We start from the raw sequence: 115,343 nt of genomic DNA on the forward strand, positions 1-115,343 counted from the left end.
TTTAGTGGGAATATCTACAAAGTCTGGATCACCCAGATAATAACTTCGGTCGGCGTATGCCCTCTTTTCAGCCTCAACTAAAACCTGTACGGCTTTGAGTGAATTATGGCCGTAATCTTCTAAACTGAAGGCTTCAATCATTTTCATGATTTGTTGAAGTACAATACCGCCTGAAGAGGGTGGTGACATGGAGGTTATGGTTAAATCATCATATTGAAAACTAATTGGATCGCGCCACTTAGATTCATAATTTGCCATATCCTCTAAGGTGATGATGCCTCCATGAGCTTGAATGAATTCAACTAATGTTTTGGCTGTTTGGCCCTTATAGAACTCATCTTTGCCATTTTCTGCCAGGCGCTTTAAGGTTGCGGCAAGTGCAACATTAAAGACGCTATCGCCTTGTGTTAAGCGTTTATTAAAAAGTATTTCCTTGCCATTTATCACCTTAAAAATACTATCATTCTTGGCAAAGCGTTCTGACTGCATTTCTGTAACCTTAAAGCCGTTTCTAGCCAATTCAATTACAGGTTTTAGGATAGACTTTACATCTAACTTGCCGAAGCGTTCTTGGGCTTTAAAAACACCGGCTACAGTACCGGGTACTCCAATAGCCATACTACCTAAAGTACTTTTTCCTTTAATAATATTACCTTCTTCATCGAGATACATATTCTTTATAGCTGCCATTGGTGCTTTTTCTCTGTAATCTAAGGCACCTTTAGTGCCGTCGGCTAATCGATAGACCAAGAAACCGCCACCACCAAGATTACCAGCATATGGGTAAACAACGGCTAAGGCCATTTCTGTTGCCATCATGGCATCAAAGGCATTACCGCCCTTTTTCAAAATCTCCACACCTATTTTAGAGGCTTCCTCTCGTGCGCTTACGACCATTGCCGTTTCAGTGATAAGACCCCTAGGGTTAGAGCCTAATAATTTTGATTGAGGTTCTTTTTTACAGCTTTGGGTAAAACTTATTACCAAGAGGAGAAACAGGAGTTTTTTCATGCTATATTATGTTCTATTTCTAGTTGAAGCCTTTTGTCAGAGCTCACCCTTATTAAATCGTCAAAAAATGTCAGGAATTCACTTTCAAATTTATCATAATGCTCTTTGAGTTCTGCAGTAGCCTTATCCATTTTAGACATGTATTTAGTTCGCCTGTTCATACCATTTAAAACAGACTGGATACCTTTAATGGTGGCATATCCTAACAACCAATTCCCTCGAATCATTACAGGTGTAAGATGTTGAAATTTTGGCGGCAATAATTCTAGGTGTTTATTTAAACTGTTATAAAAGTTTTCTACGTAAATACTTAATTCAACCGTGGAATATCTTTTCCAATTTTTTGCTAAAAAGTGATCGTAAAAAATATCTACAATGACACCACTGTAGTGCCCATATGGTTCATGAAGACGCTTGGTACTTTGTCTAAAAACGGGATGGGCGTCTGTAAAGGTGTCAATAAAGCGGTGCAGCAAAATGCCTGCTTGCATTTCTTGTGGATAGGTTTTGTAGTTCTTACCTCTAATCCCGTCAGCTACAAAATTACCTATGGTTAATAGTTCATTGTCTCCAGAAAGAAAAATATGTGCCAGAAAATTCATGGTCCGAATTTACAAATTCATACTAACAAAAAAGGGCGAGATGGTTATATTTGCTAAAAACCTATTGACATGACTTTAATCAAATCAATTTCTGGAATAAGAGGAACCATTGGAGGCAAAGTAGAGGAAAACCTTACACCTATAGACGCTGTTAAGTTTGCCTCGGCTTATGGCACGTGGATTAAGCAGCAGCGCCACAAAGAACATTATCGTGTTGTTGTGGGCCGGGATGCACGTATTTCTGGAGAAATGATTCAAAACCTGGTAATGAATACCCTGGTTGGTTTAGGTATTCATGTAATAGATGTAGGTTTATCTACTACACCAACAGTAGAGGTTGCTGTTCCAATGGAACATGCTGACGGCGGCATTATATTAACTGCTAGCCATAACCCAAAACAATGGAACGCCTTAAAACTTTTAAATGCCAAAGGTGAGTTCCTAAATGGGGTAGAAGGACAAAAAATACTGGAAATAGCGACGTCCGGTAATATGATATTTTCTGATGTGGATGCTTTAGGCCGTATCACCAAAAATGAAGCCTATATCGATTTACATATTGATGAAGTGCTGGATTTGCCGTTGGTAAATAAAAAAGCAATAGAAGATGCCAATCTTAAAGTGGTTGTCGATGGTGTTAATTCAACAGGAGGTATAGCTATTCCTTTGTTGTTGGAGCGTTTGGGTGTCCATCCTATTAAGTTGTATTGTGAACCTAATGGACATTTTCCCCATAATCCGGAACCGCTCAAAGAACATTTAACGGATTTGTCGGAAGCCGTGATAAAAGAAGGTGCAGACTTAGGGATAGTTGTTGATCCAGATGTCGATCGCTTGGCATTTATGGATGAAAAGGGTGAAATGTTTGGTGAGGAATATACCTTAGTGGCTTGTGCAGATTATGTCTTAAGTAAAACTCCAGGCAATACGGTTAGTAATATGAGTTCTACGAGAGCGCTTAGGGATGTTACCGAAAAATATGGTGGTACTTATGAGGCCAGCGCTGTGGGCGAGGTAAATGTGGTTGAATTGATGAAAAAGAACAAGGCCATTATTGGTGGTGAAGGGAATGGCGGTATTATTTATCCGGAATTGCATTATGGTCGTGATGCCTTGGTTGGAGTGGCTTTGTTTTTAAGTTTATTGGCAGAAAAGAAAATGACTGTAAGTGAATTAAAAGCGACGTATCCACTGTATTACATGAGCAAAAAGAAAATTCAGTTAACCCCTGAGCTTGATGTTGATGCCATTTTGGATGCTATGAAATCTAAATATAGCAATGAAAAGTTAACGACCATAGATGGTGTTAAAATTGATTTTGCCGATTCCTGGGTACACTTACGAAAAAGCAATACAGAACCTATTATTAGAATTTATACGGAAGCTCAGTCACAGAATGCTGCTGATGCGTTGGCTGATCGTATTATTGAAGAGATAAAGGCAATTGCCAATATTTAGTATCTTAGTATATAAAATCAAACGAAATCATGTCCTTGAGACCACAAATAGTAACTAAACAAGGTTCAGATTTAGAACAGTATTTCAATAGGTTCAGAACACATATCGTTGGTCAGGACCAAACCTTTGTATCTCCATACGGTGAGCAGAAAATCATTTATACGGATTGGACGGCTTCAGGTCGATTGTACAGACCCATTGAACATAAATTATTAAGGGAATTTGGACCTTTTGTGGCTAATACACACACGGAAACCACAGTTTCCGGTACGGCTATGACCAGAGCCTATCACAAAGCTAAGGAAATTATAAAACAGCATGTCAATTCTAATGAAGATGACGTACTTATCGTATCAGGAAATGGAATGACCGGCGTGGTCAATAAATTCCAGCGTATATTAGGGTTAAAGATTCCTGAAAACTTAAAGGAACTAACCACAATTCCAGACGAGATGCGCCCAGTGGTTTTTGTATCCCATATGGAACATCACTCTAACCACACCTCTTGGTTGGAGACTATGGCGAAGGTAGAGGTTATTCCTCCGGGAAAGGATGGCTTGTTCAGTTTATCGAATTTGGAAAAATTACTCAGAGAATATAAGGATTATACTATAAAGATAGCATCTGTTATTGCAGGCTCTAACGTTACAGGAATTCAAAATCCATACTATGAGGTGGCAAAATTAATGCATAAACACGGTGGTGTTTGTTTTGTGGATTTTGCCTGCTCAGCACCCTATGTAGATATTGACATGCACCCAAAGGACGAGAATGCCAGTCTAGATGCCATATTTTTTTCACCACATAAATTCTTAGGTGGTCCGGGGTCATCTGGAGTGTTGGTTTTTAGCAAAAAGTTATATAAAAATATGGTGCCCGACTGTCCTGGTGGAGGAACCGTTAGTTGGACCAATCCCTGGGGCGAACATAAGTATATTGACAATATAGAGGATAGGGAAGATGGCGGTACACCTGGTTTTCTTCAAACCATAAAAACAGCGTTGGCTATTAAGTTAAAAGAGCAGATGGGTGTGAGCAAAATTTTAGAACGTGAGCACCAACTGGTAGATATAATTTTTAAGCGTTTAGCGCCTATTTCAAATATTAATATTCTTGCAGGACAGCACAAAAATCGATTGGGTGTTATTTCCTTTTATATTGATGATTTACATTACAATCTTGGGGTAAAATTACTCAATGATAAGTTTGGTATTCAGACAAGAGGCGGTTGTAGCTGCGCTGGGACTTACGGTCATTATTTGTTACATGTGGATTATGAAACTTCTCATGAATTAACCGATGAAATCTCTATTGGGGATTTGGTGCGCAAGCCCGGTTGGATACGAATGTCCATTCACCCAACAACCACGAATGAAGAGATAGAATTTGTATGTAGTAGTATTATTAGTTTAGCCAAACATCATAAAGAATGGGCTAAGGATTATGAATACTCAAGAAATTCTAATGAATTTATACACAAGTCGCGATTAAATAATGCGACACCTTCCATTGACATAGATTCCTGGTTCGAGATTTAAGACTGAAATTCTTTCGGAACCTTATCCCTGTGTTTCCAGCGTTTGTGGGTCCAAAGGTAATATTGAGGAGCCTCCAATATTTGTCTCTCAACTAATTTGAAGAATAAGTCAGTAATCTCATAATCCTTAAAGTCCTTGGGATGCTCAGTAATGGTCTCAAAGGTAGTTTCATAATAGCCGCGTTTAATTCGCTTTACACGAAAAAATACAACAGCCATATCTAATTTTTTAGCTAGGGTCTCTGCACCTGTGTACATTGGTACTTTAATGCCCATAAATTCATTCCAGTGAAGTGCCTTTGTAGCTTTAGGTGACTGGTCTGATACGAAGCCGTTTATAGTCAATTCGCCTTTCTTTTTACAGGTGTTAAGGACCTCAAAGGTTTCTTTTGTAGTGATGAGGTAGGTATTGTGTTTTGCACGAATGCGCTTAGCTAAGCGATCAAAATATTTGTTCCGTAAGCGTTTATAGATAGCGTAGCCCTTGTATTTAATGTAAGTCTGAAGAATAAAAATCCATTCCCAACTGCCGTAGTGGCCGCACATTAAAATGATACTGCGCTTTCGTTTCTCTAAATCATTGATGAGTTCTATATTGGTAAATGTGTAACGCTTTTTCAATTCGGCTTCTGAAATAGACATGGACTTAATGGATTCGACTACCATATCACATAGATGATGATAGAATTTATCCATAATTTCAGAATATTCCTTTTCCGATTTTTCAGGAAAAACGAGTCTTAAGTTTTCTTTTACCGTGGATTTTCTGTAGCCAAAAATCTTATAAATAAAAACATATAGAACATCAGATAAAGCGTATAATAACTTGAATGGTAGAATAGAAACTAGCCAGAGCAAGGGGTATATGATTATATAGGCGAGCAGTTGCATTAGACGATATTATATCTGAAGCGCAAATATATTATATTTGGGGCAATAGACCGTTTTTATGTACAATTTAGATTTAGTTACCGGTATTATCATTGCTGCCAATGTCATGGCATCCTTAAGGGGTTTTGATAATAGAATATTTTTTGAGCGTTATAAATTTAATGTTGGCCAAATAAGGCGAGGTGATCAAATCAGAATGTTCAGTTCTGGATTTTTGCACGTCGATACTACGCATTTACTATTTAATATGCTAACTCTTTATTTTTTTGCCCATACGGTTATCGCTCAGCTAGGTACATTGAGCTTTGTTATAATTTATATCGCTAGTTTAATATTTGGTAACCTACTATCCTTATATTTTCACAAAGACGAATTTTGGTATAGTGCTGTTGGTGCCAGTGGTGCAGTTACAGGAGTTCTTTATGCTGCTATACTCTTAAATCCTGAGATGAACCTGTACATGTTTTTTATTCCAATTCCTATTCCAGGCTATGTTTTTGGAATAGGCTATTTGTTATATTCCATTTATGGTATGAAAAATAGAATAGGAAACATCGGTCATGATGCACACTTCGGAGGGGCAGTTGGCGGTTATGTAGTGACCTTGCTTCTGCTACCAAGTCTATTCAAGACAGACCTAAGCCATGTAGCCTTATTGGCAGTGCCCATAGTAATCTTATTCGTTCTTTATAAAACTGGCAAATTGCATTGAAATAACTTACCCTGTAGGCAGGTGTTATCCTAGTTTTCAATAAGTTCCTTAATTTTTATTTCAAGGGCTGGACCTCTGAGGTTTTTGGCTACAATTTTACCTGATTCATCTAAAATGTATGTCGCAGGAATTGCGTTTATATTGTAAAGTTGGGCAATGGGATCATTAAAATACTTGAGATTAGAGATGTGGTTCCATGTTAAATTATCCTGTGCTATGGCCTCTAACCATTTGGCTTTAGGATCTTTTTGACGTGATTGTCCATCTAAGGATACGCCAATTATTTCTAAACCTTGCTCGTGATATTTATTGTAGATTCTAACGACATTTGGATTTTCTTTTCTGCAAGGACCACACCACGCCGCCCAGAAGTCGATTACCGTAACTTTAGCTTTGTCTACCACTTCTTTAAGGGAAATCATTTCACCATTAGGGTTTGGACCACTAAATGCTGGTGCTTTTGCACCTATTTGTAGATTTTTATTGGCCTCATAGTCCATTTTTAGCTTATCAAGTTCTGATGCTATAGCCATTGCTTTTGTTGATGACTTTAATTCTGGACTAAATTGATCAAATATAGAGGAGAGTCGTTCGAAGTCAATATCTTTCATTTTCAGTTCGCCTTGGAATAAATCTAGGCTAACGAAGCTCTTGGGATGATTCTTCATAAAATTGTAAGGAAGTTCTTTAAGCTCTTTTCTTTTTGTTTCTAATTCTTGTGATTTTTTTTCCATCTGGAGCGTATCCTTATTTAATTGGGCTTTCCTGTATAGATTGTTGAGCATTAACAAATCCTTCTGAAGAATTTGTACATCTTTGAGGTATCCAGAAAACATGTCATGGGATTTAGAACCAGTAATGATAGATTTGTTTAAATTTTCCTTATTAATGTCAATTGAAATTTCACTATTTTCCATAAATACAGGAAGTCTTCCATTTATACTGTTTGCAGTTAGGTAAAGTATACCTGGGTTTTTGACTTTACCCTCAAAAACAAAAGTTTCGTTGATGACAATGGCTGTGTCAATAGGTACAATTCTTCCGCGAATATCAGTATCATTTAAATATACACGGATTCCGTTGTAAACATCTTTAGCATTTCCTTTAATACTATAATCTGTCCTAACTTCTTTTTTGCATCCCAAAAAAAGGATGGAAATAATAAAAAAATAATGTACTCTTTTCATGATATGTAATTCTGACTTACAAATATAAAGACTAGAATTTAACTAGATTCCTTAAAGATGTAAATTAAATCTTAAATCTAAAATTAATAGCAATGATGTTTTTTACAATACCTTTGCAAAAACGCCTTTAACTATGACACATACAGACACTATAATTGCACTTGCTACACCATCAGGTAGTGGGGCAATAGCTGTGATAAGACTTTCAGGCGAGTCTTCAATTTCTTTAGTATCCAAACATTTCAAATCGGTATCTCAAAAGGATTTAAGAAAGCAGGCTACACATACTATTCATTTGGGACATATTATAAATGGTACCAGAGTGCTTGATGAGGTTTTGGTTTCGGTCTTTAAAAATCCCAATTCTTATACCGGGGAAGATGTTGTTGAAATCTCATGTCATGGTTCGTTATATATTCAACAAGAAATTATTCAACTGTTCTTAAGAGCAGGTTGTCGCATGGCCACGGCTGGAGAGTTTACCTTAAGGGCTTTTTTAAATGGAAAACTTGATTTGAGCCAAGCTGAAGCTGTTGCCGATTTAATTTCTAGTGATAACGAAGCGGCACATCAAATCGCAATGCAGCAAATGCGTGGTGGTTTTTCTTCTGAAATTGCGCAACTCAGGGAAGAGCTGATGAATTTTGCCTCTTTGATTGAGCTGGAGCTGGATTTTGCTGAAGAAGACGTTGAGTTTGCCGATAGAACACAATTTAAACAGTTAATTGAGCGTATCGCATTTGTCTTAAAACGATTGATTGATTCTTTTGCTGTGGGTAATGTGATTAAAAATGGTATTCCTGTGGCTATAGTAGGAGAGCCAAATGTCGGTAAATCAACGCTTTTAAATGCTTTACTAAATGAAGACAGAGCCATCGTTTCTGAAATCGCTGGTACCACTAGAGATACTATTGAAGATGAAATCTCGATAGGAGGTATTGGATTTCGATTTATTGATACGGCGGGCATACGGGAAACGCAAGATGTGGTTGAAAGTATTGGGATTAAAAAGACGTTTGAGAAAATAGAACAATCGCAAGTCACTATATACCTCTTTGATGCGCAGAAGAATATAGGCAATCTTGAAGATGTAAGAATTGAAATAGAGAAGATTAGAAATAAATACCCTCAAAAACCTTTGTTGGTTATAGCCAATAAGATTGATACGCTGGAGGATATCCAACTGGCGGAAATTAATAACACCATTGCGGATGTTTTGCTTTTATCTGCTAAAACGGGATTTGGGGTAGAGCAACTAACCAATGCATTATTAGGCTTAATTAATACGGGAGCTTTAAGAAATAACGACACAATTGTTACCAATACACGACACTACGACGCCCTTTTAAAGGCATTTGAGGAAATCCAAAAAGTCAAGGAAGGTTTGGAAACTGGGTTGTCTGGAGATTTACTGGCCATAGATATTCGCCAAGCCTTGTATCACTTTGGTGAAATTACAGGTGAGATTACGACGGATGATTTATTGGGTAATATTTTCGCTAATTTTTGTATCGGGAAGTAACTTGTCAAATACAATTACTTCTACTAAAAAAATCTCATCAAATGGGATTTCCAATGAAAACAGAGCAACGACGAAAGGTCTTGTTTGGTCTTAGATTGGATGATAAATTCTTAAATGGGTTAATTTAAACCCCCTATCCAAAGAAAGTAGAATTCACCTCCTAAGGCTTTTAATTACTGTAATTGTTAGTGTCAAAAGGCTTTAACCACTCAAGAATCATATCCTCATTATTAGTGTCCTTAACTTTTAATAGGGATTTGAACTGAATGATTTTGTTGTTTATTGTTGCTACAGTATTACCTACGACATAAATTCTTGAAAATACTTGTTTTTCAGTGCCTAACATTTTAGGCTCAACAACATCGCCAGCTTTAAACCTGTCCAAAACAAAAATTACATTCTCATCCGACTTTATCTCTTTTAAGCCTTCAACAACATCGATTTGGCCGTCTTTCAAAAGAACCCATATGGTGCAGGCAATATTTCCCTTGAACATGTAGTCGTTTTTATCGGCAAAATCGTCTGATCCAAAAACCCCGGTCAACGCAAAATTGACCAGCATTTTCCTATGGTCAAACCCATTGATATGTGCTATTGGTATATGTGGAGCTTCACCTTGTAAGCGGAATCCTGGATCATAGGCATAGAATTCGCCGTTTTCAACAAAAAACTGAATATTAAGAACGCCATTTTTAACTTCTAGATCTTTAAACAAGTTACACAATTGAGGGTGTACCGTTTTAACAAAAGCATCTGTATATTTAGATGGGAAAATCGCCCCTATACAAACAGGACTGGAATCACCTTGCTTTTTAGTTGTGAATCTATCCGATATTGCTGAGAGATAGGGAACACCATTTCTAAAGGTGTAATAGGCGGCCATATCATCGCAATCCATATAACGTTCAACCAAAACCACACCTTTTTTTGAAAATTTCAAAGCTGTTTTAATGGAGTCCTCAAGGTCGCTTTCGTCCCTGCAAATCTTCATGCCAACTCCTCCGCCATTATCAACAGGTTTTATCATTACAGGTAATTTAATATTTTCTGAATCAGTGGCCTTAGAAATATCGTCTATATAAATACCTGGTATATCCTGAATGTGATGTTTGATGCAATATCGTTTAAATCCGTCTTTACTACAAAAGGCTTCAACAGCTTTTTCAGTAGCATAGCAAGGTAGGTTGAGTCGGTCGCAGATATCCTTATAGGGTTTTACTAGGATATCGGCAACCCCAACCAAGACGCCATCGACCTTATTGTCTAAGGCAATTTTCACGACCTCGTCCACCTTAAAAACATCCAAGTCGTAACTTTTGTCTGCGTGACGTTTTGCGGGCGAATCTGGACTCATGTCAATAACAATGGTATAAACCCCCATTGCTTTTGCCGTATCAACTAAAACTGCGGTTTCTGGATTGCCACCAAGAATAATAAGTTTTTTCAACATGATTTTGAACTAGTTATTAGTTTCTTATAATTCCATAAAAAGGTTAACATCCTTTCTCTTTAACCCTAATTATGGATGATTTGTTTAAATTTAATTGTCCTTAAATAAAAAGTTTTCTTTAAACCCTAAAGCTTTTAAAAGTTCATCGATGCGCTTCTTATCGGTATCAATTTTTACAATTTTAGTGTCATCAATTCCCATTAATCCCAATTCTTGCTTAATAGAGTTGTGGGTCGATGGATTTATTGTGGCTATTATTAAAAAATCAAATTCGGTATTTGTGATAGAACTAATGGGTAATACCGAGTTGCCACCAATATTTAAATCGTGATAATCTACGTCTATCCATTTGATGACTTTAAAAAAGTTAGCTTTGACATTGGTTGATAAAATATGTTGACCGAAAGAGCCAGAGCTATATACGACAACTTTTGAATTGCGTTTCACCTTTAGAAATGGATTAAAGAAAACGTCTCCTGCACTATCTAAAATTAACCCGCCGGATCGCACCAAAATTTGTGAGTATAAATAACACTTTAACTGGCTATTTAAGACTTGGTCATCTAGTACATGACTCATTTTTACCTTTAAAAAATGCATCAGTAAGCCTAATCTGTAATATTCCATTTTAGGATTTTCAACAGACTTGACAATAGAATCGTGACGCTGTCTATAATAGTAAAGTGGTATTTTACTAACCACAAGACTTTTTGAAATAGCTAGATAGGAATACGTTATGGCTGCATCCTCTCCCATAACAATGTCGTTGGGCACATCCATTAGTATAGAAAACAGCAATGCTCTTTTAAAAAGCTTATTCCATACATAGGTTGATATGCCATGGGCGCAAAACTCACCGTTGTATATGGCATTTGGAATTATGGATGTTTTGAGGTCTTTCTCGTTATAAATGCCAGCTGTTTTTGGCTTTATAGTTTCAATTTTACCATCAAACTCCCTGAAATGCCCTGTTATGACCAAATCAGAATCATTGGCTTCTGCTAGTTTAAAAAGAGTGTCCAAATAAAATTTATCTACCCAATCATCACCGTCAACAAAAGAAATGTATTTGCCCTGAGCTTTTTTTAAACCAGCTTTCCTAGCACTTAAAAGCCCTCCGTTTTGCTTGTGTATTACTTTTATTCTTGAATCTTTCTTTGCATAGTCATCACAAATCTTAGGACAATTATCTGGACTGCCATCATCTACCAAAATCAATTCAAAGTCTAAAAAGGATTGTTGTAAAACACTATCAATACACTTTGGCAAGTAGTTTTCTATCCTGTAAATAGGAACAATCACACTTATTTTAACGGCACCCATAGATTCAATTGTTAGTTAATTCAATATAAAATAAACCGCCACCATATGCATCAGTTTCAGATTCGGACTTGGCTGTTGTAACATATAGATTTCCATATTTATCAAAACAGCAAGAAGTTACGTTAGGACAGGGCAGTTTACGTTCCTGAATTTTATGGCCATTTATAGGATTCCAATTTGAAACACATCCACCATTCCATTCCGCAATCCACAACATGCCTTTGTTATCCATGCACATACCGTCTGGGGCACCTTCTGCTTTAAATTCAATGACATAGGTATCAAATTTAGCAACACCAGTGTCTATATCATAAAAATATCGAGCTACTTTTTTTGTTGGGGTATCTATAAAATAAAGGAATTTCTGGTCTAGTGAGAAGGCCAATCCATTGGAAATGGTCGTATGGTCAATAAGAGTCTTATAGCTACCTTGATGATATGAGAATACCTTGCCAACGTTTTCCTTCACCTCAGGGAAGCCCATGGTACCAATAATGATTCGACCTTTAGGGTCTTCTATGCCATCATTATATCTCACATTTTCGGGAATGTCAATCTGAAACTTTTGTTTGCTACTTAAGGTATTAAAATTAACCTCGTAGAATCCGTTTTTAGTGGCCACTAAAATAATTTTGAAATCAAGTATAAATACGCAACTTGCAGGTGATTTTAAGTTAATACTCAGTATTTCTTGAGTTTCTGGATTGTAGCAATACACCAAGTAATCGAGTATTGAAACAAAATAGAGAAGGTTATGCTCTAAGTCAAATCTTGGTCCTTCTAGTAATTGAGAATTGGAATAAAAGATAAGTTTTGGCTCCATATAAATTAAATGTATTGACCGCCTGTAACTCGAATAATGGAACCTGTAGTCATCAAGGAGTCATCCGATATCAAATGCATTACCATAGGTACTGGATCTGTAGGATTTAACATTCTACCCATAGGAATACTTTCTTCAATTTGAGATTTTAGGGCTTCCTCTGAAACTCCCGCTTCTTGTCTTAATGTAATCTCACCTTCCGTATTTGTCCAGCCCATAATCAAGTAATTCGAACGGATGCCATATTTTGAATAATGCCTCGCAATATGAGTTGATAATTGATTTAAGGCACCTTTGGTTAAAGCATATGCAGTCCTGTCTTGTTCACCACATTCCATATGCGCTGATCCAAAAAATACAATTGAACCAGAGTTCTGCTCAATCATTGATTTTAATACATATTTTAAAAGAAAAAAAGGTGCTTTTAAATTAACATTGAAGACGCTGTCATAAGTTTCTTCATCTATGTCTAGAATCGGAGAGAAAGGTGTTATACCCGCATATACAATTAGAGAATCAATAGATTTGAATTTTTCAATGGTACCGTCATAGTAATCCTTTAGTCCTGTGTTAGAATTTAAATCTAGTTCATGAAAGTATAGTCTGTCTTCAGCACCAAGTGATTTTAAGATCTGTTGTCCTTCTGCTTTATTCCGACCACAAAAAGCAACTGCATACCCCTTGCTAACACAAGATTTTAAAATTTCAAATCCGACACCTTTGGTGCCTCCTAATAACATTACAGTCTTCATTCAGTCGTTGATTAGAGCGCATTATTGGATGTGAAGCTAGTTAAAATTTCAACTGAAATCATTTTTTTTCTATAAAAGGTTTTTTAACTCGTTCTACGTTATTGAATATCTAGGCAACACGCTAAAAATACCTTGTGTATTTTAAACCTTGCATGAAATAAAATTTGTCAAAACCCAACATTTGTGGCCTTTTTGATTTTGAGGTTTAATTGGTTTCCAGAACTGCCTATTAAATATGAAAAGGGATTTGGATGGTTTGTAGTCCTAATGGGTATTTATGCTAATTACAACTAATTGACTACGTGGCTTAAGTTGCAACATCTTGCTTAAACGGAGTAATTGTAAAAAAAGATTAAACGGCAAAAGGACTTTAAAGGCTGCCTATTTCTTTTTTACCTTTTTCAGATAGAAAGGGAAAGTAGCATAAGAGAACTCCTTTTAAATATATAGGTTTAATCTCAGAGAATTCAAGGTGCCTATCATAGAGTCTGTAGCTAATAATCCAAGTGGTTAGTATATTGGTATGCTGAAAGGCAAAAGGTTTAAATTGATTCTCATCTAATAGTTTTTTGCTGACCAATCCTGCATTAACAAGATGTTCAACTCTTTGATATAGTCTTAACTTGTTATTTTTATAAGTAGTACTGATGTGATTATTAAGGTCTTCATCATTATTTGGATTTACCAAAACATATGATATAGCAAATCTGTAATCAAACAGTAAATCCATAATATCAGAGTAATATTCTTTCAGAGCACTAAAATTCTCGATTTGTTCAGTGTATCCTTGCTTTTCAATAAGCATTTTTAAATTTTCTTCAAACTCTAAGTAAATGGCAAGAATCAGTAATTCTTTTTTTGGAAAATAATTAGTAATCCTACTCCTGTTAATTTTGAGCTCAGATGCCAAATCATCCCAAGAAGGAAGCATTTCCTTTTCATTAAACAATTGATTGACAGCCTTAACGATATTTTGCTTAGTCAACTCCCCTTTAGTGTACATAAGAATAATGCATTTAACCTAATTATAAAATAAATACCTATAACTGACAAAATAAAAAAAACTTTTTTTTATTTTTACGAGTATAACGAACAAAAAAAAATAGATACATATTGCCGTTCTATTTTTTTTATCCAGGGCGTTCATTGGAATATTCAAGTGATATGTTTTGATTGATTGGTGCAAAAGCACTATGTGTTTTAGACGATTTTAAAGCCTATCATAAGACTTTATGATTCTAGTGACTAAAGATAGCACTAATTATGTGTTCTATAGTTTTTTGACCAAAGTTTGTAGCCCTGTTTCAAAATTTCAATAAAGCCTGTATAAGTAAAAATTACATGCAAAATTATATCCAAGACAATTTAAAATAACCGCCAAAACCGATTAATCCTATGGGCTTAAAACCATTTTTCAGACTTTTCTTCATGTTTCTTTGCATCCAGGTAACGTTCAGCCAAGAAGAAAATATTCTCAATCCAAAAGACACGATTCCAGGACAAGGAATTGATGTAAATATTGGTCCTGAAACACATTTCACCTTAGGTGGTGCCTTATGGATGCGATCTGCATTTCAAGATTGGCAACAAGATAATAATGCCAATCAACGTGGATTTTATTTCGATCAATTTAGATTATCGGTAACAGGCGAGCACGGTCTTAATAACGAATCAAAATTAACGTTTTCAGCACAGGCCAGGTGGTGGAGCTACCAGTTTGCACTCCATCATATGTGGTTTGGTTTAGAAATAGATGACCACCATGAAATTCGTTATGGAATTACTCAAAGTCCCTTTGGTGCTATGCCTTCTATATCATCTAGCTTTTGGTATTCTTTAAATTATTACTTAGGTCTAGAGGCCGATCATGATGCAGGGCTGCACTATATCTATAATCGTAATGGCTTTGACTTTCAGTTAGCTTACTACCGTAACGAAGAGTACAATGATCCCACTGCCACAAATCGATGGGCTCCCGATTTAATTACTAGTGGTGACCAACAAAATTTTGAGCGAAACCAAATAAATGTTCGTTTAGCGTATAAATTTGAAAATGAGGGCTCCAATAATTCAACAGAGTTCGGATTGTCTGGTGAATTAGGTGAAATTAAAAATCAGTTAGTAGAAGATGATGGCGACCGCTGGGCTGCAGCACTCCATTATGTGGGCTATTATAACAACTGGAACTTCTATGCGCAAGGCACACGTTATGAATTCAATCCTAATAATCCTGATGGTGTCGATGACAATACGGTATTAATGGGATTCTTCTCAGATCAGCGCTTGGTAGCAGCTAAGGCTACAACCTTTGTAGGTGGTGTAAGGCGCTTATGGGATATAGATTGGTGGTTGTTTGATAAGTTTAATGCCTATATAGAATACAGCCATGTTTGGAAAGATGAGTCGAGTTTTAATGATTCAAAATTATTTAATCCTGGGGCAGTTTTACAGGCTGGTCCGTTTTATTTATGGTTTGATTTTATGGCCGCACAAAATGCGTGGTGGTTTAATGATTCACAAGCCAATAGTGGTTTAGGTTCCGGTTCAATTAATCCCAATGATTGGGAGTTTAGATATAATTTTTCAATCCAATGGTATTTTTAAGAATAAAAACTAAGTAAAATGATAAGCAATACAATTAAATCCCTCATTACGTTAACAACAGCTGTTTTAATTAACGTAAGTTACGCACAAGACATCCCTGACTTTATAAATCCAGAAGATTTAAAAGATGTAGAATGTAAATGTCTAGAGAAAAAGGTAAAGTATAGTAAGCAGGAACAGAAGTATATCGATATACTCTGGGAAGAATCCCTAAAATATTTAGAAGCCTATGCTGTGGCCTTAACTACTGCCCCAGAAGGAAGTAAATGTATTAATTCTGATGAAGCCACCTATGAAACGGTAGATGGCTTTAAGAAAATGTGTGTCATGGACCGCCGTGACATGCAATTATTGGTAAAGCATATTTATCAAATACTTGCAAATCCAGACGAGGCGAAAAAATGTTTTGCAGCCCGTGAAGATGTAGATTGGATTTATAGTCCTGGAGGTGAACTCGAAGCAAGGTCTGAGGTGGCCCAATGGTTGAAGCGCACCACTTTTAAACAGTTTTTTGATACCAAGGTCACGGACCCAGAAGTTAAGGCCTATGGAAAATCCTTTACCGATAATTTCTTTAAAATGGTAACAAGCGATGACGTAAAAACACCACCAAATTTTCCATATGATGTCAGCGCTAGATCGTTACCAAACTTATGGGCTTCTGTTGGTTGGTTTCCAATGTACGCCGAGGAGAGCGAACGTAACAAACGAAATTTCGACAATGTAAGAGGCGGTTATGCCTATGCCGAAATACTTGGTCATTGGGGCTTACTGCGAATAGACGAAATTAATGGCGTAAAAGTTGGTGCAGAGGTAGGTATGGTGGTACAATCAGTTAATACCTTATATCCGTATCACAACCACGCTATTTCGGAATTGTATTATACCATGCGCCAGCCAGCTTGTGTAAATCAGTTCAAAACCTTTGCTGTTAGGGATAATAATGAGCATGTTATTACGGTTTCTGAATCGTCAAACGAACGTGTTATTCAATTCGATGCTGGCGCTCCCAATGAGCACGCGATGTGGGCAAGTTCGGCCTACGATCGGGAGCCGTTGGTGTATTTTCACGAAAATACTATACATGCATTTGAAGTAGATGGAGATTGTGAAAGTAATCCAGAAGAAAGTGCTTTGGTTACTGTCTGGGCAAGATCAGATGCTAATGAACGAGCTAATGATTATGGTACAACCAAACTGTGTGAATGTGCAGATGAGCCAAATACACCTGCAGTAAGAGGAAAAAAAATACAATGCCAATTAACGAAGTTGAAATTTTAAATTCGTGCTTTTTAGATTGTAGAATTTAATTTTAAGTGAAATCACATCCCACATTACAAAATCCAATACTCAGTGTTAGAACTCTTATCACTGTTACTGTTATTACCCTTCTTTCATCATGCTCCCTTGTAAAAATAGAAAGCGAGCAAAAACCACTAGGCACTCGTGAGCTAAACACAAGACTACTCACCCAGAACTATGCCCAGACTGCCATGGATAGGGTAGAACTCGCCGCTGATAGTATAGCCAAATTGGCTGTTGACAACAAGGATATCCAAATCAATACCTTGTATTGGAAAATTCAAACCTCTGAGGAACTAGGAAAATTGAGTTTTCAAACCGAGCCTAGAATTGCACTTATGGATACATGGTCTTACTTTTTAGAAGTCAAGCAATCCCTTCAAAATCCCAAATTAGAGCCTGTTTTTGGCTCTTATAAAACCATCGCATTAGATGCCGTTGATCAGAATATAGACGGTATCGAACGCATAGCGGCTAGTGTTCTACCTAAAAATGATTTCCAAAAGATTAAGGCCTTCGTGGAGGACTATGCCAACAACACACCACTTTTACTGCAACAGGAGTTTAAACATAAATCGATTAGGGAGTCCTATTTAAAATTTAAGGAGATACCGGATAGTACGGCCGTACAAACCGTTGGAACCCTCTCCGAAGTCGTGGCGGATGCCACCAACCGATTTGGATATTATTCTGATGCTTCTGGTAAGCGACTTAATTGGAAAGCAGAAATGCTCCTAAAGAAAAGGGGTATAGACTCCATGGATTTTGAAGCCAAAATGGCTGAAATTGATCGTCAATTTGAACGCCTCATAGTGGTTGCAGAAGATTCACCAGAGACCATTAAAGCCGCCATTATGGAGTTTAGAAACAACATTAGTCCATTGTTCAGTGGCCTTAATTACGAGATAGGTTTGGCCATGGAGAGTTTATCGGAAGATTTAACGTCGGTGGACAGTATGTTATCACGGGAACGTATAGCCTTAGATTCGATAATAAAGCGCGAACGTGTAGCCTTAACTGAAAAAGCGGATACGTTGGTAGATGAAGGTATAAAAACCGCCTTTGACAGTATCGGTGATACCTTAGGTAGTTTAATTCTTTATTTCATACTTTTATTCATAGTAGTCCTGGGGTTGCCGTTTTATATCGGGTATCTTATTGGAAAACAAAAATCTAAATCGCAATCTAAATGAAATTAGTAATTGGTTGGTTACTATGTTTGGTCGTATTTTCTTGTGCAAACAACAAATCCTCTACTGAAGTGTTCTGGGTCAGTGGCATTAAATCCTCGTGTGACAATGGTGCCGGTAAATCAGAGTGCGTGATGATTTGCAAGGAAACTAAAGCAAATGATGACAATTGGGAAAACTTCTACAGTGAAATTGAAGGTTTCGAATTTAAAAAAGGGGTCCTCCAAAAGATTGAAGTTTTGGTAACCCAAAAAGAAGACCCATTACCCGCAGATGCTTCAAGTTTAAACTATAAGCTTGTGAAAGTATTAGAACAAAAACCAGACAATAGAGGACATTTAATTGGAGAGTGGTATGTTCAGTCTATTGATAATGAACTTATTCCGCAAGACAGTGTTGTCCCTGCACTGTCAATCCATATTTCGGATAAAACAATTTACGGTAATGGAGGCTGTAATTCCTATAAGGGTTCTATTACGCAATTGGGTATTGAAACATTAAGTTTTGGAGAGCTTCTAAGCACCTTGCGTTTGTGTGAGCACCAAGCTCTTGAAGATAAGTACTTGGCTGCTTTAAGGGAAACAGCAGCATATAAAATTAAAGATGATAAACTTCATTTATACAGTAAGGATAGAAATAAGGAACTCGTATTTAAAAGGATGGACAAGTCTAAAAACACTACTAGAATAAATGATATTTGGGCTGCCGTAAGAATAGAGGGTAATCCCATTAACAGAATGGTGGAAGTGCCAAAATTAGAGGTTAATGTGGGTGACATGAAGGTATTTGGTACAGACGGTTGTAATAACTATTTTGGTACTATATTAGAGCTAAATGAGGAGATTATCACCTTAGGTGGCATTGGGTCAACCCGAAAAATGTGTCCAGATATGGATGTGCCACAACGCTATAATGAAGCGCTGTCAAAAATTAATAGTTATGAATTTGACAATCAGCTTTTGATTTTTACTGATAAAGATGGGAATGAAGTCCTAGCTTTTTTAAAGACAGATTAAGAATAACCTAAAAAAGGCCATATAAAAATGAATCATATTTTTGAATTCTTAAAAAGTAATTTAGGTAAGAGTATTATATCCTTGCTGATAGCCATCGTTATTATTGCCTTTATTTCATTCATTGTAAAGCGAATTATTCCAAGGCATATACCAGATGCCAGCTCAAGGTACAGAGCCAGGAAATTCGTAAATATCTTAGGGTATATCGCAGCCATTACCGTAGCTCTTGTGGTCTTCAGTAATCAGCTGTCTGCATTAAGCGTGGTCTTAGGTGTTGCTGGTGCAGGTGTTGCTTTTGCATTTCAGGAGGTCATAGCAAGTTTTGCAGGCTATCTAGTCTTGCATTCTTCCAATTTCTTCAAAGTTGGTGATAGGGTCTTACTTGGAGGGATAAAAGGTGATGTCATTGATGTAGGTCTTCTTAGAACATCCTTAATGGAAACTGGTGATTGGATTGATGGTGATCGTTATAATGGTAGAATCACTAAAGTGGCTAACAGTTTTATTTTTAAGGCTCCAGTGCACAACTATTCTGGTGATTTCCCATTTCTATGGGACGAGATTCAAGTACCTATAAAAACCAATGGAGATTTTGAATATGCCAAGGAAAAATTCTTGGAGATTTTATTTGATATTCAAGGGGAATTTGCACAGGAGGCCAAGCATTACTGGCTCAAAATGACCGAAAAGTATATGGTTGAAGATGCCAGGGTAGACCCCTTTGTGTTAATGAAATTCGATGAAAATTGGATTACCTTTACCTTGCGTTATGTAGTGGATTACAAAATGAGAGGAACTACCAAAGATAAAATTTACGAAAAAGTGCTGTTGGCCGTACTAAATTCCCAAGGTCGTATGGAAGTTGCTTCAGCTGCTTTTGAAATTACGGCATTTCCGAAACAACAAGAATAAGTCAATTACCAAATCTTAACTTTTTTCTGAATTTGGGGGATAAGTTAAGGTGTTCTTTAAGGACTCAATGGTCTTACTATCAAAACTAGGTATTTGAAGTTCGTTGTTTTCCATCCATTCCTTAACCTTAGCTTCAGCTTCTGCTTTTTTGGTTTCAGACAAGCCCGGATCTTGGGAAATATAGACTGTTTGGGAAGGAAAAGCAAAACCACTGCCGCTATCTTCTATAACCTTAGCGATTCTTAGATTTATATCTTCCTGAACGCCCAGATAGTCGTTCCAATCTACAGCGCGAACATAAGCGAAGATTTCTACCTTAAGGGAATCGCTGCCATAGCCTAAAAAGCGCACACGTGCCGGCTCTGGGTCAACCTTAGGATGTGCATAAAGTATCTTTCGTAGTTCCACTAGAATATAGCGCATTTGGTCCGAGGACGTCTCATAGCGTAGACCCAGTGTAGTAAGGAATAAGAACATATCGCGCTTGGCGTAATTTTCTATAAGCTGGGAGGAGAATTCAGCATTCGGAATGGTAACTAAAGTGCGTCCTAAGGTTCTTATCCTAGTTGAGCGCATTCCAATTTTTTCTACCGTACCAACTGTATCACCAAATTTACAGAAATCGCCAACGGCAACGGGCTGATCAAAAATTACGGATAGGCCACCTACGATATTTTCTACCGTTTTTTGTGCACCTAGAGCTAAAGCAATACCACCTACACCCAAGGCTGCAATACCAGCCGTCACATTAAAGCCAAGCGTTTCAAAAATGATTAGAATTGCAATTAATATCAGTGTAAACTTGGCACTGTTCTTTAAAAAAGATACAGCAGACAAACCACTGAATATATTTCGCTCGCGGAGGCGCTCTTCCCCTATGGCAGAAAACGTGTCAATTAATAGCCAAATAAAAATGAATAAGGCTGTCCACATAGCAATAATATTGACATAACTAAAAGTTTGCCTTACCACAATTGAAAGTCCAAGAAATTGTGTCGTATTTACCAAAATAGCAACAGCGATAACCAAGCGCAATGGAATTAATAAAGCGCGCAGAAATTTACTGTATTTACTTTCTTTAGAGCCAGACCAGACAGCACGAACAAAGAGTTTGATAAGGATGGTTATAAGCCATGCCAACATATATGAAGCAAAGGCAAGAACAAGTATGGCTATCCAGTCAAATAATGGTGCACCTTTCCATTTACCTTCAAGAAAACTTTCTGGAATAGGACTTTGCAGATTTGAAAAAGCTGAAGAATTAATAAAGGTAACCAGTTGTTTCGTGGTTTCGGCAGAAAAAAGCCATATGGGGTTATCCTTACTCTTGGTGCTTCGTTCTAGTAAAACCGATAAGGTTTTATCATTGATTTTTATACTTCCAATGCTCTCAAAATTAGGATCTAAACCATCGTTTAAATCACCACTTGGCGTATTGTTAATGATACTCACGGGAAGCATATTGCCAAATTTATTGAGTACCACTTCTATATTTTTAACCGTAGGAATAGACGAAGAATCAATAACACCTATATTGGTCTCTGAAAAATCTAAGTATTGAGCGGCATTAATAAAGTTTTCTTGCGCCAAAGCTTTTAGAAAACCTTCTACTGTGCCTTTTGGATTTGATCGGCCAAGAATATCGACAGAACTCTTATTTGAATCTATTGCAGTGGTATCTGCCTTAGGAGTTGGTACAATTTGATAAGCGCTTAAGAGTTGTAAATTGAAAAAACAAATCACAATAGCGACTAAGGTGATTCTTTTATTCATAGATAAGGTTGCTTTTAGGTTTGTTTCAGAAAGATAGTGAAAATGGGAATAATGTCAAGGTGTAAGGGCAACGAACTTGACTAAAGAATTATCTAATTACACTATTTTTTTTAGAATAATTGACCTTCACGCATTTTGATTTTTTTGAAGAATTAATTCAATGAGACATCTATCAATGTTGTCACGAAATAAAAGTTTTGGAAATGACATTTATCATATTTCTTTTTTTTTAATTAAGGTAATTTTGTTAGTGTAAATTAAACTATTACAATATGATTAATGTATTAATAGCCTTGATGTACGACTGGAGCAATGGTGTTATAATGATTTCTGTTTTTGCTCTGGTTTGCGTTATTCTAATTGGGGTTTTAGTAAACTTCATGCTCAGCGGAAAAGGCAAAAAGGAAAAAGAGGAGAACTAATCGCAATCGATTCATTTTATAGGAGCACTAGATTTGTGCTCTTTTTTTTGTAACGTTTTTTTATTTTCAACGTCCTATATATGTAAAGATATTACGACAATGGAATCTAATTATCACACTTTTAAAAGAAGAGACAATCAATTGATAGTCATTACTCACTTGGCACAATTACTAACCTATCTTACAGGTTTTGGCGGACTTATTGTGCCCTTAGTAATATGGGCGACGCAAAAGGACAATGTTGAGGGTATGGATGCCCATGGAAAATCTATTTTGAATTTTCAATTGAGCATTATAGTGTATTCAATTATTAGTATCCCCCTAATTTTTGTTTTTGGGTTGGGTATATTAACCTTAATTCTTATAGGTATTCTTGCTTTTGTTATGCCAATAGTAAATGGTATAAAGGCTAGTAATGGCGAATTACCTAGCTATCCATTATCTCTTAATTTTGTTAGTTAGTTTATTTATATACTGAAACATGTCAGTATTACAAGAGGTAAAGACAAAAGGCTCGCTATTTTTAGCGAGCCTTTTTTATAATCGTATATTTTTAAGACTAGTTGTTCAGCATCACCGGCATGACGAGCATGGTAACATGCTCACCTTCATCTAATCCATCTATTGGTGTTAAAATACCGGCTCTGTTTGGCAGGCTCATTTCTAACTGAACATTATCGGAGTTGAGATTATTTATCATTTCGGTTAGAAAACGCGAATTAAACCCAATCTGCATGTCGTCGCCTTGATAATCACAAGACAAGCGCTCCTCGGCTTTGTTGCTGTAATCTATATCTTCCGCAGAAATATTAAGTTCTGCCCCTGCAATTTTTAGTCGAATTTGATGTGTTGTTTTATTAGAAAAGATGCTGACGCGCCTTACGGAATTTAAGAATTGTGTTCTATCTATGACTAATTTATTTGGGTTTTCCTTAGGGATAACAGCTTCGTAATTAGGATATTTGCCATCAATTAAACGACATATCAATACAGAGTCATGAAATGTGAATTTAGCATTGGACTCATTGTATTCTACAAGAACATCATCGTCACTACCTGCCAATATACCTTTCAGTAGATTCAATGGTTTTTTTGGCATTATAAATTCGGCTGATTCCGAAGCACTGACATCCTCTCTTGTATATTTTACCAATTTATGGGCATCTGTAGCCACAAAGGTTAAATTATCTTGCGAAAATTGGAAGAACACACCACTCATAACTGGTCGTAAATCATCGTTGCCTGCCGCAAAAATGGTCTTGCTAATAGCTGTTGCTAATACATCTCCCATTATGGTTGTGGTACTAGCATCTTCAACCGAAACCGGATTTGGAAATTCGTTACCATCCGCATAGGCCAAAGCATATTTACCATGGTTAGAACTTATTTCAACAGTGTTATTGTCTTCAACAACAAAAGTTAAGGGTTGTTCTGGAAAGGTTTTTAAGGTGTCTAACACTAAACGCGCTGGAAGTGCAATACTTCCTTCAGAATCACTTTCTACCTCCATAGTGGACGACATGGTAGTTTCCAGATCACTTGCTGAAATAGTCAGTTTTGAATGGTTCAATTCAAATAAAAAATTATCCAAAATAGGCAGGGTGTTGCTATTGTTTATAACACCTCCCAACACTTGAAGTTGTTTTAATAAATACGTGCTCGAAACTATGAATTTCATACTAAAATGTCAGTAAAATATTAGGTTAATTGGTCTTACAAATATATCCCAATACTAGGGTTTTATAAAACAAACTTATTAACAAATTCTAAGTGTATTTTCGTTTCCTGATGTAATTGAACACAAATCCAAACAGTCCAAGAATTAACAATGGCAGAGCGATGTTTACCAGTTGCCATTTCATTCTGTTTTCCTTGACTTTTTCCAAATTTAGATAGCCTATCTCAATTTCTTTGGCCCTTATGTTTATAAGTCCGGTATCATCCAAAAGGTAATTCACGGTATTTAAAAGAAATTCCTTATTTCCAAAGGCTTCGCCTGTAACCTTGTCGAATCCCAATTCCTGTGGTCTATTTTTAATGACCTCGTTTTTAATGACATCACCATCAGAAATCACCACCATTTTAGTAGGTTGCCCTTTAGATTTAAACTCGGAAAATTTGAAGGGTAAAATACGTTTATCATAAACTGAAGTAAATTCACCTTCTAGAAGTACTGCTAAATTTTGAGGACCTAGATTGTACGTGGTTTTATCCGGTCCTTTGGTCACGTCCGACAAAGCAATAGTTGCTGGTGCACCTTGGAGTTTAGATTGCGGCGAGCTTTGAAGTAAAATCGTTTTGTGGATACCGTTTTTTAGGGTATCAATCGGACTGGTAAAATCGAATTTTACCAAACCGAGATTTTTGGTAATGGGATGTGATGGGTTAGAGGCGGCCAATGGGGAATATTGCCATTGAATCGGCTGTAATTGGGCTTGGCTTCCTTCACCAATAGCTAACATGATTGGTGCGGAAAACAAATCCTTTACTAGGCTTGGATTGATGCGCACGCCATATTTAAAGAAAAAATCATTAAGGTTTAAATCCTTTAATAGAGAAATGGCAGATCCACTAACGTTATAAAGACTGTCTTTATCCATTACAACAGATTCTGTTAGCCATAGACTTTTGCCGCCAGCCATTATATATTGGTCTAGAACCAATTTTTCATTTTCAGAAAAGGGCTCGCTAGGTTTAGCAACAACAATAAGATCATATTGCTTTAGTTTGTTCAACGTTTTAATTGCATCTGTCGCAACACTGTCTAAGGTAAAAGGGGCTATATTATAATAGGGTTTAACGGTTTTTAGAAAATCTGCGATGTAGGGATCATCTAACTCTCCGTTTCCTTTTAGAATAGCAATGGTTTTGGTTTTGGCTTTGGTAAGTTTGCTAAATCCATCTGAAAAGGCATATTCCAAGGCCTCAACAGAGTTATCGATTTGCTCCTGTAGACCTTTGGTAATATTGCGTTTTAACAGTGGAATTTTAATGGTTTTGTCCTCATAACTCGCAAAGGCCCATGGGAAAATAATTTCTTGGGTGACTTTACCCGTACTGTTATCTGTATTGATATAGGGTTCAAGACCCGATTTTGTTAGTTCTTTTATATTCCGATCGCGTGTTTCCTCGTCTGCAATAGGATTAATGTAGTTAACAAAAATCTTATCGCTTTGAAGTTGAAACTCCTCAATAAGCTGTTTGGTTTCGGTCTGAAGCAGCCTAAATTCTGATGGAAACTCACCGTCTAAAAATACATCTATGATTAAAGGGGCTTCTAAGTCTGAGACTAGTTCTTTTGATACATCTGAAAGGGTATAGCGCTTATCTTTAGTTAAATCGAAACGCTTAAAGACACTGGTTGATATAGCATTAATAGCTATAAGCACAACGATAAGAGCAATAACATAGATAACAGATTTATTTTTCTTCATTTTCGTAGCTTATTTTCTCCTCGTATTGGTTTAGGGCGACCACCTTATCATCCTTAAAGGTAATTTCAACGCATTCTCTTTTGTTTGTGAATGCTCCAGGCTCTATTCCCAAACCGTAATTCCATTTATTTTCATTATGTGCTTTTTTAGCCTCATCCCATGAAAGCCATTCATAAGGTCCTAATAGGGTTTCTATTTTATTTTTTGGCATCCCAATTAAGGTGTCCGATGAGATGGTTTGGTCGATCATCTCGTAACGCAATGCAGGATTTTCTGTCCAGGCCTCACTATTGAAATATTTTTGATGATGATAATTGGCGACGATATTGATAAATGGGTAAAACAGATAAAAATAGGCTATTGGTGTAAGAACCAAGCTAATGAGAAAGGTTAACCACTTGCGCTTATCCACTGTGTTCAAAAACAAAAACAGGAGTATAAAAACGACTAGCATAAAAATGACTAAAAGAGGTGTTATTACCATTATTAGTGTTTTTGTATCTTAAGTTTGGTAAAAAATAAAAACGCAAACGTTACACTTAGAAAATAAATTAAATCCCTAGTATCTATAACCCCTCGACTCATACTTTTATAGTGGGCAGACATGCCCAAATTCTCCATGTACACAAGATCTCCAAAGACGTCATAATTTGATAAGCCTTCAAAACCAAAGTATAAAAAGAAACAAATAAAGACGGAAATAATAAACGCTACAATTTGATTGTCAGAAAGGGCCGAAGAAAAAATTCCGATAGCCGTATACGCTGCTACTAAAAACAATAAACCAAAATACGAACCGATAGTACTCCCCAAATCTAGGGCTTGTCCTGAGTTGCCCAATTGAGAAACTGTATAAACATATAGTATTGTTGGTATAAGGGCTATGACTATCAAAGAAAGAGCGCCAAAATATTTACCGAGCACAATTTGAAAATGCGTAATGGGTTTTGTTACTAAAAGCTCTAAGGTACCTTGTTTTTTTTCGTCACTAAAACTACGCATGGTCACCGCTGGAATGAGAAAGATAAGTATCCAAGGAGCTAATAAAAAGAATGATGACAGACTAACAATACCGTTATCAAAAACATTAAAATTACCTTTGAAGACCCACAGAAAAAGGCCATTTAAAAGTAAGAATAGCCCAATGACCAAATAGGCAATAGGTGAAGCGAAAAACGTACTTATTTCTTTTTTTAAAATTGCAATCATGTATTTTATTTTAAACTGTAGAGTCTATCAAGACTCCAAGCCTGTGGTTTAGCATCAAATAAAACCTTTGTTTTGGACCAAACCTGCTTAAATAATTCTGAATTTCTATAAGTATTTAAATCAGTTTCAGACTGCCAATAGCTATAGGTAAAGAACACATTGGAATGGTCCCTGTCGCGATATAATTCCAAATAATCACAGCCTTTAAAATCCCTGATAGCTTGTTTATTTTGATTGAAATTCTCTTTGAATTCCTCAACCTTAGACCTTTTAAAGCTCATTTTTACAATTCGTACTAACATGCTGTTCTTTTGTAACCGAAATATTTTAAACAAATCTGATGATACCCTAAGGCCTTACCATTTTTATTTTATGTTGCTAAACTTGATTAGTTAAGGTTTTCACGGGACTGTGGATGGGCAAAAAATTAACTGTAACCGTATCCATAGTCTTTAAGCCCATAAGAGTTGAAGCACTTCCCACAGTATCGCAATTGCTTTTATAAACGGCAATTTCTAGATAACCCGAGGAATTAAACACCACTAATCCCTTGCCTTCATCGTTGCGTTTGGATTCCTCAATATCGAAATTTACAACGTCACTGTACTTATTCAGTATTTTATTGAATTTATGACTTCGTGCTGAAATCTCATACTTCCTTGTTTTTTGGATGGTTTCAAAAAACTTACGTTTAATATTGGTCACCACATTGCCATAGTTATCAATATAAATCACCGTACCAATGATTTGATTTCTCTCGTCATTCACAAAAGGGGTCAAGTTTTTTATTGGTTTTATAGTGTTAATAACTTTACCAATAATTTCAAGAGTGCCTCCTCTAGCAATATGGCAGGCTACTTTAACAAAAACATCTAAAACAGGAAAACTGGTTTCTATTTTATCATGAATATTAATCTCAACAATTTTTTCCGCAGTGATTTCGGTAGTTATCATACTCATTATACCGTTGTTAGCACATATAAAGTAATGATCGTCTAATTTTACCGCAATGTGCTTGTTTTCAGGGTTTAGCTCAGAATCGATTCCAATAATATGTATGGTTCCTTTTGGAAAACTGCTGTAGGCGTTTAAAATGATGTAGGCAGCTTCTGAAATATTAAAGGGTGAAATAGAATGTGATATGTCAACAATCCTAACATCGGAAAGTTCGCTATAAATAGCACCTTTAATGGCTCCAGCGAAATGGTCTTTCTCTCCAAAATCAGTCGTTAAAGTGATTATTGCCATGTATTAATTGTTGATAATTTTTTCTAGAACTGTCCTTGTAAAATTGTTAGATTTGGTACACACAAAACTAAGAAAAGAAAACAGATTAACACACTAAATCAAACAGGCTTTTGAACGAACTTATCCTTGAACTTGAAGAAATAACTCCCAAAGAATTCTTCGGTGCCCAAAATGCGAATATCGAACTCCTTAAAAAGTACTTTCCTAAACTTAAAATTGTAGCCAGAGGCAATAAGATTAAAGCCTATGGTGATGAGGACCTGTTAGAGGAATTTGACCGAAGAATGATGATGCTTATGCAGCACTTCGGCAAGTACAACAAATTGGATGAAAATGTAATAGAACGCGTACTGACGAGTCAAAGTAGTGATGATTACACGACTTCTGCAACCAGCGGTGATGTTATTGTCCATGGTGTAGGCGGTAAGCTCATTAAAGCCCAGACGGTGAATCAGCGTAAATTGGTAGAGAGCATCCGTAAGAACGACATGGTTTTTGCCATTGGACCTGCTGGTACCGGTAAAACCTATACAGGAGTAGCTCTTGCCGTCCAGGCATTGAAAAATAAAGAGGTAAAACGCATCATTTTAACGCGCCCAGCGGTTGAGGCAGGAGAAAACTTAGGGTTCCTACCCGGCGACTTAAAGGAAAAGCTCGATCCTTACATGCAACCTTTATATGATGCACTCAGGGATATGATACCACATGAAAAATTAGATAGCTATATAGAGAAAGGGGTTATTCAAATTGCCCCATTGGCCTTTATGCGTGGTAGAACCCTTGATAATGCATTTGTTATTTTAGATGAAGGGCAGAATACAACACATTCCCAAATGAAAATGTTTTTAACCCGTATGGGAAAGAATGCTAAATTTTTATTAACCGGTGATCCAGGTCAGGTCGATTTGCCGCGCCGAACCATATCTGGATTAAAGGAGGCGCTGCTCGTGCTTAAGAACATAGAAGGCATAGGGATGATCTATTTAGATGATAAGGACGTTATAAGACATAAACTCGTAAAGAAAGTCATTGCAGCTTATAAGAGCATAGAAAACAGGGATTAATCCAAGACCCGTAATACCTTAGATGATAATAAAATGAGCAATACGATTATTGATACCAATTTTAATTTTCCCAATCAGAAAAGTGTTTACAAGGGAAAGGTAAGGGAAGTTTATAATATTAATGACGAACTCTTGGTTATGGTAGCTACGGATAGACTTAGTGCTTTTGATGTAGTGATGCCAAAAGGGATTCCTTACAAAGGTCAAATTCTTAATCAGATTGCTACTAAAATGATGAAAGCAACTGAGGATTTAGTACCTAATTGGTTAGTGGCTACACCAGATCCTAATGTGGCGGTTGGTCATTTATGTGAGCCATTTAAGGTTGAAATGGTCATACGTGGCTATATGTCTGGTCATGCCGCAAGAGAATACAAGGCAGGCAAACGCGAATTATGTGGTGTGACAATGCCAGATGGCATGAATGAAAATGATAAGTTTCCTCAACCAATCATTACGCCTGCTACAAAAGCAGAACATGGTAATCACGATGAAGATATTTCAAGGGAAGATATACTCAAAAGAGGTATTGTCTCTAAGGAAGACTATGTGGTGCTTGAGGATTATACACGAAAATTATTTCAACGCGGGACCGAGATTGCTGCAAAGCGTGGCCTGATTCTAGTTGATACCAAATATGAGTTCGGTAAAACAAAAGATGGACAAATTGTCTTAATTGATGAAATACACACACCAGATTCATCGCGTTATTTTTATGCCGATGGCTACGAAGAACGCCAAACCAAAGGTGAAGCACAAAAGCAACTGTCTAAAGAGTTTGTAAGACAATGGCTTATTGCTAACGGCTTTCAGGGATTAGAGGGGCAATCCGTACCTTTTATGAGTGATTCCTATATCGAAACCGTAAGTGAACGTTACATAGAGCTCTATGAAAATATAACCGGAGAAACCTTTGTTAAAGCAGATGTGTCTGATATACAAGGCAGGATAGAGGCTAATGTTTTGGCATATCTAAAATGAATTAATGGAAGTTGTCAAATCGAATGCTGTCTAGAGCATTGATTTCTTCTGATAAATTGGTCAGCTAGCAATAGAAATAGAATAAAAAGAAATGACACTTTTTAGTAGTTGTTTTTCAAGGTCTCCAAATGATGCTCTACATGGTAAGCAGACCACATAATAATTTCTCTAACCGGCATTTTACCCATTAAAGGATGTGGCAACACTAAAGTGTCTAAGTTCTCATTTGAGATTTTCTTGGTTTTGTATTGAAGCTTCTTACTTTCCGTTTGAATACGGTTGATCAAGTAATGTTTGTCTGTCAGGTTAGGGACTTTCATATTCTGAGACCCTTTAAAGGTCTTTCCTTGCGACTCTGCTAAGCGTTCTTTATATCTTTTTATTATGGCATCATAGTCACGAACGGGCCTATTGGCTTTTCCAAATTTATACCGCACAAAAAACTTTGGAAGACTTAAGGCATTGTTAAGTGGTGTAATACTTTGCAGTAAATGCAGCACATGTTGGCCCGTTGTCCATTTACCCTCAGGTCCTTGAGTCCATAACTCATCAGGATGATTTTCTATCCACTCTATAAGGGCATTGTACTTCTGGTCAATTAAATCGGCAATGGTATCCTTTTCCATAAATATGATTTTATCATAGAAAAGATAGGTAATTATTTTAATACAATCAACTTGAAAAACGCTTTTAAAGAGTGAAAATGTAATAGGATTAATTATCCGATTCAACTTCTTGAACTATAATCTTATCCTTTTTAAATATTGGAATGAGGTAAGATAAATTAAACCCAAAACCAGAACCAAATCGACCACTATCATAGGTTCTGTTAAAGCCCGGGATATAAAGATTTTCAAAATTCTCTGGAGAGGTCTCAGAAACTAAGAATTTTAATTGTACGTTAATTCCAGCAAAGAAATTATTGAATAACTCTGCTTTTAAGCCAACTATTAACTCTGCCCAAAGGGCCGTAAGGCCATCGAATTCTTGAGGCGATTCCACTGTGAATTGTTGATTCCAGTACTGATTGTTGACGTCGTAGATATTATAATTATTTAGTGTTTGACTAAAGGTACTCGCACCGATACGAAATCCGCCATAGATCATATTTTCCATATCTAACCAGTTTTGGTAAAAATTCATGTCAATACCACCTTTAAAATAGCTTCCTTGAGTGGTATTGCTCAATACTTCATTTTCAACTTTGCGTTCTTCATTGCCTAACTCACCGGCTAAATAGAGGCGTTTTGTTAATCTGTAATCTCCCATAATCTCAATTCCAGTATAGTCATCTTCAAAAAAAGTTCGTGCGAGTTTGCTTATGTCAACACCTAAACGAAGACCATATTTCTGCTTAAAAACAAGTGTGTCCTTAATGGTTTCTTTATCTCCTTGTGCAAAGGATACTACTGAAAACAGAAGTGTAAAGACTATGGTATTAATGAAAAATCTGGACATGTACTGTGTTTTCGTTGTCAATGGTAGATTCTATAACATCTATATCCGTAATCCAATTTGCGTCATCTGAAATGAGATTAATATCCAAATCCTGAAATATACTTTTATAGCCGCAAGCTCTGGATACATAATCAAACCTTGGTATATAGGAAATTTCAATGATATCTATATTAGACTCGGTATCTGGATTGTTGTCTAAACGCAAGTTGGTCTCGTTTTCGAGAATATAGGTAGTTGTAACAATGGTACCTTCATTTTCTACAAGAAGCGGTAGAGCCAAGTTGTTACTATTACTATTAAAAACTAAAGTAGCATCAGAGGCTGTTTCTGGCTGCGTGGGATTCCCATTTTCATCAAGGACCAATCCTTCCCCATAGGCCGTCAATCTTACAACGTTTTTAAGTTGCTCTGGATTTGAAAAATCATAGAACTCAATAATCAAGCGTGGTGTGGTGGGTGTCCCTTCAGCACAAATATCATCGCGTTCACATCCTAAAAGAGCAGTGATGATAAAAAGTATAATAACATTTAACTTTTTCATTTATTTTTTGTCAAACAAAACTACGGTTTCAATATGTGCTGTGTGCGGAAACTGATCTACCAGGCTTATTTTTTTTAAATGATATCCGGCCTGAATCAATTGCTCAGTGTCGCGTGCTTGGGTAGCAGGATTACAAGATACATAAACCAAACGTTTTGCGTTGAGATTTATTATTTTTTTAAGGGTTTTAGGAGAAATACCAGCCCTTGCAGGGTCTAAAATGATAGTCCCTAATTTATTGGTATATTTAGGATGCTCGTTTAAAAATTTACCGACATCTGCAGCATAAAACTTAAGTCCCTTAATATCGTTACGCTTTGCATTTTCTTTAGCATCTTCAATTGCAGAAGCTACTATATCTACACCAACGATTTGTGTATTTTGAGCTTTACTTGCTAATATTTGCCCAATGGTTCCGGTGCCACAGAATAAATCGAGCACCACGGAATTATCAACAGCATCTTTCTGCTCTAAAGCATAGTCAATAACTTTCGCGTAGAGTTTTTCAGCACATTTTGGGTTGGTTTGAAAAAAGCTCTTCATACTTATTTCAAAATTCAGTCCTAAAAGCTCTTCTACAATTTTGTCTTCTCCATACACTAACTGTATACTGCCAGTAGTGGCGATGGTTCTATCCCCAATTTCGTCATTGATGGTATGTAATAATCCTGCGACGCGATTGCCAAATAATTGTACAAGAAAATCTGCGAAATTATTTAGGTTGAATTGAGGAAGGTCGTGGGAGGTAGTTACAAGATTAAAGAGTAGTTTATTGGTTTCATAGGATTTCCGAACTACAAGATACCTAAAAAATCCTTCTTTTTTAGGTGCGTGCCACGGTTGTAGTTCAGTAGCTTCACAGTATTTTCTAATTTCCCTAAGTTGATTTTCTACTTCGGCATCAAACAAACCTGAATCCTTATTAAGATTATCACCACACCACCATGTACCACGTTTTTTAAACCCTAGGGTAAACTCATCGACATCAGTTTTTTTTTCATGGTCATAACCAATGGCAGAAAAACCATATTCCATTTTATTTCGGTAATGGAAGGTATTTGGTGAGCTCACTAATTCATCGAATTTAGAGGCTATATCTGTAACTTTTCCTATACGCTTAAATAGTTCAAAGGTACTTTTGATTTTATACTCGTGCTGTTTATCTATAGGTAGGTTAATATATGGTGCACCAGGTATAGTTTGAAATGGCATTTCCACTTCATCTTCTGAAGGTTCTAAAACCTCTAAGAGTTTACATTCAGCGTAGGATTTGCTCGACTTTTTCACTTGTGCTTTGACGAATTGGCCTGGAAGTGTGTTGGGTACAAAAATCACAAACTCTCCTTTCTCATTTCTAATGCGTCCAATACCTTTTCCTCCAAAGGCATAGTCCTCGATTAAGATATCAAGGACTTGTCCTCGTTTAACAAATTTATTTCGTTCGCGTTTCGGCATTATATAGAAATTAGATTGCAAAGATAATCGCATTTGTTAGAACTGAGATGTGAATTGTTCCTTAAAACAAGATGGTATTATCTAAAGAATTATTAATTTGCGTGCTCTCAGGGATGATTTCTTTCCCACGCTGAATTTTCGAGACTTCGGAAGGATAAAGGTAGATAAGAAATAGCTTTTTATTCACTTTAAAATCTTATGAAAATGGCTGTTTTAGACCACATTTCATCGCAAGAGGCGATGGCACTAGAAAATAAATACGGAGCCCAAAATTATCATCCATTACCGGTGGTGCTCAGTAAAGGAGAAGGAGTTTTTGTTTGGGACGTTGAAGGAAAAAAATATTACGATTTTCTTTCGGCATACTCTTCTTTAAACCAGGGGCATTGTCATCCTAAAATAGTAAATGCTATGACCGAACAGGCACAGCGTCTTACGTTAACGTCACGCGCATTTTATAATGATATGCTAGGGCGCTATGAAAAATATGCCACTGAATATTTTAAGTTTGATAAAATGTTACCCATGAATTCTGGGGCAGAGGCGGTAGAAACTGCAATTAAACTATGCAGGAAATGGGCCTATGAGGTTAAGGGCATAGATTTAAACAAAGCAGAAATAGTTGTTTGTAAAAACAATTTTCACGGACGTACAACGACAATAGTATCATTTTCAAATGATCCTGTAGCACGTAAAAACTTTGGGCCTTATACGGGTGGATTTATCAAAATAGAATACGATAACCTTGAGGAGTTGGAGACTGTATTAAGTACCAACCCTAACGTAGCGGGCTTTTTAGTTGAGCCCATACAAGGTGAGGCCGGTGTTTATGTACCAAGTGAAAACTACTTGCGTGAGGCCAAGGCCTTGTGCGAAAAATATAATGTATTGTTCATTGCTGATGAAGTACAGACGGGTATTGCCCGCACCGGACGCCTATTGGCCTCCTGTGGCAATTGCTCTTGTGAGAATAAGGATTGTTCTGGTACGCCTGATGTAAAACCAGATGTTTTGGTTTTAGGAAAAGCGCTTAGTGGTGGGTTATATCCAGTATCTGCAGTGATGGCAAATAATGAGATTATGAATGTTATTCAGCCTGGAAATCACGGAAGTACTTTTGGTGGTAATCCCATTGCCGCTGCGGTAGCTATTGCGGCCCTGGAAGTGGTGAAGGATGAAAAGCTAGCTGAAAATGCCGATTATTTAGGCAAGCTCTTCCGTGCTGAAATGAATAAATACATCAAAACAAGTGGTATTGTACAACTAGTTAGGGGTAAGGGTTTACTCAATGCCATAGTAATCAATGATGATGAGGATAGCGATACCGCTTGGAATATTTGCTTAAAATTGAGAGATAATGGGCTATTGGCGAAACCAACGCATGGTAATATTATTCGTTTTGCCCCACCTTTGGTAATGACAGAAGATCAATTATTGGAATGTGTTTCCATAATTACTAAAACCTTGCAGGAATTTGAAGGATAGTTTTAGTTAAAAAATAGAGTATAGAAAAAAGCGATTTTCAATAAAGAAAATCGCTTTTTTATAGTCCTTATTCTCCTTGTGCTTTAGCACCCTCTTCAAAACCTTTCATTAATTCCTCCATAATACGTTGTCTTTCTTCCCAACCACCGGAAGCTAAGTCATATATGTTATAGACCAAAAACAGACCATTGATGATTAATATAACCAAAGCCACGGTTTTTGCTGTACTCATAGCTCTAACACTACCTTGGTCGTAGCTTTCTGGATTTTCAGCAACTTTTTTAAGATTGCTTTGAGCTACCAAGAAGGCTGGGCCAGCTAAAAAGACACCGAGACCACCAAAGCAGCAACATAAAAGGCCAATTATGGCAAGTATATAAACGGTTGTTGGGTTTAGTTTTTGTTGTTCCATAAAGTATGTTATTTAAGATAAAGTTTAATAAGATAGCTAGCAATAATGATTATTACGTTGGTTACAGCCAAAATAGTAATTATTTTAAAACCGTTCTTCAAATTCTTAAAGCTGTTTATTAGAATGAATGCCACAAGTGCTATTAGCGTGTAGATAGCAGGATACATTAAAAAGGCCTCAGCAAATTCACCTTTTAGTACCAATAGCACTGAACGCTGTAGTCCACAGCCCATGCATTCAAACCCAAACAGTTTTTTGTTTAGGCACGGAATCATGTAGTCTTCAAGACTTTTTAGAATGCTAGACATAAAGCTAAAATAATAATTTGCTAATAATGATGGGCTAGAATACCTATAATTATTCTATACCGTACTTTTGTATTAACAAAAAAGACAATTCTAATGACGTTTTCTAGAACAATCAATTTTATTTTTATCGTAATTGGCGGTGCCATAGCTATTTATGCCCAAGCTGAAGAACGGCAAAACACTTATTTATTAATAGGAGGTATAGTACTTTTAATGCTTGGTATATATAGGATGTCTAGAAATATACCGAGTAAATACGATAAGGAAGAGGAAACGTCTTTCATTAAATCTGAGGATAGCGATGAAGATACAAATAGGTGATACAGTCGAGGCCATTGATGATGCCATATCAGGTACAGTGACCAAAATCGATGGGAAAAATGTCTTTATTGAAGATGAGGACGGTTTTGAATTTCAGTTTGAAGCTACCGAATTGATGTTAAAGCAATCTAAAGCAGATATTGAGACGGCCATCTATAATACTGATTTAGAATCCGTAAAACGGGAAAAAGAAGATAAAAAACGAAGGTCAATTCCCAAGGTAAACCCCAAAGAACGCCAGGCGCCAAAATTCGTGGTGGATTTACATATTCATCATTTGACCGATTCTACAAGAGGAATGACAAATTTTGATATGTTGAACCTACAGCTCGACACCGCTAGGGGGCAATTAGAGTTTGCGATAAGACAGCGTATTCCGAAAGTTGTGTTTATACATGGTGTGGGCGAGGGGGTACTTCGACAGGAGCTAGAGACACTTTTTGGCCGTTACAATAATGTAGAGCACTACGATGCTGACTATAAGACCTATGGCTTAGGTGCTACCGAGGTAAGGATTTTTCAGAATGTAGAAGCTTAGTCGATTTCCTGATCTATATCGAAGTCATATCTAAAGGTTCCAAAATCTAAAACATCCTGTCTAAGAACATCTAAGTCTATTTCTGTAATGGTAAAGCGCATGTCAACTGACCTTGTATAAAAATAGTCATCCCTCAATCCAAAATCCGGAAAGCTATCCATAGCCTCAAAGTACAAATAGCGGAAGACGTTTTCACCATTTTCATCTATAACACGATTCATTAAGTCTCGAGGGTCTCTTTGGTCAGTCATGTCTTCTAGACGTGTAGGAACTGAGTCACCATCGTCATCTGGATCTAAATGGTTAGGAATATTTTCTTGACCTAACTGATTTTCTAAGGCCTCATCGGTATTTATAAAGTTAACCGCCGGGTCAAAGTCGCCGTCACTAGTAATTATTTCAAACTCTGTTGGTATATTGTCATTATCATCATCCGCATCCAGGTAATCAGGATAAATATCATCATCTGAATTTTGGGCATTGGGATAATTACCGTTGGCATCAGGCTCACCACGTCCTTCAAATATTGATGGTATGCCATCATTGTCATCATCCTCGACAGTGACTTCAACAAAAACCCTACCTGTGGTTGCTTCGTAGTCTTCCAAGATAATTAAATCTCCCGGAGAAATGACCCCGCACATTTCAGCATCAGTAGGGGTGCGGTTATAGGTTCTAAATAAGAACCTTATATTGCTGCCATTAATGACTAGTTCAGCAGGTTCGCCTTCTGGCGTAGGTTCTCTGAACAATGCTTCATTTTCGGCACTTCTATTTATAATTAAGGATAAGGTTTCACTAGGATCATCTTTAACATCGAAGATTAAGTAGGACTCCAGATTATTTTCGCAGCGACTTAAATCACCGTCAAAATCCAGTTCAAAAGTAATAATATCACCATCGTCACAGCCAAACAGTCCGAATAGGACGAACACAATTAAAAAACGGCGCATCATAAAGAAGTTTTGAACAAAAATAACCGATTTGTAAATTAATAACGTGGCATTATCTAAATAATTTTATTTACAATATTTTTGTAGCATGAATCAAGTTTATTTAGATAATGCTGCAACTACGGCGTTGCGACCTGAAGTCATAGAGCGCATGACTGCAGTACTCCGTGATAATTTTGGCAATGCGTCTTCAACGCATAGTTTTGGTCGTTCCTCAAAAGCTATTTTAGAACAATGCCGTAAGAATATTGCGAGCTATTTTAACGTTTCGGCAGCCGAAATAATTTTTACGTCTGGCGGGACTGAAGCAGATAATTTAGCCTTACGAAGTGCCGTGAGAGATTTGGGTGTAACTGATATCATTACCTCTAAAATTGAACATCACGCCGTTCTGCATACAGCTGAGCAGCTCGAGAAAGAATACGGTGTTAATTTACATTATTTGAAATTAGATCATTGTGGCATGGTTGACCTTGACCATTTGAAGCTGCTATTGGAAGCGTCAGATAAAGCCTTAGTAAGTTTGATGCATATCAACAATGAAATTGGAAACGTTCTTGATTTATCCAGCGTGGCAGACTTATGCGCAACGAACAAAGCACTATTCCACACGGATATGGTACAGTCAGTAGGTCATTTTGAAGTGGACCTTTCAAAAATACCGATAGATTTTTTTGCCGCCAGCGCTCATAAGTTTCATGGTCCAAAAGGGGTGGGCTTTTGTTATATAAGAAAAAGCTCAGGTTTGAAACCTCTTATTTTTGGTGGAGAACAAGAACGCGGTTATAGAGCGGGAACAGAATCTTTGCACAATATTGCGGGTATGGACGAGGCCCTAAAAATAGCATACAAAAATCTAGAAACTGAAAAAGCCTATATTTCTGAGTTAAAGCACTACTTCATATCCCAATTAAAGGCGCGCATTCCAAATTCTAGTTTTAATGGCAGTTGTGTTGACCAAACCAATAGCACTTATACCTTGGTCAATGTATGTTTGCCCATTGCACCAGAAAAAGCACCAATGTTGCAGTTTCAACTCGATTTGAAGGGTATTGCCTGTTCTAAAGGCAGTGCTTGCCAGAGTGGCAGTAGTCAGCAGTCTCATGTATTAACTGCTATTTTAGATGAAGACGCTTTAAAGAAACCATCCGTACGTTTTTCATTTAGTGTATTTAACACTAGGGAAGAGCTCGATTATGTCCTTGACGTGTTAGAGGACTTTGTTAAGTCCTGACGAAGATGTGTTTTGTCTCAGTGATACCCGATTTCTACATTAAGTGTATAGGATTTTAATTCCACTCCAATTAAGCCGTCCTGAAGTTATTTTTTAAGAATTGCTGAAGGGATTGATTTAATAGAGATGGAATTGGAGTTAACTTCAAGCACTTAAGGTAAACAATTAGTTTTATTATATGTAGAACTAAAGTCTTGCAGATAACCTCACATTAAAAACCCTAGGGGTTAAAAAATTGGGTATGGCAAATTGACGTTTGCTGTATACGTCCCTTACCCAAGTATTGGTAATTGAGTTTTGGTTATTGAACATGTTATAGATTTCGAAACCTATTGAGAGTTGTTTAAAGGGCTGCTTCCATTTGGCATTATAGCTTTTTTCTGGAGTCACGAGCACGTAAGAAATTCCTAAATCTGCGCGCCTGTAATCTCGCAACCGAATTTGAAAATCATAAGGATCGGCATAGCTTGGGGAACCGCCAGGAACACCTGTGTTATAGACTAAATTGAGGTACATTTTTAAATCTGGCATGTTAGGCACATAATCTTGAAACAGTATACCAAACTTTAAGCGCTGATCCGTAGGTCTTGAAATGAAACCTCGATTATCTATGTTTTCTTCAGTTTTTAAATACCCAAAGCTAAACCAAGATTCAGTTCCTGGTACAAATTCACCATTGATGCGCATATCCAAGCCATAAGCATAGGCCGTTGCATTATTTCTGGCGCGATATCTAATCCTTACATTTTCTAAAGTGTAAGGATTAACATCCGTTAGACCTTTATAATACGCTTCCGTAACCAGTTTAAAAGGTCTGTCCCAAATATTAAAGCTGTACTCGTTGCCCAAAACGATGTGAAAGGATTTTTGTGCTTTCACGTTGGGTTGAACTATTCCGGAAGAGTCTCTGAGTTCCCTGTAAAATGGTGGCTGGTAGTACATACCTCCAGCTACCCGAAACAACATGTCCTTTTCCCAGTTGGGCTTTATTGAGAATTGTGCCCTTGGACTAAAAACCGTTTGGGTGGTACTCTCTATGCCCTCTCCACTGACTGTCCAATTATGGGCACGGACACCAATATTATAAAACACGTCATTATTACCCCACGTGGTGCGCTTACTGTATTGTCCAAAGGCTTGTAAACGGTCAATTTTCACCTTATTTAACGCCCTTATATTCTCAAAGGCCGTTAATGGTCCAGAAAAGGGTTCATAAGGCTGTGGGTTGGGTTGACTTAAACTTGGCGGCCTTATTGAAAAGCCTGCAGAGTCAATGACTTCCCATTCTACAACGCGGTCCCTGATGTCTTCATGGGTATATTTCACGGACCACTCAAGGTTACTTTCGTTATCTATATCATAATCGCCTCTATGCTCAATATTTACAATAAAGGCATCCAAGTCGTTACGGGCGTGGGTAAGTTGGGAGCCAATACCCTCACTGAACTCAACATCTCCCAAGTTCTCGTCTCCTATGTTAGTGTTGACTTCTCCAAGGCGATATTGTGCGAGTATGTCAAAGTATTCCTGCTCCAAGGTATGGTAGGCAGAACCAATAAGTTTTAAGGTTAATTTTTCATTGGCAAAATAATTGGCCTTAAATGCACCAAAATACGTCTGGTATTCATCTTGTTCACGACCATCGTAAACAACCAACAAGGCTACCGGATCTTGTAATGTGCCAAAATTGGTTTGTCGGTTTTCTGGTTCGAAATTGTACTGGTTTAAGGAGATATTCCCTAAGAAATTTAAATGAAATTTATCGCTAAAGCGATAGGTAAGGTAGGTTTGCACATCTGCAAATACAGGCTCTACATTGCCTTGGGTTTCAAGATTGTTTAAAATTAAACTATTGTCTCTATACCTGACGCTGGCCAAGCCAGAAAATTTACCGTCCTTGGAGATACCTTCACCCGTGATACTCCCACCCAAAAGACTGAGGTCGGTTCTAATACCAAAAGCTACCGGTGTTCTGTAGGTAATATCAAGTACGGAAGATAATTTATCGCCGTATTTTGCTTGGAAGCCTCCGGCCGAGAAATCAACGTTCTGAACCATATCCGTATTAACAAAACTTAGACCTTCTTGATTTCCTGAACGAATTAAAAATGGTCTGTAAACTTCAATTTCATTAACATAGACCAAATTCTCGTCAAAATTACCGCCACGTACAGAATACTGGGTACTTAATTCATTTGAAATATTCACACCCGGTAAGGTCTTTAAAATATTTTCAACACCAGGTTGTGCCCCTTTGATGGTACGAATCATTTCAGGTGAAATCGAAGTAACCCCATCAACCGATTGTCTTGTATTCGTGTTTATAACTACAGTAGCAATTTGCTCTACATTAGTTTTTAAAACGGGGTTGAATTCTAATTCTTGACCATTTTTTAGATTGAACTTTACTTGAAGCTTTTTATAGCTTACATGCGAGAATACAATAGTCACTTCAATATCAGATGCGATTCTAAGCTCGTAAAAGCCATTTTCATTTGAGGCAGTCCCTTCACCTGTATTTGCCTTGATATTCACAGCATTTATAGGATTGCTGGCCTCGTCTAAAATAACACCTCTAATCACCGCAGATTGTGCCACTGAAAGAAAAGAAAACAACGATGTTAGCAGTACGAGAAGGTAATTGCGTTTCAAATACTTTGGTTTTATTTTCTAAAAAATGTTGCTTCAAATGTAGAACTATTTCCTACATTATCCGTAACAATTATCTTTAATTCATTTTTGGTGCTTTTAACAATATTATCATTAAAGTCGTGCACCAAGGTTTTTGTTTTGTAGTCGTATTCCATTAAAATCCATTGGCCATTTACAGTTGCTCTGTATTTGCTAATTCCCGAAAGGTCATCGTCAATTTTAACTTTAAGGTATCGATATTTACTAAGCCATTTCTTGTCAGTAAAATTTATGGGAGTTATGGTTGGGGGTTCAGTATCTGTAGCTAGAGCATAGGTCCCTAGGACATTACTTCCAGCGCTAAGGATATTTCCTTTCCTCTTGGTATACACGTAATAGGGTTTTTTATAGTTGCCGTAAAGTCTGGCAATAAACAATTTATCCTGATCTTCAGCTTTATAGTTGCTTATGTCGTAATTTATATAAAAGTTCTTTTGTAGGGGTATGGTATCCTCGCCAAGGAATAGGGTGTCGGAATTTACCCTAAAGTCTATAAAGGTGTCCTCATAGACCGTATTTTTATTAAAACTGACAGAAATATCCTTATCAGAAAGGGTGGTGTTTTCGTTTGAATAAACCAGTGCTCTGTTGCCAGTCTCTGAAGAGCGTTTATCTTGAACTGTTTGATAGCTTCCCGTTATGGGAATGTTAACCCAGGATTCGTTGTTTTCAAAATCTCGAATACGTATTCTGTAAACCGAGGAGGTACTGTCCTCAATTTTAACATAGCCCTTATCATAATCGTCTTTATAGAGACTTAAGGGGTTGTTGGACTCAACGAACAATTTTTGAATCCTCGATCTTTTGGTTTTGAAATATTCGTAATCAATAAGCCGCTTAATGTGTTTAGATTCATCAAAGCTGAAGCGCTTAAAATCTATCTCCAAGCTTTTAATACCGTTAAAGAATGTTTGAATATTACTCACGCCGTTTTTATTAGGTGCATAATCTTGCCTGTCATAGCTCACTATTCCAAAGCCAATACGACCATAGGCAGTGATATTTTCAACACTATAGCTTCCATCTGCTTTAGGAATTAAGCGCAAGGGGACACGCTCATTTTTTCCATTGATTACGGCCTTGTCGTCTTTAGGATAAGCATAAACACCAAGGACAAGAGGGGCTTTTGAATCTTTTGCCGTTATGCCGAAAAGCATTGGGTTTAATGGGCGTTCTGCATTATCCCTAACCTCAAAATGAAGATGTGGACCACCAGAGCCTCCTGTATTTCCCGAATATGCCACAATTTCGCTTTTTTCAATGGGCAACTCATCGGGAGTAGGGAAAACTTCAACCTCAAAACTCTCTTTGTCGTATTGACAATTCTTAATATAGCGCTCTAACCGTTCGGACAGTTTTTGAAGATGTCCATAAACCGTGGTATAACCATTTGGATGGGTAATGTATAGTGCTTTTCCATAACCGAAATGGGAAATTTTAATCCGACTCACATAGCCTTCTCCCGCAGCATAAACCCTAAGCCCCTCCTGTTGTTTCGTTTTTATATCGAGACCCGAATGAAAATGCGAAGAACGCAATTCCCCGAAGGTACCAGAAAGCACAATAGGAATATCCAGTGGACTTCTAAAATAATCCTGGGGGTATTCAGTTTGGGCATATACGGATACCGATATTAAAAAAAGCAGAAGAAACTTTGTCATACGATAGACTGTTAGGGCTAAAATATTAATTTGAAAATCATTTACAAATGTAGGATAGGGAATATTTTTCTAACGTCTAAGTTTTAACCTTGTTGTTTACATAAAAAATAATTGTAAAAGAATTGTTATTTATCAATAGGTATGTTAACTTTGTTTCAATGGTATTGAATTGCTTTAATGAGTAAAATCGAAGAAATTGTTGACGCTATTGAGAACAAAATCAGTAAAGTTCTTCATAAACAGGAGGTTTTAAAGCAAACTAATGACAAGCTTTCGGAACAACTTGAAAAGCATCAGCAAAAGATACTCGAGCAGCAAGATGAATTAGCATCCTGGGCTGAAAAATACGAGACACTCAAAATTGCAAACTCAATGCTTGGTAGTGACGAAAATAAACGGGAAACTAAGCTTAAAATAAATGCACTTATTAGAGATATTGACCATTGTATAAGTCAGTTATCGGAATAATAAGTCAGATTTAAAATGAGATGTCAGACCAATTAAAAATTAAACTTTCAATTGCTAATAGGGTTTATCCATTGACGATTAACCCCAAACAAGAAGAAGGTTTGAGAAAGGCTGCTAAGAAAATAGAAGCTATGATTGGTCAATTTGAGCAGAACTATTCTGTAAGGGACAAGCAAGATGTACTTGCTATGTGTGCACTTCAGTTTGCTGCTCAAGTAGAGCAAAAATCAATAGATAAGGAGTATGTGAATGAGGAAGTTCAAGAAAAATTAGTATTGTTGAACGACCTTTTATCCAACCATATCTAACTCGTACGTTCTTTAAAATACAAAAAGGTTACTGCCTACATTAGTTATATTTTTTGATAAACTCAACGTTAATTCTTTAAAAAGGGTGAGTTTAAATTGTAAAATCGTGCTGTTAGTGCCGAACTTGTTTCGGTATCTTGGACAGATTTTTGATCAGTTTGTTAGCCCTAAACTTGTTTTTAAGGAGTTTATACAGAATTCAGAACTGATGTAGGCTTTTTTTATATATAAACTAAATAAACAAAATGGATATAAACACAATTCTATATATAGTTGGAGGTCTCATTCTTGGTATTGTTTTAGGCTATGTCATAGCAAAATCCCTTGAAAAGGGCAAAGCGTCTAAATTAATCAACGACGCCCAGAACGAGTCTAAGTCTATCTTAAAGCAAGCCGCGGCTGACGCCGAAGCCCTTAAGAAAGATAAGATCCTTCAAGCTAAGGAAAAGTTCATTGAGTTAAAGTCAGAACATGAAAAGGTGATTCTGTCTAGAGACAAAAAAATGGCAGAAGCAGAAAAGCGTATTCGCGATAAGGAGTCCCAAATTTCAAGCGAGTTGTCAAAAGCCAAGAAATCAAATAAGGAATTAGAGGATAAAATCAAGGATTATGATTTCAGACTGGAGTTTTTAGATAAGAAACGCGAAGAGGTTGAGAAAACCCATAAAAGTCAGATAAAACAGCTAGAGGTCATTTCACAACTGTCTGCAGAGGAGGCCAAAGAACAGTTGGTGGAGTCCTTAAAACAAGAAGCAAAAACAGATGCCATGGCTTATGTCCAAGACAGGGTTGAGGAGGCCAAACTTACTGCACAGCAAGAAGCTAAGAAAATAGTAATTAACACCATTCAACGCATTGGCACAGAAGAAGCTATAGACAACTGTGTATCTGTCTTTAACATTGAATCTGATGATGTAAAGGGTAGAATCATAGGTAGAGAAGGACGCAATATACGGGCTATTGAAGCAGCGACCGGAGTTGAAATTATTGTAGATGATACCCCTGAGGCCATTATCTTATCTTGTTTTGATTCTGTACGTCGGGAAATCGCGCGCTTATCCCTTCATAAACTGGTTACGGACGGAAGAATCCACCCGGCTAGAATTGAGGAAGTGGTGCGTAAGACTGAGAAACAGATAGAACAAGAAATCATAGAAGTGGGTAAGCGGACGGTAATCGATTTAGGGATTCATGGATTACATCCAGAATTGATTAAGATGGTCGGTCGTATGAAGTACCGTTCATCTTACGGGCAAAACCTATTACAACACTCTAGGGAGGTGGCGAAGTTATGCGGCGTTATGGCTGCTGAATTAGGCTTAAATCCAAAAATGGCCAAGCGCGCAGGATTGTTACATGATATTGGTAAGGTGCCATCATCAGAGGCTGATATAGAAACCCCACACGCAATTTTAGGTATGCAGTGGGCAGAAAAGTATGGCGAAAAACCGGAGGTGTGTAATGCCATTGGTGCTCACCATGATGAAATTGAAATGACTACCTTGCTTTCTCCAATCATTCAGGTCTGTGATGCTATTTCAGGTGCTAGGCCAGGCGCAAGGCGGCAAGTACTCGATTCTTACATTCAACGATTAAAGGATTTGGAAGATGTAGCATTTGGTTTTACAGGTGTAAAAAAGGCCTACGCCATTCAGGCAGGACGTGAGCTCCGTGTCATTGTAGAAAGCGAAAAGGTATCGGATGAAAAGGCCGCAGGTCTGTCCTTTGAGATTTCCCAAAAAATCCAGACGGATATGACCTACCCAGGTCAAGTTAAAGTTACGGTCATACGGGAGACAAGGGCCGTAAATATTGCAAAATAGGAAACTACTAATTCAAATAAATGAAAAGGGTAATTGAGCAATCGGTTATCCTTTTCTACTTTCTAGGGTGGTATTTGTTTAACACCTCACTAAGATGCGAACGGTCAACGTGCATATAGATTTCCGTGGTGGTTATACTTTCGTGTCCTAGCATCATTTGTATAGACCTTAAATCGGCACCATTCTCTAAAAGATGTGTAGCAAAGGAATGCCTAAACGTATGGGGTGATACATTTTTTTTAAGTCCTGATTTTTCAACTAATTGTTTAATGATGGTAAATACCATGGCCCTGGTCATTTGCCGCCCCTTATAATTCAAAAAGACAATATCCCTCGAGTTTTGGTCTATTGGGATGTGACGTCTTATGTCTATCCAAATATTAATGTATTTCTGTGTTGATTTTCCAATAGGCACAAAACGCTGTTTATTCCCTTTTCCGGTAATCTTTACAAAGCCCTCTTCAAAAAATAAGTCAGAGAGTTTTAAATCAATTAATTCACTGACGCGCAGGCCACAACTGTATAAGGTCTCTATAATGGCTCTGTTACGTTCACCTAGATTCACGCCATTGTAGGAATAACTCAAATCAATCGTTGAAATCATAAGGTCTATGTCTTTTGTGGAAAGCGTGTCTGGCAGTTTCCTACCAATTTTTGGAGACTCAATTAAATCTAGAGGATTTGTGGATCTGTAATTTTCAAAGATGAGGTAATCAAAAAAGTTCCTAAGACCGGATATCAACCTGGCTTGGGATCGCGGATTTAAGGATTTTGAGACATTATAGATAAAGGCTTTTAATACCTCGCTCTCTATAGTTGTGGGTGAGGCTTTAATGGCATTCTCATCAATATAGCTGGTGAGTTTCTTAATATCAAAACTGTAGTTTTCAATAGAGTTTTTGGAAAATCCACGTTCAATTTTTAAATAATACTGATAGTCCGATAGCGCCTGATTCCATTTCATTTTTTAAAAATAAATAAAAACACTTTAGAATTGAAACAGACCAAGTAGAAAAGGAGGTTATTTGCAAACAGAAAAGGATGTCTGTGGTAATGATTGGATATTCTTTTACCTTATAACACAGGTGCTTTTTAATGATATTAAACAGGTTTTTCGTATATCTGGTGTCATTTTTTGTGCATTTACCTTAATAAATGTTAATAACTATTTATATAAATAATTTATATTCAGCAATATATGTATAAATGTTTACTAAATTGTTAATAAGTAGATTGGAAATTCTTAATAATTGGAAAAAATGTATTTTATTTGTATGTATCAATTTTAAAACTTAAACATTATGAAAAGAATTGCATTACTATTAACTGTTGCAATGATTAGCACATTTGCATTGCAAGCACAGACATTTAAAGTGGGAGCAACGTTAGGATTGCCTGCCGCAGATGCTGCTGACATCTCGTCATTTGTACTTGGGGTAGATGCTTACTATTATTTTACAGATATCGATTCCTTTATTGAAATCGGAGCAACAGCTGGATTTAGAAACTTTTTTGGAAAAGAAGAAGATATTTTGGGTCAAACCGTTCAATTCGATGATGCGCAATTTATTCCTGTTGCAGCTGCAGCACGTCTAAAACTATTTGGTATTGTTTCGGGTGGTGCGGATTTAGGTTATGCCTTTGGAGTATCTGATTTCCTTGATGGTGGTTTTTATTTTAGACCGGTCGTTGGGGTTGATATTGCAGATACAATAGAGTTAAATGCATCTTACGAAAATATTTCCGATGCTGCGACATGGGGTAACATAAATGTAGGTGTTTTATTCGAATTCTAAATAGCAAAGAACCGTTATAAGCTCTGACCAAAGAAGCTCGACGTGTTTTAACAGGAATTGGATAGTTGTATTTTTTACATATCATATGGTATTAATTATTAATGAAGTGATGTAAAAGTGCTAAAACTACTACCAAATTTAAATTAAACCGAAGCCAAGGCTTCGGTTTTTTTTATGTGGTTAGAACTTAACTTGAAAATTAACTTACGCACTTTTGGCAATTGTCATGTAGGATTGGTTTTTAAATTAGAATTAAGTGATTATCATTAAAAAGAGATGTATTCAGGTGAATTTAGCATACAATGAGTTTTTCAAATGAGCATTTATAACGATGAAATGTATATATTATAGATAAAAAGTAATATTTTATAAGTATTTTCTTGTGAGATATAATTTGAATGTATAGATTTGCCGACCAAATTAATTTTAAACAAAACTTAATCTATTATGAAAAATTTATTTTTAACTATTTGTGCAGTATTTGCTTTAGCGACTATTAATGCTCAGGAGGAAGCTGCAGCAGGATTCTCAAAAGGTGATGTCTTTGTAAGTGGTACTGTGGGATTTACTTCTTCTTCTCAAGATGATTCTAAGCAGAATAACTTGAACTTTTCACCTTCGGTAGGCTATTTTATTACAGAGAACATAGCTGCTGAATTTGGATTAATTGTTGGTTCTAACAAGATTGAACAAGGCGAATTCGAAAGAACAATTTCAGATTTTGGAGCTGCTTTGGGCGCAAACTACTTTTTTACGCCATCTAACAGATTCTCATTTGTTATTGGAGCTGGATTATCGTATGTCAATACAACAGACAAAGAAGATGGGTTTGAAGATGTAAAGATTAATACGTTCGCTATTGCTGTAGCTCCAGGAATTAACTACTTTGTCTCTAGTAATTTTGCGTTAAGGGCATCAATTGGTGCATTATCTTACTCAAGTTCTAAAGCTGATTTCGACGGAGCAGAAGCTCTTAATACCTTTGGATTAAACCTTAACTTGTCAGATATCAATTTTGGAGTGACCTACAAGTTCTAAAACAGGTAAACCAATATTACTTATTAAACCGAAGCAAATGCTTCGGTTTTTTTTTATGGCTGGTACAAAAAATAATGATATTTCTAATAATATATATTAAAGAAAACACTTACATTCGCCTTCAATTAAAAACTAAATTTACTATAATGAAACAAAATTTACTTATTGTCGCTTTAGCGATTGCCGCCTTCACTTCCATCTCAACTCATGCACAAATGAGAGAATCAGGAGACATTGAATTAGTGCCTTATATAGCCTATTCTTCAGCCTTTTTTAATGGTGATAATGCAGACTTCTATGATTATCGAACTTCTGTTTCTTTTGGCGTCAAGGGAGACTATTATTTTAATGATAGATGGAGCATACGTTCTGGTGTGGCTTTCGATGCTATGGGAGCGTCGTTTAATAACGGTCCAGATGTTGAATTAAATTATATCAGTGTACCGGTCAATGCTAATTGGCATTTTGGAAGTACAAGAAAATGGAATCTTAACTTTGGTCTGACTCCAAGTTTTTTAACCTCAGCTGAGGTGCAATCTGTAGATATAGCTGAAGAAGTCAGTTCTTTTAGCTTAGGTATTTCTTATGGAATAGGTTATAAAATTGAGATTTCCGAAGCGTTTAGTATTATGATTGACCTTCAAGGTAATTTAGGGATTTCAAATATCAACGACATTCCAGGTTCTGATATTAATCAAACAAATGCCTTTTCTTATTTAGGTTTAGGGGGTGTTTTTAGAATTTAACAACAAATATGATTTTTAAGAACCGAGGCTACATGTCTCGGTTTTTTTATGGTCTTTAATTAGTATATTTATATCATGAAGACAATTGCTATTATCAATGGCCCTAATCTCAATTTACTTGGGAAACGTGAGCCCGATGTTTATGGAGACGAATCGTTTGAGACCTATCTTAAAAAATTACAAAGCACATTTAATGGAGTTAGCCTGGAATATTTTCAATCAAATATAGAGGGCGAACTTATTGATAAGCTGCAGGATGTAGGTTTCAGCTATGATGGAATTATTCTAAACGCAGGTGCCTATACCCATACCTCTGTGGGTATTGGCGATGCTGTAAAGGCTATTTCCACACCTGTGGTAGAAGTACATATATCCAATACATTTTCTAGAGAAACGTTTCGGCATACGTCTTATATTTCTCCACATACCAAAGGTATTATTATTGGGTTTGGTTTAGAGAGTTATAAACTCGCCATAACCAGTTTCATTGATTAGTATGAAAAATGTACTGTTTGCTTTTGTGTTCAGTTTATACACTGTTAGTATTTCTGCCCAATCTCAGGTTGATTTTGGAGTTAAGGGAGGTGTCAACCTTACCTTTTTTGATGTGATTGAGGGTGATTTTGGCCCAAATGCGCAAGTCGATGTAGGCTACTATGGTGGTGTTTTTGCTGATTTTAAGATGGAGGATGGCTTTCATATTCAGCCCGAAGTCCTTTATATTGGAATCAGTGATTTCAGATTTTTAAATGTACCGATCTATTTGAAATACGATATTAAATACAATTTTCACATTCTCGTAGGACCAAGTCTCAATTATTTTTTTGATTTCTTCACAAATAAATTTAAGGTTAGGGCAGATATTACCTTAGCTTATGATTTAAGCGATAGGTTAGACCTGCATATGAAATACACCTTGGGTTTTGAAGAACTTTCTCCTGATGTTATATTTTTAGGTCTTAGTTACAGATTATAAATCCTACTACTTGTAATCTACTGTTCTCAGTGAATCACCATGTACACCATGCAGCTATACTAGTCATTAAGCGAAGTACTTTCATAAGCACCAATGTCGGGCTCGGTGGTATTTCTTGGCGTTCCTAAAATATCGTTACCTGCTGGCACTAGGGGTAGGGCATTACCATTGGCGGCAGAGTTGTTTCCAATGCGCATAAGGTTGTCAAAAGCGCCCTCAAAACCTGGATTTTGATTAAAGATATTCTCCTCGTAAAACAAGGTGTTTCCAAATTGGTAATTCCCTGTGTTCTCCAGATTGTCGTTGTCAAAGCGCAATAAACAATTGGTAAATTTAAAGTTAAAATCGCTGCCTTGGTTTTCCAATAGAAATTCCGGATTGTTATTGCCATAAACAATACAATTGGTAAAATTAGCCTCAGTGGGCAGAGGGTTTACTGTAACCGTATTGTCCGCATCTAAAATAAAATCATTTAAAAGTAAGGCAGGAAATTGTCTAAAGCTGTTATTCCAATAGTTAGTTATGGTACAGTGCGTAAAGTTATATGTACCGCCAAAGGTTCCCGCAAAGGCCGATTGCCCACAATTATTGATTATTACATTTTCTCCTGCGATTGAGGTTGCCCGACCTAAAATACCAAAGCTACTCGCGTTATAAATTTGCGAATTGGTAATGGTTAATTTGTCATTTACAGCAGCTTGGTTACCTTCTGAAAGGATGCCGATGGTAGCGTTCTTAATCGTAGCATAATTAATGGTGTTGTTAAGGCTACCATTAAATAACCAAATAGTTCCCCATTGGCCTGGTATGGACGCGAACAACGGTTCTAGTCGGTCGCCTTCTAAAATTACCTCGTTCTCTAAAGCCTCAAGGTCTGTGCTTAAATTTCCATTAATATTTAAAGTGCCATTATCGGTAACGATGATACCAGAATTGGCATGAAAGTGAACGCGCGTTCCCGGCTCCATGGTAAGCGTCTGCCCGGCACCAACGCCTGCGTACCCGTATATAACATAGGGCTTTTCGTTTGTAAAGGTCAACTCATCATCTTCCAAAAAACGACCTTGTATGGACGTTTCGTCCGGTTCACCATCGCCATTAACATCAAATACAAGGGTCTCAATAATTCCTGTATCTTCATTTCTATTAGGATAAATAAAGACGGCGTCTTTTACCAGAGTCACCAAATCCACATCTTGCTGCTCGTTACTAGCGTCAAAAAGAATTCTGTCGGTATATAAAAATTGTGTATCTGAATTGGAAAGACTTTCAATATCTATGGTTGTTTCAATAAAGATGAAGAGGCTATCATTAGCCAATACCTCTACATTCTCAAAGAATTTGCCTTCTTGTGCACCCTCTAGCCCAGTGCCGCCATCTACATTTAATCTGTAGAAAGAATTAACCCCGTTTTCTAGTTGAATAGTAGGAATGACGATATCGTCATCACTGCGATTATACACCTTTAAGTTGTAGGTGCTAGAGCCTATATTCGTAAAAACGGTATCTAGATAAACAGTATCTCTTTGGAATTCTAGATTTCCTGTACTTGGAGAAAATTCAAAATCCTTTCTACAAGAGCTCCAGAATATTAAAATAATTAAGCAAATTAAAAATGACAGCAATCGCTTCATACAGTGGTTTGATAAATAAAGGTTAAAAATATAACTTTTGAAGTTATCAATTATTATTCTCCCTAACAATTATAGATCGTTTTAATCCTTGCTTATGGATTCTTTGCCATATTGCTCTAGAAGCATTAAAAAGAGTTGACTATTAAGCACCAGATCCTCTAGAAGTTCCATTTTTTTACCATCCTTTAGTAATTCTGAACTCGGTTGTTTCGCAGCGTAGAAATCCAGAAACAATTGCCTTTTGTCTTGAGGTATTTGAAGCGATTCATCTAACAAGCGTTTATTAAAAAACGAACTGTTTTCAAAGAGGGAATCGAGTTGCCTGTAAGTCATGGGCCTAAAGGTCGGTATCTTTGAGCGCTTGCCTGTAAATAATTTGGCAACCTGCCCAATTAAATAAATAAAATCGACACCGTATTGCGAACCTTGGGGCATATAAAGCCCAGGGTTTCGCTTAATATCTTCCTGAATCAAAGTTTGAAGCTCAATGTTATAAGTGTCCTCCTCAAAAACAGGTTGCTCGGGCTCGCTTTTTATTTCTACTTCATCTAAGGTGTTGATTATGGTCTTAAGTTCAAAAACAGCTGTCTTTTCAAAATGGAATGATTCTAGGATCTCAACTTTTGGATGATGAAAAAGAGACTCAAAGGCCAAGGTGTCACCAACCCTAGCCGGAATACTAAAATCACCGTCTTCATTGGTAGCCGTAAGGCTATTTTGAGTTTTATTAAAAACCTTTACACCCTTAACGGTACTAGTGGCATCATACACCTTACCCATTAATGTTTGTGACAACATCGTATAATTACAAGATAAAAATAAAATAAGGCCTAGCGCAGAATATCGCATTTTTAATTCTTTCCAGCCTTAAAGAAATACGTTTAAAATTGATTTGGCCTGGAGATTAAAATAACTTTAACCTAAAGTTTTGTTAATCAAAAAGTGTTTTTACGGCTTCTGTGATCCGCGTTGGTCTTTTGGTTTCCTTGCTTAAAAAGCACCACTTGGTCGTTGAAGCAACAAGTAATTGACCTGTTGTGCTATTGAGAATCTCTACATGTCTTGTGGAAGTTACACCTTCAGATTTTGAGACAAAGGTTTTCAAGGTAAGAGTATCTCCTAAAAACGCTGGATTTTTATAGTCTATATGATGGGAGAGAAGTACCCAAAAGTATGCACTTAATATATCGTCTGTTGCATTCTTGAGCCAATGGGCCTGTGCGATATCTTGTACCCATTGCACATAACGTACGTTGTTAACGTGTTGAAGGTCATCTAAATCAGATGTCTGTACCGTAATGGATGTTTCGAAAACCTGCAACCCTATTATTTCTTTTTAATGGTGACCTCGAAGAGCTTATCCCAGTTTTTACCCGTCACAAAAATGGTCTGGCGCTCTGGGTTGTATGCAATCCCGTTTAAAACATCTAAATCGTCGTGCTGTGTTACCAATTTTTTGAGGGGTTTAAAATCAATTACACCTTCAACACCGCCAGTTTCAGGATTTATAATTACCACGCCATTGCGCTGATAGATATTGGCAAATATTTTGCCATCGACCCACTCCAGTTCGTTAAGACTAGGGATTTTACCTTTTTCGGTGTAAACTTCGATATGACCTTTTTCCGTAAGGTCATCGGGGTTTAAGATCCAAATTTTTTCAGTACCATCTGACTTGTACAAGACGTCTCCATTATTGCAGATTCCCCAACCTTCCTTACTTGTTCCATATTTGAAACTGCTTAATTTCTCAAAGGTGTTGACATCATAAATAAATCCGGTTCTAGCGCGCCATGTTAACTGATAGATTTTATCGTTGAGAATAGTCAAGCCTTCACCAAAATACTTGTCGCCCAAATTTAAATTCTTCAAGACTTCTCCAGTTTCAAAATTGATTTTTCTAAGTTTAGACTGTTCGTACTGACCCGTGCTCTCAAAAAGCTCATTCTTATAAAATTCTAGACCTTGTGTGTAAGACGTAATATCATGGGGATATGTGTTTACAACTTCATAGCTGTATATTGTTGGAACAACATTATTGAAAACTTTTATGGATTTTGAAATGGTGTCGGTACGATCACCATACCTAATTTGGGCTGTTATGGTTTTGTTTCCTAATGTGACCCCTTCTAAAATGTCATTTGGACCAATTGGTTTTTCGTCTATTTTGTAATTGACTTCAGATATACTTAATTGCTTAGGGTTGTTAATTTCTAATTTTAAGGTGTCACCTAGCCTAAACGACGATTCACTTGTATTAATTGAAAATGGAGAGCTTTCTTGCGATTTTTTATCGCCGCAAGTGAAACTAATAAGCGCTAATAAAATAAGAATTATATGATTGACTGACCGCATGAATTTTTTTATAAATTTTTGTCGAAGTTATTAAATAAAATTCAGTGTAAAAAGCATTGCCCAAGTATTAAAAGATTGTATCTTTGCACCCGGCAAGTCCTACACAACCAGCTCCTGCTTAATCCTCCAGGGCGGGAACGCAGCAAAGGTACGCGGTCGTAGCGGTGTGATGTAGGTAGCTTGCCGTTTTTTGTGCCATAAAATCAAATCTAGGAAGTGCGCTATTAAGACCTTTTTTTGGATTGACCTTTCCGGTGCAACTTCTAATCTCTTTTAAACACTATAATAGTTTAGGAATTTGTATTTTCGGCATGAAAATGTCAATCACATTATGTCTAAAGTAGTTTTGATAACAGGAGGGTCTTCCGGTATCGGAAAATCTGTTGGTGAGTATTTAGTTGACAAAGGATTTCAGGTCTATGGAACGAGCCGAGAGCCTAATAAATATCCCGATTCAAAATTTCCACTTTTAACCTTAGACGTCACCAAACCCGAAACCATTTCGCATTGTATTTCTGAAATGTTAGAACGTACAACTAGAATTGATGTGCTCATTAACAATGCCGGTGCAGGCATTACTGGGCCTATAGAAGAGATTCCAGACCAAGAAATAAAACGAAATTTTGAAACTAATTTTTTTGGTCCTATTAGTGTGATAAAAGCTGTTCTGCCGAGTATGCGTGCGGCAAATTCGGGACTTATTATAAATATTACCTCCATTGCCGGATATATGGGACTCCCGTATAGAGGTATATATAGCGCAAGTAAAGGTGCGCTAGAAATTCTCACTGAAGCGTTTAGAATGGAGCTCAAGCCATTTAACATAGAAATGTGCAATGTTGCCCCAGGAGATTTTGCAACGAATATTGCGGCCGGCCGTTATCATGCACCACTTTTAGACACCTCTCCATACAAGAAGAAATACGGTGAAAACCTTGAGATCATGAATAACCATGTGGATGAGGGCAGTGACCCAAAGGATATGGCCAATGTCATTTATAAAATAATCAACACGGACCGTCCTAAAATACATTATAAGGTAGGTAAGGTTATGCAAAAGTTTTCAATTGTCCTAAAGCGATGTCTCCCAGGCAAGGTTTATGAAAAATTACTCATGAAGCATTACAATCTATAGAAGTTGGTACGCTATTTGAAGTGCTATTTCTAAAATAAGCTGTAATGAAAACTCTAAAATTTTTACCGTTGCTAGGGTGCATTTTACTTTTTGGCTGCAATGATTTTTGGGAATGTCTAATCGATAGAAGACCAGAGCTAGAAAATAAAACTTTTCCAATTGGCTCAACGGAAACCTATTATTATGTCGATGTTTCCGCGGAAATAAAAAATGAACCAAGAGATAATGATTACGACTATTTTTTTGAATTCGCCGAACCCTTACCCGAAGGCTTAGATTTTTTTGTCAATTACAGAACTATAAGTATAGAAGGCACACCTGAAGTAACGGGGACCTATCAAATCGTCTTGAATCTATTTGTTGATGGACCGTTTAGGGATGGCTTTGGTGAAGAAGACTCTGAATTATGTGAATACAACACTTCAAAAACTTACACCTTGATTATTGAGTAATACGGAACAAAGCTTCACATTTATTTGTTAATATGTTTTAACGACTTAATTAAAGTCAAGCCCTTAAGAAGTCGTATTTTTGCAAAATAAAACTTACAACAATTCAAATTTACATTTCATGAAATTTTTTATTGATACAGCCAATCTCGAGCAGATTAAAGAAGCTCAGGATATGGGTATTTTAGATGGTGTTACTACCAATCCTTCCTTAATGGCTAAAGAGGGTATTACTGGAGTTGATAATATCATGAAACATTATGTTGATATCTGCAATATTGTAGATGGTGATGTTTCTGCTGAGGTCATTTCTACTGATTTTGATGGTATGGTTAGGGAGGGGGAAGCTTTGGCAGAACTCCATGATCAAATCGTCATAAAATTACCAATGATAAAAGACGGAATCAAAGCGTGTAAGTACTTCTCTGATAAAGGTATTAAAACCAATGTTACTTTAGTATTTTCTCCAGGTCAAGCTCTTTTAGCGGCAAAAGCGGGTGCTACCTATGTATCCCCTTTTATTGGACGCTTAGACGATATTTCAACCGACGGTCTTAACTTAATTGCTGAGATTCGTCATATTTATGACAACTATTCTTTTGAAACAGAGATTCTAGCAGCTTCCGTGCGTCATACCATGCATATTATTGATTGTGCTAAATTGGGTGCGGATGTTATGACTGGACCATTAAGTTCTATCGTCGGACTTCTAAAGCATCCATTAACCGATATAGGTCTTGAAAAGTTTCTTGCAGATTATAAAAAGGGTAATTAAGCAGGTAGACTTAAAAGTTTTGAAAGAGCATCTTATTTAGTCAATGAGATGCTTTTTTGTGTAAGTTCCTCAAGCGTTTTGTCAAATTTAGAATGGAATATATTAGCATTGGGATGTAAAATATTACTGTTTTCATCAACAATAATAGCTTTATTTAAATAGTTGACAGCTAAAGTTTTAAGCGCTTTTTTGGAGTTCTTGAATTTATATTCTTTTTGTGTAGGGAAATTATAGTTTCTAATGACGTCCTTCCAGTATTTATCGTCGTTGTCGTTAATATAAATGGAAATGAAATCCATATCAGGAAATTTTTCTTTTAATTGCTTCACCTTATAGTGGCTGTTCCTGTACTGTGACTTAGAGTGCGAAGACCAGAAATAAATTATCGTTGGTTTGGTTATTATGGAATTGAGGTTGTGTTCAGTTTGGTCGTAATTTACTAAAGCTAGGTCTGGTAAAGGGTTTCCTTGCCTTAGTAGTTCGAGGTTACTGACCAATTCCATCATGTACTCTTTGTCTTTTTGGTTTGTACTTTTCTGAAGATAATAATCCAACATTTCGGCAGCTTCAGCCTGAGTGTGATTATGGCTGATGTAGTCTCTAGCCTTGTACTTCAATAAGCGATTTTTTATGATTTCATTTTCTATAATACTATCTATTAAATCTAACTTTGATTTGTTGTAATCCATGGAGTGCCTGTTAAACTTACTGTGGTACGCATTGCTTTTGTAATACGCGTTTAAGGCTAGGTTATCTATATGGGAAAATAAAAATCGGTTGTAAGCAAAGAAACTACTTAGGTGAGCAGCGTTGTAGTTTATTGTATCTCGGTAGGAATAAAAGCTTTCAGGTAGATCCTTAACATGAATAAGTTTGTTATTACCAAAATAAGCAAAAGGATAAATTTCCTTATCCGCTAAAGCGCTATAGTTAATGTAGGATTCAATAATGGTCTTAAAAAAATCAGACTCATTATTATTTTCTAGAAATTTATAAAATTCATTCAACTGCTTTTGGCGACGATTTTCAACAAATGCATCGAACTCTTCAGGTTCCATTTTCGCATTCTTTACCAACTTTTTAGCCTCATCATCTATGTATAAATACGTTTTAATGAGATAGTTGTTCTTCTTGGCACCCTCACCTGTAAAAACCAAGGATTCATCAAAGTCATAGGTATTAAGCCTAAACATGATACTGTCATTTGGTTCTACAATAAGCATCTGATATTCCCCGCCATGGGCAATAGTATAGAGACCTGCTTGAACCTCGGGAATTTTATAATTGAATCTGTTGTTGTTGTCTAACATAATGGAGTCCAAAAGTTCTCCATCGGCATCATAAATAGCAACACTGGTATTTTTAGGGTTAACGATTTCGCCACCAATGTAAGCATAAGATTCCTTGTCATTACTACTGAACTTACAGCCAATAGCAATGGCCAATAAAAGAAAAACAGGAACAGCGTATCTGGAGAGCATGAAAGCCTAAGTATAAGTTAGATATCAACAAAAATATGGGTTGGACGGGTCATGTCTTGTTAATGCCTCGTTAAATCTTGTTATACGGTTCATTTATTTCGTCTAATGGCTTTATTTTTCTACTTTTGCGGCAATTTTAAAAGGCAAAATATGTTATCAGTTTCAAATTTATCAGTTCAGTTTGGAAAACGTGTACTTTTCGATGAGGTCAATACTAGTTTCAACTCAGGTAATTGTTACGGTATTATTGGAGCTAATGGTGCAGGAAAATCGACATTTCTAAAGATACTTTCCGGTAAGATGGACCCGACGTCTGGTCATGTTCATTTAGAACCTGGTAAACGTATGTCTGTTTTAGAACAAGACCATAACAAATACGACTCAGATACGGTTTTGGAAACGGTTCTGAAAGGCAACAAGCCGCTTTATAAACTAAAGTCTGAAATCGATGCACTTTATGCTGATTACACGGATGAGAATGCAGAAAAGATAGGAGAGCTACAAGTGCAGTTTGAAGAAATGAACGGTTGGAATGCTGATAGTGACGCAGCTGCAATGCTGTCAAATTTGGGTATCAAGGAAGATTTGCATTATTCATTGATGAGTGATTTAGATGGTAAGCAGAAAGTTCGGGTGCTTTTAGCGCAGGCCTTATTTGGAAACCCCGACGTTTTAATCATGGATGAGCCTACCAATGATCTAGATTACGAGACTATTACTTGGTTAGAAAACTTCTTGGCCAATTATGAAAACTGTGTAATTGTGGTATCTCATGACAGACACTTTTTAGATGCCGTCTGCACACATATTTCTGATATAGATTTCGGAAAGATTAATCATTTTTCAGGAAACTATACCTTTTGGTATGAGTCATCTCAGTTGGCAGCCAGACAACACGCACAGCAAAATAAAAAAGCGGAAGAGAAGAAAAAGGAACTTGAGGAATTTATCCGTAGATTTTCTGCTAACGTTGCAAAATCTAAACAGGCAACCAGCAGAAAGAAGATGATTGAAAAGTTGAATATTGCTGATATAAAGCGTTCTAGTCGTCGTTATCCAGCCATAATTTTTGAGCGTGAGCGCGAAGCTGGTGATCAGATATTAAATGTTAAAGGTCTTTCGGCTAGTTTAGATGGAGAAACGCTTTTTAAAGGTATAGATATCAATCTAAACAAAGGAGAAAAGGTGATTGTATATGCCAAGGATTCTAGAGCAACAACAGCCTTCTATCAAATAATCAATGGAAAACAAAAGGCCGATTCCGGTACCTATGCATGGGGTGTTACCACGACACAGTCTTACTTACCGCTTGACAATAGTGAATATTTCAATAACAAGCTAACTTTGGTTGATTGGTTAAGGCAATGGGCAACCACTGAAGAGGAGCGGGAAGAAGTTTATATTCGTGGATTTTTAGGTAAAATGATTTTTAGTGGAGAAGAAGCTTTAAAAACAGCGAACGTATTATCCGGTGGTGAAAAGGTGCGATGTATGTTAAGTAGGATGATGATGATGAGAGCTAATGTTCTAATGCTAGATGAGCCAACAAATCATTTAGATTTGGAAAGTATTACCGCTTTTAATAATTCTCTAAAGAATTTTAAGGGCACGGTCATGTTAACGACACACGACCATGAGTTCGCACAAACCGTTGGAAATAGAATCATAGAGCTAACACCAAATGGGGTTATTGATAGGTATATGACCTTTGATGACTATATGAACGACAAGAAAATAAAAGAGCAACGTGAAAAAATGTACACGGTTACCGCTTAATGTTTAGAGTTAAAGCCAAAAAACAAACTATACAATTCTTGATGCCAGATTATCTCTATTAGGCCTCCATTTCGGCCTTGACCTGATTTACAACCTGCATAGCCTTTTCTAGTTCATCGTTGTTTACAAAAACCTCTTGCCAACCATTGTTTATGGAGCCTTGGCCACCAAGCCTCTGTGATTCACCTTGGTCCTTAATGATTGGTGTAATTCCAATATTTTCTAATCCAGCTTTGACCCTAGTAACCATAATAAAATTACTCTCAAAAACTTTAGTGTATTCTGATTCTGACATGGCCTTTTTTTATTGAGTTTATGAATAGAAGATACAAAAAATTCTCAAGATTTACAATCTTTTTTAGGTGAGGCTAAACGTTTTTAGGTTCTTATTTTTTTAACGGATTTTAGGAGTGATTTAGCATAGCGTTAACTTTTCCACATAAGAAAATTGACCCCTCGTTTTGTATCTTTATATAACGTCAAATTCTTTAAAATCAATTGTTATGAAATCAAAATTAATGTTAATTCCTCTTGCAATATTATTGCTCTTTAATTGTGCTGTTATTAGACCAGGAGAAGCCGGTATGAAACAAAAATTAGGGGAACTAGAGGATAAGGTAACCACGCAAGGTACTATATGGTATAATCCATTTACAACAAAGGTGGTCAAGGAATCTATTCAAACCAATAATTTAGAACTATCCCTTAATCTACCAACAAAAGAAGGACTTAGTGTTACTTCTGAAATTTCTATTTTATATCGTTTGGAAGTAGATCGTGTTCCAGAAATTCTTGAGAAGATAGGTCCTAATTATACAGGTGTTATTACTAGTGTTTTCAGGTCCGCTTCTGCCGATGTGTGTTCTCAGTTTTTTGCAAAGGATATGCATTCAGGCAGACGTGCCGATATAGAATTGGCTATTCAAGATAAAATGCATGAAAATTTGAATAAGCAAGGCATTAATATTGAGGCTGTACTGATGAAGAGTATTCAATTACCTAGTGGTCTCTCCACTAGTATTGAGCAAAAGCTACAAGCAGAACAAGACGCAATGCGTATGGAGTTTATTTTGCAGCAAGAAAGACTGGAAGCACAGCGCAAAATTATAGAGGCTGAAGGCACTCGTGATGCTCAAAAAATTTTATCTGAAGGCTTAACACCAGCAATAATCAAAATAAGAAGTATCGAAGCTTTCAAGGAATTAGCAAAGTCAGCAAATAGTAAAGTCATTATTACAGACGGAAAAACACCGTATTTAATCAACTCAGAAAAAACTCCAGAAGAACAGTAACGTCTTTTAAAAAAAAACCTCGATTTAGATTTATCGAGGTTTTTTATTTGACCTAAAATTAAGCGTTAAAGTATTTGCTGTCCCAAATTGCTGTGTTGAAATTCTTGCCTGCAGCAAAGCCATAATAAATGACCATGGCGGCTATGGACTTAAACATAAAAAAGAAAATCATTCCCGCTTGGGAAGAGTTTGGCTCATTTGAAAAAATACCCTCTGGAAAAAGTGCCGTAGCAAATAGGCTAACCAACAATGTGGCAATGATAAGATTTGTGAAAGTTTTGTAGGGCCACATTAGTAATTTTCTAAAGGGATTTAAATCATTACCCCACTTATGGACTAAGTAATAATAACCGTTGCCTATTGGAGCAAACAGTAAAGGGTCATCCGCATTTTCCAATTTAAACAATTTAGAAGGCGCTATAATTTTAAAACCCTTTAATTCGGTATTGTGTTCTTTTTCCAACTGCTTTATTTTTGAAACAGCTTCATAAGGCAATTGCCCTTTAAAGTATTTGGAGTCCAAAAAACGCAAGCGATAATCTATACAGATTGTTTTAATATGCTCTATATGGTAGATGTTTTCAGTTGCCAGTAAATCGAAGTTGAAATCATTTCGATCTGACGGTTTTCCCGACTGAAGGGTGTCGACAATGCGTTCATCCTTGCTGTCGTCATTTGTCAAAATATCACGAACAGCATTTAGGATATGGTCTTCAGTAATAGATTTATTTTTTAAGCGACTAAGCTTCTCCTCAATATTCGTCTTTTTCAATAGCATATGCGTTTTTGTTTTTAAAGTTAATAATGAAAATCATCCTGTACAAGTCTTTAACATTTGTGTTTAACATTTCCATTGATATTCTCATTTATTCAGTCATTTACTTAAACAAAATAAGGTTTTGTATTTGTCTTTTAAATTTTAAAAATGATTGCTATAGATGTCGTCTATTGAAAAATAAAAAGATAGTATGTGTAAAAAAATGGAATCGCAGTTTTATTTCATAATTTTAAGATTCGAAAAATAAAACGAATAAAAAGATATGGACAACACAGGAAACCACAACATTAACAGTAGCGATGCAAGTAAGTGCCCTTTTTTGAGTGGCACACAGAAGATAACTGCTGGTGGAGGTACCAAAAATAGAGATTGGTGGCCAAATGAGCTTAAGCTCAATATTTTAAGACAGCATGCTGCAAAGTCAAATCCCCTAGGTGAGACTTTTGATTATGCTAAGGAATTCAACAGTATCGATTTTCAAGAATTGAAGCAAGATGTCATCAACGCCATGACAGACTCTCAAGATTGGTGGCCAGCGGATTATGGTCATTATGGAGGTTTTATGATTAGAATGGCTTGGCACAGCGCAGGAACCTATAGAGTAGGAGATGGCCGAGGTGGTGCAGGCGGTGCTAATCAGAGGTTTGCTCCAATTAATAGCTGGCCAGACAATGGCAACCTTGACAAAGCGCACTTACTCCTATGGCCAATAAAAAAGAAATATGGCAAAAAAATATCTTGGGCTGATTTAATGATTTTGGCAGGGAACTGTGCTCTAGAATCCATGGGCTTTAAGACCTTTGGATTTGCTGCTGGTCGCGAGGATATTTGGGAACCAGAACAAGATGTCTATTGGGGAAGTGAGACAGAGTGGGGTGCAAATGATGAAAGATATGAAGATGGAGAGTTAGAAGGGCACTTGGGTGCTGTAATGATGGGTTGGATTTATGTAAACCCTGAAGGGCCAAATGGTAACCCTGATCCATTAGGTTCCGCTAAAAATGTAAGAGAGACATTTGGCCGTATGGCTATGAACGATGAAGAGACTGTGGCATTAGTTGCTGGAGGTCACACCTTTGGAAAAGCACATGGTGCGGCAGACCCGAACAAATATGTTGGACCAGAACCACATGGAGCTTCCATAGAAGAAATGAGTACAGGGTGGAAAAACTCATATCGTACTGGTGTTCTAGATGATGCCATTACAAGTGGTATAGAGGGAGCTTGGACACCCAACCCAACCCAATGGGACCATGATTATTTTGACGTTCTATTAAATTATGATTGGGAACTTACTAAGAGCCCTGCTGGCGCTCACCAATGGAGACCGACCGCTGAATCTAATGCGAGAATGGCACCAAAGGCGGGTGATCCAAATGGGAAGCAAACCCTTATGATGACCACAGCAGATATTGCTTTAAAAACCGACCCGGCTTATTTGGAAATATCTAAAAAATTCCACAAAGACCACAAAGCTTTTGAGGACGCTTTTGCCAGAGCGTGGTACAAATTAACACATAGGGATATGGGCCCAATTGACCGGTATCTCGGCCCGGAAGTTCCAAAAGAAGAATTATTATGGCAGGACCCTATTCCTAAGGTAAATTACACCTTGAGCGATGCGGATGTTTCTAAACTCAAAAAGATGATATTGGTGTCAGGTCTTTCAATTCCGCAACTAATATCTACGGCATGGGCTTCGGCATCTACATATCGAGATTCTGATAAAAGAGGTGGTGCCAATGGTGGTCGCTTACGATTAGAGCCGCAGCGTAGCTGGGAAGTGAATAACCCTAAAGCGCTAGATAAAGTTCTAAATGTATATGAAGGAATACAAAAAGATTTTTCAGGAACAATCTCGATCGCCGATTTAATTGTGCTTGGAGGTGTAGTAGGTGTTGAGGAAGCTGCTAAAAAGGCTGGTTACGACATTACAGTTCCTTTTTCTGGTGGACGCGGTGATGCATCGCAAGAGCAAACCGATATAGAAAGCTTTAATTATCTAAGACCTTTAGCAGACGGATTCAGAAATTATATTAAATCTGATTTACAAATTGCCGCCGAGGATTTACTAGTAGATCGTGCAAATCTCCTTTCATTGTCTATTCCAGAAATGACCGTGTTGGTAGGTGGTTTAAGAGTGTTGGGCGCTAATTACAATGGGTCAAAGGATGGTGTGTTTACTGACCGAGTAGGCACATTAACTAACGATTTTTTCACGAACATTCTTGACATGGCCTATACTTGGAGTCCATCTGAAGGAGATGAGCGTTACTTCGAAGGAAGAGATCGCAGAACAGGTGAACTTAAATTTACAGCTACCCGAGCTGATTTAATTTTTGGTTCAAATACTGAATTAAGAGCCGTTTGCGAAGTGTATGGCGCCAATGATGGTGAAGAGAAATTCATCAAGGATTTTGTTAAGGCATGGGTTAAGGTTATGAACCTTGATCGTTTTGACTTAAGAAAATAATTTTTGACTCTATTAGAACAATTAAAAGGAATGTGCTGTAAAGTACATTCCTTTTTAAATATTTAGATTTAAAGTTATGAATGCCACCGAATTATTTTTTAGTACAATCCAATCGGGGAATTTAGATAATGTAAAATTACAGTTAACGCATAATCCAGATTTAGTGAACAAAACGGATGCGCGAGGCTTCACACCACTAATTTTCGCTACCTATTTTGGGCAAGATGACATTGCAAAATATCTCATTGATAAGCGTGCAACTATAGACGCTGTAGATGCCTCTGGAAATACTGCCCTAATGGGTGTCTGTTTTAAAGGTAACACTAAACTCACGCGTTATTTATTGAATCACGGAGCTGATGTAAACCTTTCTAATAACAAAGGCACAACGCCTTTGATTTTTTCCTGTATGTACAATAAGATTGAAAGTGTTAAAGTACTATTAGAATATAAAGCCGATTCTTCTGCCAAGGATAGCGAAGGCAAGACCGCCTTAGATTATGCTCGCGAGAACAGCTTTTCTGAAATTGTAGACCTTTTGGAATAGATTACTTGTCTCTCAGCATTTTAATCTTAATCTTGAAAGCTGCGAATATTAAGGTCATAAATGGACTTATGATACTAAAAAAGGCAAATGGAATGTAGGCTGTAGCTCCAGCATATCCGAATAAAACCTTTGAGTGGTAAGCTCCACAAGTATTCCATGGTATAAGCACCGAAGTTACCGTACCGGAGTCTTCAAGTGTTCTACTTAAATTTTCAGGAGCTAGCCCTCTATCTTCATAAGCTTTTTTAAACATTTTACCAGGAACCACTAGTGCTAAATATTGGTCCGATGCTGTGACGTTAAGCGCTAAACAGCTAGCTACAGTACTAGCAAAGAGTCCAAAGATAGATGTTGCTCGTTTCAGCAAGGCATCCGTAATTCTAGAAAGTGCGCCAATGGCATCCATAACACCACCAAAAACCATTGCACAGACAATAAGCCAAATTGTCCCCAGCATTCCCTTCATACCACCAGCCGAAAATAAATCATTCAATTCTTCACTCGTCGTTGTTACCGAGGTGTCTACAGTTAAGGCATTCATTACACCTCGGTAAGCCGATTGAAAATTTAAGGTTTCAGCACCTGCAACAGTTGCTACTATATTTGGTTGAGCAATGATTGCAGCTACGCCTCCTAATAATGCGCCAAGTAATAAGGCGATTAAAGGCGGTGTTTTTTTGATGATCATACCAATGACCAAAACAGGAACAACAAATAGCCATGGGCTTATAGTAAAGGCACCCTTAATGGCATTGAGTTTGTCTGAAATTTGCGGGGATCCTGAAGTATCTATACTAAAACCAATTATAATAAATATAATGAGAGTGATTACTATTGTGGGAATGGTGGTAAGTGACATATATTTGATATGACTAAATAATTCACCGCCTGCCATTGCTGGAGCAAGATTGGTTGTATCACTGAGCGGAGACATCTTATCTCCAAAATAAGCCCCAGAAAGTACCGCACCAGCAGTCATGCCAATGGAAATACCTAACGTTTCCCCAATACCGACTAAAGCTATACCAACCGTCGCTGAAGTTGTCCAGCTACTGCCCGTGGCAATTGAAATTATGGCACAAATTATAACGCATGCAGCCAGAAATATAGTAGGATTTAAAATTTGAAGGCCATAATATATCATTGTTGGTATAATACCACTAATAAGCCAAGTCCCGGCTAGGGCACCAACCATAAGCAAAATCAAAAGGGCACCTGTTGTGGATTTCACATTCTCGGCAACTTCACTTAGCATACGCTTATACGTCACCTTATTCAAAAATCCAACAATCGCGGCTACTGTTGCTCCCATAAGAAGGATAAATTGATTACTTCCACTTAAAGCATCATCTCCATAGACATAAATATTATAAGCTAACATTCCTATTAAAGCAATCACTGGAATTAAGGCCTCCCAAATACTTAGTTCCGTATTCGAAACTATTTTTTGGTCTTCCATTTCAAATTCAGAAATATTCTTTTCGTCTTCCATAGCCCTTATTTTGGTTTGTAATGTTACGATTTTGCCTAGCGATTTGCAAATGCATTAATTGCGTATTTTTACAGCTGTAATTATGGATTCATTAACTCAGATAGTATTAGGAGCTGCTTGTGGTGAAGCAACACTCGGAAAGAAAATAGGGAATAAGGCCATGCTTTTTGGAGCCATTGGTGGTACAATTCCAGACTTAGATGTCATTGTGGGCAGGCTTATTTACAGAAATGAAATACATGCTTTAGTGTTTCACAGGGGTTTTATGCATTCCTTTTTATTCGCTTTTATAGGAGCCTTTGCCTTTGGCTGGCTAGTTTTTAAATTATATGATAAAGGAAAACGGACGGGTACTACGGTCTTAAAGGATTGGATAGGGTTGTTTTTTTGGGCGTTGTTTACACATCCCATTTTAGATAGTTTTACGCCATACGGCACCCAACTTTTTGCGCCTTTTTCCAATTACAAGGTTGCCTTTAACAATATTGCGGTAGTTGACCCTTTGTACACCGTGCCTTTTATAGTGCCTCTGATAATGGCAATGTTCTATAAACGAACACATCAACGTCGGAGACATTTACTTTTTATAGGTGTAGGACTGAGTTCCATATATATGATAGCAACCCTGTTTAACGAAAATTATGTGGAAACAATCTTTGAACAGTCATTAAAGGACAACAAAGTTATGTACGAACGGTTCCAGGTACAGCCAACCATTTTCAACAACGTTTTATGGTATGGTGTTGCTGAGACTAGGTCATTTTATTATTTCGGGTTTTTCTCCCATTTCGATAAGGAGAAAAATTTTAAGAATTGGGCTAGGATAGAAAAACATCATGGCTTACTCCCAATGCAGCACAAGGACTTAGCTTTACTGGCTTGGTTTAGCAATGACTATTACAATATCACCGCAACGAATGAAGAAGATGAATATATTTTTGATGACCTGCGCTATCCTTTACTGAATCCAGACGATGCATCATCCACTTTATTTTCATTCACCCTCATAAAAAGAAGTGGTCGATGGGATATTAAGAACCGCATTCCCAAACTGAACGAAGACCCAACTATCGAATCCCTTTTTGGACCAATGTTCAAAAGATTAAAAGGCGAATAATCCGTGTTTACTCTACACGTGACAATCCATTATCCTTCAATTGATTCTGCTTTTAAAATTTTCAAATCCATCATGCATTGCTTCATCATTTCAAAAGTTCGTTCAATATCGGCGTCTAATCCTATTGAAAATCGAATTAAGCCATGACTTAACCCCATTTCCTTTTGTTCATCTTCAGGTATTTCAGAAGACGTAGAACTTCCTGGGGCAGAGAATAGGGTTTTATAAAACCCTAAGCTTACCGCTAAATAGCCAAGGTTTCGCTCCTGCATTAATTCCATTAATGTATTAGCCTTATCTAAACTGCCAACATCTATAGTTAGCATGCCACCGAAGCCATAGGCCTCGTTCATCATAGTTTTAAACAACTCGTGCGACGGATGGGCTGCTAAACCAGGATATACAGGTTTTAATCCTAAACCTTCAAATTTTTGAGCTAAAAAGAGAGCATTTTTACTATGTTGCTGCATCCTAATATGTAAGGTTCTAAGATTTTTTAAAATAGAAGCTGAACGCAAGCTATCCATTGTAGAGCCAAGTAACATTGCGGCCCCATCATTGACGTTTCGTAACTCATCTATAAAATCTTGTGTGCCGCAGATAACACCACCAACAGTATCACTTGACCCATTAATGAATTTCGTAAGACTGTGGATTACGATATCTGCTCCTAATTTTTTTGGCGAAATAGATAAAGGAGAAAAGGTGTTATCGACAACGAGTTTTAAGCTATACTTATTGGCTATTTTTGCCAAGCCTCTGATATCGGCAACTTCCAATAAGGGGTTGCTGACCGATTCGCAGTATAAAACTCGAGTGTCTTTTGTTATGGCAGCTTCAACAACCTCTAATTTAGTGATATCGACAAAACTTGTGTTGATACCCAAACGCGGAGCGAAATTTTTTAAGAAAGCATAGGTCCCTCCGTAAATTGTCCTGCTGCTCACAACATGTTCGCCGTTTCCACAAAGCTGCATTAATACTGCTGTGATAGCTCCCATTCCTGATGACGTTACGGTAGCTGTTTCTGTCCCTTCCATTGCCGCTAAGGCCTCACCGAGATATAAATTTGACGGTGATGAATGGCGAGAGTATAAATAACATCCATCGGCATTACCTTCAAAGGTATCGAACATAGTTTTAGCCGATAAAAAGGTATAGGTGGATGAGTCTGAAATAGATGGATTCACCCCTCCGAATTCTCCAAAATATTGTAAGTCTTGTATTTGATTTGCGGGTTTAAACGTCATGAGTATATATTGTTGATTTATATCAAAATTCGATATAATTAGTTTAAAAATCAATTGAACTATGTATGTTTAGAAAAAACATCTATAAAAATTGCATTTATTAAAAATTTAATCTATAATTATAAGGTAGACTCTTACAATAACTGAAAAAACCACATTATGCAGCTCGACACAACTGACAAGGATCTTCTCAAATTATTACAGCAAGATTGTAAAAGAACCACTAAGGCACTATCAAATGAATTGGGGCTCTCTGTAACCGCTGTCTATGAGCGGATTAAAAAGCTTGAAAAGCACAAGGTAATAGACCACTATGTGGCCTTGGTTAATAAAGAAGCCATTGATAGAAATTTTATAGCATTTTGCCATGTTAAACTTGTGCAGCACTCACAGGATTACGTTATGAAATTTGAACGCGAGGTGGCTAGACTAGAAGAGGTTTTGGAGTGCTATCACATGAGTGGTGATTATGATTATATTTTAAAGGTATTAGTGAGGGACATGAAGGAATTCAGGGAATTTATGGTGGCTAAATTGACCAAAATAGACCATATAGGAAGTACGCACAGCATGTTTGTGATTAATGAAGTTAAATATACCACCTTACTTAATTTTTAACTTAGCGGTATCGATGCTTGTTGTTAAGCCCAGTTTTATTTTTGATATCTTCGAAAACTATTTTAAGGCCTATGGATTTTAAAACAATTGAAGTATTATACGAGGACATATTTAAATCCTATAATAATCCTTTTCTCAGTGAGCACATAAAGAAAATAATTGAGTTAGATGTTTATTTACCCTATAGTTCTACATTCTTTTGTATTACTAATACCCAAGATTTAAATTTCGAATATATCAGTAAGAACATGCACGCTTGTCTTGGTCTTGACCGTCATGAGCTCAAGTCAAAAGGAATGCGCTTTTTCTGGTCAAGAATGCACCCTGAGGATATTGAAATGTGGCTTAAAGCATTAAATGACCTGATGAATTACACCTTAAGTTCTATCGCTGTTGAAGATAGAAATAATATGACCTATACCTGGAATTACAGGTTAAGGAATGGTAATGACGACTACGTAAATATTGTACAAAACACGACTCCCTTAGAATTTGATAAGGACAATAAACCAATAATAGGACTGGCTCATTATACGGTATTACATCATGAAATTCCTACACAGGTTTGTGCTACGGCCAAACTTTTAAACGATAACAAGGAATATGTAACTAAGTTTTTTAATAATTATTCTCAAAAATTATTAACTGATGGCATTAGTAACCGAGAACGCGATATCATCCGCTTATTGGTTTTGAATAAATCCAGTAAGGAAATCGCGGAGAAGTTAAGTATCAGTCCTAATACCGTGGACACCCATAGGAGAAATATTCTAAAGAAACTAAATATTTCTTCTACAGGCGAGTTAGTGGGTATGTTAAAGCTCAATCATAATCTAATTTAGGGAATTCATTTATTAACAGCTTACCTTAAGAGATAGAATTAATGATAGTCTCTTTTTGATGGGTTGCGGAATGTAATTTACTCAATTTGAGTATTGCCTTTAACCGAATATTTTTAGACTTTTGTTGTGCTATTAATTAGTTTCTAAGGGGAACTAGATACAAGTGTCTTGCTTCAAAGTGGTTATCACTTTTACAAGGCACTTTATTTTTCTAAGGCAGTCCTATAAATTTCTTCTAGGTCTATTAAAATTACTTGCAGTTCATATGCAAAAACTATATCTAAATCGTACTTTTGTAGTCCTTTTAACCTGATAAAAAAAATTATTTTATGAATTCATATGATGTGGTAATTATTGGCTCCGGTCCTGGTGGTTATGTCGCAGCAATTCGCTGTGCTCAATTGGGAATGAAGACGGCCATTATTGAAAAATACGCAACACTTGGTGGTACCTGCTTAAATGTTGGTTGTATTCCCAGCAAGGCTCTTTTAAGTTCGTCTCACCATTATGAAGAGGCAACAAAGCATTTCGAAGAGCACGGTATTGAAATCCCAGGAGACATCAAAGTGAATTTGGAAAAAATGATTGCCCGTAAACAGGCCGTTGTAGATCAAACTACAGGTGGTATAAATTACTTAATGGACAAGAATAAAATTGACGTTTATGAAGGTTTAGGGTCTTTTAAAGATGCAACCCATATCAATGTGGCTAAAAACGATGGGTCAACAGATACTATCGAGGGAAAGCATATCATTATAGCTACGGGAAGCAAGCCTAGTAACTTGCCATTCATTACATTAGATAAAGAACGAATTATAACATCTACGGAAGCCCTTAAGCTTAAGGAAGTTCCAAAGCATATGATCATTATTGGCGGTGGTGTTATCGGTTTAGAATTGGGACAAGTTTACTATCGCTTAGGCGCAGAAGTTACCGTGATTGAATATATGGACCGTATTTTACCAACCATGGACGCAGGTCTGTCCAAGGAGTTGAATAAAGTCTTTAAAAAAGCGAAGTGCAATATGATGATGTCGCACAAGGTGCAGTCTGTTGAGCGTAAAGGTGATGAAGTGGTTGTGAAAGCTGAAAATAAAAAAGGTGAAGTTGTTGAATTTAAAGGGGATTACTGTTTGGTATCTGTTGGGCGCAGACCTTATACGGAAGGATTAAATACTGAAGCAGCTGGTGTTAAAATAAATGATAGGGGACAGATCGAGGTTAATGAGCATTTACAGACATCAACTTCAAATATCTACGCTATTGGCGATGTTGTTCGTGGCGCTATGCTAGCGCATAAAGCTGAAGAAGAAGGTGTTTTCGTCGCTGAGACTTTGGCTGGTCAGAAACCACATATTGATTACAATCTAATTCCCGGTGTTGTTTACACTTGGCCTGAAGTTGCTGCAGTAGGAAAAACAGAAGAGGAATTGAAAGCTGATAATGTAGCCTATAAAGTTGGTCAATTTCCATTTAGGGCCTTAGGGAGAGCTAGGGCAAGTGGCGATATAGATGGGTTTGTCAAAATCCTGGCAGACAAGACAACCGACGAGGTTCTTGGTGTGCACATGATTGGTGCACGTTGCGCGGATTTAATTGCAGAGGCTGTAACTGCTATGGAATTTAGGGCTTCAGCCGAGGATATTTCACGGTATTCACACGCGCATCCAACATTTGCAGAGGCTGTAAAAGAAGCGGCACTCGCAGCAACTGATGATAGAGCATTACACGTATAAGTTTTTAAATTGAATTTAAAAAGCGAACTCTGACAGTTCGCTTTTTTTTAGTTAGTCATATGAAAAAAGTAATAGGAATTATAATAACTCTAGTCGTTTTTAGCTGTTCCCCAAAGTTGAAAAGTAAAATAGCCACCACACTACCACCTTTAGATGATAATGCTTTAATTGTAGTCTTGGATATAACAGATGATCAAACTATTTCTGGAGATATTATAGGAAATCTTGAGGCTAAGGATAGTGGTTTGGCAGTTAATTGTACGTATTATGAAAATATAAAGAATTTAAAAGCTTTGGCAAGAGCGGAAGGAGCCAACCTTATAAAAATCACAGAACATAAGCTACCAGACGGCTGGAGCACTTGCCACAGACTCAAAGCTACAATCTATAACGTAAATCAACCTAAGTCTTATGAGACCCAAATTGAATGGCGTGCAGATAGAAAGCTAACTTGGGATGATTTTAAAGGTGAGCCAGACTTAGAAAATTTTCCCAATGCTTTGGCTCTAACCAATTCAGGATTTGGATATGAATCTGGAATAAGTATGTTTAAACAGGGTGAGGTTTTTGTGCAAAGTGTATTTTATAATAATTCGAGTTGGGTATTGCCAGAAGGTAGAAATGATTATGTTTTAAGGCACGAGCAGATTCACTTTGACATTACTGAAATTTATTCTAGAAAATTGCGAAAGGCGTTAGCCGATTCCAAAGTAACAAGCGATGATATGCTACGTGCTAAAGTTATTTTTGACCAAATATTTCAAGAGCTTCAAAAGCGTCAAGATAAATATGACAGGGAAACAAAGCACGGCGACAAAAAGCATACCCAAGAAAATTGGGAAGCCATCGTAGAACTGGAATTAGAAAAGTACGCCTTGTACAGAGCTCCAGATTAATTAGAGTTCTTGTATTAAATCAGCTATTCGCAATCGTTTGCTGTAATCATTTTCGTTGATATCCCTCACAAAGCAATACGGGCTTATTTCCTCCTTTTTTACTTTTTCGTTTAGTTTTTCAACTTTAAAAGGGCCAAACTCCTCAGCTTTTTCTATATAATAGAACTGGTGTTCATAAATAACATTACTGACTTTTTTGCGGTATTTTGCCTTAAGAAAATTGTTGATGTCGTCAACTGAATTCACATCTTCATTATAATCTGTTGTATTTATGAATAAAGCGAAGTCGTCCTTATTTTGATAATCAAGAACCAAAATATCATTGTCTTTAAAGTAGGCTTTTACGACAATGAGACCATCTTCAGTTTCTACGGTAAATACATTTTGCATGTCTATTTCCCAAGAAGTATTTATGACATCATCTTGTCTCGTTATTTCAAGAATGTTATCGTTTTTGAAGGTATAGACCGATTTTTTTTCAGAAATCCCGTTCACTAGAACCCAATTCTGGTTTATAAAATGCGTTTTATAGTGTTCTGAATAATCAAACGGCTTTAGGTTGGGTATGGCAGTGTAAAGAAAATTATTCATAAGTAGATGGCTTTAAGGCTACTTAAAGATAAAAATGATTTTTGAAAATAGGTATTGAAAATAGTTAAAGTCTAACTAAAAACAGATGAAATTCAAATCCAATACCAATTTCCTCGATAAAGGGTAAGGTATATTTATAAGGAATTAAACCTCTGAAAATGAAGCAAGATCTTTATTTTTGAACAAATCTTAAATTTTGGAAGCACTTACCCTAACAACACCTGCACTTTTGTTTTCTGCTATTTCTTTAATCATGCTTGCCTATACTAATCGTTTTTTGGCTTACGCAGCGGTTATAAGAAACCTGAGTGAAAAATATAAAAAACGTCAAGAGGAGTCCTTAAGACGTCAGATTAATAATTTAAAATTAAGGCTTAATCTTACGCGCTATATGCAGATACTAGGTATTTCTAGTTTATTGCTATGCGTGCTCACCATGTTCCTGATTTATATAAATGAACAAGTATTGGCAATTTGGATTTTCGGTATTGCTTTGGTGCTATTAATATTATCCTTGGCCTTGCTCATTTGGGAAATTCAGATTTCGGCAAGGGCCTTAAGCCACCATTTGAATGACATTGAAAGTCATTTAAAAAAATAACCGTAGTACAGGTTGGTTATTTTGATTTGAACGTCAATCATTCTTGCAAGAAAAATATTTTTTAAACTTGATTTAGAAACAGTAAAATCTCTTAAAGTTATTTCAGTATTTTTGACAAATCCTAGTATAGGCCAAACGTTATTACCATAAAATATATGCGATATCAAGTGCACTTGCAGGATCAACTATAAGGTTAGGGTTATAGATTTTATCTTGAGATAAATATGGTCCTGCGCACTTGAAACATTAAACCTCTTCATTGGAAGAGGTTTTTTATTTCCGTTTTTTATTGCGTCGATTATAATTTTTATCTCCTTTGGTTTTTGGTTTTTTGTACTTCTTCGTTATATCACGTCTATAGGAACCACCAAGATTTTCTTTTTTGTTTTTTGTTTTTTTCTCATGAAATGCTGGCCCCGTAGTATCATCTAATCGTTTTGTTGGGTTGTGACGTTCTTTAACTACAGGCCGTTCTTCAGGTGCCAGTTCCTTTGAAACCTCTACACCTTCTGGTAGTGTATTGGTTTTTATTTGCATTTGCATTAATTCTTCAATCTTAGCTCTAAAGGTTTGTTCCTGCTCAGTTGAAAATAGGATGGATTGACCCTTTTTTTCAGCGCGACCTGTTCGTCCAATGCGGTGCATATAATTTTCAGGATATTGAGGGGTGTCAAAACTGATTACATGGGTCACGTCGTCAATATCCAAACCTCTAGCCATAACATCTGTGGCCACTAAAATACGGTGTATGCCATTTTCAAAATTTTCAATACTCCGCAATCTGTAGTTTTGGGTTTTGTTAGAGTGAATGACACAAACGTCACCACCAAAACGTGCTTCAAGCATGTCATACAAACGGTCGGCTATTTTTTTATAGCCCACAAAAATTAAAACCTTGTTGAAGTTATTATGGTCTTCAAGTAAATATGTCAGTAGATTTACTTTGGTGTAAAAATTTGGAACGTCATAACGTAATTGTTCTATATTTTCCAATGGTGTTCCAGACACGGCCACTGATACTTTTTGAGGGTTAATGAAAAAGTCCTGTATTAGTGCGTCAACATCACTGGTCATGGTGGCTGAAAACATAATATTCTGTCTTCGTTCAGGCAAAATATCAAATATGTTCATCAGTTGGTGTCTAAACCCTAAGTCTAGCATCACATCAACCTCATCAATCACTAATTTTTGAATGGATTTCAGCTGTAGCACCCGGCTAACGGCCAAATCATATAGCCGTCCAGGAGTGGCTACAATAATATCCTGACCCTGTGCTACGGCTTGTTTTTGCGTATTAATATTGGTTCCGCCATAAACGCCCAAAACACGGTTATTTATGTATTTAGATAGTTTTTCAATTTCATTGACAACCTGCACCACCAGTTCCCTTGTGGGTACAAGAACTAGAACCCTTGGATTGTCCTGTCTAGAATATTTTAGATGTCGTAATATAGGGAGCATGTAAGCAAAGGTCTTTCCCGTGCCCGTTTGTGCAATACCGACCATATCCTTTCCTGAGGCTACAAGATTAAAAGCTTGCGCCTGTATGGGGGTTGGTTTTTCAAAACCCAGGTCTTCAATGGCGTTATATAATGGTGTATTTAAATTAAGGTCTTGAAAGGTCACAGGACTAATGTCTTTTCCGCAAAGATAAGGTTTCGGATTTTAGTGCTCATTTAATTTTAGGAGCTTAATGCCAGCGCTTTTATTTCAAAATTAATTTTGAGTACTTTGCAGCAAGATTTCATCTATTGAGGACGACCGTATATCACCATTTAAATAATACCGAAAAATTTAAAGCGCAGTTATTGAACTGGAGTGAACAGTTTGATGATGTCGTTTGGCTAGACTCTAATCAACATCATTTAAAATACAATGACTATGAGGCTGTTTTAGCAGTTGATGCCTTTACATCCATAAGAACGGATTACTTTGATGCATTTGAACAACTAAAGGACTACCAAACAACCATTCAAGATTGGATTTTTGGCTATCTAACTTACGATTTAAAAAATGATATTGAAGAGTTGTCCTCAGGTAATTTTGATGGTCTTAACTTTCCGGATATGTATTTCTTTCAGCCTAAAAAACTATTTTTAATAAAGAACGGAAAAGTTGAATTGAAGTATTTAAAAATGGTTGACGATGAGATTAAGGCAGATTTAACTGCAATAGAATCCGCAGTCTCCTTTAGTATAGCGAGAAAGTCAGAAGAAACGAACCCAATTAAAATAAAACTGAGAATCCATAAAGATGACTATTTTGAAAAGGTGAGGGATATGCTGGCCCATATCCATCGCGGGGATATTTATGAAGCCAATTTCTGCCAAGAGTTTTATGCGGAGGAATCCCACCTTAACCCTATTGAAACCTTTATTAAACTCAACAAGATTTCGCAACCACCTTTCGCTACCTTTTTTAAAATGGAAGACAAGTATCTTTTGTCTGCCTCACCAGAGCGGTATTTAAAAAAGAGTGGAACAAAATTGATTTCGCAACCTATTAAGGGTACGGCTAAACGTTCAAAAGATAAAGGAGAAGATGAACGTTTTGCCCTAGACTTAGAGCAAGATGAAAAAGAACGCAGCGAAAATATTATGATTGTGGATTTGGTACGCAACGACTTATCACATACTGCGACAAAGGGAAGTGTGGAGGTAGAGGAATTGTGTAAGGTGCATTCATTTCTCCAAGTGCACCAAATGATTTCTACGGTGACTTCCCAGGTGAGCAAGGACACCCATCCCGTCGATATTATAAAAACAAGTTTTCCCATGGGGAGCATGACCGGAGCACCTAAAATTTCTGCTATGAAAATAATCGAGGAATTAGAAGAGACCAAACGTGGTCTCTATTCAGGTTCTGTAGGGTATTTTACACCAGATGGTGATTTCGACTTTAACGTCGTAATTCGCAGTATACTGTACAATAGGAGCAAAGGATATATATCGTATTCTGTGGGGAGTGCCATTACTGCAAAAAGTGAGCCCTTAAGAGAATATGAGGAATGTTTGGTGAAAGCTAGAGCCATGCGTGAAGTATTAGAAAACAATTAGCAGCACTCAAATTTAGATGCTGCTAATCGATGCATTAATAGCTTGTGGCTTAAAACTATAGACTATTCCAAATGTTTTCTAAAGCTCTTTTTAACCTTTTCAAAAATGAGCTCTACCCGTGATGTTTCAATATTTTTAATTTTAGCAATGTCTTCAAAATCTAAATTCCCAAAGATGTATAAATCAACAATATTCGAAATATTTATAGGCAACCAATGATAGAAGCGGCCAAAAACTTTAGGCGCCTGCGTAGCTGAGAGGTCTTCTAGCTCAAAGGCCCTCAAAATTGACGTTTCCTTATCTTCATATAAATAGAGGTGGTTGCCTTCATCTTGGTGGTATGAAATATCACTGAGTTCCGTATTTAGGATTAAGTCCAAATCAGCATCTATTGTATAATTTTCACCAAGCCTGTCTAATTCGTCTTTCAAAATGGAATCCGTGCTTATGGTATTCTTATGAAATGCTTCTTTTTTAAATAGATTGTTCATGTAATCATCGATCAGGCGGAAGAGCTCTAACTTTACAGCCATACGCTCTGCATCAATATTGAAACCTTTGGTATAGAGCTCAATGATGCAATCGTCAATAATACCATTGGAGGAGTACATATTTTTAGGTAATATCCCGGTTGTTTCGGCAATATAAATTCTATGTTTTACATAAGGATGCAGATGCTGCACTGCGGAAAGCACTTTTTTATCAAAAGTAGTTTGTGAAGATTTTGAGGATATGTCTTTTAGTGAGCTCATGACCTTAATTTTTTTTGTTTCCTTAAAGCTATTAAGAACTAAGTGCTTTTTCTATGACAATTGTCATTTTTTGCTCAATAGCACATCTAATTTACTAGTGCAATATTGTATCTTTACCATATGCTAAAATCCTTTTCCGATACTATTGATGGACCATTAAGATGTCTTAAGCAGGGCAAATTACTTTTGGCCATTTCTGGGGGTTTAGACAGTGTGGTTTTAGCATGGTTATGCCACGAATTAAAATTGAATTTCGCCTTAGCGCATTGTAATTTCAACTTAAGGGATGAAGAGAGTAATACCGATGAAGATTTTGTAATCAACTTAGCAGAGGACTTAGATGTAGAAGTTTTTATCCAAAATTTTGATACGCTTTCCTATGCCCAATCCAATGGACGATCTATTCAAATGGCAGCGCGTGAATTGCGTTATGATTGGTTAAAGGAACTAGCTGGCCAATTAGAGTTTGACTACATCCTTACAGCGCATCATGCGGATGACAACCTAGAGACCTTCCTTATTAACTTCACCCGAGGCACAGGATTGAATGGCTTAACAGGGATTCCAACAATTAATGACAATATTGTAAGACCTTTACTCTCGTTTCCGAGGGCTCAAATCCAAGAATATGCCAGAGACCATAATATAGACTGGCGTGAGGATAGCAGTAATGCAACGCGAAAATATTTACGCAATAAGTTTCGTCATGATATTGTACCCATTTTAAAGGAGATTAATCCAAACCTATTAGACAGTTTTCAAAATACATTGGAACACTTGAAGGATACTGCAGATATCGTTGAAGAAAGTCTCAATGCTGTCGCAAAACGAGCCATTGTCAATATTGACGACCATGGGGTTACCTACAAGATATCGGAATTTAAAAAAGTGAATAATCCAAAGGCCTATCTCTTCGAAATGTTCAAAAACTTTGGGTTTACCGAATGGAATGATGTCGTGGATCTATTAGATGCTGAGTCTGGAAAGTATGTAAAGTCAAATTCCCATCGCTTAATTAAGCACAGGGCGCATTTAATACTTACGGACCTTCAGACTTATACTAATGAGCCTATTATCATTAACGAATCGGATGCTTCAATCGAAACGCCTTTAGGGATCCTGAAATTAGAAACTGCGAAGAGCTACCTCCAAGCCGATTTGCATACAATTTATGTAGATAAACACCGACTTAAGTTCCCTTTGATGTTAAGACCATGGCAAGAAGGTGATATTTTTCAGCCTTTGGGAATGACAGGTAAAAAGAAGGTCAGCAAATATTTAAAAGACGAAAAAACATCACTTGTTGAAAAAGAAAATACGTGGGTTTTAACCTCAGATAATGAAATTATTTGGATAGTGGGTAAGCGTGCCGACGAGCGATTTAAAATCACCTCGAAAACTAAGGATATATTGAAGATAACGCTTAAGGGGTAAGCCTCATTAATGGCCATGAAATTAAAAGGAAACGTCGTAGATATTGTTAATCGTAGAATCTTTAAAGGTGAAATTACCATTGAGAATGGTAAAATCTCCAGTGTCCATGAAAGATCTTGTGCAGAAAGCCACTATATTTTGCCTGGCTTTATAGACGCGCATATCCATATTGAAAGTTCAATGTTGGTGCCTTCAGAATTTGCAAAAATTGCTGTAAAACATGGTACTGTTACGACAGTTTCAGACCCTCACGAAATCGCTAATGTGTTAGGGATAAAAGGGGTAGAGTTTATGATTGAAAACGGCAAACAAACACCCTTTAAATTTAATTTTGGGGCACCATCTTGTGTTCCCGCGACTGGTTTTGAAACGTCGGGAGCGATTATAGATTCAGATGACATTAAATCATTAATGTCTAACCCAGATATAAAATACTTGGCTGAATTTATGAATTATCCCGGTGTTATAAATAAGGATAAGGAAGTTCTAAAGAAAATTGAATGGGCCAAACGTTTTAATAAACCGATAGATGGCCATGCACCAGGTTTAGGTGGAACCGATTTAACTAAATATATTTCTGAGGGCATTTCCACAGATCATGAATGCTTTACCTATAAAGAAGGATTAGAGAAACTTCAAAAAGGAATGAAGGTCCTTATTAGGGAGGGTAGTGCCGCTAAAAATTTTGAAGCTTTAATTGATTTGTTAAACGAGAACCACGATAAAATGATGTTCTGTAGTGACGACAAGCATCCTGATGATTTGCTTTTAGGACACATTGATCAGTTATGTGCAAGAGCAGTGGCTAAGGGTATAGATGTGTTCAAAATATTACAGGCAGCTTGTGTCAATCCTGTAAAGCATTATAACTTGGATGTAGGCTTGCTTGAGGTAGGTGACGCTGCTGATTGTATTGTTGTTGAAGATTTAAAAGACTTCAAAACGCTTCAAACCTATATAGATGGTCAGTTGGTTTATGATAAAGGTCTATCAAAAATAAATCACGTTCAATTTGAGCATTTAAACAATTTCAACACAAATGTCAAACAGGTTTCAGATTTCAGATTAGAATCTGAGGCCCAACAAATACGAGTTATAGAATGTATAGATGGCGAATTGGTCACCAATGAAATCGTTGAAAATGCAACTTTGGAAGATGGAAATTTAGTATCAAATCCGAACAAAGATATCCTTAAAATAGCCGTAGTCAATCGGTATACGAATGAAAAACCGGCTTTGGGATTTATAAAAAACTTTGGACTAAAAGAAGGAGCTATTGCGAGTTCGGTAGCTCATGATTCTCATAATATTATTGTTGTTGGCGTTTCTGATGAAGCCATTTGCAAAGCCGTTAACCTCATTATTGAACATAAAGGTGGCATCTGTGCTATCTCTAATGAAGCGCAAAAAATTATATCCTTACCTGTTGCAGGCATCATGAGTGATCAAAATGCTGAAACCATTGGAAAACAATATGCGGAACTGAGTGAAATGGCAAAGAACTTGGGAAGTAAATTAACGGCTCCTTACATGAGTCTGTCCTTTATGGCGTTGTTGGTTATCCCTTCGTTGAAAATCAGTGATAAAGGGCTTTTTAATGGAGGTGCCTTTAAATTTGTTCCATTGACTATAAGCTAAATCCATTTCTAATGTTGATTTCAAGTAGATAAAAAGTATATTTTTACACTCAGTAATATAATTATGCCAGTAATAGAATCTAATTATAAGCCACCATTTTGGGCAAAGAAGAGTTTTGTGTCTACGGTGTTTTCTGGTTTGGCGAGACAGGTTAAAGGTCTTGAGCAAACAAGGGAGCGCATGGAGTTACCAGACGGTGATTTTTTAGATTTGGATTGGAGTCATTCCGATCAGAGCACAGATAAAGTTGTTATTTTACTTCATGGTCTTGAAGGACATGCACAGCGACCCTACATAACAGGCACAGCAAAACTGTTTAATGAAAATGGTATAGATGCTGTTGGTGTAAATTTTAGGGGCTGTAGCGGTGAGCCTAATAGACTTTTTAAAAGCTATCATTCTGGTGCGACAGAAGATTTAGACACTGTGGTAAACCATCTGATCGTCAAGTATGATTATAATGAAATCTACATAAAAGGTATTAGTCTTGGTGCCAATATGGCCTTAAAATATGTGGGTGAAGACAGAGACCTTCCAGAACAAATTAAAGCCGTAATTGCCATTTCTACACCTGCTGATTTAAAAGGCTCCTGTGATGAATTATTAAGTTTTAAAAACAAACATTACGCTATTCGCTTTTTAGATCACTTAAAAAGTAAACTTAAACCTAAGTTAATACAATTCCCTGAAAGCATAACAGTTAAAGAGTTTAATTCAATTAAAAGTTTAATTGATTTTGACCATATCTATACCGCAAAGGCCCATGGGTTTAAGGATGCCTATGATTATTATGACAAAGCCAGCTGCCGTCAGTTTTTATCAAATGTTAAAATACCATCCTTAATAATCAATTCCCTGAATGACTCTTTTTTATCTGCAGGATGTTATCCAGTAAAAGAGGCCAAACAAAATGACAATCTTTATTTGGAGATGCCAAAATATGGTGGTCATGTGGGCTTTATCGATAAGGATAATGTGTATTACAATGAGAGGCGTGCCCTTGAGTTTGTTTTAGGCTAGTTATTGGCGTCACTTATAGTGTAGTTACTACAAGTGCCTCTATTTCCAAAAACTCGGGTTAAGTATAAAAGGTTTCAGAATTAAATTCTAGGTATTTTTTATATTTATCTAAACTTTAGGATATGCTCAAAAAAATATTCGCCAGTGCTGTGTTTGGGGTAGAGGCATCAACCATAACAGTTGAGGTTAATGTAGATTCCGGAATTGGGTATCATCTGGTTGGCCTTCCCGATAATGCCATAAAGGAAAGCAACTACCGCATTGCAGCAGCATTGCAGAATAACGGTTATCGTATTCCGGGTAAAAAGATTACCATTAATATGGCACCTGCCGATTTACGCAAAGAAGGTTCGGCTTATGACCTTACTCTTGCTATTGGTATTTTAACAGCTTCTAACCAAATTAAAGCTGAGAATTTGGAAGAATATCTTATTATGGGCGAACTGTCCTTAGATGGTAGTCTCCAGCCCATTAAAGGTGCATTACCCATAGCGGTAAAGGCAAGGGAAGAAGGCTTTAAGGGTTTTATTTTGCCCGTGCAAAATGCAAAGGAAGCCGCTATCGTTAATGATTTAAAAGTCTATGGCGTAGAGAATATCAAACAAGTCATTAACCATTTTGATAAAGACGAGCCCATTGAGGAGGTCGTTATCAATACCAGGGAGGAGTTTTATAAGAATTTAGACTTTCCTGAGTTTGACTTTGCCGATGTTAAAGGCCAAGAGAGTATAAAGCGCTGTATGGAAATTGCAGCGTCAGGTGGTCATAATATTATCCTTATTGGACCTCCCGGCTCAGGTAAAACCATGCTTGCTAAACGTTTGCCAAGTATTCTGCCTCCCATGACATTGCATGAAGCCCTTGAAACTACCAAGATCCATTCTGTTGTGGGTCGTGTAAAAGCACACGCGGGACTCATGGCACAACGACCCTTTAGAAGTCCACATCACACCATATCAAATGTCGCCCTAGTTGGCGGTGGAAGCTACCCGCAACCCGGTGAGATTTCACTATCACACAACGGCGTCTTGTTTTTGGATGAATTACCCGAGTTTAAACGTGAAGTCTTGGAAGTGATGCGACAACCTTTGGAAGATAGGGAAGTTACCATTTCCAGGGCAAAATTTACGGTCACTTATCCGTCATCATTTATGCTTGTGGCGAGTATGAATCCAAGTCCAAGTGGTTATTTTAATGATCCTGACGCGCCCGTGACCTCGAGCCCGGCGGAAATGCAACGTTATTTAAGTAAGATTTCAGGGCCTTTATTGGACCGCATTGATATTCATATTGAAGTGACACCGGTACCATTTGAAAAATTATCTGACGACCGAAAAGGGGAGTCTTCAGTGTCGATTAGGCAGCGCGTTACCAAGGCACGGGAATTACAAACAGAACGTTTCAAAACACTCGATAATGTGCATTATAACGCGCAGATGAATACTAAGCAAATCCGTCAATACTGCCGGCTTGACGATGCCTCTTTACAATTGCTAAAGTCGGCGATGGAGCGTTTAAACCTATCAGCTAGAGCCTATGATCGTATTCTAAAAGTATCGCGCACCATTGCGGATTTGGAAGGTGCTGCTGATGTGTCTGGCACTCATATCAGTGAAGCTATTCAATACAGAAGTTTGGATCGTGAGGGCTGGTTGGGCTAGTTGTCTTTAACAAAATAGTTAATGACTTCATCATTATGGACGTGCTCCCATTTAAAGTTAGAATCATCATCCATAATGTAAGAATAGCTCTTGGAAGCCATTTTTCCCGAGGAATCGTTTACAAAGGTCATTATTGTACCCAATCGTGTAAGGTCCATATAACGATTTTCATCTAGTGCTAATAATTGCACTCTGGGTAAGTCAGAATTTTCACCCTTGCGCTTATAGTAAAACGTACCGCCTTCTATGTAGAATTTTCGTTGACCATAATCTCCTGAGTGTTTTATATGTTGCGACTTTAATTCCTCGGGGTCTGTATTTTGAATAAAGTTGATGTGATTTAAGATGTTTTTCAGATAGCCGTGTTTAGGATTTTCGGCATAGGCTATTTCATAAAGGCGTTTAGCCGCCTCTGTATTATTGTTCTTAAACGCCTCATGTGCTTTCCGAATATTCTCATCTTCTTTAAAAAATAGAAAGGTCGGGCTTGAATTATATGTGTAATAAGTGGTTTTTATAGCAATTGCTTTACCCTTTATGTCTTTAATTAAATCTATACTAGAGCTAGCATTTATGGCAGATCCACCGACTAATGTTGTCGGGCCACCCAATGAATAGGCTGTCATCTCCTGATGTCCCAAATAGCGGATAATTCTGTCGTTCTCTATCCACATTTCAATGGTCTGTTCGTTATTGAAAGAACGATAATGACCTTCAAATTGCTCTAATAATTGACTATCAAATCCATTGGTTTTTAAATAAGCCACTGCAGAATCAAAAACGTTTATTCTATTATCCTGTGGATTTTGGAGTGATTTAATCTCATTAATTAGGCTTTCAGCTTGGTCAAACGCTCCAAGTTGTATTAGTGGCTGAATTTTAAAAGCTTTTATATTAGAATTGATAATCTCGTAGGATTTGAGTTGATCAATAATAAACTTATCCCGACCCGATAGAATAGCTGCATTAATGAGGTTTTCGCCATTTGCTGGGTTGAGGTCTTTATCAAAAAGCGCCTCAGACTGCTTGTAATAGCCGTCGATATTCCTTGTTTCACCATAGATACCAAATAAGACATCATTATAAAATTCGTTTGTGGGATCTACCTCTAATTGCAGTTTTACCTGTTGTTCCGCCAAATCAAAATCCTTAAAGGCCAGATTTCGCTGAATGTTTACCTCTAACTGCTTTTGTAAGGGTAATTTGCTCCTAAAGGCATAGGCCTTATCTGTTACATCTTGGACTTCCAATTGTCCGTTGTTCCATCGATATAGCTGTTTAGCTTTTTCAAGATAGGCCATGGCGAAAGTACTATCTAAGCTTATGGCACCATCAAAATCCCGTTCGATGAATTTTTGGACGGCTTTTTCAGAATAACTCATAAACTCCTTAACAGGGAGATCAATGTACTGTATGGTATTGGTTTCAACAAAGCCGGCCTGTTCCGTTATATAAAAACTTATTTCATCTATCATTGCCAGAAAATCAGTCCCGGTAAAGGTCTGCTGTTTCAAAACTTTGGCGTTATTTGCCTTGCGTTTATAGACAGTAATACTGATTTGCTCACCTTCTTTTTCAAAATTACCATCAATGTAAAAACTGTGAAATAAAGATGCTTGCCTTATCTTATCAGAGGTTTGACTAATATTTTCATAATAGGGGCTGATACTTTTGTTTTGTTCTAAATCATAAGCCAATAGCTTACTAATCCCATTCCGCCACCAGTCAATAGAATCATTGTCCTTAAGGTTTTCAAAGGTAAATAAGGGTACTCCAATTCTAAACTCTTCCTTGGTGATGGTCTTACTTTGTATGTTTCCTTCGTCGTCGGTGTATTCAATAGCTTGAGTGGTAGCCCCAAGATCAGAATTGCCAAAACCTAAATAAAGCCCAATAACAAGTATTACGATATTGAGTGGGATAAAAATTTTCTCACGAAGTTTGATAATCCGCTTGCTTAGCCGTTCTTGATGATACAGATAGATGAGTAACGAGGGACTTATACCGATAAAAAACCATAATAAAATATCAACCCAATAAGGAGAAATACTGTAGCGAATGAGAATCCAATCCACAAATTGCAAAAAGGTCCATGCCGCAACCAGATAAGCCGCAAAAAACTTTACAGTGTTTAACCACTTTCTTTTTCGATTTTTAGCTTCCATAATTAAGTCGAAACTGTCAACTTTTAGTTTTAAGAGAGCAGAAAGATACTTATTATTACTTATGAAATAAAAGGGAAATTGGGCTAAACCAAAAATTAGTTAAAACTCCATCCAAAACCTGAGGTTAGGTTATAGTCAAAATCACTGCCTGTTGCGGCGGCTTGATTATCATAATTAAACTGTAGTGAGGTTTTTACGTAAAAATCATAGGGTAAATCCCATTTCATATCAAGGCTGTAATCAATTCGCCAACGACCACTTTCGCTTAAACTGGGAAACACGTTAATATTGGTATTAAGGCTCCAATCTTTATAGTCGAACATATTTAACTGAGATCCAATAAAAAGTTCTGTAGATTGATTATCTGGAGTGGCATCGCTAAAGTTTTCAATATTGAAGTTTAAGCCGGCATTAAGACCCCATGATAATTTATTGCTTAATACTAGAAAACGACCAGCACCAGGTCTAATGCCATATCGCGAATCTAGTGCCTGCTCTGTATTTGACAAAAAACTTACATTAGCAAGTAAGTACCAATTTCGGGGTAAAATGCGCTGAATTTCGCTTGTAATATTCGTCCTTTGTATTTCAGCAGTATTATCTTGATTGGAGTCCAATGAGTTAATACTGGCGTCAAACACCCATTTAGGTCCGCGATAAGCTAAACCACCACCAACTGTCAATTGACTTGCATTGTTGGCCTTTGTAAGCGTATAACTGAGGTCTATATTTCCACTAATACGTTTCCAAAACCTATCAGATATTTCATCCAAAACAATCAGTTCCGAAATATCAAAAACCTCCGTCGTGCCGTTGTTGTCAGAAAAAGTGAATGTATTAGCAGACTTACTTTTAACATACCCTGTTCGTCTGCGCCCCCCGCTTAATATTAAAAAACAGCGCTTCTGTATTTTAATTTGAGTCACTTCACTAAAATCTATGGAAAAATCACTATCACTGTATGGTGTTTCCATGGTTAGAACCCCAGAGCGTAATTTTTTTATTTCACCATAAAGGACATTACCATTTTTAACTACTATGGTATCATTTTGTGAAAAAGCTAATGCGCTAACTAGAAGAAAAGCAAACACGAAAATTATTCGCATAGAACTTTAAAAATTAAATTTCAAACTGACGGCGTAGCGAAACGATACCGTGTCGAAGGCACTTTTTCGTTTATTGCGGTTAAAATCAAAATCGCCGTCAATTAGATCAAAAATATTGAAATTTTCAAGGGCTTCATTAAGGTCCTCAAAAAACTCGTCTGGTAATGGGTCTGATTTATTTTGGAAACTCAGGTTGTAGTTTCCAGCTCCGGGACCAGCAATTAGGAAGTCAATCGCAAAACGTTTGCTCAACGGGAGTTTATAACCGACCATAAGGCCCAAGGATCTAACATTTAATTCAGTTTCAAATAAAAAGTTATAATTGCCTCCTTCAGAATCGATATAAGTCCCTACTAAATCTGAGTTATAACCCGAAAACTTAGCATAAAGACCTACATAAAAGCCAATAGCTCTTTGGTTGATAAATTCATTGATATAATATCGACCCTCTATAAGAGCCTTGTATCCAGAGTAGTTGATGTCACCAGTCTTTAACTGCTCTCTATCAATTCCCGAAATATTTACTAAGCCTTCTTCTGCTATTGGGCCGGCACCAATGAGTCCTGACCAGTGTTTGCCAAAACTACGTTCATAGGTTATAAGCGCTTGGCCGTCAATAAGACCCAAAACTTCGAGCCCCACTTCATTAGCCCTTGTTTTTTGATTGTCTTCTAATTCCTGACTAAAAACCAGGCTTGAGGTTACTAAAAGAAAAAAAAGAATCTTGGCTTTCATAAGGTTGGCATTAATGTACAATAAAGTTAAGGATTAATTTTTCTAGAACCACTCTATATTATTTCGAAATATCAGCCACACACCTAAAGCCTACATGGTTCATGGCCGAGTCCATTTCTAGTGGCATCTTAGCCGAAACACGATAACTAGCGCAATAACTGTCATTACATAAAAACGACCCACCTTTTATTACGGTATGTGTTGCATAAGGGTTGCCACCGTAACTGCTCTTGTTTGACCCTTTAGGGTTATTCACTACTGAATTTTGTGGCAAAGACTTGTAATAATTTTCGTCAAACCAGTCAGCGGTTATCTCCCATACATTTCCAGCCATATCATATAGACCAAAATCATTAGGTCTAAAACTACCAACTGGCGCGGTGGTTTCATAACCATCTGCAGCTGTATTGGTAGAAGGAAATCGTCCCTGATAAAAATTACATTCGTAAGGTGCTTCGTTGACATCTTTATTTCCCCAAGGATAAATGACATCCTTTGCACCTCCCGTTGCAGCATATTCCCATTCGGCCTCAGTAGGTAAGCGTTTCCCAGCCCATTTGGCATAGGCTTTGGCATCTTCATAGGCGATATGAGCCACCGGATGGTCATCTTTTCCTATAATTGAACTGTTTGGGCCACTTGGATGTTTCCAATCGGCATAGTTGGTCCATTCCCACCATTGAAAATAATTGGACAAGTCCGTCACGTTTGGTTGAGCTTTGAATACTAAAGAGCCCGGTCTAAGGGATTCTTCAGGTGGCTTAGGAGTGCCAGGAGCTACTTGCTTTTTTAATTCTTCCCAATCAATGGGACGTTCAGCAATAGTTACATATCCAGTAGCTTCAACAAATGCCCTGAACTCTGCATTAGTCACCTCATGAGCATCCATGTAAAAACTATCTACCTTAACAAGATGTCTAGGGTATTCACGAGGCAAAGTAAGGTTCCCGATAGCACCCATCATAAATTCTCCTGCTGGTATCAGTACCATTCCATCGGGTAGACTTGTATATGCTATTTCTTGATCAGGCGAATCTGGTAGTACTGTGTTTTCTGAGTCTTGAGTAACCACCGTTTGTGCCTGGATGGTATCAATAGTGGTTAAAATTTGAGAACGTCCTCCAGCTGGATGGCAATCGGTTTTAGACTCTATCTTATCGGATGCAATAGTTTTTGATGATGTCCCGTTTTTGCAATTGAGGATCATTAAACTAAGAAGTATAACATATAAAAATTTCATATATATAACCTATCTAAAAAATTTGTTGATACCGATACCAAAATTAAAACTGTTATAGGCATTTACCAGAACATCATAGTTAAACACAAAAAGGACTTCCAAACTTTCTTTTTCGAGTTCTAATCCATATTCTACACCTAATCGTACTACGGTAAAATTGGCATTTTTTTCCCATTCTACACCGGCTCCAGCAGCAACTCCCAATGATTCTGTAATTTTATAGGTTCCAACTAAAATAGTAGAAAATGGCAATTCACGTTCTATGAACTCTTCTTCTGAATTGGCACTTTCTACAATAAAAGACTCAATGATAATATCGTTATGCAATCCGAAGGACCATTTGTCATTAAAAATATAATTATAATTTAAACCCAATGAAGGTGCTGACAATCTTTTGAGTTCTCCGTCAATGCGTCCTTGGTTAATATAAGTGTGACTAATAAATGCCCCTATAGAGTGTTTGTTGGATGCCTTAGTTTCAGTTTCTGGCTTTTGACTAAAGCAATCCGTTGAAAACAAGAATATGAAGAAGCTAAAAACTAATATACAATATGTCTTCATATAATGTTTATTGAAACGGAAAAACGGTTTTCCAATCATTTTTCATGTCTATGACCGTCCAGCCTTTCCCATGCGCTTCGTCAAGCCCTTTGTCTAATCTGCCTATTGATGATTCACGATCATAGGCCCATTCACGCTCTGCATCGGTATGATGCAAATATAACTGAAAACTTGGATAGGTATTGGAATCTGTGTATTGTAACATCTGTAAGTCACCATCGGAGTTGCCTGAAGCGAAAATAGGTTTTTTACCAATATGTTGATATATACCCACTGGCTTACCTTCTTTGTCATCAATAAAATCTATCTCTGGTAATTTAATAATTGAGGCTTTGCCATCAGTGTAGTCAAATTTAGCTTTTATACTGCTACCTATAATCTGGTCTGATGGAATACCATAGGCCTCAGAAGCCCACACACGCATAAAATCGATACCACCTCCTGAAACAATAAACGTTTTAAATTCGTTAGCTCTCAAATATGCCAATAACTCCACCATAGGTTGATAAATTAAAGCACTATAAGGCTGATTAAATCGTGGATGTTTTGTAGTCTTCAACCAATTAGAAACTGCTTTTTTATAGGCCTCACCAGTCATTCCAGAGTGGCTTACCATAACCAATTCTAATAACCCATGCTCTCCAGAAGCCATGAGTCCTTTCATATCATTATTTATAACAGATTTAAAGGGTTCCTTGTCCTTCCATTCTGGGTGATCCTTGGCCATGGCTTTAACTTGGTCAATTGCGAAAAACAATTGGAAGTAAGCAGGCTGTTCTGCCCAAAGATTTCCATCATTATCGAAAGTTGCAATACGATCTTCAATAGGCACAAAATCTGGACCTTGTGTAGTGACTTTTTCTATAAAATCTATTATCGCAGTTTTGGTTGCGCCGTCATTCCATGACGATAAAGGATCTGAAATCTCGTCAATGGTTGTTGCAGCCTCTTCATTTTGATCACTCCCTTCCTTACATGAAAAAAAAGTGATTCCGATAAACAGTATATAAATTATATTTTTCATCTTTCTCGGCTTAAGCAAAAAAAAGGCAGACCGAAGTCTGCCTTTTTAGTAGCTATATATTAATTACTTTTTGTAGTCATGTTTTCTATTTGCTTTTCAACTTTGGATAGACTCCAATCACCAGCCGTTTGACTCGGTGGGTAATCCTTAAAGGTGGAAAGGAAATTAAACGCATAGCTTTGTATGGCTATTAAAATATACGCTCTGTCTATATACCAATCGTAATAGGTGTTAGAACCTTTATATGCTTTTTCAAAAGGGTCACGACGTAAATTAGTCAATAATGGTGCTCTTAATTCAACAAAAGGCTCTAGCCATATCTGCAATTGACGTGCTCTGTTTTCTAAGAATGTAGCCTTCCAATCACCATAACGCAAGGCAGCAATGGATCCTGCATCATTCACATATATAAATCCTTCTCTCGGGGATTCTTTGGTTTTACCCATTAGATAATCCAATTGATTGTAGCCATCTATATAATTTTTGTACGATCTACCATTAATAGTGGTTCCTTTCCTTAATTGTTCTTTAATATCTGGATTCCCAGCAGCCGCTGCAAAGGTTGGTAACCAATCTTCATGAGCTACAATACCATTTAAGGTAACACCAGCAGGAAACTTTCCTGGCCAACGTACAAAGGCAGGCACGCGGTATGCACCTTCCCAGTTCGAATTTTTTTCACCATGGAAGGGCGTTGTACCAGCATCTGGCCAGGTGTTGTAGTGTGGACCGTTATCTGTAGAATACATGACTATGGTGTTATCAGCGATACCTAATTCGTCAAGTAAGTCTAATAATTGACCAACGTGCATATCGTGTTCAATCATACCATCGGTGTACTCATCATTTCCTGGGTTACGCATGTCGTCTTTAACATGGGTTCTAAAATGCATACGTGTGGCATTCCACCACGTAAAGAATGGCTTACCGTCTTCTACTTGTTTTTTAATAAATTCTTTGGCTGCTTCAAGCGTTTCGTAATCAATGTTTTCCATGCGCTTTTTATCAAGCGGCCCTGTATCTTCAATACGCTGTCCACCCTTACCATCTGCCCAACTGTGAATAACCCCACGAGGGCCAAATTTTTCTCTAAATGTTTGACCATCCTTTAGTACCATATCTCCAGGATAATCAAAATTTTCTGGTTCTTCCTCTGCATTTAAATGGTATAAATTCCCAAAGAATTCATCAAATCCATGCATGGTTGGTAAATGCTCATCGCGGTCACCTTGGTGGTTTTTACCAAACTGACCTGTAGTATAGCCTTGCCCCTTAAGAACCGTCGCCATAGTGACATCTGTTTTTTGCCAGCCTTCCATTGCCCCCGGCATACCAACTTTAGTCATACCAGATCGTACAGGAACAGACCCGCTGATAAAAGCAGCACGACCAGCCGTACAACTTTGTTGTGCATAATAGTCCGTAAAACCAACACCTTCTTTGGCTACCCGATCAATATTGGGTGTCATATAACCCATCATACCCCTATTGTTGTGGCTGATGTTCCAAGTGCCGATGTCATCGCCCCAAATCACCAGGATGTTTGGCTTTTTGTTTTTTTGTGCATTAGAAAACCCAAAACAGGCCACTAATAGAAGAGTAAAAAGTGTTTTTTTCATAGTTTTTATAGTTAGAATTAATAGATTGATTAATTAATGGTCTCTTAACAAGTTAGTATATAACTGATCTAAAGTTATAAAATATTATTTATACCAAGATAACTGTAAACATTAATTCTTTGTAACCCGAGTCAATAGACCTAACTTTAGTTAGGTACAAATGTAATCGACATCGTAAGTCAAAAAAATATCATTTGATAGGTTTTCTCCTAGATTTTTTAATTCTATGTATGGTCAATGGCGTAACCCCTAAAAAACTGGCTATATGTTTATCGAATGTAGATTTTAAGTATTTGGGATTCCACTTGATTAAGTCTATGTAGCGCTCTTTTGGCGTCATCGCTACAAACGTATTAATACGATGTGAAAAGGTAAGAATGACTTCTTTAAGAAAGCCAAGGTAAAACTGCATGAGTTTTGGATTTTCTAGGGCTAATTCCTCTAGTTGATTGACATCAAATTTGAGAAAATGTACTTCACCTATGGCTTCAACATCTAAGTTTTGCATGTCTTCACTAAAGACTAAAGCTTCTCCAAAAATATAGCCTTCGGATCTGAGATGGTTTGTGATTTCCTTGCCCTCCTTATTAATTTGATAAGCTCGGGCAGATCCTTTTAGTAGAACTAATAAGTTATTATCAGACCGGCCTCTTTTTAAAATAATTTCTTTATTTTTTTTTGAGCCGTAAGTGCATATCGATAAAAAAATATCAAGTTCTTTTGTTTCTAGATCAGGAAAATATGAACCTACTAATTCTTTTATTTTTGGTTTGGACAGCGTCATAGGACGTTTTGTATTGGTCTTAAACTTAAAATTTTAAATAGGTTTACGTTGTCCTTATCAAGTAAGACGTTCTTATTTTTTTAAAGGATATGCGATACTTTAATCAGTATCAATTCTAAACACCAGCCCGCCACTAAAGCCACCTACGATTTGGGTTGAACCCGTCGTAACACCTGCGCCACCAGTACCTACATAGAATCCGCCATAATTTACAGGGAAATACAAATTACCTTGGAGATTAAGGCCAATGGCATCCGTAAACATAATATTAACCCCTGCCTCAAAATTAAAGGCAAAATACGTATTACTGCTCAGATTGAGATTGGGAAATTCATTTCTATTTATATTTTTTGGTGTAACCACCGCAATGCCTAATCCACTACCAACAAACGGTTTCACTTTTCCATCCTTTAAGTATTTTTGAATCCCCAGCAAAAACCAGTCTGTTTGAAGGTCTGATATCCTTACATTTCTGTTGTTGGTAAAGTCTACATCACGGCCCGTAAATTCCGTTCCCATACTCACATAGGATAATTTGGCAACGTATCCTGGCCTAAACTCAATACCACCAGCAATACCCCATTGGCCACTTGGCTCAGCTCTTACGGAACTAAAGACATAATCTATCCGAGTTCCAAATTGATACCCATAGGATGGCGTAATTTCAATGGCTTGGGCTGAAGCTGCAAAACTTATTGTTAAGCAGAGAAGGGCAAGAATAAATCGGTTTTTCATAATTTTATTTTTTAAATGTTGAGAAAGTTATAAAAATAGATGTGACCAACCAAAAATAAAGCTGTGGGTATTTGAACCGATTTCCTTTAAGGTGGCCGAATTCAAATATACCAACTTTATACTTTGTAATTTAGAAATTTTATAACCTACTGAGCCAGCAGATAAGAGATTGGTCCTTAAATCTGCACTTGAAACATTATTGACTATTGATTCTCCGCCTATGCCATAACTTAGGCTTATGGACGCCCACATTTTGGGATTAAATCGTTTGATCAAATGGGTTTGAAATGCAAAAATAGGGTCTTGTTTCCGCGTTGTGTCTCCAAAAAAATTATTGTTATTACTAAAGAAGAATACAGACCCCGTAAGTTCATAAGACCAATCCCCCCAATTATGTACCATACCTATCTGTGGCCTAATGATGATTTGGTTTTGACCAATATTAATAAGCTTTTCGTTAAAGTATTGCCCTGTTGGAAATGTTATGGCCACTGAAGCACCAAACGTTGTATATACAGGATGGGCCTTGTAATAGGCTTGTAGCTCACTAGCGTTGCCAGGAGGTGGGCCGCTAAAATTAATTGAAAATCTTAAACGTGAATCTCCAAAGCCATTGCGGTACACACTTGCTGGATTACCACTTAATTTCCCTTCAAACAACATAAAGTTATAAGGTAAAGTTAAATCAACCCTAGCGAGTTTTTTACCGAGTTTAAAAGGTTTTATATAGGATAAAATCAGGGTGCTGACATTCACGGAAACATCTTCTGCCTGCAAAATGGGGTCGAACAGAACATCACCAAAACTATAGATGTAACCCGCACCAATAATATCAGATTTTAAAGGTAGTGAAGACCACCGACGTGGTTCAATATCTTGGGCACTGGTATTTAATGCCGTACTTATAAAAAAGATTGAAATTAAAACTTTAGAATAGAGTTGTACAAATGGCCTTAGACCTTTTCGGTATTCCTTCTTAATATTTGAATTAAACAACAACATTCATGAATTAGGCCATGTCTATTTCTTATCAAGTGCTTTCATAATTTCCTCAGTGTATTTATCTGCGGTTTTATAAGCATCTTTAGGATTCTCAATTGTGGTTGTCACTACGGCAATCAATTGGTCATTGTCGTCAGCTCCTAAACTGTAAGCCACAGTTTCCAAATAATAGGTTTTTGTAGTGTAAGTTGTTGGGGTAGTATTTCCAATAGTAACACCGTATACATAAGGTTGATAATAATAGCCATAAAAACTACCGTAGTAGGGTGGGTAAAATGTATTCCAAGGGTCATTAAAATAATAATTGTTATTGGAGGTGGTTGTGCGTTCTCTAACATCCTTAACTGATGTTAAAACGACGGCGTCGAAACCTTCGTTATTTAAGATTTCCCTAATCATTTTTTTTCGTTCCTCTGTCATTTCCTCCGTCGGTGTTGTTGGTCCGAATTTACTGAAGCTTGGTGTGGCATTTATGCCTCTGGCAATGAGCTTGTCGGCAATCTCACGTTCAAAGGCAATTTTGGCTGATTTATTTGAGGACCGCGCCATAACCAACACGTTTTTATAATTGTGCTTTGATGCTTCTGGAGATTTCCATGCGTCAACAACCTTGATACCACCGCAATTCAACAGCATAGACAGTAACACGGAAAGACTTAAAAATTTAAAAATTGATTTCATTTCTTAATGTAATTAGAGGCCTAAAATACATATTTCTGTGTATTAAAGTTGTATGCAAATGCAAATTATGTATTTTAACCATCGACATGTGATTTACATTGAAGAATTTGTTTAAAAATATTGGGCCTGGAGCTTTGGTCGCCGCTGCTTTTATAGGTCCTGGCACTGTAACAGTCTGCACCATTGCTGGCGTTAATTTTGGATATGCGCTATTGTGGGCGATGCTCTTATCTATTTTCGCTACCATTATCCTTCAAGAGATGGCCGCTAGACTTGGGGTAGTGTCACAGCTGGGCCTTTCGGAAATTATACGAAGCCAAATAACGCATCCTATTTTAAAAATCATAGCCTTGGTTTTAATTATATCGGCTATCATTATTGGAAATACCGCCTACGAAGCTGGAAACATAAATGGTGGTGCGCTCGGATTAGAAACACTTTTTGGGTTTAAATCAGTCGAGTTTTTATATTTTAATTTCAATTTCTATGCTCTTCTTATAGGCTTTATAGCTTTTGTTGCCCTCTATGCGGGGACTTATAGGACCATTGAACGTTTTTTGGTGTTTTTGGTTGCCTTAATGAGTGTGGCTTTTATATCAACAGCTGTTATTACCAAACCAAATCTATCTGAATTACTTTCAGGCCTGTTTACACCAACACTGGAGAAAAAAAGCCTTCTGGCTGTTATAGGATTGATAGGCACAACAGTGGTGCCTTATAATTTATTTCTGCATGCATCTTTGGCCAAAGCAAAATGGAACTCCGTTAAGGACGTTAAGTATGCAAGGCGCGACACAATTTTTGCGGTTGTCTTGGGAGGCGTTGTTAGCATGTCCATTATTATTTCGGCGGCAGAAATACCTATGACTGATATTTCAAATGCGTCTGATTTAGCATTGAGTTTGGAGCCAATATTTGGAGCCTATGCTAAGTATTTCTTATCCATAGGGCTTTTTGCTGCAGGCATAACCAGTGCTATTACCGCACCATTAGCAGCAGCTTACGTGGCAAGCGGTTGTCTGGGCTGGTCCTCAAACTTAACCTCTATGCGGTTTAGGTTGGTTTGGATGTGCGTCTTGGGCTTAGGTGTGTTGTCTTCGAGTTTAGGATTTAAAGCCATTTCCATAATAAAATTTGCTCAGGTTGCTAATGGGCTATTATTACCGATAATAGCCATATTTTTATTGTGGGTAATGAATAATTCCAAGGTGTTAAAGGAGAATGTCAATACTACTTTTCAAAATAGTCTTGGTGTAGGTATAATAATTGTGACTGTAGTTTTAGGAATTAAAGGTATATTAAGCGTATTGGATATTGTATAATGACGGAATTTCAAATAGATATTAATGCCGATGTTGGTGAGGGGCTCAATAATGAAGAGGCGCTTTTACCTCACCTAAGCTCCTGCAACATAGCTTGTGGAGGTCATGCCGGGGACAATGCCACCATGACTGCCATAACAAAGCTAGCTAAAGAGTACCAAGTTAAAATTGGAGCACATCCGTCATTTCCTGATAAGGCTAATTTTGGGAGAAGGCCAATGGAAATTTCGTGTTCCGATTTGTTTCAAAGTTTGAAAAATCAGATTATGGATATGGTAAGGATTACCCAGGCACAAAACGCGAAGCTGCATCATATTAAGCCTCATGGCGCATTGTATAATCTCGCTGCATACGACAAGAGTATTGCCTCAACAATTGTTGATGTGATACATAGTATTGACTCCAATTTAAAATTATATGCGCCCTATGATTCTGTAATTGCGGCAAAGGCCATGGCTGAAAATATTGAAGTTGTGTTTGAGGCCTTTGCAGATCGGAACTATAACAATGACTTAAGTCTTGTTTCACGACAAAATGAAAACGCCATAATAACAAACACCGAACAAGTTTTGTCGCATGTCGTCCGCATTGTAAAAGAGAATAGGGTAAAAACAATTGAGGGGGTGGAAAAGGTGATAAAAGCGTCTACCTTATGCGTTCATGGAGACACTGAAAATGCTATTGAGATTTTAAGATACCTTAATGACAATTTACCAAAATTTGGAATAGGGATTCAATAAACCATTATGACTTACGACATAAAATTTTTTAGGTATAATGAGCATTCCATTTTAATAAAATGGCCACCATTAATAGATGTAAATATCTTAAATGACATTTTAGAATTCAAAAATAGGCTTCAGAAAAAATTTAATAAACAAAAACTTGAAGTAATCTCCTCATATAACTCAATTTTAATTGTTTACAATTACACTATAGATAAATTCAATGATGAAATATCAGGCTTAAAAGTGCTTTATAATGAAGAAAGTGCCATCAATTTTATCACCTTTTCAACCTGGGAAATTCCGGTGTGTTATAACTCAACATACGGTGTGGATTTAGAGGACTATTCCAAACAAAAAAAGCTTTCCCCAACCGATGTTATAGCTTTACATTCAAGACCGGTTTACACGGTTTATTTCATTGGATTTTTACCTGGATTTTTATATTTAGGCGGTTTGGATAAACAGTTGTACCATAATCGAAAGACAACCCCAAGTCGGGCTCTAAAAAAGGGGTCTGTAGCCATTGGTGGTCAACAAACCGGAATTTATCCCCAGGACAGTCCCGGGGGTTGGCACGTTATAGGAAGCACACCCATTTCGATGTTCAATTCAAGGAAATCAACACCCTGTTTCATTAAACCGGGAGATAAACTAAAGTTTAGGTCTATAGACAACATTGAATATGAACAATTGGCCATAGAATCACAGAAAGCTAATTTTGAATTAAAACCCATTAGTGAAGATGCTTAAGGTTTTAGAGCCTGGTTTTTTTACAACAATACAAGATAATGGACGATTTCAATATCGTGACATTGGTGTTCCTGTTTCTGGCGCTATGGATGGTTATTCCAGTCAATTTGCAAATGTAATTTTGGGGAATACCAGCGATATGGCGGTCTTGGAAATAACAATGGTGGGTCCAAAACTCCAATTTTTAAAGCCAACTTTCATAGTGATTTCAGGAGCACAAATGCAACCGAAACTGAACGGCAAGCGCATTGAACACAATATGATGGTTCAAGTAAGGCCCAATGACATCTTAAGTTTTGGAAAACTAGAATCAGGCTTCAGAGCCTATTTGGCCATTAAAGGTGGATTTAAAACCGAAGTAGTGTTGGGAAGCCGAAGCATGTATGTGCCCGTAACGGATAAGGATCGCGTTAAAGCCGGAGACATCTTAAACTATAAACCCTTTGAATTTAAGATTTCGGCTAAAAATGCCGCTCTTAATTATAGGACAAGTGTAATTGGCTCTAATGAATTACAGGTTTTTAAAGGACCGGAATATGGTTTGTTAAATTCGAACATTAAGGAAAAATTGGAAAATATATCCTTTAAGGTCTCTAGCCTTAATAATCGTATGGCCTACCAAATGGAGTCTGTTTTAATAAATGATTTAGACACTATTTTAACGGGCCCAGTTTTGCCCGGAACAGTACAGTTGACGCCTTCGGGAAAGTTAATTATTTTAATGCGAGACTGCCAAACCACGGGGGGATATCCCAGAGTGCTTCAGCTAACCCACTCTTCAATAAACGTATTAAGTCAAAAGTTTTCAGGAAATGACATAAAATTCAGATTAGGCGAATAAGCATGTAGGAATAAGTAGTGCAATTGTTTTATATCTTTAATAAATTCAATACATTAGATATCCTATTAATTAACACGAACCACTTATTATGAAAAATTTTGGATTACTTATTCTAGGTATTGTCATCGGCGCGGTTTTCATGCATTTTTATAGTACAAAACAAGAAACAACATTAGAACAAGCTATTGTTCCTCCTAAAGGATTGATTAAACCAGCAGAGGCCATGGCTTTAGATAAGGCGTTTGACATTAAACATCGGATAATCAATGATTCACTATTCAAGCAATCTGCAGATGGAGGTGATAATAGGTCTTCATGGTACAGTATAGACGAGATAGAGAATTATATAATGTATGCTAAAGACCAAGCTCAGGATTTGGGCTACACATTAGATGGCCTTAGAGTATACTTGGGTTCATACCCAAATGCTAAGGATAAGGCTGGGTTAACCACCATGTTTTTTATTCCCACTGGGACCAAAAATATATCCAAAGGCAGTTTTCTTAATGCCATTCAAAATCAAAGTCCAGATATACCCGGTGGAGATGGTTTAAATAGAGGAAGTAATGGCATACCTCCAGGAGAAAATTATCCGCAATGACAAAGGTGGAACGTTCAAGCATTCTGCCATAGATGGAATCATCTTATTTAATTCACCATTATGTTGAATTAGCCGCCGCACTAGCAGCTTCTCTCTATTGGTTAAAAACAAAAGAGTATAAGGTAAGACCGTTTGTTTGGTTTTTATGGTTAACTATAATTGTTGAAACTATTGGTCTGTACCCCTTATTTATGCAAAACAATTACGACAACACACTTTTTATTTTCGTTAAGAACTCGGTTTTTTGCAGAAATACTTGGTTGTACAATATTTATTCATCGATTGGGCTAATTCTTATCGGGCTATTTTTTCTAAGGAATTTGCAGGACCAGACTTCAAAAAAAATTATTAAAATAATACTCGTGGTCTGTACGGCATTTGCGATAATTTATTACTTAACCAGTGGGCAATTTTTCATAATGTCGTTACCTTATGATAATGCCCTTCAGACTTTTGCTATTTTCATTTTTGTTTTACTCTATTTTCGAGAATTGATGGGAAGTGAGGAGATTTTGGCTTTTTATAAATCCCATGTGTTTTATATTAGTGTGGCCTTACTGATTTGGAACATTTGTTTAACCCCATTATTTATTTTCGATGGTTATTACAGGGCTATCAATACAGAATTTATAGCTTTTAGGAGCACCTTTTTAATGATATCTAACATACTTTTATATTCATGCTATGTATTTGCATTTTTAATTTCACTTTACTACAAAGGCAAATTAGTACCGAAGAAATTGCACTGATTTCTTATGTGATATTTTTTACCTTGGCTTTGTTAGTTGTATTTGTGGTGTTCTTTATAACATTCCAAAGACGTAAGAACAAGCTTATGTTAGATAAATTGAATCAACAAAAAGCGTTCGACCAGGAATTGGTCAGGACACAGCAGGAAATCCAAGACGAGACCTTAAAGCACGTGGGTCGCGAGTTACATGACAATGTGGGTCAAATCCTGTCCTATGCTACAATGCAGATGAATGCCGTCGTTAAAAACGTACCCGAAGCCTTGAGTCCAAGAGCTAATGAAGCGGCTCAAGCGTTAAAAAATAGTTTGGCAGAAGTAAGGGCTTTATCAAAATCGCTTAACAGTGATGTGATTTATAATTTGGGATTCGACAAAACCCTAGCCAATGAGATTGAACGTCTCAATAAAATAGGGGAGCTAGAAGCCAGCCTAAGTGTTATTGGTGATAAGGTCAATTTTGAAAACAAAAAGGACGAAATCATTCTTTTTAGAATATTACAGGAGTTCTATTCTAACACGCTTAAGTACGCTGAGGCTTCAGAATTAAGAACTTCCATTATTTATAATCCTGAAAACTTAATAGTTGAGGTTACTGAAAACGGAAAGGGATTTGATATTAATACAGTTGAGAAAGGCTCCGGACTTATTAATATGGAAAAGCGGTCCGAAATGATTAAGGCTAAGTTTACCATAGAATCTCAAATAGGAGAGGGAACTAAGCTAACTCTTGAGTATCCTTTCCAATTATAATGCTTCTTCACAGGCGTTCCACAGCGAATCATTCGGTACTGGTGCAACTATACGTAACAATTCTTTTTTTACTGGGTGTATAAATTCTAGCCGACGTGCATGAAGTGAAATGCTAGCATCTTTATTGCTTCTGTCGAACCCATACTTTAAATCGCCCTTGATAGGGCAGCCTATTGCAGCTAATTGGCATCTTATTTGGTGATGCCTTCCTGTTTCTAAATCAATTTCCAAAAGAAAAAAGTTATCTAGTTTCTTTATGGTGTTATATTCTAGAATAGCCTTCTTTGAGCCCGTTATTTCCGTTAAAAATGCGGTGGATTTATTGTTTTTTGGATTTTTCTTCAACCAATGGGTTAATCTAGCAGAAGCTTGCTTTGGTTCATTTTTAACCAGGGCCCAATAGGTTTTCTTGGCTTGTTTCTCTGCAAATAACTTGTTCAATCGCGGCAGGGCCTTGCTTGTTTTTGAGAAAAGCACAATTCCCGTTGTGGGCCTATCCAGTCTATGAACAACTCCGAGATACACATTTCCGGGCTTATTGTACTTATCCTTAATATACGATTTAACAACTTCGCTTAAAGGCGTATCACCGGTTTTATCCCCTTGAACGATGTCCCCAGCACGCTTATTAACAATGATGATGTGGTTGTCTTCATAAAGAACTTGAAGGTTATCTTTTGTAGACAGTGTCTTAGACATTAATACTGTTCTTCATTATTCGGAAAATCCTTAGATTTTACGTCGCTGACATATTGGGCAATTGCTGTGGTCATGTCTTCATAAAGATTCATATATCGACGTAAAAATCTTGGGTTGAATTCGTGGGTCATGCCAAGCATATCATGTAGCACCAATACTTGACCGTCAACACCATCACCAGCACCAATACCAATAACCGGAATTGAAACACTTTCAGCAACCTCTCTGGCTAATTTCGCCGGGATTTTTTCTAAAACTATAGCAAAGCAGCCTGCTTTTTCGAGCATCAAGGCATCTTCTTTGAGCTGGTGGGCCTCGTGATCTTCTTTTGCTCTAACCGTATAGGTACCAAATTTATAAATCGATTGGGGCGTTAAACCTAAGTGGCCCATAACAGGTATTCCAGCATTTAATATGCGCTTTATGGAATCTTTAATTTCTTTGCCGCCTTCTAATTTTACGGCATGGCCGCCACTTTCTTTCATTATGCGAATAGCGGAGCGAAGTGCTTCCTTAGGGTCACTTTGGTAGGTTCCAAAAGGCAAATCTACCACAACTAGTGATCTATTGATAGCTCTAACTACAGAAGAGGCATGATATATCATTTGATCTAAGGTTATGGGCAAAGTAGTCTCGTGGCCAGCCATGACATTGCTAGCTGAGTCACCAACTAAAATAACATCGATACCAGCACCATCTACAATTTTGGCCATCGTAAAATCATAAGCGGTTAGCATGGATATTTTCTCCCCTTTAGACTTCATGTCAACTAAGGTCTTCACAGTAATTCTTTTGTATTCTTTTTTTGCTATTGACATATAACTTTAGATTAGTCGTCCGTAAAAATAATGAGATTTGTTTAACTTTATTACTTAAATACAAAATGAATATGAAGAATACATTTTCAAAAATAATAATGGTTGTATCATTTGTTTTTTCTTTAAATGGCACAGCTCAATCTGAAAAGGATGCTGTTAAAGAAACGATTATCACTTTTTTTGAGGCATTTCATAAACAAGATACAGTAGCCTTAAAAAGAATGGCAAAAGGTAATATTACCATGCAATCCATTTCTCTAGATGAAAATAATACATCCATGCTGTCTGAAATGAAATTCTACGACTTTACAAAATCAATAGCTAGTATTCCAAAAGACAGGACTTTTGAAGAAAAATTACTTGGTTTTGATATTAAAGTAGATGGTTCAATGGCAAGTGTATGGACTCCCTATGAATTTTGGTATAATGGAAAATTTAGCCATTGCGGTGTCAACTCGTTTCAATTAATCAAAGAAAACGAGACTTGGAAAATTATTTATTTGGTAGATACTAGGCGGGTAGAGCAGTGTTCAAAAAAGTCCTAATAGACTCAACCCATATAAAAAAGGCAGCGTTCTACGGATGCTGCCTTTTTTTGCATAAATGTATCTATCTCCTTGGAAAATCCTCAATACCATAGAGGTCCATCACAGTATCCAGGTTACTAAGGTCTGTACGACCCACGTTATCTGCTGGTATTACAACTACCCTAAAAACTTGTCCTAATGTATATTCTGGAGGTAGGTTATCAAAATTTGTAGTACCATCTAAAAAGAATCTAACGTCAGTTTGAGTGAAATCAAAATTGTAGGTCAAATAGCCATCCTCAAAGGTGTCATCTGTTTGTGGTAGAAGCCTCCAAATATCTTCACCATTCAGAAACTCCCATGAGATATAAACCAAAGTTACGTCCGTAGGCAATACTTCAAAACCATATGGCTCAATAAAGGAATAATCATTTTCGGGCGTAAAATCTAAAACAATTTCAAAAGCACTAGCCGCAATGAAACCACCATCTTGGCCATCAAAACCGGGAGGTCCCGGAGGTCCTGGATCACCTTCACATGCAGTAAAAAGGAGAGAAAAGGCTAAAATAATTAAGTAAGGTATTTTTTTCATAATAGTTAATATTTTCTTCTAAGGTACAAATCGCGTACCAAAGTAAATCACAATCAAATATTTTTTTGGGTTTTATTATGACATCGTGTCATATTTTATGTCATGGCATAATCATTGTCATATATAAAGCAATTGAAAATTTTAAACAATTATAAATTTCCATTTTGAGGAAATTCTTTTAAAACAAACAATATATTATGAGTAAGATTATTGGAATTGATTTAGGAACAACCAACTCTTGCGTTTCAGTAATGGAAGGTAATGAACCTGTTGTTATACCTAATGCGGAAGGTAAGCGCACCACGCCTTCAGTTATCGCTTTCGTAGAGGGTGGTGAAATAAAAGTTGGTGACCCAGCCAAGAGACAAGCTGTTACAAACCCTCAAAAGACGGTTTATTCCATTAAACGTTTTATGGGTAATAAATATTCTGAATCGAAGAAAGAGGCGGAACGTGTGCCTTATAAGGTAGTGAAAGGTGATAATGATACTCCACGAGTAGATATTGATGGAAGGTTATATACACCTCAAGAACTTTCGGCAATGATTTTGCAAAAAATGAAGAAAACTGCCGAGGATTATTTGGGTCAGGATGTTACACGTGCGGTTATAACCGTTCCTGCTTATTTTAACGACGCCCAACGACAAGCCACTAAAGAAGCTGGTGAAATTGCGGGTCTGAAAGTAGAGCGAATCATTAACGAGCCTACTGCAGCAGCTTTAGCTTATGGCCTGGATAAAAAATCAACTGACCAGAAAATCGTAGTATTTGACTTTGGTGGTGGTACACATGATGTGTCTATCTTAGAGTTAGGCGATGGTGTGTTTGAGGTACTATCTACAGATGGAGACACACATTTAGGTGGTGATGATGTAGATGAAAGGATAATAGATTGGTTGGCAGAAGAATTTAAGAAAGATGAGAACTTAGACTTACGGAAAGACCCTATGGCTTTACAGCGTCTAAAGGAAGCCGCCGAAAAAGCTAAGATCGAGTTATCCTCTTCTGCACAAACAGAAATTAATTTACCGTACGTTACAGCTACCGCTAGTGGTCCAAAACACTTGGTTCGTACCTTAACGCGTTCTAAATTTGAGCAGTTAATTGACGACTTAGTAAAACGTACTATTGAGCCTTGTGAGTCTGCTTTGAAAGCGGCGGGGTTATCTAAGAGCGATATCGACGAAATTATATTAGTAGGTGGTTCTACAAGAATCCCAGCGGTACAAGTGGCAGTTGAAAAATTCTTTGGAAAAGCACCAAGTAAAGGAGTTAACCCAGATGAAGTTGTTGCTTTGGGTGCAGGAATTCAAGGAGGAGTATTAACAGGTGATGTAAAAGATGTTCTTTTGTTAGACGTTACTCCACTATCTCTTGGTATTGAAACTATGGGTAATGTAATGACCAAATTAATTGAAGCAAATACAACTATTCCTACTAAGAAATCGCAAGTATTCTCAACAGCAGCTGATAATCAGCCATCAGTAGAGATACACGTGTTACAAGGTGAGCGTCCTATGGCCGCTGATAATAAAACAATTGGACGATTCCACTTAGACGGAATACCACCAGCAAGACGAGGAACACCTCAGATTGAAGTAACCTTTGATATTGATGCCAATGGTATTATTAAAGTGTCTGCCACAGATAAAGCGACTGGTAAATCTCAGGATATAAGGATTGAAGCATCTTCTGGATTAACAGAGGAAGAAATCAAAAAAATGAAAGCTGAGGCTGAAGCCAATGCAGAAGCAGACGCTAAAGCTAAAGAGACAGCCGATAAATTGAATAGTGCCGATGCTATGATTTTTCAAACGGAAAGTCAGCTTAAGGAATTTGGTGAAAAATTATCCGATGATAAGAAAAAACCAATTGAGGATGCACTTGAAGAGCTGAAAAAAGCTTATGAAACGAAGGATATTGCTGTGATTGACCCAGCTTTGGAGAAAATTAATGAAGCTTGGAAAGTAGCAAGTGAAGAAATGTACAAAGCACAGGCTGAAGCCCAACAAGGTGGTGCACAACCAGGACCAGACGCAAGTCAGAATGGTGAGCCTACAGATGAAAGCAGTGATGTTGAAGATGTAGATTTCGAAGAGGTGAAGTAACCTTTAACATGACACAATAAAAGGTGACCATTAACATATAATCACCTTGAAAACCCAACAGAGATGTTGGGTTTTTTTATTTAATGAGAACAAGTAAAGTGCCGTAAATGAATATTTTATGCACATTAAGGAGAATCATACTCGGATTAACGAATTGTTTGTTTCTTTTATTGGAATTGACTTAAATTTAATATGAACCAATAAAGAAGCCCAAAATCAAATGAATAAATTAATAATCAATTTCACGCCTACTGGGATGATTCCTACTAAGGATATGACACCTCATGTACCCATTACCGTAAACGAAATTGTAGAGGATGTTCATAAGGCTTACGAAATAGGCATAACTATGGTCCATATTCACGCACGTAATGCGGATACCGGCCATCCTACCTATAAGAAAGAAGTGTATGCGGATATCATTTCAGGAATTCGAAACTATGCGCCAGATTTAGTGATTTGTGCGTCACTAAGCGGTAGAAACTTCAATACCTTAGATAAACGCTCAGATGTACTTCATTTAAAAGGTAATCTAAAACCTGATATGGGGAGTCTTACCTTAAGTTCATTAAACTTTAATAAGGTGGCAAGTATGAATGCACCAGATATGATTGAAAATTTGGCAAAGGTGATGAAGGATAAAGGTATAGTTCCAGAGCTTGAAGTCTTTGATGTTGGAATGATAAATTTTGGCAAATACTTAGTAAAAAAGAAGATTATCAAGCCCCCTCTTTATTATAATCTATTGTTTGGAAATATTGCCTGTGCCCAAACTAATCTGCTACATACAGGGGTTATGTTAAATGATCTACAGGAAGATGCCATGGTAAGTATTGCTGGTATAGGAAACGGTCAATTAATGATGAACTCACTGGCCATAGCTATTGGAAAAGGGGTTAGGGTTGGTCTTGAAGACAATATTTGGTATGATAAGGAACGAACGCGGTTAGCTACAAATTCTGAGCTTCTTGAACGTATTCATATTATAGCAAAAGCAAATAATAGACCCATAATGACGCCCTCAGAATTTCGGATGCAGATGATGATGGAACCTGGAAATGGGCGTTACGGTCGTATTTACAATTAATGGCCAATGGAAGGAAATAAATCAGGCATTAAATATCGTATCCAATGGATATCCAATATCATCAAACACGGACTTTTTTGGCATGGGGTTAGAAATAATCTTGCAAAAATCGGATTGGACTTTATGCCTTACTATTGGGTTAAAGAAGCAACCGAATCCCTAAGGGCCCCAGAAATTAGAGGAGACGATAAAGATTTTGAACTGTCTGTTTTTGGTAAGGATGAGATTGCCTTTATCAAACACACAATTATAGGTATTGAAGCCAAGGACTTATTTGCAGATTTAAATAATGGTGAAATCTGTCTTGGATTAAAGAATAAGGGAAAGATTGCAGCATATATGTTTATTAAGCGTAAACCTTTTGTTTTTAGAAAGCGTTATTTTGATTTAAAATCTAATGAGAGTTATCTCCATAGTATGTACACATTTGAAGATTATAGGGGTAAAAATATTGCACCTTACTTGCGTTACCACAGTTACAAGCATCTTCTAAAGGAAGGGGTGGATACATTTCTCAGTGTTAGCGAGTATTTTAATAAATCTACTATTAGATTTAAGAAAAAGCTCAATTCGAAACCGATCAAACTGTATCTTAGTATTATTTTATTTCAAAAATGGACTTTTAATTTCATTCTGAAGGATTATTCACAATAATTATCCAAATCTTGGTTATGATAATCAATTTTCACAATTAATTTAAACCATGTCCCTATATTACTCCATTAAGCAAAACCTTGTACAACCTATGTTGAATTGGCGAAACATGCTATTGAGATTTAATAGAGGGGCCAATGCAAGACATCAAATTAGGAAGAGTATTAAAATTAATGAGATTGGGAAGTTGACCAAGGCCGAAATTGATGAAGCTAAGGCCTATTTCAAATCTAAAGGCTATAATCTTAGAAATACGTATTGGCACCAGTTTTACAAAGGGAAAAATGGAATCTTTCATAAAGAGTATATTCCTGAGGATATTTTTAGGTCAAAAATTTGTCATAAGCTAAACCAAACGCTGCAGTGGCCAGCATTATTAGACAAAAACTTATCCTACACGATATTTAGTGAATTCTCGCAGCCAAAGCGGGTGTTGTCAAATATTAATGGCTTTTATTATTGGCAAGGTGATTTGGTGTCTGAATCTGAAGCAATTAAAGGCGTTCTTCACTCTAAACAGAAATTAATTATAAAACCCAGTATTGATTCAGGAGGCGGTGTTATGGTAAAAGTAATTTCAACAGAAGATTTAAATACAACAGATAAGACTTATGAAATCATGAACTTATTTAAATCCTATAAGAAAGATTTTGTCATTCAGGAGTTCATGAGTCAAAGTCCAGAAATGAAAAAACTAAACCCCACCACATTGAATACTCTAAGAATTATGAGTTATTTAAGGGATGAGGAGGTCCATGTTTTGTCTACCATAGTGCGTATCGGGAAAAAGGGGAGTGATACGGATAATTATGAAGGAGGTGGAATTATTTGTGGGGTCAACGCCAAGGGTGAATTCAATTCTGTAGGCTACACCAAGCTTGGTAGAAAGGTTTATTCTAAAACAGAGTCAGGAATATCATTGAAGGACTGTAAAGTACCAAATTATGAGGATGTTAAAGCTATGGTGAGAAGGCTGCATATGAGGGTGCCCTATTTTAGATTGATATCATGGGATATTGGGATAAATGAAAATAATCAACCCGTGTTGATAGAATACAACACTTACAACCAAAGCACTAACCCTTCTCAGGTGGTGAATGGGCCTTTGTTTGGTAAATTCACGGATGAGATTTTAAGTTTGGGAATAAACTAATCTCTTTCTCATAAAGATTTAAAACTAATGTCATTATACCAATCATTAAAACAACGACTTGTCAAGCCAATTTTTAGATGGCGAGAGCGCATAGCTGTTTACAACAAAGCTGCCCGTGCCATAGGTGAGGTAAAAGATGACATAATGAAGTATAAAATTCCAGAATTAACCAAAGTCGAAAAAAAAATAGCAAAGTCTTATTGGATGTCTAAAGGCTATATGCTCAGAAATACATTATGGCATCAATATTATAAAGGAATAACAGGTGAATTTAGAAAAGAATATGTTCCTGGAGATATATTTAGATCCCAAATTGCCCACAAGTTGAATCAAATGCGCCAGTGGCCGGCATTGCTTGATAAGAACTTATTGTATTCTATATTTAATGGTTTTGAACAACCTAAATTGATAGTATCCAATATTAATGGATTTTATTATAGTGAGGGTATTATTATTAGCAAATCCAAGGCAATAGAGCTTATATTGAATTCTCAGAACAGATTGATTATAAAGCCTAGTATATGGACAGGACAGGGCAAAATGGTAAAGTCGTTTTCTGTTGATGCTCTAGGTGCTGAAAACTGTGAAAGAAAGCTTGATCAACTGTTAACGATGTATAAACAAGATTTTTTGGTTCAGGAGTTTTTAATTCAAAGTCGTTTTATGAAAATGTTAAATGACTCTTCATTAAATACAATAAGGGTTATGAGTTATTTAAGAGCAGAGGAAGTTCATATAATTACCAGTGTCGTTAGAATAGGAAAAAGTGGCAGCGATACTGATAATTTTTCTGCGGGAGGAATAGCCTGTGGTTTAAACATGTACGGTAAATTTAATCCTGTAGGTTTTACCATGCATGGTGATAGGTGCTTTGGAACAGATTCTGGATTGATTTTTAAGGATTTGGAAATCCCTAACTTTGAAAGGGTCACGGCCATGGTAAAAGATCTTCACAAAAAAGTGCCTTATTTTCGTATTATATCTTGGGACATTGCTTTAAACGACAAGGATAAACCCGTTTTGATAGAATATAATACCTATACGCAAGGAACAAGGGTTCTACAAATTGTTAACGGACCTTTATTTGGAGAGTTTACCGATAAAATTTTAAACGAAGGCCTGCGTTAACCTCAATCAAAACTAATTAATGAGTTTTATAATTATTTATAACTTTTCTGCGCTTGCCTGACGCCAGCGGCGGAATTTCATCAACGTAGGTTATAGTAATTTCCGCATCATCACCAAAATCAGACTTGATGTCTTCTATTAAAGCCTGTTCATATTGAAAGGTGTTTCCCGTTTGAAGATTAAGCTTAACTTCATAGTGTTTTTCGCCTTGTTGGATAAATTGGTATTGTCTCAATAAATGGTAATATTGGTAAAATTTTGTATAAACAACAAAAGAAGAAATTATATTACCAGAAGAGTCGTAAATTAAATCCATTTTGCGCCCTTCAATTTGTTCAAATGACATAGCACCATTTGAACTTAGGCCTAATTTAGCAATATCGCCCGTGTCGTACCTAATGATTGGCATGGCGTAATTAAATAAATCTGTAACAACAATTCTACCAAATTCACCTGGTTTAACCGGTTCGTCATAATTAAAATTTAGAAGTTCAATATGATAGCTCGAATGGTTTAGTACAAAATTATTTGGCGATTCAAGGGTTTGTTGTGCAATAATGCCAATTTCTTCGCTTGAATATCTCGAAAGGATGTCAGTGTTTAGGTATTTTCCTAATGTTTTCTTGGTGTAGGGATTTAAGTACTCAGAATTTGCAATAGCGGAGACGATGCCCAAATTTTCAAGTTGTAAATCATTCTTTTCCAGATATTGTGCTATCCGCTCATAAGAGGAGGCAAAACCAAGCAAGGTTTTCTCAGTCTGACTATCTGTTTTAATCAAATTGATAAACTCTAGGATTCTATCATCAGAAAGTCTAGATATATCAAATTGAACGACATTTTGGAGCTTAGACTTTAGGTTGTTCTTTTTATTATGCGCTCGCCAAACTTCAAGTTCATAAAGTCTATTTCCAATGTTAAATCCGGCTTGTTTAAAAAAATAGATAACATCGGCATGGTTTCTCTGTCGCTTTCCCTTATTTTGAAATAGAAAAAATGGTACACCGGTTGAGCCACTGGTTGAGACCTTAAAATTTTTAGCATCCTTATAAAGTTCTGATTTAAATGCTTCAAAATTATCCTGGACAACGGTTTTCCTAATAACAGGATACCCTTCAAGGTTGTCGACTTTTTCATAATCCCTGTAAAAGGGTGTCGTGGATGAAGCATGTTTCAGTAGAGCTTTGATATTACGTTTCTTGACTTTTTTGGATTCGGGTGAATTCGGATTTTCAACACCACGTCTAACGTCATTTAAATGACGCTTAATTATACCTCCTTTTAAGCCATCTAATGTCCAAAATGCGCGATTTCGAATTGCGTTCAATACCATTTAGTTATGTCTTTCAAGGTATTTAGAATCTATTTTTCGTGCCTTGATGCTGTTAATAGGCACTCCAATAGCTTGCTTAAAATCACCAATGGAGCTAATGACTAAGGCACCAGACCCAATTACAGTATGGCCTCCAATAGCAACGTTATTTATGATTGATGCACTAAGGCATATGGCAGAACAGGTTCCAATACTAACATTACCACCTACCGTAGCCCCAGAAGCTAAGCTTGAGTAATCTGACATCTCAGAGTCGTGCCCTAATGAGGCCTTTGTATTTATAATACAAAAATTTCCAATTTTGGCACCAGCATTAATTATTGCACCAGCCATTACAACTGTGCCTTGAGTTACTTCAACATCGTCGGCGATTATGGCACTAGGATGAATAATTGGCACAAAATTAAGTTCCGGGGCAATTTCAGAAATAGCCTCATGGGCCATTTTCCTTGTGTAGTTGTCACCTATTCCTATTATGACACCATAGATATCATAACTTTTAATTAAATCAATTAAATTGTCTAAGTCCCCTATGATATCATATCCATAAATACGTTTACCATCCGCTTTGTATGAATCCATAAATCCAACTATTTCGTAAGCCTTGGTTTTATGAATAATATCAATAATCATTTTGGAATGACCTGAGGCACCGTATATTATAACTTTTTTCATAGGATAAGTAGGACAACAATTTTAATTGTAGGAAAATCAAAGTTAGTTTAGTGTCAGAAAATTTAATTTAAAAAAGGTCTATTTAGGGCTAACTATTTTTCTAGAATAAAGATAACATAAAAGATAGAATTTTTGATATTTTGCCTATGAAGTACAAATTCTAACGTGCATTGGCCTATTTTTGATTTAACTTTTGGAGTTAGAAACATTTTAATCTTCCTTCTGAAGTTTCTGTAAAAAACATCAAAGAGTATGTCAAAACGATTGGCGGTAAAGCTCACCTCTGCAGGTGAAAAATCGGTTAGAAGTGGTCATCCTTGGATATTCTCGAATAGTATTTCTCAAGTTAGTGGCACTCCTAAAACAGGAGATTTAGCTATTATTTTTAGTAAGCAGAAAAATAAACTCATAGGATTGGGTCTCTACGACGAATTCTCTCCTATCAGAATTAAGCTTATTCATAGCGGCACTCAAAAAGTTACCCTCAACAAAGAATTTTTTTATAACAAAATTCTTATGGCTTATAAAAAAAGAGCGCCTCTATTGGCCACGGAAACCAATAGCTATCGTCTAATCTTCGGGGAGAACGATGGTTTTCCCGGTTTAATTGCAGATGTTTACAATAAGGTGCTAGTTGTAAAACTATATTCAGAAATATGGTTACCCTATCTAGAGTCCATTTTAGATAGTTTGTACCAAGTATCAAAAACCAAAACCATTGTAATACGATTAAGCCGTTCCTTACAAAAAAGCAGAAACCATAACCTGAAGGATGGACAAATTATAAGAGGTGTCCTTGAAAACAACGTTATTCAATTTGTTGAACATGGGATTAGATTTTCTGCCAATGTCATCCTGGGTCATAAGACCGGTTATTTTCTAGACCATCGGGAAAACCGTAGACGTGTAGGAGAAATGAGTTATGGTAAAACCGTTTTAGACGTATTTTCCTATGCTGGTGGATTTTCAGTGCATGCCTTGGCTGGTGGAGCGAAGGAAGTGACCAGTGTGGATATAAGTAAACAAGCTCTTGAAATGGCAAAGGAAAACGCGAAGTTAAATCCATTTTCAGGCGTTCATGACACTATAGTTGGCGACGCCTTTGAGGTTATGAAGAACCTCATAATAAAAGGCAAACAATTTGATGTCGTTATTATTGATCCTCCAAGTTTCGCGAAACGCAAATCTGAAATAGAACTGGCAAAAAAGAAGTACCTTCAGCTTGCTGAACTTGGGCTTCAACTAACGGCAAAAAAAGGGCTCTTGATTTTGGCGTCGTGTTCATCGAGAATTATAGCACAATCGTTTTTTGATTTAAACGAGCATGTTTTAAATTTAAAGTCACGTGCATTCGATGTTATTTTAAAGACTCAGCACGACATAGATCATCCCGTTGCGTTTGAGGAGGGTGCATATTTAAAATGTGCATATTATAAGTTAAGGAATTGATTTTTATTATGCACGCATAACAAATTTGTTTATATTTGACCGTCTTAAAAAATAAAATGCAAACACAACTCACCCAACTCCTACAGATAAAATATCCCATTATTCAGGCACCGATGTTTTTGGTATCCAATGTGGCTATGGTTAAGGAAGCTATGAAGTCTGGTATTGCCGGATGCATACCAGCCTTAAATTACAGAACCCTTGACGAATTAAGAGCGGCCATCACTGAACTAAAGTCAGCTAAGGTGGAGGGTGGATCATTTGGTTTTAATCTTATTGTAAACAAATCAAATGTAAAATATAAAGGCCAACTCGAGGTCCTTTGTGAAGAAGGCTGTGATTTTATAATAACATCTTTAGGAAGTCCTGAAGAGACTATAAATCAAGCTCATAAGGCTGGTATTAAAGTATTTTGTGATGTTACGGATTTAAAATTCGCCAAAAAAGTTGAGGAATTAGGTGCTGATGCAATTATTGCAGTCAATAATGAGGCCGGTGGCCATAGAGGTCAACTTTCTCCTCAAGAATTAATTAAGGAATTAATAGATAACTGTAACATTCCGGTGATTTCTGCAGGTGGAGTAGGTTGCAGAGCCGATATCGATAAAATGCTTAGCTACGGTGCCGAAGGCGTCTCGGTGGGTAGTCCCTTCATAGCATCAATAGAAGCAGGAGTAACAGACGACTATAAACAGGCCTGTGTGGATTATGGTGCAAGTGATATTGTAATGACAGAACGTATCTCAGGAACACCGTGTACAGTAATTAACACACCTTATGTTCAAAAGATAGGGACTAAGGCCACCTGGATTGAAAACCTTCTCAATAAAAATCGAAAACTCAAAAAATGGGTTAAGATGGTCCGTTTTTCAATAGGGATGAGAGCTACTGAGAAAGCTGCTAAAAAAGCAACCTATAAAACCGTTTGGGTTGCCGGTCCCAGCATAGAGCATACTAAAGCGATTCTTCCTGTCAAAGCTATTGTGGCTAATCTATTGAGCTGAGGCTTTACTGTTGTAGTATGTTTTGAATGATTTTTTTGAACAAAAGGACAAATTAACAAAATCTATGTTTAGTGAAAGGTTTGATTAAGGGCTCACTTGTTTTAAAACAGATGAATAGTTAAAAGTCTTTTTTAAAACAGCTAATTTTTAGGTTTCCGCTGTCAAATTGAAAAAAAATTAAAAATTCGTATCAATTAGGTTTTGTTTGTGAAATAAAATCAAGATTTTTAACAAAAATTCAAAGAATGTATAATGCATTTATAAAGGGTACAGGTTCGTATGTACCTCCAAAAATCTTAAAGAATGACTTTTTTGAATCAGTAGGTTCATCAGATACCTGGATCTACAATACCCTTGGTATTAAGGAACGGCGCATAGTAGAAGGAGAAACTACAAGCGATTTGGCCTCTAAAGCGGGTTTAAAAGCCATTGAAGATGCAGGCTTATCGGTTTTAGATATTGACTTAATCATCATGGCGACAGCAACACCAGATCGTTTGGCCCCCTCAAGTGCTTGCTTCGTTCAAGAAAAACTAGGAGCCAAGAATGCAGTAGCTTTTGACATTTCAGCAGTTTGCTCAGGCGCGTTGTTTGCCACCTCCATAGGCGTACAGTTTATAAGTACCGGGATGTATAAAAATGTTTTGGTCATAGGGGCCGACACCTTTTCTAACATCATTGATTGGG

Annotated in this window: 113 protein-coding genes and 2 other RNA genes (2 of these 115 running past the window's edge); 61 read left to right on the forward strand and 54 right to left on the reverse strand. The window is 36.9% G+C overall.

Going from position 1 to position 115,343, the window contains the following annotated elements; all coding sequences use genetic code 11:
• Positions 1-1,011, reverse strand: the 5' portion of a protein-coding gene (gene ggt, locus CA834_RS04420) for a gamma-glutamyltransferase (protein WP_094967463.1). 693 nt of this gene lie to the left of the window's left edge; only the first 1,011 of its 1,704 coding nucleotides appear in the window; it begins with the start codon at positions 1,009-1,011; its stop codon lies beyond the left edge, outside the window.
• Positions 1,008-1,613 carry an acyl carrier protein phosphodiesterase gene (locus CA834_RS04425; RefSeq protein WP_094967464.1) on the reverse strand — a complete coding sequence of 202 codons (606 nt, stop codon included), beginning with the start codon at positions 1,611-1,613 and terminating at the stop codon, positions 1,008-1,010. The genes ggt and CA834_RS04425 overlap by 4 nt, the downstream gene beginning before the upstream one ends.
• A gap of 69 nt (positions 1,614-1,682) precedes the next feature.
• On the opposite strand from CA834_RS04425, the gene glmM reads away from it, so the two are divergent.
• Complete coding sequence (gene glmM, locus CA834_RS04430) at positions 1,683-3,071, forward strand: phosphoglucosamine mutase (RefSeq protein ID WP_094967465.1); 1,389 nt, start codon at positions 1,683-1,685, stop codon at positions 3,069-3,071.
• Between the two features lie 29 nt (positions 3,072-3,100).
• A complete protein-coding gene (locus tag CA834_RS04435) occupies positions 3,101-4,609 on the forward strand; it encodes an aminotransferase class V-fold PLP-dependent enzyme (protein ID WP_094967466.1) in 1,509 nt (502 codons plus the stop codon).
• Here CA834_RS04435 and CA834_RS04440 read toward each other — a convergent pair.
• Complete coding sequence (locus CA834_RS04440; protein WP_094967467.1) at positions 4,606-5,499, reverse strand: lysophospholipid acyltransferase family protein; 894 nt, start codon at positions 5,497-5,499, stop codon at positions 4,606-4,608. The genes CA834_RS04435 and CA834_RS04440 overlap by 4 nt on opposite strands.
• A 58-nt stretch (positions 5,500-5,557) precedes the next feature.
• Here CA834_RS04440 and CA834_RS04445 point away from each other — a divergent pair, with 58 nt between their 5' ends.
• Entirely contained in the window at positions 5,558-6,211 is a 654-nt protein-coding gene (locus tag CA834_RS04445; RefSeq protein WP_094967468.1) for a rhomboid family intramembrane serine protease, read from the forward strand.
• A 29-nt stretch (positions 6,212-6,240) separates the two neighbouring features.
• Here CA834_RS04445 and CA834_RS04450 read toward each other — a convergent pair whose 3' ends face one another.
• Positions 6,241-7,398, reverse strand: a complete 1,158-nt coding sequence (locus CA834_RS04450) for a TlpA disulfide reductase family protein (protein WP_240507465.1) — start codon at positions 7,396-7,398, stop codon at positions 6,241-6,243.
• Between the two features lie 133 nt (positions 7,399-7,531).
• Between CA834_RS04450 and mnmE the strand changes: the two genes are divergently transcribed.
• The gene (mnmE, locus tag CA834_RS04455) at positions 7,532-8,920 is read left to right on the forward strand and encodes a tRNA uridine-5-carboxymethylaminomethyl(34) synthesis GTPase MnmE (protein WP_094967469.1); all 1,389 of its coding nucleotides are present in this window, start codon (positions 7,532-7,534) and stop codon (positions 8,918-8,920) included.
• A gap of 169 nt (positions 8,921-9,089) precedes the next feature.
• Here the strand turns inward: mnmE and CA834_RS04460 are convergent, their stop codons facing one another.
• From CA834_RS04460 to CA834_RS04480, 5 genes are all read right to left on the reverse strand, one after another.
• Positions 9,090-10,370: an ATP-grasp domain-containing protein gene (locus CA834_RS04460; RefSeq protein ID WP_094967470.1), complete on the reverse strand. Its 1,281-nt coding sequence runs from the start codon at positions 10,368-10,370 to the stop codon at positions 9,090-9,092.
• A 90-nt stretch (positions 10,371-10,460) separates the two neighbouring features.
• Positions 10,461-11,693 carry a glycosyltransferase family 2 protein gene (locus CA834_RS04465; RefSeq protein ID WP_094967471.1) on the reverse strand — a complete coding sequence of 411 codons (1,233 nt, stop codon included), beginning with the start codon at positions 11,691-11,693 and terminating at the stop codon, positions 10,461-10,463.
• Positions 11,694-11,697: 4 nt separating this feature from the next.
• Positions 11,698-12,516, reverse strand: a complete 819-nt coding sequence (locus CA834_RS04470; protein ID WP_094967472.1) for an SMP-30/gluconolactonase/LRE family protein — start codon at positions 12,514-12,516, stop codon at positions 11,698-11,700.
• Positions 12,517-12,521: 5 nt separating this feature from the next.
• On the reverse strand, positions 12,522-13,268 hold the full coding sequence (locus tag CA834_RS04475) for an SDR family NAD(P)-dependent oxidoreductase (RefSeq protein WP_094967473.1): 747 nt from the start codon (positions 13,266-13,268) through the stop codon (positions 12,522-12,524).
• A gap of 370 nt (positions 13,269-13,638) precedes the next feature.
• Complete coding sequence (locus tag CA834_RS04480; protein WP_094967474.1) at positions 13,639-14,271, reverse strand: TetR/AcrR family transcriptional regulator; 633 nt, start codon at positions 14,269-14,271, stop codon at positions 13,639-13,641.
• 425 nt (positions 14,272-14,696) lie between these two features.
• Here CA834_RS04480 and CA834_RS04485 point away from each other — a divergent pair, with 425 nt between their 5' ends.
• Genes CA834_RS04485 through CA834_RS04505 form a run of 5 tightly spaced genes read left to right on the forward strand, consistent with a single transcriptional unit; the run spans position 14,697 to position 20,292 of the window.
• Positions 14,697-15,872, forward strand: coding sequence for a TonB-dependent receptor (locus CA834_RS04485; RefSeq protein WP_133085450.1), 1,176 nt, complete (start codon positions 14,697-14,699; stop codon positions 15,870-15,872).
• An 18-nt stretch (positions 15,873-15,890) separates the two neighbouring features.
• A complete protein-coding gene (locus CA834_RS04490) occupies positions 15,891-17,153 on the forward strand; it encodes a cupin domain-containing protein (protein WP_206186843.1) in 1,263 nt (420 codons plus the stop codon).
• 35 nt (positions 17,154-17,188) lie between these two features.
• Positions 17,189-18,367 carry a hypothetical protein gene (locus tag CA834_RS04495; protein WP_094967476.1) on the forward strand — a complete coding sequence of 393 codons (1,179 nt, stop codon included), beginning with the start codon at positions 17,189-17,191 and terminating at the stop codon, positions 18,365-18,367.
• Positions 18,364-19,380, forward strand: coding sequence for an META domain-containing protein (locus CA834_RS04500; RefSeq protein ID WP_094967477.1), 1,017 nt, complete (start codon positions 18,364-18,366; stop codon positions 19,378-19,380). Before CA834_RS04495 ends, CA834_RS04500 begins: the two co-directional genes overlap by 4 nt.
• Positions 19,381-19,407: 27 nt before the next feature.
• Positions 19,408-20,292, forward strand: coding sequence for a mechanosensitive ion channel family protein (locus CA834_RS04505; RefSeq protein ID WP_094967478.1), 885 nt, complete (start codon positions 19,408-19,410; stop codon positions 20,290-20,292).
• Positions 20,293-20,307: 15 nt separating this feature from the next.
• On the opposite strand, the gene CA834_RS04510 is transcribed toward CA834_RS04505, so the two are convergent.
• Complete coding sequence (locus tag CA834_RS04510; RefSeq protein ID WP_094967479.1) at positions 20,308-22,065, reverse strand: mechanosensitive ion channel family protein; 1,758 nt, start codon at positions 22,063-22,065, stop codon at positions 20,308-20,310.
• Between the two features lie 272 nt (positions 22,066-22,337).
• Here CA834_RS04510 and CA834_RS14630 point away from each other — a divergent pair, with 272 nt between their 5' ends.
• A complete protein-coding gene (locus CA834_RS14630) occupies positions 22,338-22,487 on the forward strand; it encodes a hypothetical protein (RefSeq protein ID WP_165764752.1) in 150 nt (49 codons plus the stop codon).
• Positions 22,488-22,586: 99 nt separating this feature from the next.
• Complete coding sequence (locus CA834_RS04515; protein ID WP_094967480.1) at positions 22,587-22,949, forward strand: DUF4870 domain-containing protein; 363 nt, start codon at positions 22,587-22,589, stop codon at positions 22,947-22,949.
• Between the two features lie 97 nt (positions 22,950-23,046).
• Here CA834_RS04515 and dnaN read toward each other — a convergent pair whose 3' ends face one another.
• The 6 genes from dnaN to CA834_RS04545 form a co-directional block, all read right to left on the reverse strand.
• Positions 23,047-24,165 carry a DNA polymerase III subunit beta gene (dnaN, locus tag CA834_RS04520; RefSeq protein WP_094967481.1) on the reverse strand — a complete coding sequence of 373 codons (1,119 nt, stop codon included), beginning with the start codon at positions 24,163-24,165 and terminating at the stop codon, positions 23,047-23,049.
• 88 nt (positions 24,166-24,253) lie between these two features.
• Positions 24,254-25,921, reverse strand: a complete 1,668-nt coding sequence (gldG, locus tag CA834_RS04525; RefSeq protein WP_094967482.1) for a gliding motility-associated ABC transporter substrate-binding protein GldG — start codon at positions 25,919-25,921, stop codon at positions 24,254-24,256.
• Entirely contained in the window at positions 25,908-26,405 is a 498-nt protein-coding gene (locus tag CA834_RS04530; protein WP_094967483.1) for a hypothetical protein, read from the reverse strand. The genes gldG and CA834_RS04530 overlap by 14 nt, the downstream gene beginning before the upstream one ends.
• Before the next feature lie 2 nt (positions 26,406-26,407).
• A complete protein-coding gene (gldF, locus tag CA834_RS04535) occupies positions 26,408-27,130 on the reverse strand; it encodes a gliding motility-associated ABC transporter permease subunit GldF (protein ID WP_094967484.1) in 723 nt (240 codons plus the stop codon).
• 5 nt (positions 27,131-27,135) lie between these two features.
• On the reverse strand, positions 27,136-27,432 hold the full coding sequence (locus CA834_RS04540) for a putative quinol monooxygenase (protein WP_094967485.1): 297 nt from the start codon (positions 27,430-27,432) through the stop codon (positions 27,136-27,138).
• Positions 27,433-27,508: 76 nt separating this feature from the next.
• The gene (locus CA834_RS04545; protein WP_094967486.1) at positions 27,509-28,378 is read right to left on the reverse strand and encodes an SAM hydrolase/SAM-dependent halogenase family protein; all 870 of its coding nucleotides are present in this window, start codon (positions 28,376-28,378) and stop codon (positions 27,509-27,511) included.
• 110 nt (positions 28,379-28,488) lie between these two features.
• On the opposite strand from CA834_RS04545, the gene CA834_RS04550 reads away from it, so the two are divergent.
• Together CA834_RS04550 and CA834_RS04555 are read left to right on the forward strand one after the other, a co-directional pair.
• The gene (locus CA834_RS04550; protein ID WP_094967487.1) at positions 28,489-29,442 is read left to right on the forward strand and encodes a PhoH family protein; all 954 of its coding nucleotides are present in this window, start codon (positions 28,489-28,491) and stop codon (positions 29,440-29,442) included.
• Positions 29,443-29,475: 33 nt separating this feature from the next.
• Complete coding sequence (locus tag CA834_RS04555; RefSeq protein ID WP_094967488.1) at positions 29,476-30,423, forward strand: phosphoribosylaminoimidazolesuccinocarboxamide synthase; 948 nt, start codon at positions 29,476-29,478, stop codon at positions 30,421-30,423.
• A 101-nt stretch (positions 30,424-30,524) separates the two neighbouring features.
• Here CA834_RS04555 and CA834_RS04560 read toward each other — a convergent pair whose 3' ends face one another.
• The 4 genes from CA834_RS04560 to rlmD all read right to left on the reverse strand — a co-directional run bounded on the left by CA834_RS04560 (position 30,525) and on the right by rlmD (position 33,877).
• Positions 30,525-31,049 (reverse strand): DinB family protein, encoded by a 525-nt coding sequence (locus CA834_RS04560; protein WP_094967736.1) that lies wholly within the window; start codon positions 31,047-31,049, stop codon positions 30,525-30,527.
• A gap of 88 nt (positions 31,050-31,137) precedes the next feature.
• Positions 31,138-31,881, reverse strand: coding sequence for a DUF6048 family protein (locus CA834_RS04565; RefSeq protein WP_094967489.1), 744 nt, complete (start codon positions 31,879-31,881; stop codon positions 31,138-31,140).
• Positions 31,862-32,422, reverse strand: a complete 561-nt coding sequence (locus CA834_RS04570; RefSeq protein ID WP_094967490.1) for a DUF6452 family protein — start codon at positions 32,420-32,422, stop codon at positions 31,862-31,864. The genes CA834_RS04565 and CA834_RS04570 overlap by 20 nt, the downstream gene beginning before the upstream one ends.
• A complete protein-coding gene (gene rlmD / locus CA834_RS04575) occupies positions 32,423-33,877 on the reverse strand; it encodes a 23S rRNA (uracil(1939)-C(5))-methyltransferase RlmD (protein WP_094967491.1) in 1,455 nt (484 codons plus the stop codon).
• Between the two features lie 204 nt (positions 33,878-34,081).
• Here rlmD and rocD point away from each other — a divergent pair, with 204 nt between their 5' ends.
• The gene (gene rocD, locus CA834_RS04580) at positions 34,082-35,362 is read left to right on the forward strand and encodes an ornithine--oxo-acid transaminase (protein ID WP_094967492.1); all 1,281 of its coding nucleotides are present in this window, start codon (positions 34,082-34,084) and stop codon (positions 35,360-35,362) included.
• Between the two features lie 67 nt (positions 35,363-35,429).
• Here the strand turns inward: rocD and CA834_RS04585 are convergent, their stop codons facing one another.
• Together CA834_RS04585 and CA834_RS04590 are read right to left on the reverse strand one after the other, a co-directional pair.
• Positions 35,430-35,774: a CCC motif membrane protein gene (locus CA834_RS04585; RefSeq protein WP_094967493.1), complete on the reverse strand. Its 345-nt coding sequence runs from the start codon at positions 35,772-35,774 to the stop codon at positions 35,430-35,432.
• An 8-nt stretch (positions 35,775-35,782) separates the two neighbouring features.
• The gene (locus CA834_RS04590) at positions 35,783-36,082 is read right to left on the reverse strand and encodes a DUF2752 domain-containing protein (RefSeq protein ID WP_094967494.1); all 300 of its coding nucleotides are present in this window, start codon (positions 36,080-36,082) and stop codon (positions 35,783-35,785) included.
• Positions 36,083-36,175: 93 nt separating this feature from the next.
• Between CA834_RS04590 and CA834_RS04595 the strand changes: the two genes are divergently transcribed.
• Together CA834_RS04595 and CA834_RS04600 are read left to right on the forward strand one after the other, a co-directional pair.
• Entirely contained in the window at positions 36,176-36,403 is a 228-nt protein-coding gene (locus CA834_RS04595; RefSeq protein ID WP_094967495.1) for a hypothetical protein, read from the forward strand.
• The gene (locus CA834_RS04600; RefSeq protein WP_094967496.1) at positions 36,384-36,941 is read left to right on the forward strand and encodes a Smr/MutS family protein; all 558 of its coding nucleotides are present in this window, start codon (positions 36,384-36,386) and stop codon (positions 36,939-36,941) included. Before CA834_RS04595 ends, CA834_RS04600 begins: the two co-directional genes overlap by 20 nt.
• Here CA834_RS04600 and CA834_RS04605 read toward each other — a convergent pair.
• A complete protein-coding gene (locus tag CA834_RS04605; protein ID WP_094967497.1) occupies positions 36,938-37,897 on the reverse strand; it encodes a hypothetical protein in 960 nt (319 codons plus the stop codon). The two genes, CA834_RS04600 and CA834_RS04605, sit on opposite strands and share 4 nt — an antisense overlap.
• An 85-nt stretch (positions 37,898-37,982) precedes the next feature.
• On the opposite strand from CA834_RS04605, the gene CA834_RS04610 reads away from it, so the two are divergent.
• The gene (locus tag CA834_RS04610; RefSeq protein ID WP_094967498.1) at positions 37,983-39,128 is read left to right on the forward strand and encodes a cysteine desulfurase family protein; all 1,146 of its coding nucleotides are present in this window, start codon (positions 37,983-37,985) and stop codon (positions 39,126-39,128) included.
• A 186-nt stretch (positions 39,129-39,314) separates the two neighbouring features.
• Here CA834_RS04610 and CA834_RS04615 read toward each other — a convergent pair whose 3' ends face one another.
• Together CA834_RS04615 and CA834_RS04620 are read right to left on the reverse strand one after the other, a co-directional pair.
• The gene (locus CA834_RS04615) at positions 39,315-41,780 is read right to left on the reverse strand and encodes a TonB-dependent receptor (RefSeq protein ID WP_094967499.1); all 2,466 of its coding nucleotides are present in this window, start codon (positions 41,778-41,780) and stop codon (positions 39,315-39,317) included.
• 11 nt (positions 41,781-41,791) lie between these two features.
• Positions 41,792-43,480, reverse strand: coding sequence for a M23 family metallopeptidase (locus CA834_RS04620; protein ID WP_094967500.1), 1,689 nt, complete (start codon positions 43,478-43,480; stop codon positions 41,792-41,794).
• A gap of 177 nt (positions 43,481-43,657) precedes the next feature.
• Between CA834_RS04620 and CA834_RS04625 the strand changes: the two genes are divergently transcribed.
• The 4 genes from CA834_RS04625 (at position 43,658) to rny (ending at position 46,079) form a co-directional block, all read left to right on the forward strand.
• Positions 43,658-43,948: a hypothetical protein gene (locus CA834_RS04625; protein WP_094967501.1), complete on the forward strand. Its 291-nt coding sequence runs from the start codon at positions 43,658-43,660 to the stop codon at positions 43,946-43,948.
• Positions 43,949-43,968: 20 nt separating this feature from the next.
• Complete coding sequence (locus CA834_RS04630) at positions 43,969-44,256, forward strand: cell division protein ZapA (RefSeq protein WP_094967502.1); 288 nt, start codon at positions 43,969-43,971, stop codon at positions 44,254-44,256.
• 60 nt (positions 44,257-44,316) lie between these two features.
• Positions 44,317-44,446, forward strand: a non-coding RNA gene (gene ssrS / locus CA834_RS04635) — 6S RNA.
• Positions 44,447-44,501: 55 nt separating this feature from the next.
• Positions 44,502-46,079: a ribonuclease Y gene (rny, locus tag CA834_RS04640; protein ID WP_094967503.1), complete on the forward strand. Its 1,578-nt coding sequence runs from the start codon at positions 44,502-44,504 to the stop codon at positions 46,077-46,079.
• 55 nt (positions 46,080-46,134) lie between these two features.
• Here the strand turns inward: rny and CA834_RS04645 are convergent, their stop codons facing one another.
• Positions 46,135-47,043, reverse strand: coding sequence for a site-specific tyrosine recombinase (locus CA834_RS04645; RefSeq protein WP_094967504.1), 909 nt, complete (start codon positions 47,041-47,043; stop codon positions 46,135-46,137).
• Positions 47,044-47,380: 337 nt separating this feature from the next.
• Between CA834_RS04645 and CA834_RS04650 the strand changes: the two genes are divergently transcribed.
• The 5 genes from CA834_RS04650 (at position 47,381) to CA834_RS04670 (ending at position 50,635) form a co-directional block, all read left to right on the forward strand.
• Positions 47,381-47,875 (forward strand): hypothetical protein, encoded by a 495-nt coding sequence (locus CA834_RS04650; protein ID WP_094967505.1) that lies wholly within the window; start codon positions 47,381-47,383, stop codon positions 47,873-47,875.
• 447 nt (positions 47,876-48,322) lie between these two features.
• On the forward strand, positions 48,323-48,913 hold the full coding sequence (locus CA834_RS04655) for an OmpW family outer membrane protein (RefSeq protein ID WP_094967506.1): 591 nt from the start codon (positions 48,323-48,325) through the stop codon (positions 48,911-48,913).
• 146 nt (positions 48,914-49,059) lie between these two features.
• The gene (locus tag CA834_RS04660) at positions 49,060-49,659 is read left to right on the forward strand and encodes a porin family protein (RefSeq protein ID WP_165764753.1); all 600 of its coding nucleotides are present in this window, start codon (positions 49,060-49,062) and stop codon (positions 49,657-49,659) included.
• 75 nt (positions 49,660-49,734) lie between these two features.
• Entirely contained in the window at positions 49,735-50,154 is a 420-nt protein-coding gene (gene aroQ / locus CA834_RS04665; RefSeq protein WP_094967508.1) for a type II 3-dehydroquinate dehydratase, read from the forward strand.
• A gap of 1 nt (position 50,155) precedes the next feature.
• Complete coding sequence (locus CA834_RS04670; RefSeq protein ID WP_094967509.1) at positions 50,156-50,635, forward strand: porin family protein; 480 nt, start codon at positions 50,156-50,158, stop codon at positions 50,633-50,635.
• 59 nt (positions 50,636-50,694) lie between these two features.
• Here the strand turns inward: CA834_RS04670 and CA834_RS04675 are convergent, their stop codons facing one another.
• From CA834_RS04675 to CA834_RS04690, 4 genes are all read right to left on the reverse strand, one after another.
• The gene (locus tag CA834_RS04675; RefSeq protein ID WP_094967510.1) at positions 50,695-52,269 is read right to left on the reverse strand and encodes a hypothetical protein; all 1,575 of its coding nucleotides are present in this window, start codon (positions 52,267-52,269) and stop codon (positions 50,695-50,697) included.
• Positions 52,270-52,350: 81 nt separating this feature from the next.
• Positions 52,351-53,118 carry a peptidase associated/transthyretin-like domain-containing protein gene (locus tag CA834_RS04680; protein WP_133085451.1) on the reverse strand — a complete coding sequence of 256 codons (768 nt, stop codon included), beginning with the start codon at positions 53,116-53,118 and terminating at the stop codon, positions 52,351-52,353.
• Between the two features lie 82 nt (positions 53,119-53,200).
• Positions 53,201-53,590: an acyl-CoA thioesterase gene (locus CA834_RS04685; protein ID WP_094967512.1), complete on the reverse strand. Its 390-nt coding sequence runs from the start codon at positions 53,588-53,590 to the stop codon at positions 53,201-53,203.
• 5 nt (positions 53,591-53,595) lie between these two features.
• The gene (locus CA834_RS04690) at positions 53,596-54,624 is read right to left on the reverse strand and encodes a glutaminyl-peptide cyclotransferase (RefSeq protein WP_094967513.1); all 1,029 of its coding nucleotides are present in this window, start codon (positions 54,622-54,624) and stop codon (positions 53,596-53,598) included.
• A gap of 90 nt (positions 54,625-54,714) precedes the next feature.
• Here CA834_RS04690 and ffs point away from each other — a divergent pair.
• The 4 genes from ffs to fsa all read left to right on the forward strand — a co-directional run bounded on the left by ffs (position 54,715) and on the right by fsa (position 56,983).
• An RNA gene (gene ffs / locus CA834_RS04695) (signal recognition particle sRNA small type) lies at positions 54,715-54,813 on the forward strand.
• A gap of 142 nt (positions 54,814-54,955) precedes the next feature.
• Positions 54,956-55,759, forward strand: coding sequence for an SDR family oxidoreductase (locus CA834_RS04700; protein WP_094967514.1), 804 nt, complete (start codon positions 54,956-54,958; stop codon positions 55,757-55,759).
• A gap of 44 nt (positions 55,760-55,803) precedes the next feature.
• Positions 55,804-56,211 carry a hypothetical protein gene (locus CA834_RS04705; RefSeq protein WP_094967515.1) on the forward strand — a complete coding sequence of 136 codons (408 nt, stop codon included), beginning with the start codon at positions 55,804-55,806 and terminating at the stop codon, positions 56,209-56,211.
• A gap of 118 nt (positions 56,212-56,329) precedes the next feature.
• Positions 56,330-56,983 (forward strand): fructose-6-phosphate aldolase, encoded by a 654-nt coding sequence (gene fsa, locus CA834_RS04710; protein ID WP_094967516.1) that lies wholly within the window; start codon positions 56,330-56,332, stop codon positions 56,981-56,983.
• Positions 56,984-57,015: 32 nt separating this feature from the next.
• Here fsa and CA834_RS04715 read toward each other — a convergent pair whose 3' ends face one another.
• Positions 57,016-58,464 carry a thioredoxin-like domain-containing protein gene (locus CA834_RS04715; RefSeq protein WP_094967517.1) on the reverse strand — a complete coding sequence of 483 codons (1,449 nt, stop codon included), beginning with the start codon at positions 58,462-58,464 and terminating at the stop codon, positions 57,016-57,018.
• A 150-nt stretch (positions 58,465-58,614) separates the two neighbouring features.
• Between CA834_RS04715 and CA834_RS04720 the strand changes: the two genes are divergently transcribed.
• On the forward strand, positions 58,615-60,240 hold the full coding sequence (locus tag CA834_RS04720) for an ABC-F family ATP-binding cassette domain-containing protein (RefSeq protein WP_094967518.1): 1,626 nt from the start codon (positions 58,615-58,617) through the stop codon (positions 60,238-60,240).
• A gap of 58 nt (positions 60,241-60,298) precedes the next feature.
• On the opposite strand, the gene CA834_RS04725 is transcribed toward CA834_RS04720, so the two are convergent.
• On the reverse strand, positions 60,299-60,535 hold the full coding sequence (locus CA834_RS04725; protein WP_094967519.1) for a putative signal transducing protein: 237 nt from the start codon (positions 60,533-60,535) through the stop codon (positions 60,299-60,301).
• 208 nt (positions 60,536-60,743) lie between these two features.
• On the opposite strand from CA834_RS04725, the gene CA834_RS04730 reads away from it, so the two are divergent.
• Complete coding sequence (locus CA834_RS04730) at positions 60,744-61,532, forward strand: prohibitin family protein (protein WP_094967520.1); 789 nt, start codon at positions 60,744-60,746, stop codon at positions 61,530-61,532.
• A gap of 58 nt (positions 61,533-61,590) precedes the next feature.
• Here CA834_RS04730 and CA834_RS04735 read toward each other — a convergent pair whose 3' ends face one another.
• Positions 61,591-62,310 carry a hypothetical protein gene (locus CA834_RS04735; protein ID WP_094967521.1) on the reverse strand — a complete coding sequence of 240 codons (720 nt, stop codon included), beginning with the start codon at positions 62,308-62,310 and terminating at the stop codon, positions 61,591-61,593.
• Between the two features lie 262 nt (positions 62,311-62,572).
• On the opposite strand from CA834_RS04735, the gene katG reads away from it, so the two are divergent.
• Both katG and CA834_RS04745 read left to right on the forward strand, forming a co-directional pair.
• Positions 62,573-64,783: a catalase/peroxidase HPI gene (gene katG, locus CA834_RS04740; protein ID WP_094967522.1), complete on the forward strand. Its 2,211-nt coding sequence runs from the start codon at positions 62,573-62,575 to the stop codon at positions 64,781-64,783.
• Between the two features lie 76 nt (positions 64,784-64,859).
• Positions 64,860-65,330: an ankyrin repeat domain-containing protein gene (locus CA834_RS04745; protein WP_094967523.1), complete on the forward strand. Its 471-nt coding sequence runs from the start codon at positions 64,860-64,862 to the stop codon at positions 65,328-65,330.
• A gap of 1 nt (position 65,331) precedes the next feature.
• Here the strand turns inward: CA834_RS04745 and nhaC are convergent, their stop codons facing one another.
• Positions 65,332-66,822, reverse strand: a complete 1,491-nt coding sequence (gene nhaC, locus CA834_RS04750) for a Na+/H+ antiporter NhaC (RefSeq protein ID WP_094967524.1) — start codon at positions 66,820-66,822, stop codon at positions 65,332-65,334.
• An 82-nt stretch (positions 66,823-66,904) separates the two neighbouring features.
• On the opposite strand from nhaC, the gene CA834_RS04755 reads away from it, so the two are divergent.
• Complete coding sequence (locus tag CA834_RS04755) at positions 66,905-67,939, forward strand: metal-dependent hydrolase (protein WP_094967737.1); 1,035 nt, start codon at positions 66,905-66,907, stop codon at positions 67,937-67,939.
• Positions 67,940-67,968: 29 nt separating this feature from the next.
• On the opposite strand, the gene CA834_RS04760 is transcribed toward CA834_RS04755, so the two are convergent.
• On the reverse strand, positions 67,969-69,189 hold the full coding sequence (locus CA834_RS04760; RefSeq protein ID WP_094967525.1) for an aminotransferase class I/II-fold pyridoxal phosphate-dependent enzyme: 1,221 nt from the start codon (positions 69,187-69,189) through the stop codon (positions 67,969-67,971).
• Positions 69,190-69,348: 159 nt separating this feature from the next.
• Between CA834_RS04760 and CA834_RS04765 the strand changes: the two genes are divergently transcribed.
• The 4 genes from CA834_RS04765 to CA834_RS04780 all read left to right on the forward strand — a co-directional run bounded on the left by CA834_RS04765 (position 69,349) and on the right by CA834_RS04780 (position 73,281).
• Positions 69,349-69,807: an Lrp/AsnC family transcriptional regulator gene (locus tag CA834_RS04765; RefSeq protein WP_094967526.1), complete on the forward strand. Its 459-nt coding sequence runs from the start codon at positions 69,349-69,351 to the stop codon at positions 69,805-69,807.
• Positions 69,808-69,878: 71 nt separating this feature from the next.
• Complete coding sequence (locus CA834_RS04770) at positions 69,879-70,649, forward strand: LuxR C-terminal-related transcriptional regulator (RefSeq protein WP_094967527.1); 771 nt, start codon at positions 69,879-69,881, stop codon at positions 70,647-70,649.
• Between the two features lie 329 nt (positions 70,650-70,978).
• On the forward strand, positions 70,979-72,385 hold the full coding sequence (lpdA, locus tag CA834_RS04775; protein WP_094967528.1) for a dihydrolipoyl dehydrogenase: 1,407 nt from the start codon (positions 70,979-70,981) through the stop codon (positions 72,383-72,385).
• A 59-nt stretch (positions 72,386-72,444) separates the two neighbouring features.
• Entirely contained in the window at positions 72,445-73,281 is an 837-nt protein-coding gene (locus CA834_RS04780; protein ID WP_110476926.1) for a DUF922 domain-containing protein, read from the forward strand.
• On the opposite strand, the gene CA834_RS04785 is transcribed toward CA834_RS04780, so the two are convergent.
• Positions 73,282-73,872, reverse strand: a complete 591-nt coding sequence (locus CA834_RS04785; RefSeq protein ID WP_094967530.1) for a hypothetical protein — start codon at positions 73,870-73,872, stop codon at positions 73,282-73,284.
• Positions 73,873-74,068: 196 nt separating this feature from the next.
• Between CA834_RS04785 and CA834_RS04790 the strand changes: the two genes are divergently transcribed.
• Positions 74,069-74,473 (forward strand): DUF2721 domain-containing protein, encoded by a 405-nt coding sequence (locus tag CA834_RS04790; protein ID WP_094967531.1) that lies wholly within the window; start codon positions 74,069-74,071, stop codon positions 74,471-74,473.
• Positions 74,474-74,746: 273 nt separating this feature from the next.
• Here the strand turns inward: CA834_RS04790 and CA834_RS04800 are convergent, their stop codons facing one another.
• Positions 74,747-76,099 (reverse strand): DEAD/DEAH box helicase, encoded by a 1,353-nt coding sequence (locus CA834_RS04800; protein WP_094967533.1) that lies wholly within the window; start codon positions 76,097-76,099, stop codon positions 74,747-74,749.
• A 125-nt stretch (positions 76,100-76,224) separates the two neighbouring features.
• On the opposite strand from CA834_RS04800, the gene pabB reads away from it, so the two are divergent.
• On the forward strand, positions 76,225-77,529 hold the full coding sequence (gene pabB / locus CA834_RS04805; RefSeq protein ID WP_094967534.1) for an aminodeoxychorismate synthase component I: 1,305 nt from the start codon (positions 76,225-76,227) through the stop codon (positions 77,527-77,529).
• A 62-nt stretch (positions 77,530-77,591) separates the two neighbouring features.
• Here pabB and CA834_RS04810 read toward each other — a convergent pair whose 3' ends face one another.
• The gene (locus tag CA834_RS04810; protein ID WP_094967535.1) at positions 77,592-78,281 is read right to left on the reverse strand and encodes a hypothetical protein; all 690 of its coding nucleotides are present in this window, start codon (positions 78,279-78,281) and stop codon (positions 77,592-77,594) included.
• 120 nt (positions 78,282-78,401) lie between these two features.
• Between CA834_RS04810 and tilS the strand changes: the two genes are divergently transcribed.
• The 4 genes from tilS to CA834_RS04830 all read left to right on the forward strand — a co-directional run bounded on the left by tilS (position 78,402) and on the right by CA834_RS04830 (position 84,034).
• Positions 78,402-79,715: a tRNA lysidine(34) synthetase TilS gene (tilS, locus tag CA834_RS04815; RefSeq protein ID WP_094967536.1), complete on the forward strand. Its 1,314-nt coding sequence runs from the start codon at positions 78,402-78,404 to the stop codon at positions 79,713-79,715.
• Positions 79,716-79,730: 15 nt separating this feature from the next.
• Complete coding sequence (gene ade, locus CA834_RS04820) at positions 79,731-81,353, forward strand: adenine deaminase (protein ID WP_094967738.1); 1,623 nt, start codon at positions 79,731-79,733, stop codon at positions 81,351-81,353.
• Positions 81,354-81,416: 63 nt separating this feature from the next.
• Entirely contained in the window at positions 81,417-82,373 is a 957-nt protein-coding gene (locus CA834_RS04825; RefSeq protein ID WP_094967537.1) for a YheT family hydrolase, read from the forward strand.
• Between the two features lie 122 nt (positions 82,374-82,495).
• Entirely contained in the window at positions 82,496-84,034 is a 1,539-nt protein-coding gene (locus CA834_RS04830; RefSeq protein ID WP_094967538.1) for a YifB family Mg chelatase-like AAA ATPase, read from the forward strand.
• Here CA834_RS04830 and CA834_RS04835 read toward each other — a convergent pair.
• The 11 genes from CA834_RS04835 to CA834_RS04885 all read right to left on the reverse strand — a co-directional run bounded on the left by CA834_RS04835 (position 84,031) and on the right by CA834_RS04885 (position 95,686).
• A complete protein-coding gene (locus CA834_RS04835; RefSeq protein ID WP_094967539.1) occupies positions 84,031-86,199 on the reverse strand; it encodes a hypothetical protein in 2,169 nt (722 codons plus the stop codon). The genes CA834_RS04830 and CA834_RS04835 overlap by 4 nt on opposite strands.
• Positions 86,200-86,294: 95 nt before the next feature.
• On the reverse strand, positions 86,295-87,305 hold the full coding sequence (locus tag CA834_RS04840) for a DUF481 domain-containing protein (RefSeq protein ID WP_094967540.1): 1,011 nt from the start codon (positions 87,303-87,305) through the stop codon (positions 86,295-86,297).
• 6 nt (positions 87,306-87,311) lie between these two features.
• Positions 87,312-88,040, reverse strand: coding sequence for a DUF3575 domain-containing protein (locus tag CA834_RS04845; RefSeq protein ID WP_094967541.1), 729 nt, complete (start codon positions 88,038-88,040; stop codon positions 87,312-87,314).
• Positions 88,041-88,098: 58 nt separating this feature from the next.
• Complete coding sequence (locus CA834_RS04850; protein WP_094967542.1) at positions 88,099-89,280, reverse strand: formylglycine-generating enzyme family protein; 1,182 nt, start codon at positions 89,278-89,280, stop codon at positions 88,099-88,101.
• Between the two features lie 9 nt (positions 89,281-89,289).
• Positions 89,290-89,841 (reverse strand): hypothetical protein, encoded by a 552-nt coding sequence (locus CA834_RS04855; protein WP_133085452.1) that lies wholly within the window; start codon positions 89,839-89,841, stop codon positions 89,290-89,292.
• A 7-nt stretch (positions 89,842-89,848) separates the two neighbouring features.
• On the reverse strand, positions 89,849-90,865 hold the full coding sequence (locus CA834_RS04860) for an HAD family hydrolase (RefSeq protein WP_094967544.1): 1,017 nt from the start codon (positions 90,863-90,865) through the stop codon (positions 89,849-89,851).
• A gap of 59 nt (positions 90,866-90,924) precedes the next feature.
• The gene (locus CA834_RS04865) at positions 90,925-92,484 is read right to left on the reverse strand and encodes an arylsulfatase (RefSeq protein WP_094967545.1); all 1,560 of its coding nucleotides are present in this window, start codon (positions 92,482-92,484) and stop codon (positions 90,925-90,927) included.
• Between the two features lie 190 nt (positions 92,485-92,674).
• Positions 92,675-93,268 (reverse strand): Crp/Fnr family transcriptional regulator, encoded by a 594-nt coding sequence (locus CA834_RS04870; protein ID WP_094967546.1) that lies wholly within the window; start codon positions 93,266-93,268, stop codon positions 92,675-92,677.
• A 99-nt stretch (positions 93,269-93,367) separates the two neighbouring features.
• Positions 93,368-94,003, reverse strand: a complete 636-nt coding sequence (locus tag CA834_RS04875) for an outer membrane beta-barrel protein (RefSeq protein ID WP_094967547.1) — start codon at positions 94,001-94,003, stop codon at positions 93,368-93,370.
• Positions 94,004-94,030: 27 nt separating this feature from the next.
• Positions 94,031-94,999 (reverse strand): transporter, encoded by a 969-nt coding sequence (locus tag CA834_RS04880; protein WP_240507466.1) that lies wholly within the window; start codon positions 94,997-94,999, stop codon positions 94,031-94,033.
• A 24-nt stretch (positions 95,000-95,023) separates the two neighbouring features.
• Positions 95,024-95,686 carry a hypothetical protein gene (locus tag CA834_RS04885; RefSeq protein ID WP_094967548.1) on the reverse strand — a complete coding sequence of 221 codons (663 nt, stop codon included), beginning with the start codon at positions 95,684-95,686 and terminating at the stop codon, positions 95,024-95,026.
• Between the two features lie 98 nt (positions 95,687-95,784).
• Here CA834_RS04885 and CA834_RS04890 point away from each other — a divergent pair, with 98 nt between their 5' ends.
• The 7 genes from CA834_RS04890 (at position 95,785) to CA834_RS04920 (ending at position 101,429) form a co-directional block, all read left to right on the forward strand.
• Positions 95,785-97,008 (forward strand): Nramp family divalent metal transporter, encoded by a 1,224-nt coding sequence (locus CA834_RS04890; RefSeq protein WP_094967549.1) that lies wholly within the window; start codon positions 95,785-95,787, stop codon positions 97,006-97,008.
• Positions 97,008-97,748: a 5-oxoprolinase subunit PxpA gene (gene pxpA / locus CA834_RS04895; RefSeq protein ID WP_094967550.1), complete on the forward strand. Its 741-nt coding sequence runs from the start codon at positions 97,008-97,010 to the stop codon at positions 97,746-97,748. The genes CA834_RS04890 and pxpA overlap by 1 nt, the downstream gene beginning before the upstream one ends.
• A gap of 6 nt (positions 97,749-97,754) precedes the next feature.
• Positions 97,755-98,486 (forward strand): 5-oxoprolinase subunit PxpB, encoded by a 732-nt coding sequence (gene pxpB, locus CA834_RS04900; protein ID WP_094967551.1) that lies wholly within the window; start codon positions 97,755-97,757, stop codon positions 98,484-98,486.
• Positions 98,479-99,327 (forward strand): 5-oxoprolinase subunit C family protein, encoded by an 849-nt coding sequence (locus tag CA834_RS04905; protein ID WP_094967552.1) that lies wholly within the window; start codon positions 98,479-98,481, stop codon positions 99,325-99,327. The genes pxpB and CA834_RS04905 overlap by 8 nt, the downstream gene beginning before the upstream one ends.
• An 88-nt stretch (positions 99,328-99,415) precedes the next feature.
• Complete coding sequence (locus CA834_RS04910; RefSeq protein ID WP_094967553.1) at positions 99,416-99,928, forward strand: hypothetical protein; 513 nt, start codon at positions 99,416-99,418, stop codon at positions 99,926-99,928.
• Between the two features lie 32 nt (positions 99,929-99,960).
• A complete protein-coding gene (locus CA834_RS04915; protein WP_094967554.1) occupies positions 99,961-100,677 on the forward strand; it encodes a hypothetical protein in 717 nt (238 codons plus the stop codon).
• A gap of 86 nt (positions 100,678-100,763) precedes the next feature.
• On the forward strand, positions 100,764-101,429 hold the full coding sequence (locus CA834_RS04920) for a sensor histidine kinase (RefSeq protein WP_240507469.1): 666 nt from the start codon (positions 100,764-100,766) through the stop codon (positions 101,427-101,429).
• On the opposite strand, the gene CA834_RS04925 is transcribed toward CA834_RS04920, so the two are convergent.
• On the reverse strand, positions 101,424-102,128 hold the full coding sequence (locus CA834_RS04925; protein WP_094967556.1) for an RluA family pseudouridine synthase: 705 nt from the start codon (positions 102,126-102,128) through the stop codon (positions 101,424-101,426). The genes CA834_RS04920 and CA834_RS04925 overlap by 6 nt on opposite strands.
• On the reverse strand, positions 102,128-102,946 hold the full coding sequence (gene panB, locus CA834_RS04930; RefSeq protein ID WP_094967557.1) for a 3-methyl-2-oxobutanoate hydroxymethyltransferase: 819 nt from the start codon (positions 102,944-102,946) through the stop codon (positions 102,128-102,130). Before panB ends, CA834_RS04925 begins: the two co-directional genes overlap by 1 nt.
• A gap of 71 nt (positions 102,947-103,017) precedes the next feature.
• Here panB and CA834_RS04935 point away from each other — a divergent pair, with 71 nt between their 5' ends.
• The gene (locus CA834_RS04935; RefSeq protein WP_240507470.1) at positions 103,018-103,491 is read left to right on the forward strand and encodes a nuclear transport factor 2 family protein; all 474 of its coding nucleotides are present in this window, start codon (positions 103,018-103,020) and stop codon (positions 103,489-103,491) included.
• 64 nt (positions 103,492-103,555) lie between these two features.
• Here the strand turns inward: CA834_RS04935 and CA834_RS04940 are convergent, their stop codons facing one another.
• A complete protein-coding gene (locus tag CA834_RS04940; protein WP_094967558.1) occupies positions 103,556-104,065 on the reverse strand; it encodes a hypothetical protein in 510 nt (169 codons plus the stop codon).
• Between the two features lie 197 nt (positions 104,066-104,262).
• Here CA834_RS04940 and dnaK point away from each other — a divergent pair, with 197 nt between their 5' ends.
• The 5 genes from dnaK to CA834_RS04965 all read left to right on the forward strand — a co-directional run bounded on the left by dnaK (position 104,263) and on the right by CA834_RS04965 (position 110,195).
• Entirely contained in the window at positions 104,263-106,173 is a 1,911-nt protein-coding gene (dnaK, locus tag CA834_RS04945; RefSeq protein WP_094967559.1) for a molecular chaperone DnaK, read from the forward strand.
• Between the two features lie 220 nt (positions 106,174-106,393).
• Positions 106,394-107,260, forward strand: coding sequence for a BKACE family enzyme (locus tag CA834_RS04950; RefSeq protein ID WP_094967560.1), 867 nt, complete (start codon positions 106,394-106,396; stop codon positions 107,258-107,260).
• A 6-nt stretch (positions 107,261-107,266) separates the two neighbouring features.
• Positions 107,267-107,914 (forward strand): GNAT family N-acetyltransferase, encoded by a 648-nt coding sequence (locus tag CA834_RS04955; protein WP_094967561.1) that lies wholly within the window; start codon positions 107,267-107,269, stop codon positions 107,912-107,914.
• Positions 107,915-107,963: 49 nt separating this feature from the next.
• Positions 107,964-109,067, forward strand: a complete 1,104-nt coding sequence (locus CA834_RS04960) for a sugar-transfer associated ATP-grasp domain-containing protein (protein WP_094967562.1) — start codon at positions 107,964-107,966, stop codon at positions 109,065-109,067.
• Between the two features lie 27 nt (positions 109,068-109,094).
• Positions 109,095-110,195, forward strand: a complete 1,101-nt coding sequence (locus CA834_RS04965; protein WP_094967563.1) for a sugar-transfer associated ATP-grasp domain-containing protein — start codon at positions 109,095-109,097, stop codon at positions 110,193-110,195.
• 16 nt (positions 110,196-110,211) lie between these two features.
• Here CA834_RS04965 and CA834_RS04970 read toward each other — a convergent pair whose 3' ends face one another.
• Positions 110,212-111,528, reverse strand: coding sequence for a phenylacetate--CoA ligase family protein (locus CA834_RS04970; protein WP_094967564.1), 1,317 nt, complete (start codon positions 111,526-111,528; stop codon positions 110,212-110,214).
• Positions 111,529-112,203, reverse strand: coding sequence for a NeuD/PglB/VioB family sugar acetyltransferase (locus CA834_RS04975; protein WP_094967565.1), 675 nt, complete (start codon positions 112,201-112,203; stop codon positions 111,529-111,531).
• A gap of 252 nt (positions 112,204-112,455) precedes the next feature.
• Between CA834_RS04975 and CA834_RS04980 the strand changes: the two genes are divergently transcribed.
• The 3 genes from CA834_RS04980 to CA834_RS04990 all read left to right on the forward strand — a co-directional run.
• Positions 112,456-113,652 (forward strand): class I SAM-dependent rRNA methyltransferase, encoded by a 1,197-nt coding sequence (locus CA834_RS04980; RefSeq protein ID WP_094967566.1) that lies wholly within the window; start codon positions 112,456-112,458, stop codon positions 113,650-113,652.
• 56 nt (positions 113,653-113,708) lie between these two features.
• Entirely contained in the window at positions 113,709-114,656 is a 948-nt protein-coding gene (locus CA834_RS04985) for an NAD(P)H-dependent flavin oxidoreductase (RefSeq protein ID WP_094967567.1), read from the forward strand.
• Positions 114,657-114,901: 245 nt separating this feature from the next.
• Positions 114,902-115,343 carry the 5' portion of a 3-oxoacyl-ACP synthase III family protein gene (locus CA834_RS04990; RefSeq protein ID WP_094967568.1) on the forward strand. 530 nt of this gene lie beyond the right edge of the window, so the window shows 442 of its 972 coding nt (coding positions 1-442); it begins with the start codon at positions 114,902-114,904; the stop codon falls past the right edge of the window.

The organism is Winogradskyella aurantia, from assembly GCF_002266855.1.
GTDB classification, from domain to species: Bacteria; Bacteroidota; Bacteroidia; order Flavobacteriales; family Flavobacteriaceae; genus Winogradskyella; species Winogradskyella aurantia.

Excerpts from the sequence above, each read along its gene's own strand:
- CA834_RS04940 (WP_094967558.1), bottom strand. The coding sequence starts at position 104,065 with ATGAAAAAAATACCTTACTTAATTATTTTAGCCTTTTCTCTCCTTTTT.
- CA834_RS04675 (WP_094967510.1), bottom strand. The coding sequence starts at position 52,269 with ATGAAGCGATTGCTGTCATTTTTAATTTGCTTAATTATTTTAATATTC.
- pxpA (WP_094967550.1), top strand. The coding sequence starts at position 97,008 with ATGACGGAATTTCAAATAGATATTAATGCCGATGTTGGTGAGGGGCTC.
- CA834_RS04660 (WP_165764753.1), top strand. The coding sequence starts at position 49,060 with ATGAAACAAAATTTACTTATTGTCGCTTTAGCGATTGCCGCCTTCACT.
- CA834_RS14630 (WP_165764752.1), top strand. The coding sequence starts at position 22,338 with ATGATTAATGTATTAATAGCCTTGATGTACGACTGGAGCAATGGTGTT.
- CA834_RS04955 (WP_094967561.1), top strand. The coding sequence starts at position 107,267 with ATGGAAGGAAATAAATCAGGCATTAAATATCGTATCCAATGGATATCC.
- CA834_RS04570 (WP_094967490.1), bottom strand. The coding sequence starts at position 32,422 with ATGAAAAAGTTAAATGTTATTATACTTTTTATCATCACTGCTCTTTTA.
- CA834_RS04480 (WP_094967474.1), bottom strand. The coding sequence starts at position 14,271 with ATGTACACTAAAGGGGAGTTGACTAAGCAAAATATCGTTAAGGCTGTC.
- CA834_RS04590 (WP_094967494.1), bottom strand. The coding sequence starts at position 36,082 with ATGTCTAGCATTCTAAAAAGTCTTGAAGACTACATGATTCCGTGCCTA.
- CA834_RS04565 (WP_094967489.1), bottom strand. The coding sequence starts at position 31,881 with ATGTCCAGATTTTTCATTAATACCATAGTCTTTACACTTCTGTTTTCA.
- pxpB (WP_094967551.1), top strand. The coding sequence starts at position 97,755 with ATGACTTACGACATAAAATTTTTTAGGTATAATGAGCATTCCATTTTA.
- CA834_RS04745 (WP_094967523.1), top strand. The coding sequence starts at position 64,860 with ATGAATGCCACCGAATTATTTTTTAGTACAATCCAATCGGGGAATTTA.
- CA834_RS04700 (WP_094967514.1), top strand. The coding sequence starts at position 54,956 with ATGTCTAAAGTAGTTTTGATAACAGGAGGGTCTTCCGGTATCGGAAAA.
- CA834_RS04950 (WP_094967560.1), top strand. The coding sequence starts at position 106,394 with ATGAATAAATTAATAATCAATTTCACGCCTACTGGGATGATTCCTACT.
- CA834_RS04720 (WP_094967518.1), top strand. The coding sequence starts at position 58,615 with ATGTTATCAGTTTCAAATTTATCAGTTCAGTTTGGAAAACGTGTACTT.
- CA834_RS04690 (WP_094967513.1), bottom strand. The coding sequence starts at position 54,624 with ATGCGGTCAGTCAATCATATAATTCTTATTTTATTAGCGCTTATTAGT.
- fsa (WP_094967516.1), top strand. The coding sequence starts at position 56,330 with ATGAAATTTTTTATTGATACAGCCAATCTCGAGCAGATTAAAGAAGCT.
- CA834_RS04600 (WP_094967496.1), top strand. The coding sequence starts at position 36,384 with ATGAAGATACAAATAGGTGATACAGTCGAGGCCATTGATGATGCCATA.
- CA834_RS04770 (WP_094967527.1), top strand. The coding sequence starts at position 69,879 with ATGGATTTTAAAACAATTGAAGTATTATACGAGGACATATTTAAATCC.
- CA834_RS04760 (WP_094967525.1), bottom strand. The coding sequence starts at position 69,189 with ATGACGTTTAAACCCGCAAATCAAATACAAGACTTACAATATTTTGGA.
- CA834_RS04875 (WP_094967547.1), bottom strand. The coding sequence starts at position 94,003 with ATGAAAAACCGATTTATTCTTGCCCTTCTCTGCTTAACAATAAGTTTT.
- CA834_RS04845 (WP_094967541.1), bottom strand. The coding sequence starts at position 88,040 with ATGAAAGCCAAGATTCTTTTTTTTCTTTTAGTAACCTCAAGCCTGGTT.
- CA834_RS04910 (WP_094967553.1), top strand. The coding sequence starts at position 99,416 with ATGAAAAATTTTGGATTACTTATTCTAGGTATTGTCATCGGCGCGGTT.
- CA834_RS04460 (WP_094967470.1), bottom strand. The coding sequence starts at position 10,370 with ATGTTGAAAAAACTTATTATTCTTGGTGGCAATCCAGAAACCGCAGTT.
- gldG (WP_094967482.1), bottom strand. The coding sequence starts at position 25,921 with ATGAAGAAAAATAAATCTGTTATCTATGTTATTGCTCTTATCGTTGTG.
- CA834_RS04960 (WP_094967562.1), top strand. The coding sequence starts at position 107,964 with ATGTCCCTATATTACTCCATTAAGCAAAACCTTGTACAACCTATGTTG.
- CA834_RS04670 (WP_094967509.1), top strand. The coding sequence starts at position 50,156 with ATGAAAAATGTACTGTTTGCTTTTGTGTTCAGTTTATACACTGTTAGT.
- CA834_RS04735 (WP_094967521.1), bottom strand. The coding sequence starts at position 62,310 with ATGCTATTGAAAAAGACGAATATTGAGGAGAAGCTTAGTCGCTTAAAA.
- CA834_RS04540 (WP_094967485.1), bottom strand. The coding sequence starts at position 27,432 with ATGTTAGTACGAATTGTAAAAATGAGCTTTAAAAGGTCTAAGGTTGAG.
- CA834_RS04885 (WP_094967548.1), bottom strand. The coding sequence starts at position 95,686 with ATGAAATCAATTTTTAAATTTTTAAGTCTTTCCGTGTTACTGTCTATG.
- CA834_RS04905 (WP_094967552.1), top strand. The coding sequence starts at position 98,479 with ATGCTTAAGGTTTTAGAGCCTGGTTTTTTTACAACAATACAAGATAAT.
- CA834_RS04490 (WP_206186843.1), top strand. The coding sequence starts at position 15,891 with ATGATAAGCAATACAATTAAATCCCTCATTACGTTAACAACAGCTGTT.
- CA834_RS04705 (WP_094967515.1), top strand. The coding sequence starts at position 55,804 with ATGAAAACTCTAAAATTTTTACCGTTGCTAGGGTGCATTTTACTTTTT.
- CA834_RS04425 (WP_094967464.1), bottom strand. The coding sequence starts at position 1,613 with ATGAATTTTCTGGCACATATTTTTCTTTCTGGAGACAATGAACTATTA.
- CA834_RS04530 (WP_094967483.1), bottom strand. The coding sequence starts at position 26,405 with ATGGTAATAACACCTCTTTTAGTCATTTTTATGCTAGTCGTTTTTATA.
- CA834_RS04510 (WP_094967479.1), bottom strand. The coding sequence starts at position 22,065 with ATGAATAAAAGAATCACCTTAGTCGCTATTGTGATTTGTTTTTTCAAT.
- CA834_RS04505 (WP_094967478.1), top strand. The coding sequence starts at position 19,408 with ATGAATCATATTTTTGAATTCTTAAAAAGTAATTTAGGTAAGAGTATT.
- CA834_RS04605 (WP_094967497.1), bottom strand. The coding sequence starts at position 37,897 with ATGATGCGCCGTTTTTTAATTGTGTTCGTCCTATTCGGACTGTTTGGC.
- CA834_RS04980 (WP_094967566.1), top strand. The coding sequence starts at position 112,456 with ATGTCAAAACGATTGGCGGTAAAGCTCACCTCTGCAGGTGAAAAATCG.
- CA834_RS04595 (WP_094967495.1), top strand. The coding sequence starts at position 36,176 with ATGACGTTTTCTAGAACAATCAATTTTATTTTTATCGTAATTGGCGGT.
- CA834_RS04975 (WP_094967565.1), bottom strand. The coding sequence starts at position 112,203 with ATGAAAAAAGTTATAATATACGGTGCCTCAGGTCATTCCAAAATGATT.
- aroQ (WP_094967508.1), top strand. The coding sequence starts at position 49,735 with ATGAAGACAATTGCTATTATCAATGGCCCTAATCTCAATTTACTTGGG.
- CA834_RS04630 (WP_094967502.1), top strand. The coding sequence starts at position 43,969 with ATGTCAGACCAATTAAAAATTAAACTTTCAATTGCTAATAGGGTTTAT.
- CA834_RS04545 (WP_094967486.1), bottom strand. The coding sequence starts at position 28,378 with ATGGCAATAATCACTTTAACGACTGATTTTGGAGAGAAAGACCATTTC.
- CA834_RS04970 (WP_094967564.1), bottom strand. The coding sequence starts at position 111,528 with ATGGTATTGAACGCAATTCGAAATCGCGCATTTTGGACATTAGATGGC.
- CA834_RS04500 (WP_094967477.1), top strand. The coding sequence starts at position 18,364 with ATGAAATTAGTAATTGGTTGGTTACTATGTTTGGTCGTATTTTCTTGT.
- CA834_RS04485 (WP_133085450.1), top strand. The coding sequence starts at position 14,697 with ATGTTTCTTTGCATCCAGGTAACGTTCAGCCAAGAAGAAAATATTCTC.
- CA834_RS04620 (WP_094967500.1), bottom strand. The coding sequence starts at position 43,480 with ATGACAAAGTTTCTTCTGCTTTTTTTAATATCGGTATCCGTATATGCC.
- dnaN (WP_094967481.1), bottom strand. The coding sequence starts at position 24,165 with ATGAAATTCATAGTTTCGAGCACGTATTTATTAAAACAACTTCAAGTG.
- CA834_RS04610 (WP_094967498.1), top strand. The coding sequence starts at position 37,983 with ATGAATCAAGTTTATTTAGATAATGCTGCAACTACGGCGTTGCGACCT.
- CA834_RS04925 (WP_094967556.1), bottom strand. The coding sequence starts at position 102,128 with ATGTCTAAGACACTGTCTACAAAAGATAACCTTCAAGTTCTTTATGAA.
- lpdA (WP_094967528.1), top strand. The coding sequence starts at position 70,979 with ATGAATTCATATGATGTGGTAATTATTGGCTCCGGTCCTGGTGGTTAT.
- CA834_RS04850 (WP_094967542.1), bottom strand. The coding sequence starts at position 89,280 with ATGAAATTTTTATATGTTATACTTCTTAGTTTAATGATCCTCAATTGC.
- rny (WP_094967503.1), top strand. The coding sequence starts at position 44,502 with ATGGATATAAACACAATTCTATATATAGTTGGAGGTCTCATTCTTGGT.
- CA834_RS04810 (WP_094967535.1), bottom strand. The coding sequence starts at position 78,281 with ATGAGCTCACTAAAAGACATATCCTCAAAATCTTCACAAACTACTTTT.
- CA834_RS04440 (WP_094967467.1), bottom strand. The coding sequence starts at position 5,499 with ATGCAACTGCTCGCCTATATAATCATATACCCCTTGCTCTGGCTAGTT.
- CA834_RS04450 (WP_240507465.1), bottom strand. The coding sequence starts at position 7,398 with ATGAAAAGAGTACATTATTTTTTTATTATTTCCATCCTTTTTTTGGGA.
- CA834_RS04515 (WP_094967480.1), top strand. The coding sequence starts at position 22,587 with ATGGAATCTAATTATCACACTTTTAAAAGAAGAGACAATCAATTGATA.
- CA834_RS04785 (WP_094967530.1), bottom strand. The coding sequence starts at position 73,872 with ATGAATAATTTTCTTTACACTGCCATACCCAACCTAAAGCCGTTTGAT.
- CA834_RS04765 (WP_094967526.1), top strand. The coding sequence starts at position 69,349 with ATGCAGCTCGACACAACTGACAAGGATCTTCTCAAATTATTACAGCAA.
- CA834_RS04855 (WP_133085452.1), bottom strand. The coding sequence starts at position 89,841 with ATGAAGACATATTGTATATTAGTTTTTAGCTTCTTCATATTCTTGTTT.
- gldF (WP_094967484.1), bottom strand. The coding sequence starts at position 27,130 with ATGATTGCAATTTTAAAAAAAGAAATAAGTACGTTTTTCGCTTCACCT.
- CA834_RS04965 (WP_094967563.1), top strand. The coding sequence starts at position 109,095 with ATGTCATTATACCAATCATTAAAACAACGACTTGTCAAGCCAATTTTT.
- CA834_RS04835 (WP_094967539.1), bottom strand. The coding sequence starts at position 86,199 with ATGGAAGCTAAAAATCGAAAAAGAAAGTGGTTAAACACTGTAAAGTTT.
- panB (WP_094967557.1), bottom strand. The coding sequence starts at position 102,946 with ATGTCAATAGCAAAAAAAGAATACAAAAGAATTACTGTGAAGACCTTA.
- CA834_RS04920 (WP_240507469.1), top strand. The coding sequence starts at position 100,764 with ATGTTAGATAAATTGAATCAACAAAAAGCGTTCGACCAGGAATTGGTC.
- CA834_RS04755 (WP_094967737.1), top strand. The coding sequence starts at position 66,905 with ATGGATTCATTAACTCAGATAGTATTAGGAGCTGCTTGTGGTGAAGCA.
- CA834_RS04475 (WP_094967473.1), bottom strand. The coding sequence starts at position 13,268 with ATGAAGACTGTAATGTTATTAGGAGGCACCAAAGGTGTCGGATTTGAA.
- CA834_RS04585 (WP_094967493.1), bottom strand. The coding sequence starts at position 35,774 with ATGGAACAACAAAAACTAAACCCAACAACCGTTTATATACTTGCCATA.
- CA834_RS04725 (WP_094967519.1), bottom strand. The coding sequence starts at position 60,535 with ATGTCAGAATCAGAATACACTAAAGTTTTTGAGAGTAATTTTATTATG.
- CA834_RS04625 (WP_094967501.1), top strand. The coding sequence starts at position 43,658 with ATGAGTAAAATCGAAGAAATTGTTGACGCTATTGAGAACAAAATCAGT.
- CA834_RS04780 (WP_110476926.1), top strand. The coding sequence starts at position 72,445 with ATGAAAAAAGTAATAGGAATTATAATAACTCTAGTCGTTTTTAGCTGT.
- nhaC (WP_094967524.1), bottom strand. The coding sequence starts at position 66,822 with ATGGAAGACGAAAAGAATATTTCTGAATTTGAAATGGAAGACCAAAAA.
- CA834_RS04985 (WP_094967567.1), top strand. The coding sequence starts at position 113,709 with ATGCAAACACAACTCACCCAACTCCTACAGATAAAATATCCCATTATT.
- CA834_RS04840 (WP_094967540.1), bottom strand. The coding sequence starts at position 87,305 with ATGCGAATAATTTTCGTGTTTGCTTTTCTTCTAGTTAGCGCATTAGCT.
- CA834_RS04465 (WP_094967471.1), bottom strand. The coding sequence starts at position 11,693 with ATGGGTGCCGTTAAAATAAGTGTGATTGTTCCTATTTACAGGATAGAA.
- CA834_RS04865 (WP_094967545.1), bottom strand. The coding sequence starts at position 92,484 with ATGAAAAAAACACTTTTTACTCTTCTATTAGTGGCCTGTTTTGGGTTT.
- CA834_RS04435 (WP_094967466.1), top strand. The coding sequence starts at position 3,101 with ATGTCCTTGAGACCACAAATAGTAACTAAACAAGGTTCAGATTTAGAA.
- CA834_RS04935 (WP_240507470.1), top strand. The coding sequence starts at position 103,018 with ATGAAGAATACATTTTCAAAAATAATAATGGTTGTATCATTTGTTTTT.
- rocD (WP_094967492.1), top strand. The coding sequence starts at position 34,082 with ATGGCTGTTTTAGACCACATTTCATCGCAAGAGGCGATGGCACTAGAA.
- katG (WP_094967522.1), top strand. The coding sequence starts at position 62,573 with ATGGACAACACAGGAAACCACAACATTAACAGTAGCGATGCAAGTAAG.
- CA834_RS04915 (WP_094967554.1), top strand. The coding sequence starts at position 99,961 with ATGGAATCATCTTATTTAATTCACCATTATGTTGAATTAGCCGCCGCA.
- CA834_RS04860 (WP_094967544.1), bottom strand. The coding sequence starts at position 90,865 with ATGAAAAATATAATTTATATACTGTTTATCGGAATCACTTTTTTTTCA.
- CA834_RS04870 (WP_094967546.1), bottom strand. The coding sequence starts at position 93,268 with ATGACGCTGTCCAAACCAAAAATAAAAGAATTAGTAGGTTCATATTTT.
- CA834_RS04730 (WP_094967520.1), top strand. The coding sequence starts at position 60,744 with ATGAAATCAAAATTAATGTTAATTCCTCTTGCAATATTATTGCTCTTT.
- CA834_RS04645 (WP_094967504.1), bottom strand. The coding sequence starts at position 47,043 with ATGAAATGGAATCAGGCGCTATCGGACTATCAGTATTATTTAAAAATT.
- rlmD (WP_094967491.1), bottom strand. The coding sequence starts at position 33,877 with ATGCCGAAACGCGAACGAAATAAATTTGTTAAACGAGGACAAGTCCTT.
- CA834_RS04825 (WP_094967537.1), top strand. The coding sequence starts at position 81,417 with ATGCCAGTAATAGAATCTAATTATAAGCCACCATTTTGGGCAAAGAAG.
- CA834_RS04655 (WP_094967506.1), top strand. The coding sequence starts at position 48,323 with ATGAAAAATTTATTTTTAACTATTTGTGCAGTATTTGCTTTAGCGACT.
- CA834_RS04650 (WP_094967505.1), top strand. The coding sequence starts at position 47,381 with ATGAAAAGAATTGCATTACTATTAACTGTTGCAATGATTAGCACATTT.
- glmM (WP_094967465.1), top strand. The coding sequence starts at position 1,683 with ATGACTTTAATCAAATCAATTTCTGGAATAAGAGGAACCATTGGAGGC.
- CA834_RS04470 (WP_094967472.1), bottom strand. The coding sequence starts at position 12,516 with ATGGAGCCAAAACTTATCTTTTATTCCAATTCTCAATTACTAGAAGGA.
- tilS (WP_094967536.1), top strand. The coding sequence starts at position 78,402 with ATGCTAAAATCCTTTTCCGATACTATTGATGGACCATTAAGATGTCTT.
- CA834_RS04560 (WP_094967736.1), bottom strand. The coding sequence starts at position 31,049 with ATGGAAAAGGATACCATTGCCGATTTAATTGACCAGAAGTACAATGCC.
- CA834_RS04715 (WP_094967517.1), bottom strand. The coding sequence starts at position 58,464 with ATGCTCTCCAGATACGCTGTTCCTGTTTTTCTTTTATTGGCCATTGCT.
- CA834_RS04555 (WP_094967488.1), top strand. The coding sequence starts at position 29,476 with ATGAGCAATACGATTATTGATACCAATTTTAATTTTCCCAATCAGAAA.
- ade (WP_094967738.1), top strand. The coding sequence starts at position 79,731 with ATGAAATTAAAAGGAAACGTCGTAGATATTGTTAATCGTAGAATCTTT.
- CA834_RS04830 (WP_094967538.1), top strand. The coding sequence starts at position 82,496 with ATGCTCAAAAAAATATTCGCCAGTGCTGTGTTTGGGGTAGAGGCATCA.
- CA834_RS04680 (WP_133085451.1), bottom strand. The coding sequence starts at position 53,118 with ATGCGATATTCTGCGCTAGGCCTTATTTTATTTTTATCTTGTAATTAT.
- dnaK (WP_094967559.1), top strand. The coding sequence starts at position 104,263 with ATGAGTAAGATTATTGGAATTGATTTAGGAACAACCAACTCTTGCGTT.
- CA834_RS04445 (WP_094967468.1), top strand. The coding sequence starts at position 5,558 with ATGTACAATTTAGATTTAGTTACCGGTATTATCATTGCTGCCAATGTC.
- mnmE (WP_094967469.1), top strand. The coding sequence starts at position 7,532 with ATGACACATACAGACACTATAATTGCACTTGCTACACCATCAGGTAGT.